We start from the raw sequence: 111,106 nt of genomic DNA, 5'->3' as shown, positions 1-111,106 counted from the left end.
CGTGCCGATCGCGCCGGGGCCCAGTTGGACCGAGGCCAAGGCGTTCTGCGAGGCGTTCGCCGATGCGATGGCCGGCCAGGCCCCAAACAAGTACGTTGCCACCGCGTCCAAGGCCAAGCGCGGCGGGGTGATCTTCATCGACTGGCTGCGCAACGGCCGCGGCGCCACCAGCGTCGCCAGCTGGTCGCTGCGCGCGCGCGCCGGCGCCGGGGTGGCGGTGCCGCTGCGCTGGGACGAGCTGGGGCGGACCAAGTCCGGCGCCGACTATCCGCTGGCGCGCGCATTGCGTCGCGCGGCGAGCCTGCGCCAGGACTCGTGGGACGGTTGGGACGAGGCGACCGGGCAGACGTTGCCGCAGTTGCGTCCCCACGACCCCTGACCGCTCTTGTAGGAGCGGCTTCAGCCGCGATCTTGAAATCGGTTCCCCGAGTCGCCCCGACTGCGAAACCCCAATTCGTGTAGGAGCGACGTGAGTCGCGACCTGTACATCGCCTCACGGGTTCGGCGGGTTGCGACTTACGTCGCGCTCCTACAAGAGCCCCGTCGCGACCCTGGGGATGCGTCGCGCAGCCGATTCCGGTTCGCGGCTAAAGCCGCTCCTACAGGGGCGCCGCCTCACTCGCGCTCGAAGCGTTCAAGCTCCGCCAGCTGCCCACGCGCGCGGCGCAGGTTGCACCCGGCCAGGTCATCGATCATCACGCGCAGCCGCGGGCTGGCCGGCGGATGCTTCGCCCATCGAACCGCCAGCCATACGCTGCCCGCCATGGCCGCCGCGCCAAACGCCAGGGTGGCGACGATCCACGCCGGCGCCGCCGCATACAAATCGATGCCGAACCAGAGCTTGGCGCCGACCATCGTCGCGACCAGCCACAGGCACCACCACGGCAATCCCAGAGCGACCGTGGTGACGGTGGTGAACCGTCGCAGCCGGGCCAGGCGGCGCTGGATGTCGAGCACCGGCGCGGTGTAATAGACCCGCGCCGCCAGCAGCGCCCGGGTCACGCTGGCCCAGATGGCGGCGATGCCGTAGACGTGCAGCACCAGCCCGGCCGCGAGCAGGTGCGGGGTGTTGCGGTGGTCGAACCAGAACGATGCGGCGATCACCACCATCGCGATCCAGATCGCCATCTCCAGCAGTTGCGCCAGGCCGAAGCGGCGCAGCGACGCACGGCTGCGGTCGATCCCGTGATCGCGCCGGGCCTGCAGGGCCAGTGCCTCGACGCCGTCGACGCGCAGGTCGAGTTGGGTCCACGCGGCGTTCAGTTCGCTGTCGAGGCGGTGCCAGGCGGATTTGAGGTCGTCGAGTTCCATCAGCGTGTCCTCGTTGCGGCGGGGGAGGGGGAGGCAGGCGAAGCAAGTTGTTCGCGGATGCGTTGCCGCAAGCGGTGCAGCTTGGTCGCGACATTGCTTTCGCTGATGCCGAGGATCTCGGCGATCTCGCGGTGGCTGCGCTCGTCCAGGTACAGCAGCATCAGCGCCCGGTTGAGCGGATCGAGCCGGTCGATCACCGCATGCAGGGCGCGGACGCCGGCGTCGGCCTCGTGCGGGTCGCGTGGCGTGGGGTCGGGCAGGGCCGCGATCGACTCGTCATCGAGCGGGGCGTAGTGGCGCTGGCGCAGGCTGCTGCTGCGCACCTGCGAGATCGCCACGTTCAGCGCGATCCGGTACAGCCAGGTCGAGAACCGGCTGCGCGACGGATCGAATGCGGGAAACGCGCGCCAGGCCTGGACGCTGATGTCCTGCACCAGGTCGCGCCGGTCCTCCGGGTCGCGGCAGTAACCATGCGCAACTTTCAGCACGATGCCGCGGTGCTGCTCGATCAATGCGGCGAAGCGCACCTGCGGCGAGGCGTCGGCGGTGGAAGTGTCGGCGCTGGAAGTAGAGATGGCGATGACGGGCGGGTCCGTTGCGGTGTCCATGCCGGGTGGTTCGCACGGACGCGCGGAATATCACACCGCTAGTCCAGCAGCGGCTCCAGTTCCGTCCAGACGTGGTCGCGCAGCTTCGGCTGCGCCGCGGCCACCGGGTGCAGGTTGTCGGCCTGGTAGGCGCCGCGGTCAAGCGCGATCGGTGCCAGCAGGAACGGCAGCAGTGCGACGTCGAAGCGCTCGGCGAGGGTCCGGTAGTTCTGTGCGAACGCCTCGGTGTAGGCGGCGCCGAGGTTCGGCGGCATCTGCATGCCGACCAGCAGCACCTCGGCCTCGGCGCCGTGGGCGGCGCCGATCATCCGCGCCAGGTTGGCCGCGCTCTGCGCGGTCGGCAACCCGCGCAGGCCATCGTTGGCACCGAGCGCGATCACCACCACCTCGGGCCGGTGCCGGACCAGCGCATCGACGATCCGCGCGGCGCCGCCGGCGGTGGTCTCGCCGCTGATGCTGGCGTTGACCAAATCCCAGTCCGGCTTGCGCTCGGCGATGCGGGCCGCGGTCAGCGCCACCCAGCCCTCGCGGGCGGCCATGCCGTAGGCGGCCGACAGCGAGTCGCCCATCACCAGCACGGTCGCGTCGGCGTCGGCGGGTTGGCCGGCGCCACCCGCTTGCATGGCGTGGGCCGGCATCGCCGCAACCGTCGCGATCGCCAACACCAGCAAGCCAATGGCACATTGAATGCGCCGCCGCCAGGCCGCATACCTGAATGTCACTGTGCCCACTCCACCCTCCTGTCGTTGACGCCGCGTGCGTGGCAGGACTGCACCACCAGGACCCATCATGGCCGATCGCCCCGCACCGTACCCTGAAGCCCCTCCGTCCGACGCCGCTGGCGCGCCCGCGCTCGAGGTGGTCGGGCTCGGCAAGCGGGTGGCATTGCCGTCGGGCGAGCTGACCATCCTCGATGGGGTCGGTTTCTCGGTGGTGCAGGGCGACACCGTCGCGATCGTCGGCGCCTCCGGTTCCGGCAAGAGCACGCTGCTGTCGCTGCTGGCCGGCCTCGACACCCCCAGCCACGGCCACGTCACCCTTGATGGCGAAGTGCTGTCGACGCTCGACGAGGACGGCCGTGCACGCGTGCGCGGCGCGAAGGTCGGCTTCGTGTTCCAGAACTTCCAGCTGCTGCCTTCCCTCACGGCACTGGAGAACGTGATGCTGCCGCTGGAGCTGCGCGGCGACGCCGAGGTCGACGCGCCGGCGCGCGCGATCCTGCAGAAGGTCGGGCTCGGCGAGCGGCTCGGCCATTACCCGCGGCAACTGTCGGGCGGCGAGCAGCAGCGCGTCGCCCTGGCGCGCGCGTTCGTCACCGAGCCGTCGCTGCTGTTCGCCGACGAGCCGACCGGCAACCTCGACAGCCACACCGGCCAGTCGATCATCGAGCTGATGTTCGCGCTCAACGCCGAAGCCGGCACCACCCTGGTGCTGGTGACCCACGACGACCACTTGGCCGAGCGTTGCCGCCACCGGTTGCGGCTCGACGGCGGCGAACTGGTCGCCGACGAGCGCATCGCCGCATGAGTACCGCTCGCAGCCGGGCCGGCATCGGGCCGGCCAACGTGCTGGCGATGGCGTGGCGGCAGATGCGCCGCGACCTCAAGGCCGGCGACGTGCGGATCCTGCTGGCGGCGCTGATGCTGGCGGTGCTGGCGGTGACCGCGGTCGGCTTCGTCACCGACCGCGCCGAACGCGCGCTGGCGCTGCAGGCCAACCAGTTGCTCGGGGGTGACGCGGTGGTGCGCGGCGACGCGCCGCCCGGTGAAGCGATCGAGCGCGCCGCGGCGGGGCTGCAAAGCACCCGCACCGTCGAGTTCAACAGCATGATCGGGGTCGGCGAGGGCGCCGATGCGCGGGTCCAGCTCGGCGACCTGCGCGCGCTGGGCGAAGGCTTCCCGTTGCGCGGTGCGTTCACCATCGTCGACGCGGCCGGGGTCGAACGCAGCGCCGCCGACGTGCCTGCGCGCGGCACGGCCTGGCTCAGCCGCGCCGGCGCCAGCACCCTGGGTGCGCGGATCGGCGACACCGTGACCGTTGGCGAATCGCGCCTGAAGCTGGCCGCCTTGGTGGTCGCCGAGCCCGACGCCGCGCTCGACTATTTCAACGTCGCGCCGAAGGTGTTCCTCAACCTCGCCGACCTGCCGGCGACCGGACTGGTGCAGGAAGGCAGCCGGGTGCGCTACCGGTTGGTGGTGGCGGGCGAGGCGAGCGCGGTCGAGCGTTTCGTCGCCACCGCCAAGCCGCTGCTCGCGCGCGGCCAGCGGCTGGAGACGGTGGCCGATGCGCGCCCGGAAGTCCGCTCCGCGCTCGATCGCGCGGGCCGCTTCCTCGGCTTGGCCGCGCTGGTGTCGGTGGTGCTGGCGGCGGTCGCGGTGGCGATGGCCGCGCGCCGGCACAGCGAACGACATCTGTCGGGCACCGCGGTGATGCGTTGCCTCGGCGCGAGCCAGGCGACCCTGGCCGGCATCCACATCGGCGAACTGGTGCTGCTCGGCCTGCTGGCGAGCACGGTCGGCGTCGCCATCGCGTTCGTGCTGCAGTGGGGCATCGGAATCTGGCTGGAGCCCGTGCTCGGCATGGCGATCCCGCCGGCCGGCTGGCTGCCGGCGTTGCAGGGCTACGGCGTCGGCCTGGTGGTGTTGCTGGCATTCGGTGCACCGCCGGTGCTGGCGTTGCGGCGGGTGCCGGCGCTGCGGGTGCTGCGCCGCGACCTCGACCCGACCGAGCCCAGCGCATGGCTGGTGGGATTGGCCGGGCTGCTTGGCCTTGGCGCGCTGCTGTGGTGGAAGGCCGGCTCGGCCACGCTCGGCACGGCGATGCTGGTCGGCATCGTCGCCACGTTCGCGGTGCTGGCGGTCCTGGCCTGGGGATTGATCGTGCTGCTGCGACGGCTGCGTTCGCGACTGCGCGGCAGCCTGCGCTACGGCCTGGCCAACGTCAGCCGGCGACCGGCAACCAGCATCGCCCAGGTCGCCTCGCTCGGCCTCGGCCTGATGGCGCTGCTGCTGCTGACCTTCGTGCGCACCGACCTGCTCGACCGCTGGCAACTGCAACTCGCCGCGGAGGCACCGAACCGTTTCATCATCAACGTGCAGGACAACCAGGTCGACGCGGTGCGCGCTTTCATCGCCGCCCAGGGCATCGACGCGCCGACGCTGTACCCGATGGTCCGCGGCCGGCTGGTCGAGCACAACGGCGAGCCGGTGTCGGGCGAGAATTACGTCGAGGCGGAGGCCGATGCACCGGCCGACCCGGAAGCGCGCCGGTCGCGTCGCCGCGCCGATCGCGAGTTCAACCTGTCGATGGCCGGCGAGTTGCGCGACGACAACCGGGTGGTCGCCGGCACGTTCTGGGGCGCTTCGGTGCCGGTCGAACCGGAGCTGTCGGTCGAGCAGGGTTACGCCGAATCGCTGGACTGGGAGATCGGTGACCGCGTGACGTTCGACATCGCCGGGCAGCCGTTCAGCGCGACCATCACCAGCCTGCGCGAGGTCGACTGGGAGAGCTTCCGGCCGAATTTCTTCGTGGTCGCCTCGCCGGGCGCGCTCGACGGTTTCCCGGCCAGCCACATCACCGCGGTCAGCGTGTCGCCCGAGCATCCGCGCTTCACCGCCGACCTGGTCGGGCGTTTTCCCAACCTCAGCGTGATCGACATCGACGCGGTGCTGAAGCAGGTGCGCGCGACCGCCGACCAGGTCTCGACCGTGGTCGAGGTGGTGTTCTGGTTCTCGCTGCTGGCCGGGCTGCTGGTGCTGATGGCCGCGGTCAGCGCCAGCCAGGACGAGCGCCTGCTCGAAGGCGGAGTGATGCGCACGCTCGGCGGCAGCCGCCGCCAGTTGCGCATGGCGCAGGCGTCGGAGTTCGCCGCGATCGGGTTGCTGTCGGGCGTGGTCGCTGCGATCGCCGCTTCGGTCCTGGCCGGCGTGGTCGCGACCCGGGTGTTCGACCTGCCGTGGCAGGCCAACTGGGGCATGGCCGCGGTGGGTGCCGCAATGGGGATGCTGGCCGCGCTGGGGGCCGGGTTGTTCGCCACGCGGCGGGTGCTGGACGCGCCGCCGTCGGTGACGCTGCGCGAACTGCAAGGCTGACAGCGCTTGGGTAGGAGCGACGTAAGTCGCGACCTGTACATCGCCCCGAGCGTTCGGCGGGTCGCGACTTACGTCGCTCCTACAGGGGAACTGCCGCCGGCAACCGGCGGCAACGGCCGATTACGTCAAGGCGCAGTCAACCCCGACCGCACCGCGGTGGCATTGAACCGGCGCGCATAGTCACGTTCGTCCGCGATCCGCTCGACTTCGTCATCGCCCATCTCCGGCGCGGCATAAACCACGTAGGCGATGTCGTCGTCGCGCTGGCCGACCTGATGCAGGCGATAGCGTGGACGCCCGGCGCCGGTGTTCTCCGGATAGTGGGTTGGCGGTTCGCCGTCCATGTCCAGTTCGCTGTTGTCGACGGTGCCACCAACGAATAAGGCGCGCATGGCGATCTCCGGTGAAGGTGTGGCGCAAGGATGACGGCCCGGACGTTGGGGAAGGATGAAACCGATGCCTCCCGCGTCGGCGCAGTTGGGCACCAGCCGGGTAGATGAACGTGCGTGTCAGTCGTAGCGCTTCTGGCAATGCCCGCAGAAAAACGCGCGACGCTGCTTGCGCCCGAGCTTGGCGACGTACTGCAACCGCCGTGCGCAGCGCGGACACTCGGTCCGCGTATGGACCTGGTAATGCTTCTTGAGCACGTAATCCTTCTTCCAGCGATAGAAGTCGAAGCTGTACTCGCGCGCCTGCGTGACCAGTTCGCCAAGCTTGCGCGCCGACAGCGCGCCGACCGGCGTGTGCGGATCGACCCGGATGCGGAACAGCACTTCGTTCTTGATGATGTTGCCGACGCCGGCGAACACGTCCTGGTCGAGCAGCGCATCGGCGACCAGGGTGTCGGGTTGCGCTCGCAACTTCAGGCGCGCCGCCTTCGGGTCCCAGGCATCCGACATCACGTCGGCGCTCCAGTCGTAGGCCGCGTCGATGTCGCCCTCGATGTATTTCAGCGAACTCGAATACAGGTTCAGCTCACCGTTGCCGAAACGCAGGCTCAGGCGTTCGGCGCTGCCCTCGCGGCGCTCGTCGATCCGGTAGCTGCCCCACAGCAGGAAGTGCACGCGCAGTGTGAAGTCGTCGGAATCCGGCGGCTCCAAGCACAGCAGGAAATGCTTGCCCCAGCTGCGCAGCGCCGCGACCCGTTCACCGGCCATGCGCTGGATGTCGAGCCGACTGTTGCCGCCGACCTCGTGGACCCGGCGACCGGTGAACTTGGCCGCCTGTTCGCGCAGGATCACGATGGAAGGTCCCTCCGGCATCCACGCAGCCTGCGTCGCGCGTCGTCACGGACGCGTGCAGGCGTGTCGGGCGCCGCGCGCCGGTAAACTGGGCGACCCGCTGCCCGAACCGCCCGCATGACCCTGGACGACCCCGCGCTGGACACCCTGATGCTGCCGTTCGAGCAGAACCTGCTGCCGTGGCCGCAGGACGGCGACACGCTGTTCCTGCGTGCGCGCGAGGGCGCGGCGCTGCACCGGCGCCCGCGCGCGGGACTGGTCTGCGAGCAGAGCTTCAAGCCCGACGCCGAGGCCCTGCAACGCGCGGGACTGGCGCTGGTCGAGCCGGGTGACGACCACCGTTATCCACTGGTGCTGTTGCTGCCGCCGCGCCAGCGCGAGGAAGCCCGGGCGCTCTATGCGCGCGCGGTCGCCAGCGCCGCGCCCGGTGGCCGGGTGGTGGCCTGCCTGGCCAACAACGAGGGCGCGCGCTCCGGTGAGGACGACCTGCGCAAGCTCGCCGGTCCGGTCGGCAGCCTGACCAAGCACAAGTGCCGGGTGTTCTGGACCGCGCCGCTGCACCGACCCGACAGCGCCGCAAATATCGACGCCGCGCTGCTGGCGCAATGGCAGGCGCTGGACGCGCCGCGGTCGATCGCCGACGGGCGCTTCAGCAGCCGTCCCGGCGTGTTCGCCTGGAACCGGATCGATCCGGCGTCGGCGCTGCTCGCCGCACAATTACCGGCCGACCTGGGCGGTCGCGCGGCCGACCTCGGCGCCGGTTTCGGTTATCTCTCGGTCGAGTTGCTGCAGCGCTGCCCCGGGATCGCCGCGCTCGACCTGTACGAGGCCGAAGGCCGCGCACTGGAGCTGGCGCGTCGCAACCTGGCGCCGTTCGAGTCGCAGGCGGTACTCGGCTTCCACTGGCACGACGTCACCGCCGGGCTGCCGGAGCGCTACGACGTGATCGTCAGCAATCCGCCGTTTCACACCCAAGGCCGCGCCGACCGCCCCGACATCGGCCGCCGATTCATCGCGGTCGCCGCCGAGGCGCTCAAGCCCGGTGGCCGCCTGTGGCTGGTCGCCAACCGCCACCTGCCGTACGAGGAGGTGCTCACCGCCAGTTTCGGCAGCGTGCGCACGGTCGCGCAGCAGGACGGCTTCAAGATCATCGAGGCGGTCAAGGCACGGCCGGCGCAACCCGTGCGCGCGCCGAAGCCGTTCAACAAGGCGGATCTGCGGCGACTCTCCCGCCGGGATCCGCAGCAATGAAGCTGGTCAAGCTCATCGCCAACCTCGGCTACGGCAGCCGCAAGCAGGTCGCGTTGATGTTCCGCGAGGGCCGCATCACCGACGCCGATGGCGAGGTGCTGTACGCCGACGACAAGGTCGAGCACGCGGCGATCCGGATCGACGGCGATCCGCTCGATCCGCCGGCCGGGCTGGTACTGATGCTGCACAAACCGGTCGGCTACACCTGCTCGACCAAGGACAAGGGCCGGATCATCTACGACCTGCTGCCGCCGCGCTTCCGGCTGCGCGCGCCATTGCTGTCGACCGTCGGCCGGCTCGACCGCGATACCAGCGGCCTGTTGCTGCTGACCGACGACGGCCAGCTGCTGCACCGGATCGTCTCGCCGAAATCGAAATTGTCCAAGGTCTACGAGGCGACCTTGGCGCAGGACCTGCGCGGCGACGAGGCGAAGATATTCGCCAGCGGCGAGTTGATGCTGGAATCGGAGAAGACTCCGCTCGCACCGGCCGGGCTGGAGGTGGTCGACCCGCGTCACGCGCGCCTGACCCTGACCGAGGGGCGCTACCACCAGGCGCGGCGGATGTTCGCCGCGGTCGGCAACCACGTCGAGGCGTTGCATCGCAGTCGGGTGGGTGGGCTGACCTTGGGCGAGCTGGCCGAAGGTGAGTGGCGGATTCTCGATGCCGGGGATATCGAACGGTTGTTCGCGTCGGCTGGTTGAGGTTGTTCGCTGCCCGTGGGGTTTCGGGGGCTTGGGGGTAGAAGAGCGGGGTGGTGTCTCGGCTTCGGGTGGGCGTCGACCTGACCGGGTGGTACTCCCTCGCTCGATCGGGCATCCATGCCCGACTCGCTGCCGTGGCCATCCATGGCCACTGTCCGTACCACCCGGGCAGGACGACGCGTCGGCGCATCAGTGGTGTCCACTTCGTTGTCCGACCCGACGTTCTTTGTAGGAGCGACGTAAGTCGCGACCTGTACATCACCTCCAACGTTCGGCGGGTCGCGACTTACGTCGCTCCTACATCGAGGTGCAACAGCTCACGCCACCCGATCGCCGAGGCGGCGTCCCGGGGTGGGTGTTGCGCACAGCGGACATGGATGTCCGCGGCCTGTGAGTCGGGCATGCCCGACCGAACCGGGAAGCAACACCCACCCCGGGGCGACGCTCCCACCCGAAGCCGAGACACCAAAGACTCTCAAGGCTCCAGCAACTTCCGATACCCCTCCACCCCCAACCCCTCCAACGTCTCGATATTGCGATCAACAATCGCATCCGGATCCGGAAACGCCGCCACCGCGCGCTCGACGCTGGCCTCGCGCAGCAAATGCAGCATCGGATACGGCGAACGGTTGGTGCAGTTGCCGACATCGTCGAAATCGCTGCCGGCGAACTGATAGTCGGGATGGAAACTGGCGACCTGGATCTCGCCCTCCAGCCCCAGCGCATCGATCGCCGCATCGGCCTGATCGAGGAAATCGTTGTAGTCGTAGAAGTCGGTCAATACCTGCGGATGGATCAGCAGCGTCGTATCGACCACCGCCGGATCGGTGTCGTTGAGCCACGCCAGCTCGGTCGCCAACTCCTCCAGCAACTGCTCAGTCGTGGTCGCCGCGCTGAGCACGAAACGGATCTGGTCCTTGGCCTGCACCGCCTTGGCAAACGGGCACAGGTTCAGCCCGATCACCGCGCGCTGCAGCCATCGACGGGTCGCGGCGATCGGGTCTTCGTCCATCGCGATCGCGCCGCTTCGGCCGAGCTCAGTCGCGGAAATTGTCGAACTGCAGCGGCTGCTCGAACTCCGCGCCCTTGAGCAACGCGATCGCCGCCTGCAGGTCGTCGCGCTTCTTGCCGTTGACCCGCAGCTTGTCGCCGTTGATCTGGCTGTCGACCTTGATCTTGGCCTCCTTCAGCGTCGACTGGATCTTCTTGGCCAGCTCGCGCTCGATGCCCTGCTTGACCGTGATCTTCTGGCGCGCGCCGGCGAGGTTGGTCTCGATGTCGCCGAACTCCAGGCAGCGCACGTCGATGCCGCGCGCGATCAGGCGGCCGCGCAGGATGTCGGTCATCTGCTGCAGCTGGAAATCGCTCGGCGCCGACTGGCTGATGACCTGCTCCTCCAGCACGAACTTCGCGTCCACGCCCTTGAAGTCGAAGCGGGTGGTCAGCTCGCGGCTGGCCTGGTCGACCGCGTTGGTCAGTTCGTGGGTGTCGACTTCGGAGACGACGTCGAAGGAAGGCATGGCAGGCTCCGCGGGGGGTCAAACCCGAAGGGTAGCAGCGCCGTGCTTTGTAGGAGCGGCTTCAGCCGCGATCTGGAAATCGGCGCGGGCGAAACAATTCCCGATCGCGGCTGAAGCCGCTCCTACAGTGGCGCGTCACATGGCCTGGGTGGGCCAGTCGCTAGACTCTGCGGCTGCTCCGCTGGAAACCCGACATGTCCATGCTCAAGACCCCCGCCTATGCCGCCGCCGACAGCCAGTCGCCGCTGGCCCCGCACACCATCGAGCGCCGCGAGCCCCGCGCCGGCGAGGTGCTGATCGACATCCGCTACTGCGGCGTCTGCCACTCCGACCTGCACCAGGCGCGCGGCGAGTGGGGCGGCAACGGCATCTTCCCGATGGTGCCGGGGCACGAGATCGTCGGCCACGTGGCCCGGGTCGGCGAGGGCGTCAGCCGGTTCAAGGTTGGCGACGCGGTCGGGGTCGGCTGCTTCGTCGACTCCTGCCGGACCTGCCCGCAATGCCGCGCCGGTGAGGAGCAATACTGCGACGAGGGCATGACCGGCACCTACAACTCGCGCGAGCGCGACACCGGGGCGCCGACCCATGGCGGCTACTCGACCCGGATCACCGTCAATCAGGACTACGTGTTGCGGATTCCCGAGGGGTTGCCGCTCGACCGCGCCGCGCCGCTGCTGTGCGCGGGCATCACCACCTACTCGCCGCTGCGGCAGCACGGGGTCAAGGCCGGCGACCAGGTCGCGGTGGTCGGCCTCGGCGGTCTGGGCCACATGGCGGTCAAGCTGGCCGCGGCGATGGGCGCGGAAGTGACCGTGTTGAGCACGTCGGAGTCCAAGCGCGAGGCCGCGCTGGCGCTGGGCGCGGCTCATTTCGGCGCGACCCGCGACCCGGCCACGTTCAAGCAGCTGGCCGGGCGCTTCGACCTCATCATCGACACCGTGTCGGGCCAGCACGACTACAACGCCTACCTGTCGCTGCTGAAGTTCGACGGCAGCATGGTGCTGCTCGGCATCCCGGTGGAGCCGGTGCCGGTCGCCGCCGGGGTGCTGATCATGCGCCGGCGCAAGCTGGGCGGCTCGCTGATCGGCGGCATCCGCGAGACCCAGGAGATGCTGGATTTCTGCGCCGAACACGGGGTCGCGTCCGACATCGAGCTGATCGACATCGCCGACATCAACCAGGCCTACGAGCGGATGTTGCGCGGCGACGTGCGCTACCGCTTCGTGATCGACTGCGCCAGCCTCGGCTGAGCGGGAACGCAATCAGGGCCGCGGCGTCGGCGTGCAGCGTCGCCCCGCTGCCGGCTTGGATCCGCAGTCCGGCTTCGCTGGCGACGTCGTAACCTCCGGCCCCGGACGCGCCGCCTCGGGACCCGCCGCAGCCGGGTCGGTGCCGACCACCGCGTCGTCGGGCCCGAAGGTCGCGACCGGCCGGTTGGGTGTCGGCGCAGCGGGTTCGAACACGCGCTCGCCTGGCCCGGTCTGGCGGCAGGCGCAGAGACCCCCCAGCGTCAGCAGCGCGGCGACCATCGCGGTAGCGCCGCGCCGGACCCGTCGGTTCCGGGCGTCGCGGGAGGAGGCGGGGCGGGGTCTAGGCATGGGCGGTCCCTGCCGCACGTTCGGGTCCGGCTGAATGGGTTAACGCAAACTCCGGGCGCAAGCTGCCACCGATGTGAAGCGACAACAATTGGCCACGGCGGAGGCCGCCGCACGAGGCTATCCTGCCGGCTCCCGTTCGAGTTCCGCCGATGGCCGCCGACCCGCCCGTCCACCCCGAAGGCTCCCACGCCGCCGCCGTCGCCCCGGTGCTCGCGCCGTCGTCGTCGCGCCGCGCCGCCTTCATCATGCTGGTCGCGGTGGCGACGTTCTCGCTGATGGACGCCGGCCTCAAGATCCTTGCCGGTCACTACCCGCCGCTGCAGGTCGCCGCGCTGCGCGGCGCCTCCTCGCTGCCGTTCGTGCTGGCCTGGGTCGCGGCGACCACCGGGCTGGCGCCGCTGCTGCGGGTGCGCTGGCCACTGCACCTGCTGCGCGGGGCGATCGGGATCGGGATGATGGCCGCGTTTGCCTACTCGCTGCAGACGTTGCCACTGACGACGGCCTATTCGATCTTCTTCGTCGCCCCGCTGCTGATCACCGCGTTGTCGGTGCCGCTGCTGGGCGAGAAGGTCGGGCCGCGGCGCTGGACCGCGATCGCGATCGGCCTGGCCGGGGTGCTGGTGTTGCTGCGACCGAGTGGCGATGGCCTGCTGAGTTGGGCAGCGCTGGCGGTGTTGCTGGCGGCGACCGGCTATGCAGTCAGTGCAATCACCGTGCGCGTGCTCGGCCGCACCGACTCGACCGCGGCGATGATGGTGTGGTTGCTGGTGTTGCTGGCGGTCGGCGCCGGCGCGCTGGCGTGGCCGCAATGGGTGCCGATCCGCGCGGCCGACACCTGGGTGATCCTCGGTGTCGGCATCGCCGGCGCGCTCGGCCAATACGCGATCACCGAGGCGTTCCGGATCGGCGAGGCGTCGCAGATCGCGCCGCTGGAGTACACCGCGCTGGTCTGGGGCGTGCTGCTGGATGTCAGCCTGTGGGGCGTGCTGCCGGACGCGGTGACCTGGCTGGGCGCGGGCATCATCATCGCCAGCGGCCTGTACCTGCTGCGCCGCGAACGCCTCCACATAGAGTCGGAACACCTGTAGGAGCGGTTGTAGGAGCGGCTTCAGCCGCGATCGGAAGTTGTTCGCTCGCGCCGGCTCTGGTTCGCGGCTGAAGCCGCTCCTACAGGAGAAGTCGTCGCGCGTTCAGCCGGCCAGGCTGCCCTGCAACGCCGCGGCGATCGCCGCATCGCCGTTGACCACGTCCTTCCAGCGCAATTCCTGGCCCTTGCGGTGGCCTTTCTCGACCAGCTTGAGGCCGTCGGGATCGATCGTCAGGGTGTACGCGCGGTCGTCGATGCTGATCTCGCGACGGATCGGTTTGTCGAGCTTGGTGGTCATGACGGGCTCCCGGCAGAAAGTGAGGTTCACCGTAGCCATCGAACGGCAAGAAGCGATGAACTCGGCCGTCAGGGCGGCGGCGTGGTGCCGGCGTCCGCGGCCGACGGGGCATCGGCACGGATGATGCGTACCTCGCGTTGCGGGAACGGGATCGTCAGGCCGTGGCGCTTGAACGCCCGCCAGATCGCCAGGTTGATCTCGGAGCGGACATTGTTGACGCCGTGCTCGGGGTTGGTGATCCAGACCCGCAGTTCCAGCTCGATGCCGTCGGTGCCGAAACCCATCAACCGCGCCGCCGGCTCGGGATCCTCCAGCACCCGCTGGTGGCCGGCCGCCGATTGCACCAGCAGCGCCATCGCCTGCACCGGGTCGTCCTCGTAACTGATCCGCACCGGCAGTTTCAGGCGGATGCTGTTGCCGCCGTAACTCCAGTTGATCACCGGGTTGATGATCAGGTTCTCGTTCGGCACCAGGGTATCGACGCCGTCGCGGTCGCGGATCACGATGTAGCGGGCGCGCAGTTCGTGGACCCAGCCGTAGCGGCTGCCGGACTGGTCCTCGACGGTGATCACGTCGCCGGGCTTGACCGAGCGTTCGGCCAGCAGGATGAAGCCGGACAGGAAGTTGCTGACGATTCGCTGCAGGCCCAGGCCGATGCCCAGTCCTACCGTGCCGCCGACCACCGCCAGCGCCGACAGGTCGACCCCGGAGATCTGCAACACGACGACCGCGGCCAGTACCAGCAGAACCAGCTTGGCCGCCTTGCTGATGCCGATGCGCAGGCTGGCCGACAGGTGTTCCGATGACATCACCGTGCGTTCGACCAGTCGTGCCAGCCATAGCGCCAGCAGCATCACCACCAGCCCGATCAGGACCGCGTTGAGCACCGCGAGCGCCGAGATGCGGGCGGTCCCGATCTCGATCGACGCCCGGTCGAGCGCGCGCAGCACCAGCGGCAGCCAGTCCAGCAGGTACAGCGCCAGGCCGATCCAGATGATCGCGACGATGACGTTCTCCGAGGCCCGCAACAGCGGTCCCGGCTTGATTGCGCGCTTCAACAGGTAGACCGCCAACCGCACCAGTCCGAACGCGGCCGCCAGGCTCAGCACAAGCCACAGCAGCGCGCGCGGCAACCGCAACGCGCCGAACACGCCCCAGCCGGCCAGCAGGGTCGCGCACAGGGTCAGCGGGAAGGCCAGGTGGCCGCTGCTGCCGGCCAGCGCCGCCCGCCAGCGCGAGCGCCCGTCCGGTGCCGGATTGCGCCGCATCCGCTCGCCAAAATGCCGGTGCGCGAGCCATGCCACCAACAGGCAGACCGCCACCACGCCGGCCTGCCATCCCAGTGCCGGCCGGACCAGGCTGTCGAGCCAGGCGGGCAGGGTGCTGTTCAACCAGTTGCCAGAGGTTGTGTCCATGGGTCCCGATACGCAGCGGTAGAGTTGGCGCCTTGACGCCCCAGCGGCCACAATAAGGCTTTCGCGCATGGCGGAGCCGAGCATGGCTGAGTTGAAGGAAGCACGCGTCCCCGATATCGGTGATTACGACGGCGTGCCGGTGATCGAGGTGCTGGTGGCGGTCGGCGACACCGTCAAGGCCGACCAGGGCCTGATCACGCTGGAATCCGACAAGGCGACGATGGAAGTGCCGGCGCCGTTCGATGGCGTCGTGCGCGAAATCAAGGTCAAGGTCGGCGACGAGATTGCCGAGGGCGCGGTGGTCGCGATGATCGAGCCGGCCGGCGAAACGGGCGGTGACGCGGCGGAAGCCAAGCCGGACGACTCGAAGCCGAAGGAGTCGAAGACCGCGGAGTCGAAGCCCGACGAATCAAAACAGGCGGACTCAAGCAAGCCCGATTCAAAGCAGGCAGAACCGGCCGAGCCGGCCGAACGGGTGAAGTCCTCGGAAACCGGCGCCAAGGTCGAACCGACCCAGGTCGGCGCCCCCAACGAGCTGGCCGAGCGCGAGATCGAAGCCGCCGGTGGCGGCGACAACGGCGACGGCGGACGCACCGACGCGGTGCCGCACTCGCCGCCGGTGGTGTTCGATGCCGACGAACTGCTGCCCGGCAAGGTGCCGTATGCCAGCCCCGCGGTGCGCCTGTTCGCCCGCGAGCTCGGGGTCGACCTGATGAAGGTCGAGGGCAGCCAGCGTGGCGGCCGGATCGGCAAGGAAGACGTGCAGAAGTTCGTCAAGACGGCGATGCAGGGCGGTGCGGCCGCGGCGACCGCCGGCGGCGGCCAGGCGCTCGGAGGGCTCGCGTTGCTGCCGTGGCCGAAGGTCGACTTCAGCAAGTTCGGCCCGACCGAGACCCGCGCGCTGTCGCGGATCCAGAAACTGTCCGGCGCCAACCTCGCCCGCAACTGGGCGATGATCCCGCACGTCACCCAGTTCGACGATGCCGACATCACCGAGCTGGAAGCGCTGCGGGTCGCGCTCAACAAGGAAAACGAAAAGGCCATCGCCAAGGGTGGCGCGACCAAGCTGACCATGCTGGCGTTCCTGATGAAGGCCAGCGTCAGCGCGCTGAAGAAATTCCCCGACTTCAACGCCTCGCTCATGGGCGATGGCGAAACGCTGGTGCTCAAGCAGTACTTCCATATCGGCTTCGCCGCCGACACCCCCAACGGCCTCGTGGTGCCGGTGGTGCGTGACTGCGACAAGAAGGGCGTGATGGAAATCGCCGCCGAGACCGGCGAGCTCGCCGCCAAGGCGCGCGAGGGCAAGCTCGGGCCGGCGCAGATGAGCGGCGGCTGCTTCACCATCAGCTCGCTCGGCGGCATCGGCGGCACTGCGTTCACCCCGATCGTCAACGCCCCGGAAGTGGCGATCCTCGGGGTCTCGCGCTCCGACACCAAGCCGGTCTGGGACGGCAAGCAGTTCGCCCCGCGACTGGTCCTGCCGCTGTCGCTGAGCTACGACCACCGGGTCATCGACGGCGCCGCCGCGGCGCGTTTCACCAGCTATCTCGGCCAGATCCTCGCCGATATGCGCCGGGTGCTGCTGTGACGGGCGCCGGGCGCGCGCTGCTGCTCGCCCTGGCGTTGTCGGCCGCGCCCCTGGTGCACGCCGACGAGTGTGTGCTGCAGTTGGGCCACGGCTGGCCACCGGCGACCGAAAACCACGGCAACGCGGTCGAGACCTTGCTGGTGGGCGCGAACCAGCCGGCACTGCAACTGACCTGGCTGCCACTGCGCGGCGCCGAAAGCGCGCTGATGCTGGTCGCGGCGGCTGACGGCGGCGCCTGGACGCTGCGCCATGCGCGACCGCCGGAACGCGTCGACCATCTCGAAACCAGCGCCAACGGCATCCGTCGCGTGCTACTGACCGACCAGCAACCGGAGGTCCTCGAAGTGGCGATCCCGGCCGCGTTGGCCGCGCGCCTGGTCGAATCATGGAAGCGCACGCTGCAGGCCGGCGTGGCCGCCGATCGCGGCGCGCAGTTCCACGACGACGAAGTGTTGAGTTTTGTCGTCGACGGCGCCCGGTTCAGCGGCCTGGCGCCCGATTGCGGCGCCGGCGAACTGATGCTCGAACAGGCCGAGGCGCTGGTCGATGCCGCCGACGAGGGCGATCCCGACGATTTCCAGGAACGCTGGGACGACCTGTGGAAATCGCTCGACGAACTCGACGAGGAATTGGCCGCCAATTGAGCGGCCCCGCGCCCGGGTCGGTGACCCGTCGAGCGCGCCACCGATTCATACAAGGGACAGACATGGCCAACACCATCGAGATCAAGGTTCCCGACATCGGCGATTTCGACGCCGTGCCGGTCATCGAATTGCTGGTCGCGGTCGGCGACACCGTCACGCTCGACCAGGGCCTGGTGACGCTGGAGTCGGACAAGGCGACGATGGAAGTGCCGTCGAGCGCGGCCGGCGTGATCAAGGAGCTGCGGGTCAATGTCGGCGACGAAGTGGCCCAGGGCGCGGTGATCGCGGTGCTGGAAGCCGAAGGCGCGAGCGACGACGCGTCCGCGTCGAAGGCCGCCGAAGCTCCGCCGACCAAGGCGGCGACAACGGCCGGGGCCTCCGCGCCGACTGCTACCGGCGATGCCAAGCCGTCGGCGCCGAAAGCGCCCGCCGACACTGGCAAGAACAACGACACGCCTGCGCCAAATGCGGCACCGACCCCTCGGGCCAACGCGCCCAAGCCCGCGCCGGCGTCGGGTCGCAAGGCCGATGTCGAATGCGCGATGCTGGTCCTCGGCGCCGGCCCCGGCGGCTACACCGCCGCGTTTCGGGCCGCCGACCTCGGCCTCGACACCGTGCTGGTCGAGCGCTACGAGCGTCTTGGCGGGGTCTGCCTCAATGTCGGCTGCATCCCGTCAAAGGCGCTGTTGCATGCCGCCGCGGTGGTCGAGGAAGCGGCGCACGCCAACGACTACGGCATCGATTTCGGCAGGCCGAAGATCGACCTCGACAAGCTCCGCGACTACAAGGACAAGGTCGTCGGCCAACTGACCAAGGGTTTGGCCGGCATGGCCAAGCAGCGCAAGGTGCGCGTGGTCACCGGCAGCGGCAAGTTCGTTTCCGCCAACGAGCTGGAAGTCGACAACGCCGGCAAGACCCAGCTGATCCGCTTCGAGCAATGCATCATCGCCGCCGGTTCGCAGGCGGTGAAGCTGCCGTTTTTCCCGTGGGACGACGAGCGCGTCATGGATTCGACCGACGCACTCGAGCTGGCCGAAGTGCCGAAGAAACTGCTCGTGGTCGGCGGCGGCATCATCGGCCTGGAGATGGCGACGGTGTTCCGTGCGCTCGGCAGCGAGGTCACCGTGGTCGAGTTCATGGACCAGTTGATGCCGGGCGCCGACAAGGACCTGGTCAAGCCGCTCGCCGATCGCCTGAAGAAGCAGGGCGTCGCCGTGCACCTGAAGACCAAGGTGGTCGAGGCCAAGGCACAGAAGGGCGGCATTGCCTGCAAGTTCGAAGGTGCCAGCGAGCCTGAGGCGAAAGTCTACGACCGGGTGCTGGTCGCGGTCGGCCGCGCGCCGAACGGCGGCAGGATCGATGCGGCCAAGGCCGGCGTCGAAGTCACCGAGCGCGGTTTCATCCCGGTCGACCGGCAGATGCGCACGACCGCCGCGCACATCTTCGCGATCGGCGACCTGGTCGGCAATCCGATGCTCGCCCACAAGGCCACCCACGAAGGCAAGCTCGCGGCCGAAGTCGCCGCCGGCGAAAAGAAGGAATGGGTCGCGCGGGTGATCCCGTCGGTCGCCTACACCGATCCGGAAATCGCCTGGGTCGGCGTCACCGAGAACGAGGCGAAAGAAAAGGGCCTCAAGGTCGGCGTCGGCAAGTTCCCGTGGGCCGCCTCCGGTCGCGCGATCGGTATCGGTCGTACCGAAGGGTTCACCAAGCTGCTGTTCGACGAAGCCACCCATCAAATCATTGGCGGCGGCATCGTCGGCGTGCACGCCGGCGACCTGATCTCGGAAGTCGCGCTGGCGATCGAGATGGGTTGCGAGGTTGCCGACATCGGTCACACCATCCATCCGCATCCGACCCTGAGCGAATCGGTGGCGATGGCGGCGGAAGTGTTCGACGGCACCATCACCGACCTCTACATCCCGAAGAAGAAGTAGCGACGAAACAGAAGAAGCCCCGGCGGATCAGGCCGGGGCTTCGTGCCCGCCGCTGCTTTTTTGCCTTGACGAGGAGAGAGAGACGGCGGGCGTGCCGAATCGATAGACCGGCACCCCGGGCAAAGGTTCCTCGCGGCGCTGTCGCGCGTTCAGCCGGAACGGACGCGAGCCGGCATGCGGTGGCGTTTGGCGGTTGCCGGCGGCGCGCATCGACTCTATAATTCCGCGGCTCCATCGGGCGCTTGTCGCCCAGCCCTCCGGACCGACGAACCCCGCGTGCACGATCCCATGTCCGCAGGCCGCCGGCTGGCGTTGCGCGCGACTGTCTTCCAGGCGGGTGCGACGGCGCTGGTCGCACTGGCCCTCCTTCCCCACGGCATGCCTTCGGCGCTTGGGGCTCTGGTGGGAGGCGGTGCGCTGGTCGCGGGGAGCGCCGTGGCAGCCTTGCTGGCGCTCGGCGGCGGAGTCCAGCTCGCGGGCGCGGCAATCGCGCGCCTGCTGGCCGGAGTGGTGTTGAAGTGGGTGGTGGTGCTTGCAGTGTTCGTGTCCGGCATGGCCGGGTTCGGGTTGCCGCCACTGCCGATGCTGGCCGGCTTGCTGGCTGCGACGCTGGCCTTCGTGCTGGCCCAGATTCTGAAACGATAAGGTGTCTTTCGTGAGTGAACAGACCGGTTCGGGCGGCCTGAACGAATACATCCAGCACCATCTGACGCATAACACCGTCGAGGTGTTCGGCATGCCGTTCAACCTTGATTCGTGGTTGGTCGGCCTGGCGTTGGGACTGGTGTTCATCCTGTGGTTCGGCCTGGCCGCGCGCCGGGCGACGCCGGGCGTGCCGAGCAAGGGCCAGGCCTTCGTCGAGATCATCGTCGAGTTCGTCGACGGCCAGGTCAAGGACACCTTCCACGGTGACCGCCGTTCGGTGACGCCGCTGGCGCTGACGATCTTCGTCTGGATCGTGTTCATGAACACGATGGACCTGGTGCCGCTCGACCTGGTCGGTTGGGGCGTGCACACCATCGCCGGCGAGGAAGCCGCGAGCCACACCTATGCGCGCATGGTTCCGACCGCCGACCTCAACACCACCTTCGGCATTTCCGCCTCGGTGTTCCTGATCCTGATCGGCCATGCCTGGTCGGCCAAGGGCGGCATGGGGTTCGGCAAGGAACTGTTGACCTCGCCGTTCCACGCGCACGGCTTCATGTCCGTCGTGCTGGCGCCGGTCAACCTGCTGATGAACGTCATCGAGTGGCTGGTCAAGCCGATTTCGCTGGCGATGCGACTGTTCGGCAACATGTACGGCGGCGAGCTGGTGTTCATGCTGATCGCCGGCCTGTTCGCCAGCTGGATCACCTTCGTGCCGGGCATCATCGCCAACACGGCCTGGGCGATCTTCCACATCCTGATCATCCTGCTGCAGGCCTTCATCTTCATGATCCTCACGGTCGTCTACATCGCCGGCGCCCGCGAGAGTCATTGATTCCTGCAGCAAACGTTTTCCAGTTCCAACCTTCGTTCCATCCACTTCAAGCAACAGCCTTTACACCAGGAGAAGCACCATGGAGTTCATCGCCAACGTTCAGGGTCTGACCGCCATCGCGATCGGCATCATCATCGGCCTCGGCGCGCTCGGCGCCTGCCTCGGCATCGCGATCATGGGTGCCAAGTTCCTCGAGTCGGCCGCCCGCCAGCCGGAACTGGTGCCGATGCTGCAGGGCCGCATGTTCCTGCTCGCCGGCCTGATCGACGCCGCGTTCATCATCGGCCTGGCTGTCGCCCTGTTCTTCGGCTTCGCCAACCCGCTGATCAGCGTCCTGCAGCAGGGCTGATGATCCGCACGGCGGCCGGTGCCCAGGCACTGGCCGCGACCCCGGGCCGGCATCCAGGCCGGTCCACTGCCAGTAACGTCGAGGACCCGTCATGAATCCCAACATGACTTTCTTCGGTCAGATGATCTCCTTCGCGATCCTTGTCTGGTTCACGATGAAGTTCATCTGGCCGCCGCTGAACGCGGCTATCGAAGAGCGCCAAAAGAAGATCGCCGAGGGCCTGGCGGCTGCCGAACGCAGCCAGAAGGACCTCGCCCAGGCGCAGCAGAGCGCCGACGCCGCGCTGCGCGAGGCGCGGGTCAAGGCCAACGAGATCATCGAGCAGGCGCACCAGCGCGCCAATCAGATCGTCGACCAGGCCAAGACCGACGCCGTGGTGGAAGCCACCCGCCAGAAGGCGATGGCCGATGCCGAGATCGTCGCCGCGCAGAACCGTGCCCGCGAGGACCTGCGCAAGCAGGTGTCGGTGCTGGCCGTCAGCGGCGCCGAGAAGCTGCTCAAGCGCGAGATCGACGCCAACGCCCACAAGGCGCTGCTCGACGAACTCGCCGCGCAGCTCTGACCGCGCACTGACCCTATGCCCCAAGCGATGAGCCCGAAGCAATGAGCCAGTCCCTGACCCTCGCCCGCCCGTATGCGCGCGCCGCGTTCGCGGCTTCGAGCAACGACGGCCGCGCCGCGTCGTGGTCGCAGGCGCTCGCGTTCGCCGCGCAGGTCGCGGCCGATCCGCGGGTGCAGGCGCTGCTGTCGCACCCGCAGCTGTCGAAAGACGACGCGGTCGCCCTGCTCGCCACCGACGGCGCCGACGAGGAGTTGCTGCGCTTCATCGGCCTGCTCGCCGAGAACCACCGGCTGGTGCTGTTGCCGGAGATCGCCGGGCTGTTCGAGCAACTGCGCGCCGAAGCCGATCGGATCGTGAAGGCGCGGGTGACCGCTGCCAGCGAACTGCCGGCGGCCGAGCTCGAGTCGATCCGCGAGGGCCTCAAGCGCCGCTTCGGCCGCGAGGTCGAGATCGAGACGGCGATCGATCCGTCGCTGATCGGCGGCGCGGTGATCGATGCCGGCGACGTGGTGATCGATGGCTCGCTCAAGGGCAAGCTCGAGCGGCTGCAGGGCGCACTGGCCCACTGACAAGGCAACACGTGGGCGGACCGATGTCCGCCGAACGCGAAGGCGGGTCCGACCCGCCCAACCAGGAAAAGAAGATGGCAACCACCCAGCTCAACCCGTCCGAAATCAGCGAACTGATCAAGACCCGCATCGAGAAGGTCAAGTTGTCCGCGGAGTCGCGCAACGAAGGCTCGGTCACCTCGGTGTCCGACGGCATCGTGCGCCTCCACGGCCTCGCCGACGTCATGCAGGGCGAGATGATCGAGCTGCCGAACAACACCTTCGCGCTGGCGCTCAACTTGGAGCGCGACTCGGTCGGCGCCGTGGTCCTGGGCGAGTACGAACACCTGGTCGAGGGCGACGTCGCCAAGACCACCGGCCGCATCCTCGAAGTGCCGGTCGGCCCGGAACTGCTCGGCCGCGTGGTCAACGCGCTGGGCGAGCCGATCGACGGCAAGGGCCCGATCGACGCCAAGCTGTCGGCGCCGGTCGAGCGCGTCGCCCCTGGCGTGATCTGGCGCAAGTCGGTCGACCAGCCGGTGCAGACCGGCTACAAGTCGGTCGACGCGATGATCCCGATCGGCCGCGGCCAGCGCGAGCTGGTCATCGGCGACCGCCAGACCGGCAAGACCGCGATGGCGATCGACGCGGTGATCAACCAGAAGGGCACCGGCATCAAGTGCGTGTACGTGGCGATCGGCCAGAAGGCCTCGACCGTCGCCAACATCGTGCGCAAGCTGGAGCAGAACGGCGCGATGGACCACACCATCGTGGTCGCCGCCACCGCCTCCGAGTCGGCCGCGATGCAGTACATCAGCGCGTACTCGGGCTGCACCATGGGCGAGTACTTCATGGACCGCGGCCAGGACGCACTGATCGTGTACGACGACCTGTCCAAGCAGGCCGTCGCCTACCGCCAGATCTCGCTGCTGCTGAAGCGCCCGCCGGGCCGTGAAGCCTACCCGGGCGACGTGTTCTACCTGCACAGCCGCCTGCTCGAGCGCGCCGCACGCGTGTCCGAGGAGTATGTCGAGGCGTTCACCAAGGGCGAGGTCAAGGGCCAGACCGGTTCGCTGACCGCGTTGCCGATCATCGAGACCCAGGCCGGCGACGTCTCCGCGTTCGTGCCGACCAACGTCATCTCGATCACCGACGGCCAGATCTTCCTCGAGACCGACCTGTTCAACGCCGGCATCCGCCCGGCCGTGAACGCCGGCATCTCGGTGTCGCGCGTCGGTGGCTCGGCCCAGACCAAGATCATCAAGAAGCTGTCGGGCGGCATCCGCATCGCGCTCGCCCAGTACCGTGAGCTGGCCGCGTTCGCGCAGTTCGCCTCGGACCTGGACGAAGCCACCCGCAAGCAGCTCGAGCGCGGCCAGCGCGTCACCGAGCTGATGAAGCAGAAGCAGTACGCGCCGATGTCGATCGCGATGCAGGCGCTGTCGATCTACGCCGTCAACGAGGGCTACCTCGACGACGTCGCGGTCAACAAGATCATGGCCTTCGAGGAAGGTCTGCACGCCCACTTCGCCAACACCCAGGGCGAACTGGTCGAGAAGATCAACAGCACCGGCAACTGGAACGACGAGATCGAGGCCCAGTTCAAGAAGGGCATCGAAGACTTCAAGCAGACCGGCACCTGGTAAGGCGGGCACGACGATGGCTGGCGGACGCGAAATCAAAACCAAGATCAAGAGCGTGCAGAACACCCGCAAGGTGACGCGCGCGCTCGAGATGGTCTCGGCCTCGAAGATCCGCAAGGCGCAGGATCGGATGAAGACCTCGCGTCCGTACGCGCGGGTGATGAAGCAGGTGATCGGCCATTTGGCGCAGGCCAATTCCGACTACCGGCATCCGTACATGATCGAGCGCAAGGATCCCAAGCGGGTCGGCTACCTGATCGTGTCGTCCGACCGCGGCCTGGCCGGCGGCCTCAACAACAACCTGTTCCGCAAGCTGCTCGGCGAGATCCGGCGGTGGAACGACCAGGGCGTCGAGGTCGACGTGGTCACCATCGGCCAGAAGGCCTCGGTGTTCTTCCGCCGGGTCAAGGTCAACATGCTGGCCTCGGTCAGCCATCTGGGCGACGCGCCGCACCTGGAGCAACTGGTCGGCGTGATCAAGGTCATGCTCGACGGCTACAGCGACGGCAGCATCGACCGGGTGTTCCTGGCCTACAACGGCTTCGTCAACACGATGACCCAGAAGGCCAGCTTCGACCAGCTACTGCCGCTGCCGGAGCCGGAAACGCAGATCGCCCGGCACGACTGGGACTACATCTACGAGCCCGACGCCGAGGGCGTGCTGGAGCACGTGATGACCCGTTACGTCGAGTCGCTGGTGTACCAGGCGGTGCTGGAGAACGTCGCGTCCGAGCATGCCGCGCGCATGGTCGCGATGAAGGCGGCTTCCGACAATGCCAACAAGCTGATCGACACCCTGCAGCTGGTCTACAACAAGGCCCGGCAGGCGGCGATCACCCAGGAAATCTCGGAAATCGTCGGCGGCGCCGCGGCGGTCTGACCGTTGCCGTAGTCAAACCCATTCACTGCGGACGCACCGTGCGACCCGCAAGCAGCAATTAAGAGCTACGAGGAAACATCATGAGCCAGGGCAAGATCGTTCAGATCATCGGTGCCGTCGTCGACGTCGAGTTCCCGCGCGAGTCGGTGCCGCGCGTGTATGACGCGCTGAAGGTCGACAACACCGAAATCACGCTGGAAGTGCAGCAGCAGCTGGGTGACGGCGTGGTGCGTGCGATCGCGCTGGGCTCCACCGACGGACTGAAGCGCAACCTGATCGCGACCAACACCGGCAAGGGCATCTCGGTGCCGGTCGGCCTGGGCACGCTGGGCCGGATCATGGACGTGCTGGGCCGCCCGATCGACGAGGCCGGTCCGGTCGAGGCCACCGCCGACTGGGAAATCCATCGCGACGCGCCGACCTATGAAGAGCAGGCCGCGACCAACGACCTGCTGGAAACCGGCATCAAGGTCATCGACCTGATGTGCCCGTTCGCCAAGGGCGGCAAGGTCGGCCTGTTCGGCGGCGCCGGCGTCGGCAAGACCGTCAACATGATGGAGCTGATCAACAACATCGCCAAGGCGCACGAAGGCCTGTCGGTGTTCGCCGGCGTCGGTGAGCGTACCCGCGAGGGCAACGACTTCTACCACGAGATGAAGGACTCCAACGTCCTCGACAAGGTGGCGATGGTCTACGGCCAGATGAACGAGCCGCCGGGCAACCGCCTGCGCGTCGCGCTGACCGGCCTGACCATGGCCGAGTACTTCCGCGACGAGAAGGACGAGTCCGGCAAGGGTCGCGACGTGCTGTTCTTCGTCGACAACATCTACCGCTACACCCTGGCCGGCACCGAGGTCTCGGCGCTGCTCGGCCGCATGCCGTCGGCGGTGGGCTACCAGCCGACCCTGGCCGAGGAAATGGGCGTGCTGCAGGAGCGCATCACCTCGACCAAGACCGGCTCGATCACCTCGATCCAGGCCGTGTACGTGCCCGCGGACGACCTGACCGATCCGTCGCCGGCGACCACCTTCGCCCACCTCGACGCCACCGTCGTGCTGTCGCGAAACATCGCCTCGCTGGGCATCTACCCGGCGGTCGATCCGCTGGATTCGACCTCGCGCCAGCTCGACCCGAACGTGATCGGCAACGAGCACTACGACGTCGCCCGCAAGGTCCAGTCGACCCTGCAGAAGTACAAGGAACTGAAGGACATCATCGCGATCCTCGGCATGGACGAGCTGTCGGAAGAGGACAAGCAGGCGGTGTCGCGCGCGCGCAAGATCGAGCGCTTCTTCAGCCAGCCGTTCCACGTCGCCGAGGTGTTCACCGGCTCGCCGGGCAAGTACGTGCCGCTGAAGGACACCATCCGCGGCTTCAAGGGGATTGTCGAGGGCGAGTACGACCACCTGCCGGAGCAGGCGTTCTACATGGTCGGCTCGATCGAGGAAGCGGTCGAGAAGGGCAAGAAGATCACCGGCGAAGCCGCCTGATCACCCGCCGGGCCGCGCACCGAGCGCGACCCGGCAGCGGTCTTCCCCTCCGAGCAAAGCGAGATACCAGATGGCATCCACCTTCCGTTGCGACATCGTCAGTGCCGAGGAAGAGATCTTCCACGGTGAGGCCGTACTGCTGGTCGCCACCGGCGAAATCGGTGAGCTCGGCATCGCGCCCAAGCACGCGCCGCTGATCACCCGGCTCAAGCCGGGCAAGGTCGTGGTCACCCTGCCCAACGGCGAGCAGATGGACTTCGCCGTGTCCGGCGGCATCCTCGAGGTGCAGCCGCAGGTCGTGACCGTGCTGGCCGACACCGCGATCCGCGCCCAGGACATCGACGAAGCCGCCGTGCGCGCCGCCAAGGAAGAGGCCGAGCGCGTGCTCGCGCGTCGCGGCGAGCCGATGGAGATCGCCGAGGCGCAGCAGAAGCTGGCCGAGGTCATGGCGCAGTTGCAGGCGCTGGAGCGGCTGCGCAAGAACATGAAGCACTGACGGGACCACCCGTTACAAAACGCCGGCCATGAGCCGGCGTTTTCGTTTTCGATCTTGCTTCAGCGGCGATACACCCAGTGCCGCGACAGCAGGAAGCCGAGTCCGCCAAGCACGATCTCGACGCCGGGCTTGGCCAGCCAGGTCCACTTGAGGCCGACCGCGTCGTCGATCGCGCCGATCGACCAGGTGCTGATCGCGGTGGTCAGCAACCACATCAACAGGAAGCGGAAGAACTGGCGGCGACCGACCTCGGTGTGCTCGCCGGCGAAGGTGATCCGGCCATTGAGCCAGAAACCCAGCAGCGCCCCGCAGATCCGGCCCGCGACGTTGGCTGCTTCGACCGGCATGCCCCAATGGCTCAGCGCGACCATCACCGCCCAGTCCAGCAGCCATTGCACGCCACCGATCAACAGGTAATGCCGACCTTGCCGGGTCAGGCTCATGCCGCGCCCCGCACCGGACGAGTCGTCGCTGCGAGGGGATAGGGGAAGTTCGGTCGCGGATTCGGCACCGCGGCATCCTAGCAGGCGCCCGCCGGCTAGAATTGCCGCCACACGAGTTTCCGTACCTGGAGTCCGCATGGCCGCCCCCCTGCACGTCGTCATCCTCGCCGCCGGCGAAGGCAAACGCATGAAGTCGGCCGTGCCGAAGGTGCTGCAGAAGATCGCCGGCGAACCGATGCTGAGCCACGTCGTCGCCACCGCGCGGTCGCTGCAGCCCGCCGGGATCCACGTGGTCTACGGCCATGGTGGCGAGCAGGTGCGCGACGCATTCGCCGAGCAGTCCGACCTGCACTGGTCGGAACAGGTCGAGCGACTCGGCACCGGCCACGCCGTGCAACAGGCGATGCCGGCGGTGCCGGCCGACGCGCGGGTGCTGGTGCTGTACGGCGACGTGCCGCTGATCACCGCCGAGACCCTGCGGCGCCTGCTCGATGCCCGTGGCCGGGTCGCGGTGCTGGTCGCCGACCTCGCCGACCCGAGCGGTTACGGCCGGGTCGTGCGCGACGCCGAGGGCAACGTCGCCCGCATCGTCGAACAGAAGGATGCCAGCGACGAGCAGCGCGAGATCCGGACGGTCAACACCGGCATCCTGGTCGCCGACGGCGAGCCGCTGCGGCGCTGGCTGGCGCACCTGGACAACGATAATGCCCAGCGCGAGTACTACCTGACCGACGTCTTCGCCGCCGCCGCCGCCGAATTCAGTGCCGCCGAGATGGTCCACGTGCACGATCCACTGGAAGTCGAGGGCGCCAACGATCCGTGGCAGCTGGCGCAGCTCGAGCGCGCGTTCCAGCGCCGCGCGGCGAAGGCGTTGTGCGTCGACGGCGCACGGCTGGTGGATCCGGCGCGGATCGACGTGCGCGGCACGGTGACGGTCGGCCGCGATGTCGAGATCGACGTCGACGTGATCCTGGAAGGCACGGTCGAACTGGCCGACGACGTCCGCATCGGCCCGTTCTGCCGCCTGCGCAATGTTCGTCTCGGGCCCGGCACCGAGGTGCGCGCGCATTGCGACCTCGACGGCGTGGTGGTCGAGGGCGCGGCGATGATCGGCCCGTTCGCGCGCTTGCGGCCCGGCACGGTACTGGCCGACGGTGCCCACATCGGCAACTTCGTCGAGACCAAGAACGCCCGCATGGGCGTATCGAGCAAGGCCAACCACCTGAGCTACCTCGGCGACGCGGTGGTCGGCAGCGGCGTCAACATCGGCGCCGGCACGATCACCTGCAACTACGACGGCGTCAACAAGTCGCGCACCACGATCGAGGACGGCGCCTTCATCGGTTCCAACAGCTCGCTGGTGGCGCCGGTGACGATCGGCGAGGGCGCGACGATCGCGGCCGGCTCGGTGGTCACCCGCGAGGCGCCGGCCGGCAAGCTCACGGTCGCGCGTTCGCGGCAGTCGGTGATCGAAGGCTGGCAGCGGCCGAAGAAGAAGTAACGTCAGTCCGGCAACACCAGCGACACGCACAGGCCGCCATCCTCGCGGTTGAGCAGGGCGATGCGGCCGCCGTGGGCCTCGGCGATCTCGCGCGCCAGCGCCAGCCCGAGGCCGGTGCCGTGGCGCTTGGTCGAGTAGAACGGCAGCAGCGCGTTGGCCAGCACCGCCTCGTTCATGCCGCTGCCGCGGTCGAGCACATCGATGCGCCATGCCTGCGGCACCCGCCGCAGCGCCAGCGCCACGTCGGTGGGCGCCGAACCGGACTCGTGCGCGTTCTTGAGCAGGTTGAGCAGGCCCTGCTCGAGCTGGGCGACATCGAAACGGCCGACGCCGTCATTCGCGCCGTCGAAGGTGAACTCGACCTGGCTGTGCAACTGCTCGATGAAGCGCGACCACGGGACGCGCTCCAGTCGCGGCGCCGGCAGCTTGGCGAAACGGGCGTAGTCGCGGATGAAACCTTCCAGGTGCCGCGCGCGATCCTCGATCGTCGCCAGCGCCGCCGGCAATCGCTCGTGCTGGCCGCGGCGCAGCAGCTCGGCACCGGAGTGGGCCAGCGACGCGATCGGCGCCAGCGAATTGTTGAGTTCGTGGCTGATCACCCGGATCACCTTCTTCCAGGTCTGCACCTCCTGCCGGCGCAGCTCGGCGGTCAACACCCGCAGCAGGATCAGCTCGTGGCGACGACCGTTGAGGCGGAACTGGCGTCGGGCGAGGTGGTAGATGTCCTCGCTGCTGTTGTCGATATCGGTGTCGTCGCCGATGGTGAACATGCCGTCGCCGCCGCGCTCGAGTGCTTCGCGCAATGCATCCGGCGCGAGTGCGACCAGGGCGTCGAACGATTGCCCCTCGAGCTTGCGACCCTCGCCGAGCAGCTTGCGCGCGGCGAGGTTGGCATGGACGACGCGGTGCGACGGGTCGACCAGGATCATCGCCACCGGCGTGTTCTGGACCATGGTGTCGAGCAGCAGCTCGCGCTGGACCAGCGCCAGCCGTTGTTCGCGCAGCGCGTCACCGAGGCGGTTGTGGGCGGCGACCAGTTCGCCCAGCTCGCCGCTGGCGGTCGCCGACAGGCTGAAGCCGTAGTCGCCATCGCGGTAGCTGGCGACGGTGCCGGCCAGCGCACGGAACAGCGAGTGCATCGGCGCGAACATCCTGCGCACGTGGTAGGCCAGCAGCGGCAGCAGCAGTGCGAGCGCGATCACGGCGGCCAGCCAGCGACTTTCGGTCCAGCGCGACAGCAGCATGGCCAGGCCCGCGGCGGCGGCCATGTAGACGAACGCGAGGACACTGAATACGACACTCAGCGGCACGCGTGGAAGCCGGCGTGGCGACCCGTTCGCCATCATTGCGCCCGCTCGATCCCCAACCGTTCCATGCGCCGGTACAGCGCCTGCCGCGACAGGCCGAGTTCGCTCGCGGCCTGGGCGACCACGCCGGCGTTGCGTTGCAACGCGGCCTCGATGCCGGCGCGGTCGGGTTCCTCGGTCGGCGCGGGCGCGGCGGCGGAAACCGGCAAGCCCAGGTCGGCGGCGCCGATCCGGTCGCCGCGCGCGAGCAGCGCGGCGCGTTGCAGGGTATTGCGCAACTCGCGCACGTTGCCCGGCCAGGCATGGGCGAGCAGGGCGCGCTCGGCGCCCGCGTCCAGCGACTTGCCGCGCGGCAGGAAATGCCGCGCCAGCGGCAGGATGTCGTCTGGGCGCTGCGACAACGGCGGCAGCTTCAGTTCGATCGCATTGAGCCGGTAATACAGGTCCTCGCGGAAGTGGGCGTCGGCCATCAACTTCGCCAGGTCGGCGTTGGTCGCGCTGACGATGCGCACCTTGACGCTGCGTTCGCGGTTGCCGCCGAGGCGCTCGAAGCGGCCGGTTTCCAGCACCCGCAGCAGCTTGACCTGGCCGGCTGCCGGCAAGGTGCCGATCTCGTCGAGGAACAGGGTGCCGCCGTCGGCCGCCTCGAACTTGCCCTCGCGCGCGCGGTTGGCGCCGGTGTAGGCGCCGGCTTCGGCGCCGAACAGTTCGGCCTCGATCAGCTCGCTCGGCAGCGCGCCGCAGTTGAGTGCGACGAACGGGCCGTCGCGCACCGCCGAGTTGGCGTGCACGATCTCGGCGAACTTTTCCTTGCCGGTGCCGTTTGGGCCGGTGATCAGCACCGGTAGGTCCGAGCGCGCGACTTGGCAGGCCAGGGTCAGCACGCTCTCGCTGGCCGGGTCGGCGTAGACCAGCCCGCGCAGGTCGTAGCCGCGTTCGAGCGCGTCGCGGCGGCGGCGCTCGCCCTGGCGGTGGCGCTGCAGTTCGCGCCGCGCCTCCGACAGTTCCAGCAGGTTGTTGACCGTGGCCATCAACTTGCGGTCGTCCCACGGCTTGGCGAGGTAATCGGCGGCACCGGCCTTGACCAGGTCGACCGCCGATTCCAGGTGGGTCCATGCGGTCAGCAGGATCACCGGCAGGTCGGGATGGCGCGCGCGGATCTCGCCGAACAGCGCCATGCCTTCCTCGCCGGAGGTGGTGTCGGCATGGAAGTTCATGTCCTGCACCACCAGGTCGATGCCGCCGTCGTCCAGAGCGGCCAGGCCGTCTGCCGGACTGGTGACCGCGCGGCTGTCGATGTCGTGCAGCGAGAACAGCACCTCCAGCGCGATGGCGACGGAGGGGTTGTCATCGATGATCAGGACGGTCGGCATCGGGCAAGCCTACTGGAGGTCGCGGTCACACGCTGCGGGTCGCCACCGCCGGCGGCACCGCGGCCGCGCGCCGGGCCGGGCCGAACACCGCGACCTGTCCCAGCAGCCACAGCGCGACCGCGCCGACCGGCAGGTAGATCGCCGGCAGCCGCGCCAGCTCGTAACGCTCCATCAATGCCAGGTTGATGCCGTAGGCCAGCGCCATGCCGATCACGATGCCGAGCGTCGCCAGCAGGAAGTTCTCGGTCTGGAAGTAGCGCAGCACCTGGCCGCGGGTCGCCCCGAGCGCGCGGCGCACGCCGATCTGCTTGGTCCGCTGGGCCACCCAGAAGCTGGCCAGGCCGACGATGCCGAGCGCGGTGACGACCAGCAAGCCGATGATCACCGCCACCAGCAGCCAGGCCATCGCCTTGTCCTGCCGGTAGTACTCGTCGCGTACCTCGATGAAGGTGTCGTCGTCGAGCAGGACGCGGCTCGGGTTGACCTGGTTGAGCGTCGACACGGCCGCCTTCAGCACTTCGACGCGCCGGTCCGGCTCGGTACGCAGCACGTAGTTTCCGAACGGCACCCGCACCGGCAGCATGATCGACAGTTGCACTTCGGAAGGACCGCCGTTCTCGTTCGGCCGGATCAGGTGCTCCACCACGCCGACCACCTTGATCGCGTTCTCGCCCCAGCTGTAGATCGACTTGCCGACCGCGCTCTCGCCCGGAAACAGGCGTTCGGCGGCGGTGCGGCTGATGATGGCCGAGGGGATCTCGACCTCGGAACCGGGTGCATCGAGCGCCTCCCAGTCGACGTACTCGTCGGTGTTGAAGTCGCGGCCGGCGACCAGTCGCAGGCCGAAGGTTTCCAGCAACTGCTCGCCACCGAGGTACACCGAGGCATTCATGGTCGGGTTCTGCTGCTCCGGCTCGAGGTTGACCGAGCTGTTCCAGGAGGAATTGCCGTACGGGATCTGGTTGGTCAATGTCGCCGCCTTGACCCCGGGAATCGCGCGCAAGGCGGCAAGGTCTTCGCGCGCGAGCGCCTCGGCGTTGTCGTTGCGGCCGATCCCGGCCATGTTGACGCGCACCAGTTCCGTTTCGGCCAGGCCGCTCGGCCGGTCGATGCGTTCGAGCCGGGTGGTGATCAGGAACACCGCGTTGCAGATGATCGCGCAGCTCAGGGCGATCTCCAGCACGATCAGTGCCGAGGCGGTCTTGTGCCGGCGCAGGGTCGAGAGGATGGGACGGATATCAGCCATGACGGGGCCTCACTGGCTCTTGAGCTGGATGGCGGGGGTCACCTGGCAGGCGCGCCAGGCCGGCAACAGACCCGCCAACAGGCTGGCGACGATCGCCAGGACGAAGGTGGCGAACAGCATCGGCAGGTCGAGGTGGGCCAGTTCGGCGTAGCTGGCGGGCTGCTGGCGCACGGCCCACAGCCCGAGCAGCGCCAGCCCCAGGCCGAGGATGCCGCCGGCGAGTCCGACGGTACCTGCCTCGACCAGGCACTGGGCGAAGATCGCCCCGCGCGACGCGCCGAGCGCGCGACGCACGCCGATCTCGGTCGAGCGACGCAGGAACTTCGCCAGCAGGAGGCCGACCGTGTTGACCAGGCACACCAGCAGGAAGCCCAGTGCCAGCCAGGCCTGCAGGCGCACGTCGCCGGGAATGACCTCGTTGTAGTCGAGCCAGCCCATCAGGTTGTGCAGGCGCACGTTGGTCGGGCGCTCGAAGCGGCCTGCGGCGCGCTGCTGGTCAGAGTAGTTGCGCAGGTACTGCTCGTACGATTCGGCCTGCTCCGGCGACTCCAGCTGCACCCAGTACTGGATCCATGTGCAGGGCGCATTGACGCCACGCTCGCCGCCCTCGACGTCGTTGCTGTCGTCCCAGCAATTCATGTTGCCGCTGGTGCCCATCTCGAGGTCGCGCGAGGTCGAGAACGGCAGGAACACCTGCTCGACTTCGCCGAAGCGGGTGTTGGTCAGGTCGTAGAAGCGCATCGTCGGCTCCCATTCCTTCAGCACGCCCAGCACCTGGAACGTGGTCTGGTCGAGCCGGATGGTCTTGCCGACGCTGTCGCCGCCGACGAAGAGCTTGTCGTTGAGCTCCTTGGAGATCACCGCGACGCGCGCACGCGCGGTGTCTTCCTCGGTGGTCCAGCCCTTGCCGTAGGCGAACGGCAGGTCGAACATCGGGAAGAAGTCGGCCGAGGTGTAGCGAGCGTCGGCGTAGAACGGATCCAGCCCGGCGCGCTGCGGCTCGACCGCGACCGCGCCGCCGGACATCATCGCCTGGTACTCGCCGCGCGCATCGCGCAGCAGCGCCTCGGCGTCGAAGCGGGTCATCTGGCCCTCCGGATCCTCGCCGGCGACATAGCCGTTCATGTTCCTCGGGTCCATCTGCGGATAGAAGATCACGTCGCTTTTGTTCGGCAACGGATCGCCCGACAGCACGTGGTACACGGTCAGCGTGGTCATCGCCGCACCGATGCCGAGCGCGATCGCCAGCACCATCAGCGCGGTCAGGACCTTGTTGCGCTTGAAGCTGCGCAGGGCGAGGTCGAAGTAGTAGGTGAACATGGGCATTCCTCAGGCGGACGTTCCGACCGGCGCGCGGCGCAGGCTCGGCTCGGCGGTCAGATCGGTCGCCATGCCGTCGACAATGTGGACGTTGCGCTGGGCGCGCGCGGCCAGTTCCGGGTCGTGGGTGACCATCACGATGGTGGTGCCCTCGGCGTTGATCTCCTCGAGCATCTCCAGCACGCCGCGGGCCATCTGCGAGTCGAGGTTGCCGGTCGGCTCGTCGGCCAGCAGCAGGCGCGGGCTGCCGGCCAGGGCGCGAGCGATCGCGGCGCGTTGCTGCTGGCCACCCGACAACTCGGCCGGGAAGTGCTTCATCCGCGAACCCAGTCCGACCCGAGCGAGCGCGTCCTCGATGCGCTGCTTGCGTTCGGCCGCCGACATCCCGCGGTAGCGCAGCGGCACGTCGACGTTGTCGAACAGGTTGAGGTCGGGGATCAGGTTGAAGCTCTGGAAGATGAAGCCGATCTTCTGGTTGCGCAGCTTCGAGCGGGCGTCGTCCGACAGCCCGCGCACGTCCTCGCCGTCGAGCTTGTACTCGCCACCGGTGAACGATTCCAGCAGTCCGGCGATGTTGAGGAAGGTGGTCTTGCCCGAGCCCGACGGACCGGTGACGGCGACGAACTCGCCCTCGCACACGTGCAGGTCGAGCGAACGCAGCGCGTGGGTTTCGACGACTTCGGTGCGATAGACCTTGGTGACGCCTTGCATGTACAGCATGGTGGGCTCCGGGGTGTGGATGGCGGGGATCAGGAGTGCACGCGGAACCGCGGGGTCGGTTCCGTCGGCAGGTAGCTGGTCGGCCACGGACGACGCGGCGGCTGGTTGGCGCATGGACCGACGGCCGCGCCGGCGGGGCTGGCGTCGAACGCGAAGAACTCGAACAGGCGCCGCGGCACGGCGTTGACCAGGTCCTGTGCGCTCCAGTGGAACTGGTCGGGGAGGTTCGAAAAGGTGTTCATGCTTACTCTCCAGTGATTCGGACTTCGGGGGCATCGCCGAACTGGTCGCTGCCGGAGACCACCACGCGGTCGCCGGGTTGCAGGCCTTCGAGGATCTCGACGGCATTGAGGCTGCTGACGCCGGTGCGGATCGGAGTCAGCACGGCGGTGCCGTCCTCGACCACGTAGGCACGGGTGCCGCTGCCTTGTTCGAGGAACGGGCCGCGTTCGACCATCAGCACGTCCTCGCGGGTATCGAGCAGGATCCGCGCGCGCATGCGCTGGTTCTGGCGCAGGCCGGGCGGTTGCTCGCCGGTGAAGCGCAGGCGGCCGGTGACCTCGCCGTCGACCACTTCCGGCGAGACCGCCGAGACCTCGGCGGGGTACTCGCCGCGGCCGCCCGACAGCTGCGCCGGCATGCCGATCGCAAGGTCGCGGGCGAAGCTCTCGGGCACCTTGATCTCGACTTCGAATTGGGTGAGATCAACGACACCCAGCACCGGCGCGTTGGCGGCGACGTTGGCGCGCTGGTCGACCAGCACCTGGCCGACCTGGCCGTCGAACGGCGCACGCAGGGTCAATGCGTCGACCTGGCGTTGCAATTCGTTGACGACCGCACGCTGGCGATCGGCGAGCAACTGCTTGTTGCGGCTGTCGAGCCCGGCGCCCTTGCCCTGCAAGGTGAACTCGCGACGGGCATGGTCGAGGCCGAGTTCGGCCTTCTTCAATGCGTCCTGCGCCCGGGCGACATCGATCTGCGCGACCGCGCCGCCTTCGAACGCACGCTTGTTGCGCTCCAGGTCGCGCTCGGCCGCCTGGCGGTCGATCTCGGCCTGGTCCAGCGACTGCCGCGCGGCCGAGCGGGCGATCTGAGCATCCAGATTGGCGCGACCGGCCTCGGCCTCGAGGCTGGCCAGCGTCGCCTGCTCCTGCGCCAGCTCGCTGCGCAATTCGGGACTGTCGATCACCGCCAACGCCTGGCCCTTCTTGACCACGTCGCCGGCGACCACGTCGAGGGTGACGGTGCCACCAGCGATCGCGTAAAGGGTCGGGCTGTTGGCGGCGATGACGCGGCCGTCGGCCGAGATGTCGCGAACCAGGTCGCCGCGGGTGACTTCGGCGATGCGCACGCGCGAGCCGTCGAACGAGCGGCTGCCGGCGCTCCAGCCGGTGATCAGCCAGCCGACCAGCAGCAACAGGCCAAGCCCGGCGGCGGCGCCGATCATCCACTGCCTGCGCTTACGGGCGAGCGGGGAGGCTTGGGTGAGTACCTGGTCCTGGCCGGAGGTGTCGCGGATGCTCATGCTGGGTTCCTGTGGGTCCTGAGTCTGTTTAAGCAGGTCCCGTGCCAACACCCAAGCCATTGATTTTCAAAAGTCTGGCCGTGGTCCACGGCGTCCGCCGGGCCGGACGCGGACAGCCGGTCCGTCCGCCGGACACGCGCGCGGCCGGCTAAACTGTGCGGATATTCGAAGGAGTGCGCGCCCCTATGTGCGGAATCGTCGGTGCAATCGCGGATCGTGACGTGGTCCCGGTCCTGATCGAGGGACTCAAGCGGCTTGAATACCGCGGCTACGATTCGGCCGGCATCGCCGTGCTCGACGGTACCGACGTGCGCCGGGTGCGCCGCACCGGCCGGGTGTCGGAGATGGAGGGCGCGGCGCAGGCCGAGGGTTTCCACGCGCAAGTCGGCATCGGCCACACGCGCTGGGCGACGCATGGCGGCGTCACCGAAGCCAACGCGCATCCGCACGTCAGCCATGGCGTGGCACTGGTGCACAACGGCATCATCGAGAACCACGACGCGCAGCGCGACAAGCTGCGTGCGATGGGCTACGAGTTCGAGTCGCAGACCGACACCGAGGTCATCGCCCACCTGATCCACTCCTTCCTCGCCCAAGGCCTGGACCTGCTGGCCGCGGTGCAACGCGCGGTCAGCGAACTGCACGGCGCCTACGCGCTGGCCGTGGTCAGCCGTCAGGAGCCCGGCCGGATGATCGCGGCGCGCATGGGCTGCCCGTTGCTGGTCGGCCTCGGCGAGGGCGAGAACTTCGTCGCCAGCGACGTCTCGGCGATCATCCAGGCGACCCGCAAGGTGATCTTCCTGGAAGAGGGCGACACCGCCGAGATCACCCGCGAGTCGGTGCGGGTGTTCGACGAGGCCGGCGCGCCGATCGAGCGCGAGGTGCACCTGTCGGACGTGTCACTGGCGTCGCTGGAACTCGGCCCGTACAGCCACTTCATGCAGAAGGAGATCCACGAGCAGCCACGCGCGATCGCCGACACCATCGAGGCGGTGATCGACAACGCCGGTTTCGCCCCGGAACTGTTCGGCGCCAACGCGGCCGACGCGCTGCGCGACATCGAGGGCGTGCAGATCCTCGCCTGCGGCACCAGTTACTACGCCGGCCTGACCGCGCGCTACTGGATCGAAGCGATCGCCGGGCTGCCGTGCTCGGTCGAGATCGCCAGCGAGTATCGCTATCGCACCGCCGTCGCCAATCCGAAACACTTGGTCGTCACCATCTCGCAGTCGGGCGAAACCCTCGACACGATGGAGGCGCTGAAGTACGCCAAGTCGCTCGGCCACGACAGGACCCTGTCGATCTGCAACGTGCCCGAGAGCGCGATCCCGCGCGCCAGCAAGCTGGTCTACTACACCCGCGCCGGCGCCGAGATCGGCGTCGCCTCGACCAAGGCCTTCACCACCCAGCTGGTCGCGCTGTTCACCCTGACTGCGACGCTGGCCAAGCTGCACGGCCGGCTCGACGACGCGCTGGAAACCGAATACCTCGACGCCCTGCGCCACCTGCCCGGCAGCGTGCAATACGCGCTCAACCTGGAGCCGCAGATCAGCGCCTGGGCGGAGAAGTTCGCGCCGAAGGACCACGCATTGTTCCTCGGTCGCGGCGTGCACTATCCGATTGCCTTGGAAGGTGCATTGAAGCTCAAGGAAATCTCCTACATCCACGCCGAGGCCTATCCGGCCGGCGAGCTCAAGCACGGTCCGCTGGCGCTGGTCGACGCCGCCATGCCGGTGGTGGTGATCGCGCCCAACGACCGCCTGCTGGAGAAGGTCAAGTCGAACATGCAGGAAGTCCGCGCGCGTGGCGGCGAACTGTTCGTGTTCACCGACGAGGACAGCGAGTTCGGCGCCTCCGAAGGCGTGCACGTGATCCGCGCCCCACGCCATGTCGGCGTACTGAGCCCGATCATGCACACCATCCCGGTGCAGTTGCTGGCCTATCACGTGGCATTGGCCCGCGGCACCGATGTCGACAAGCCGCGAAATCTGGCGAAGTCGGTGACGGTGGAGTAAAGCGACGAGCTCTTCAACCAGCCACTGGAGATACTGATATGAAGCACATCTTGGCCGTGCTGCTTGTCCTGCCTATCGCAGGCTGCGTAGTCGTCCCCGTTGGCAGGACTGGAAAGGCCGGCGGTGAAACTGCCCTGGTTTGTCACAAGGGGAAGAAAACCATGGAACTTCCGCGCGAAGCTGTTCACGCGCACCTGAATCACGGAGATCACCTGGGGCCGTGCTAGCCGGTGGTTTCGGCCGCGCCTGCCAGCAGCCATTCGCGCACTGTCGCGACATCAGGGTTCGTGTCGTGCTGCTCGGCCCACACCAGGTGGAAGTCGTGCCCGTCCAGCGTTGGACCAAACGGCTGACACAACATGCCCGTGCGCAATTCGTCGGCCACCAGTGCCAGGTTGATCAGCGCGACTCCTTGCCCGGCGATCGCGGCCTGGATGGCGTGGACCTCGTCGGAAAAATGCAGTTGGCGCGGTACCGGCGCGACCCCGGCACGCTCGAACCAGAGCGGCCAGTCCGGCGTGGTCGCATCGCGGCGCAACCACTCGAATCCGATCAGCGGAACGCGTGACAGGTCTTCGACCGTGTCCACCGCCAGCGCGGGGGCGCATACCGGCGCAAACCGCGATGGCAGCAACGGTGTCGAGCCCAGTCCCGGATAGCGCCCAGAGCCATAGCGGATCGCCAGGTGCGCAGCGCCGCCCGCCAGGTCGACTGGTTGATCGCTGGTATGCAGGTGCAGCGCGATATCCGGTTGCGACCCCGCGAACCGGGCCAGGCGGGGCAGCAGCCAGCGCGAAGCGAACGCCATCGTGGTGCTCAGCACCAGTCCGCGTGGGCCCTGTCGTGGTCGCACCGCCTGGACTCCGCGCGCCATCGCATCCAGTCCGTCACGCAGCGGCGGGAACAGTCCCTGGCCGGCTGGCGTGAGGTCCACGCGCCGGGTCCCGCGCACGAATAGCTGCACGCCCAGGCACTCCTCCAGCAGGCGGACCTGGTGGCTGATGGCGGTGGGGGTCAGCGACAGCTCGGCTGCGGCGTGCTTGAAGCTCAGGTGTCGTGCAGCGGCTTCGAATGCGCGCAGGGCGGTCAGGGGTGGCAGGTCTCGTGCATCCATATAGATGAATTTTCTGCATCCGTCTGGTGTGGAATGATCGTTTTACAGACCGTCTATTCCAGCTGAGCCTGTGGGCGAACCCTTCCCATACAGGTGAACCATGCTCAGGCTACTCCATATCGACTCCAGCGCCCGCCACGGCCTTTCCGGCTCGCAGGCGCACGGCTCGCATACCCGCCGGCTGTCGGCGCGCTTCATCAGTCGCTGGAACCTGCAACGTCCGCAGGACCCGGTGGCGTATCGGGACGTGGCGCTTGAGCCGCCCCTGCCCGTGGATGGCCGATGGGTCCATGCGGCATTCACCCCGCCAACGCGACGGGAGCAGTGGATGCGCGAAGTCCTCGCGCAGAGCGATGCGCTGGTCGACGAATTGCTCGCCGCCGACTTGGTCGTGATCGGCGTGCCGATGTACAACTTCGGCATGCCGTCCACGCTCAAGGCCTGGATCGACAACATCGTGCGGGTCGGACGCACGTTCGGATTCGACCGCAGCCGGGCCGGCGAGCCGTACTGGCCGATGCTGGCGGGCATGGACAAGCGGTTGGTGCTGCTCAGCTCGCGCGGCGACTACGGTTACGAGCCCGGCGAGCGGCTGGCGGCGATCAACCACGTCGAAGCCGGCGTGATGGCGCCGCTGAACTACATCGGTATCGACGCCGTCGAACGCATTGCGATCGAGTACGACGAATTCAGCGACGAACGCCTGCATGCCTCGATTGCGGCCGCCGAGGCTCGGGTGGATGCGCTGGCCGAGCGCCTCATGCGGGATATGTGCGGGGCCGGACGGGTTCCAGGCACCGCCTAGCGTTTATGCGCCCGGCGGCGGCGCCGTCAGGGAGCGCTCCGGAAAACCGGAGCGCTCCTGCGGTGGGTCAATGCTTCGCAAGGAAGTCACGGATCAGCCCAGCAATCTGCGGTCCGTGGGTTTCGAGCGCGAAGTGGCCGGTGTCGAGGAAATGCACTTCGGCCCCGGGATTGTCGCGGCGGAACGGTTCCGCGCCGGCGGCAAGGAATATCTGGTCGTTCTTGCCCCAGATCACCAAGGTGGGCGGCTGGTGCTCGCGGAAGTACGCCTGCCACTCGGGATACATGGGCAGGTTGGTCCGGTAATCGTGGATCATCGCGAGCTGGATCTCGTTGTTGCCGGGTCGGTCGAGATAGGCCTGGTCCAGCATGTAGGCATCCGGGCTGACCAGCGTCGGGTCCTTTACCCCGTGCAGGTACTGCCAGCGAGTGGCTTCCAGCGTCAGTGCCGCCTGGCGGATACGTTCCCGGTTGTCGGCCGAGTTGTCCTTCCAGTAGGCCTTGATCGGATCCCAGAATTCACCGATGCCTTCGAGGTAGGCATTGCCGTTCTGCACCACCAGCGCGGTGATTCGCTCCGGGTGGCTGGCGGCGAGGCGGAATCCCACGGGCGCGCCGTAGTCCATCACGTACAAGGCGTAGCGCTGCAGGCCGAGCTTGCGGGTCAACTTGTCCATCAGGACGGCGTAATGGTCGAAGCTGTAGTCGAACTGGTCCGGGGATGGTGCCGCGCTCTGGCCAAAACCGGGGTAGTCCGGCGCGATGATCCGGTAGCGGTCGGCGAGGCGAGGGATCAGGTCGCGGTACATCTGGCTGGAGCTCGGGAAGCCGTGCAGTAGCAACAGGACCGGGGCGTCGCGCGGCCCCGCTTCCCGGTAGAAGATCTCCACGCCTTCGATGGTGGTCCGGCGGTGGTGGACCTGCGGTTCATCGGCGTGGTTGCCGGTCGTTGCCACCTGTGGGGTGGCGAAAGCCTGGGGCACGGAAAGGGTGGTTAGGGTGGCAAGAAGTAGCAGGGCGGTGATGCGTATGGGGCGCGATGCATGGCGTACTGGTCGGAGAGGCATGGGAAGCTCCTGTAGGTCGGGTTTCGTCCGGTCACTACCGAACGTTCGGTACAATAAGGCAGCGAGGGATGCCGGTCACCCGGTGGACTCGGGACGGTGCGTTCCGTTCCTGCATTGACTCGACTCGCGTAGCGGGGTGATATTGGACTGAACGTTCCAACCGACTGACGCCATGCCTGCCCCCCTCCTGCCGCGCGAAGCGGTCATCGACCGCCTGCTGGGCGCGTTCCGGCGCCACGGCTACGACGCCGCCTCGCTGGGCCAGTTGTCCAGCGCCACCGGGCTGGGGCGTTCCAGCCTCTATCACTACTTCCCGGGCGGGAAGGAGGAAATGGCCCGGGCCGTCCTCGACCGCGCGGACGCGTGGGCGCGTGACGCGATCCTTGCGCCGATGCAGGGCAGCGGACCGGTCGAGCGCCGGTTGAACCAGGTCATCGCGGCGCTGGACGAGTTCTACGCCGGAGGTGCGGAGGCCTGTCTGTTCGGGAACCTGGTTGTCGGCGAAGCGCGAACGCTGTTCCAGGACCGTCTCGGCAATTCGTTCCGTGAACTGGTTGACGGGTTCGCCCGGTTGGCGAAGGAAAAAGGCGTGCCTGCGCGTGAAGCGAAACGGCGCGCCGAAGACGCGGTGGTGCGCATCCAGGGCGCGTTGATCCTCGCCCGCGGCACGGATGATGTCGCTCCGTTCCGGCGCGTGCTCAAGACATTGCCGCAGCAGTTGCTGGCTGCCGATTGACCAATCCGCGGCGTAACAAGCCGGCACCGGATGGGCGCGCCATGCCGGAACGATCATTCGAAGCCACTGGCGGGTCGACTGCGCCGGCGCGTGACGCAACGTCACGAGCCCGTGTATGCCTCATCGGAATGCCAGCGTGAGCACACGAAGCGCTTCACGCGATCGACGATCATTGAGCGCGGTGTAGAGCATCACGTCCTGCGGGGGGATCGGCGGCAAGGACAGACTTTCGCCGATGTCGACCGTGCCGGATGGCGCGGCGCGTTGAGCCAGCACGGCCACGGCCAATCCCCCGGCCGCAGCGGCGCCGAGGATCGCGGCGCCCTTGCCAACGAAAACCTCGTTCCATTCGATGCCGGCCTTGTCGAGCGCACGAATCGCCACCGTCCTGATACGGCACGACACGCCTTGCGTTGCCAACGGCAGGGGATGGTTGGCATGGGGCTGCCAGCCGACGGCGGCGAACCAGGAAAAAGCTTCGGAAAAAGCGGCAAGACCCTGTTTACGGCGGTCCTCCGGGCGCAGCGCCAGCACCGCATCGAGCTCACCCTGCTCATAGGCCTGCATCAACTCGCGCGTGCCGGCCACGCGCATCTCGACCAGCAAGCCCGGGTCGTGGTCCCGCATCCGCCGCAACAACGACGGCAGTTCGCCGCCGACCAGCAAATGACTGATGCCGATCGCCAGCCGGCGCCGCTCGACCTCGAACGCGGCGCGCGCGCGGTCATGGGTGGAAACCAGTTCGCGTGCCATCCCGAGAAATGCCAGCCCTTCGGCAGACAGGCGCACATGGCGAGGCGTGCGCTCGAGCAGGCGCCGCCCCAGCTGGTCTTCCAGCCGGCGCAGCTTGAGGCTGACCGCGGACTGGGTGGTTCCCAGCACATCGGCGGCGCGGGTGAAGCTTTGCAGGTCGGCGGCCAACACGAAGGCCTTGACCGCATCGACGTCCATCGCCTTCATTCGGATAGATTCGAATTTGAAATGATAGATATCTATATAGATGCATATTAATGATCATGCAAGCGATCTACGCTGGGCTCCCATTCCCGTGGAACCTTGCGATGAAACTGACCAATGTGATGTTCGCGATGCTGGCCGGGCTGGCCACGCGCGATATGCCCGAACCGGCCCATGACTTCCCGCTGCACGGTACCTGGACCCTGGTGGCCGCGGACAAGATCCTGCCCGGTGGCGAACGGGCACGGGACTACGGCGAGCAGCCCAAGGGCAGGCTGATCGTCGACACCCAGGGCCGATACTCGTTGCAGATACTGAAATCCGAGCGTCCGCGTTTCGCCACCGACAGCAAGGCTGACGGCAGCGCCGATGAGTTCAAGTCCGCGGTGATGGGCAGCAGCACCCATTACGGCACGATCGCGATCGATGAAGCGGCGGGACAACTTGTCTTTTCGATCGAGGGCTCATCGTTCCCCAATTGGGAACGCACCGTGCAACGACGCCAGTATCAGCTGCAAGGCAATGAACTGAGTTACCAGGTGCCGCCGCGGGCGGACGGCAGCATCCCGATCTCGGTCTGGCGACAACTCGATTGAGTCGTCGCCAGACGTGAAGCGCCCGGGTTTCAGTGCCGGTCGGACAGCGGCCTATTGCGCGGGCGCGTAGCGCAACGTCACGAACCACTCGCGACCGGGCTGGTTGTAGAACGAGGTGGTCTCGTAGTCGCGGTCGAACACGTTGGCCAGCCGGCCCTGCAGGGTCAGCGCGTCGGTCAGCGCGTACTCGGCACGCAGGTCTAGGGTGGCGTAGCCGGGAAGGCGGCGGGTGTTGGCGACGTCGTCGAAGCGCGCGCCTTCCGCGATACCGGTGACGCCGACGCGGAAGTCGCCGAACGCACGGTCGAGTTCGAGTCGGGCACCGTGACGGGCGCGGCGTGGCAGCTCGTTGCCGGCCTGGAAGCCGGTCAGGCTCTCGGTGTCGAGGAAGCTCACGCTCGCGGCGAGCTGCCATTGCGCGAGTTCGGTGTCGATGCCGAGTTCGGCGCCGCGCATGCGCGCGCGGTCGATGTTGTTGGGCAGGCCGATCGCGGCGTCGAACGCGATCAGGTCGTCGACGGTGGTCTGGAACGCGTCGAGCCGGATGTCGAGACGCTCGCCATTCCAGCCCAGGCCGAGCTCGGCGGTTTCCGATTCTTCCGGGCGCAGCGCGGCATTGCCGAAGAACGGGTAATACAACTCGTTGAAGGTCGGCGCCTTGAATGCGGTGCCGTAGCCGGCGCTGAGCCGCCAACCATCGGCGAAGTCGAGGCCCCAGGCCGCGCTGCCGGTGGTGTGGCCGCCGAACTGTTCGTTATCGTCGCGGCGCACGCTGGCCTGCAGCGACTGCGCGCCGAAGCGACCCTGGTACTGCGCGAACGCGGCGCGGTTGCTGCGCTCGCTTTCATCATAGGTGGTGCTGCCGGCGACGCTGTCGCGCAGCCAGTCGACGCCGGCGCTGAGCAGTTGTTGCCCGCCGAAGCCGAAGTCGCCCTGCAGGGTGGCGCTGTCGCGGTCGGTGTCGAAATGACCGAGGGCGACGCCGTCCTTGAACTGCTCCGACGCGTCGACGTTGCGGCCGGCGGTCAGCTTCAGCTGCAACGCGCCGGACGGGCGCCAGCGGACGCTGCCGCCGACCACCTGCTGCACGGTCTCGGAGCGGTTGGTGAAGTCGCCGTCGAAGTCGTTCTCGCCCTCGCTGCGCAAGGCCACGCCGCTCAGCTGCCAGGCCTCGTTGAGGTCGATTCCGGCGCGCAACGCCAGCGCGTTCTGGATGTAGCCGTCGAGGTCTGGCTCGGGGGCGCTGATGAAGCAGCCGCCAGCGAAAGGATCGGGGGTGGCGACGTCGCAGGCATTGAAGCCTTCGGTGCGGCGGAACTCGTAGTCGGCACCGAACCACGCGCGTTCGCCGCGGCCGCCGAAGCCGACGCCGACTTCGTGAGCGCCGTGGCTGCCACCACCGACGTGCGCGCGCGGCGCGTAGCCGGCGTCGCCATCGCGACGGGTGAAGATCTGGATCACGCCGCCGATTGCCTCGCTGCCGTAGAGGCTGGAACGCGGGCCGCGGACGATCTCGACCCGCTCGACCAGCGCCAGCGGCAGGTTCTGCAACGACACCAGGCCGGAGGTGGCCGAGCCGATGCGGATGCCGTCGACCAGCACCACCACGTGGTCGGACTCGCTGCCGCGCAGGAACAGCGTAGTCAGCTTGCCGTCGCCGCCCTGGTTGGACATCGACACGCCGGCGCGGCCGCGCAGCAGGTCCGGCAGCGAGCGCGCCTGGCTGCGCTCGATCTCGGCGCGGTCGATCACCTCGACCGGTGCCAGCGCGGTGTCGACGTCGATCGCGGTGCGGGTGGCGGTGACCACCACGCCGTCGAGGTCGGTGGCGGACTGGGCGGCCGCTGCGGCATGAGCGGCGCCGCTGGAGGCGAGGACGGGGAGGGCGAGAGCGGCCGCGACGGCCAGGCACAGCGAACGGGACTGCATCGATGGTTCTCCAACGCGCACGGAAATCGCCGTGCCGGGCTTTCGGGAAGCTGCGTGGAGAGGAACTGCTGCGAAAACGAACGGACGAGCACCGGCGTCGTCGCCGCAATGCCCGCCGCATCGCAACCGTCATGGGTCGGAACCCTGCATCGTGGCCGGTCTCCGGACTCGCGAGTGGCGTCGTTGTCGACACCGGCCGTGGCGCCTTCCCATGCGGCATCCCTGAGGAAGCCTGCAAGTCCCAAGGGACTTGCCACAGTGGCGATGAGCCGCGGCTTGGGCTCGCTTACCGTTGCGGGGGCAGTGCCGGAATGGCCTGGGGCGCAATGCGTCCCGCGGCGTCACCGGCTTCCCGTTTCAACCCGTCGGCAGGACGCCGCCGGGTCACCTCGAAGCGCGGGAAGTGTACGCGATTGCGCGCGGGTGGACGATCAGCCTTCGTCCGGCCGCTCCGGCACGGTGTCGGCGGCCAGCACCGTGGTGGTGACCGGGCCGGCGGCCGGCTTGTAGCGGGGCGGCGGCAGTTGCGCGATCGCCGCTTCGGCGGCGTCGACCAGTTCCTTGCGGCGGGTGTCGGGGACTTCCTGCCAGTGGCAGTCCAGCAGTGCGCCCTCGATCGCGTAGAGCAAGTTGAGGGTCGGCTTGAAGCCGGCGCGCTTGACCCGCATGAACGCCTCGACCGTCCCGGCGTCCGCCAGTTCCTCGCGGGTATGCAGGCCAACCTGGCGCAACCATGCCGAGGACTTCGGGCCAATGTTGCGCAGCTTCTGGGTCTCGCTCATGCCAGTGACTCCAGGTAGGCCTGCGCGAGCGCTTCCAGCCCGCGCTGGTCGTCGGCGTCGAAGCGGTCGGGCGTGGGGCTGTCGATATCGAACACGCCGATGAGGCGGTCGCCCGACAGCAGCGGCACCACCACTTCCGAGCGCGAGGCCGAGTCGCAGGCGATGTGGCCGGGGAAAGCGTCGACATCGGCGACGCGCTGGGTCAGCCGGGTGGTCGCGGCGGCGCCGCAGACGCCCTTGTCGAGCGGGATCCGTACGCATGCCGGCTGGCCCTGGAACGGCCCCACGACCAGTTCGCGGCCGTCGAAGAAATAGAAGCCGACCCAGTTCAGCGCCGGCAGCGCGTGGTAGACCAGCGCCGACAGGTTGGCGGCATTGGCGACGCGGTCGCGCTCGCCGTGCAGCAGGGCGCGGGCCTGCGCCAGCAGCTCGGCGTATTGCTCCGGCTTGCTGCCGGACAGGGCGGTGGCGGTGAACATGCGGCGAGTGTAGCAGCGGCGGTGACGCGACTTGCGGCCACGGAGTGCCTACGATGCACCGATGAAGCACGGCCAGTTCTATGTCACCGGCACCGATACCGGGGTCGGCAAGTCGATCGCCAGCGCGGCGCTGCTGCATGCGTTGCGGGCGCGTGGAATGCGCGCGGTCGGGATGAAACCGGTGGCCAGCGGCTGCGAGTGGATCGACGACGCCTGGCGCAACGAGGACGCGCTGCTGCTGCAGGCCGCCAGCGATCCGCGGCCGGCCTACGCCGACATCAATCCCTACGCGTTGCGCGCGCCGGTCGCGCCCGAGCTGGCGTTGCGCGACGACGACGTCGACCTGCACTTGGCGCCGATCCTCGCCGCCCACGCGCGGCTGGCGGCCTCGGCCGACGCGGTGGTGGTCGAAGGCGTCGGCGGCTGGACGGCGCCGCTGTCGGCCGGCCTCGACCAGCTCGACCTGGTCCGCGCGCTGCGGCTGCCGGTGGTGCTGGTGGTCGGCCTGCGGCTGGGTTGCATCAACCACGCGCGGCTCAGCGTGCGCGCGATCCAGGCCGACGGGGTGGAACTGATCGGCTGGATCGCCAACGAGGTCGACCCGACGATGGCGCGAGTCGACGAGAACTTCGAGATCCTGCGGCAACGCCTGCCGGTGCCGTGCTGGGGGCGGCTGCCGCATGCGTCCGATCCCGAGCCGGCGGCGCTTGCCAATCGCCTGACGTTGCCTCCCCTGTAGGAGCGGCTTCAGCCGCGATCGGGAACCATCCGCCGATGCCGATTCCAGATCGCGGCTGAAGCCGCTCCTACAGAATGCCCGCCGCCTTCGCGCGGGCGTAACCCGTCGGCGCTAGCGTGCCGGCTTGGGACAGTGAATCCCGATCGCGGCGCCTGACTTCCGGCATGGGGACAGCCGCTCCGGGGTTCGACTAAACTGGCCAGTACAAGAAATGGACGACGAGGCTTCCCCCATGCGCCGCACCCTGTTTCTATCCAGGTTTCTACCCAGGCTCCTGCCCGGATTGTTGTCCGCCGCCATCCTGGTCCTGGCCGGCTGCGGCGAGGATCCCGCCGCCGCGGGTGCCGCCGCCGGCGGTCCGCCCGGTGGCATGCAGTTGCCGGTCGAAGCCGTCACCGTCCAGCCGCAGCCACTCAGCGGTGGCTTGCAGACGGTCGGCAGCCTGCGCGCCGACGAGTCGGTGGTGGTGCGCCCCGAGGTCGGTGGCCGGATCGAGCGCATCCACTTCGAGGAAGGCGGCCGGATAGAGGCCGGGCAACCATTGTTCACCCTCGATGCCAGCGTCGCCCGCGCCGCGCTCAACGAGGCCGAGGCCAACCTCGAGAACAGCCGCCGCGCCAACGCCCGCGCCGCCGAGCTGGCCGACTCGCAACTGATCGCCAAGTCCGATTACGACGCCACCCGCGCCGCCTTCGCGGTCGACCAGGCGCGCGTTGCCTCGGCCCGCGCGGCATTGTCGAAGATGACCCTGCGGGCGCCGTTCTCGGGCCGGATCGGCCTGCGCGAGGTCAGCGTCGGCGACTTCGTCAGCGTCGGTCAGGACCTGGTGCCGCTGGTGCGGATGGACCCGATCGAAGTCGATTTCAGCGTGCCCGAGGGCGCGTTGTCGCAGATCGCCAGCGGCCAGTCGATCGACGTCACCGTCGACGCGTTCCCCGGCGAGACCTTCGGCGGCAAGGTGGTCGCGATCGCCCCGGTGATCGACCCCAACAGCCGCAGTGTGCAATTGCGCGCGGAGATTCCCAATCCCGACGGCCGGCTGCGCCCGGGCCAGTTCGCCAAGCTGGTACTCGACACCAGCGAGGGCGTCGCCAAGGGCCTGCTGGTGCCCGAGCAGGCGCTGATGCAGGAAGGCGAGACCCGTTTCGTCTACACCGTGGTCGACGGCAAGGCGCACAAGGCCGTGGTCACCACCGGCACCCGGGTGCCGGGCAAGGTGCAGGTGGTCGAGGGCCTGAACCCCGGCGACGTGGTGATCACCGCCGGCCAGGGCAAGCCGATGATGCACGAGGGCATGGCGGTGATGGTCCTGCCCGAAGGTGGCGCCCAACCCGCCGACCCGGCCGGTGCCCAGCTCGACGCCGCCGCGCCGGCTGGCGAGGCCGCCGAAGGTGCGACCGCGCCGCAGCCCGCCGCCACCGCCGGCACCGACACGCACGAGACGGCCGCCGAAGACGCGCAGTAAACCTCGCGCCGCGTCCGTCCCCCGCCCCCACGCAGAGAGACGTCCATGGTCCTGTCCGACATCTCCATCCGCCGTCCCGTGTTCGCCACCGTGATCAACCTGGTGGTGCTGCTGGTCGGCATCATCGCCTACGACCGCCTCGCGGTGCGGCAGATCCCCAACGTCGACACCCCGGTGGTGACGGTCAACACCAGCTATCCCGGCGCCAGCGCGCAGGTGATCGAGTCGCAGGTGACCCAGCCGATCGAGGAGGCGCTGTCGGGCATCGAGGGCATCGAGTTCATGCAGTCGGTGAGCCGCGAGCAGTCGAGTCAGGTCAGCCTGCACTTCGATCTCGGCCGCGATCCCGATGCGGCCGCGTCCGACGTGCGCGACCGGGTCGCGCAGGCGCGCAACTTCCTGCCCGAGGAGGTCGAGGAACCGATCATCCAGAAGCAGGAGGCCGACGCCCAGCCGATCATCTACCTGGCGATGACCTCGCCGAACCACTCGCAGGTCGAGATCGCCGACTATGCCGAGCGACTGGTCAAGGACCGGATCCAGCAGATCGGCGGCGTCGCGCAGGCCCAGGTCTACGCCAGCACCTACGCGATGCGGGTGTGGCTGCAGCCGCAGCGGCTGGCCGGCTTCGGCCTGACCCCGGCCGACGTCGAGGCCGCGTTGCGCGCGCAGAACGTCGAGATCCCGGCCGGCCGGGTCGAGGGCAACGCCCGCGAGTTCACCGTGCTGGCCGAGACCGACCTGCAGACCGCCGAGCAGTTCGGCAACATCATCCTGGCCGATGTCGATGGCTACCTGGTGCGGCTCAAGGATGTCGCCCGGGTCGAGCTGGGCGCGGAGGAAGAGCGCTTCCGCGCGCGTTCCAACGGCATCACCGCGGTGCCGCTGGCGATCACCAAGCAGGCGGTCGCCAACCCGCTGGATATCTCCGCCGACCTGCATGCGCTGTTGCCGGAGATCGAGAAGACCCTGCCGGACGGCATGAAGATCGCGATCGCGTTCGACAGCACGATCTTCATCGAAAAGTCGATCGACGAAGTGTTCAAGACCGTGTTCGAGGCGGTGCTGCTGGTCGTCATCGTGATCTTCCTGTTCCTGCGCAGCTGGCGCGCGACGTTGATCCCGCTGGTGACGATCCCGGTCTCGCTGATCGGCGCGTTCGGCCTGATGTACGCGTTCGGCTTCACCATCAACACCCTGACGCTACTGGCCATGGTGCTGGCGATCGGACTGGTGGTCGACGACGCGATCGTGATGCTGGAGAACATCTACCGGCACATCGAGGAAGGCATGCCGCCGTACCAGGCGGCGTTGCAGGGCAGCAAGGAGATTGGCTTCGCGATCGTCGCGATGACCCTGACCCTGGCCGCGGTGTACGTGCCGCTGGCGTTCTCGACCGGGCGCACCGGCAAGCTGTTCGTCGAGTTCGCGCTGACCTTGGCCGGCGCGGTGCTGGTGTCGGGTTTCACCGCGCTGACGCTGTCGCCGATGATGTCGTCCAAACTGCTGCGCCACGAGAAGAAGCACGGCCGCTTCTACGAGGCCGGCGAGCGCGTGCTCGGCTGGATCGACCGCACCTACCGCCGCATGCTGACCCGTTTGCTGGGGCTGCGCTGGATCGTGGTCGGGGTGGCGGCGGTCATCGCGGCGCTGGCGATCGGGCTGTTCACGCTGTTGCCGAAGGAACTGGCGCCGCAGGAAGACCAGGGCGTAATCGTCGCGTTCGGCCAGGCCCCGGAAGGCGCGACCATCGAGTACACCGACAAGTACGGGCGGATGATCGAGGGCATCCTCAAGGAAGTCCCGAGCGTCGAGCGCTACTTCGTGATCGCCGGCTTCCCGACAGTGACCAACGTCATTGGTTTTGTGATGCTCAAGGACTGGGACGAACGCGACGTGTCCACCGCCGACGTGCAGGGAATGCTGTTCCCGCAGTTCATGGGCATCCCCGGGGTCATGGCGTTTCCGACTTTGCCGCCGCCTTTGGGCCAGCAGGGCTTCGGCCAGCCGGTCAACTTCGTGATCCAGAGCACCGGCAGTTGGGAGGAACTCGACGGCATCGCCCAGCAGGTGCTCGGCAAGATGACCCAGAACCCCAACTTCACCAACCCCGACAGCGACCTCAAGCTCAACAAGCCGCAGCTCAGGATCTCGCTCAACCGCGAGAAGGTCGCCGCGGTCGGCAGCGAGGTTGCGACCGTCGGCCACACCCTGGAGACCATGCTTGGCGGGCGCAACGTGACCCGCTTCAAGCGCGGCAGCGAGCAGTACGACGTGATCGTGCAGGTCGAGGACGCCGACCGCCGCACCCCGGGCGACCTGTCCAACATCTACGTGCGCGGCAACGAAGGGCAGATGGTGCAGTTGTCGAACCTGGTCGACGTCAAGGAAACGGTTGCGGCCAAGTCGCTCAACCACTTCAACAAGCTGCGCGCGGTGACGATCAGCGCCGGCCTTGCGCCGGGCTACTCGATGGGCGAGGCGCTGGACTGGCTGGAGGCGACGCTGGAGGAAGTCGCGCCGAACGCGAGCTACGACCTGTCCGGGCAGTCGCGCGAGTTCCGCGAGTCGGCCAGCGAGTTCGGCCAGATCTTCCTGCTGGCGGTGATCTTCATCTTCCTGGTGCTGGCGGCGCAGTTCGAGAGCTGGGTCGACCCGCTGGTGATCCTGCTGGCGGTGCCACTGGCGGCGTTCGGTGCGTTCCTCGCGTTGAAGCTCAGCGGCGGTAGCTGGAACATCTACTCGCAGATCGGCATGGTCACCCTGGTCGGGTTGATCGCCAAACACGGCATCCTGATCGTGGAGTTCGCCAACCAGCTGCAGGAGCAGGGCCGTGCCAAGCTCGACGCGGTGATCGAATCGGCGGCGCTGCGCCTGCGCCCGATCCTGATGACCACCGGCGCGATGGTGCTGGGCTCGCTGCCGCTGGCGATCGCGAGCGGCGCCGGCGCCGAGGCGCGCAACCAGATCGGCTGGGTGATCGTCGGCGGCATGGCGATCGGCACCTTCTTCACCCTGTTCGTGGTGCCGGTGATGTACCTGCTGATCGGCCGCGACCACCAGAAGGTCGCGGCGAAACACGCGCGGATGGAAGCGAAGCCCGACCCGGCGCGCTGACCGGCCCTGCGACACGCGGACAACAAAAAACCCGGCAGCCCTGCGCTGCCGGGTTTCGTGTTCCAGTGGAGGCTGGAGAGAGACTGCTGGCGTACCCCGCTGGGGTAGTGCCGGTGTTACTTGGCCTTGGAAGCCTTGGTCGCGCCGCGGGCGAACGACTCGGCCTTCTCGGTCGCGGCCTTGGTGGCCTGCTCGACGTTGGCCTGGGTGGTCTTGGCGGCCGCTTCGAACTGCGACTTGGCGATCTCGCCGATCTGCTCGTTGGCCTTCACCGTGCGGCCGAGGACTTCCTGGCCGGTGGCGACGCCGCGCTCGACGGTCTCGCGGGCGACCTGCGCGCCCTTCGGCAGCAGGTTCTTGAGGCCATCGGCGTCACGCACTTCGGCGGCTTCGCCCCAGAAGGCGAAAGCGGCGTTGGCGCGGTCCTCGAGGGTCGCCAGCTGCAGGCCGAACACGGCCTGGGCGTTCTCGAGGGCGATACGGTTGACCTGGGCTGCCGTGTCCGCGAACTGGCGCGTGGCGGCGACGAACTGCTCGTTGAACTGCTGGTTCATGGCTGGGCTCCTGCTGCGCCGACAAGGATTGCCGGTTTGTGCGTTGCAGCATAAAACCATCTTTGTTGCGATGCAACATCGAGGGTGGGCCAATCTGAACGTGGTTCAGCCGGGGTTGAACGGACAAGCGCCCTGCCGGGCAAGCCTTTGTAGGAGCGGCTTTAGCCGCGATCCGGAGTCGGCGGGGGCGGCGATTTCCGATCGCGGCTAAAGCCGCTCCTACAAAAAGGCGCTTGGGAACCCTCAACCCCGATAGCGACACCCCGATGTGCAGGTCTCGTGCACCACCACCTCGCTCAGCAGCGGCAAGGTCGGCTTCAGCTGCTCCCATATCCACACCGCCAGACGCTCGCTGGTCGGGTTCTCCAGCCCCTCGATGTCATTGAGGTAATGGTGGTCGAGCCGGTCGTACAACGGCTGGAAAGCCTTCTTGACGTCGGCGAAGTCCATCACCCAGCCGGTGTCGGCGCCTAGTTCGCCCGACAGGTGCAGTTCGACCCTGAACGAGTGGCCGTGCAGACGCGAGCATTTGTGGCCTTCGGGCACGTTTGGCAGCCGGTGGGCGGCTTCCAGGGTAAAGCTTTTGAAGATTTCCATGGCGGCATTGTATCGCCGCGGGTCCACGCAGCCGGAGGTCCGTGTCGGACGATTCAGGCGTGGCGCAAGGTCAGGCGCCGACGCCGTGCGGCTCGATTACCCCGGTGAAGATCCCGGCCGCGACCAATCCGATCAGCGCGATCGACAGCACGATCCGCTTGGTCAGCGCGTTGACCGTACGTTTGCTCTTGCCGGTGTCGACCAGCATGTAATAGAGCCCGGCGCCAAGGTTGTAGAGGATCAGGCCGAGAAAGGCCACGATGAACAGTGTTTTCATGGGGCGGAACCCTCGGCGGAAACCTGCGGGGAAGGGGAGGTCGCTGCGTCGCGGCCGCGCAGCCAGCGCCAGCGCACCAGCATCGCGAGGGTCATGACCGCGAGGAACACGCCGTAGGACACCGACGTCGCCAGTATCTGCCGCCACATGTCGCCGTACTGCGGGTCGGCGGTGCCGATACTCCAGTACATGCTCCAGGCCGACAACGCGGTCGCCAGCACCAGGCTGGCGCTGTCGAACGCCTTGCGCGCGACGCCGCGCGGCTGGCGCGGGAACATCCAGAACAGCACGGCGAGGATCGCGTACCAGGGCACGAACAGGATCAGGGCGAGGTTGAGTTCGACGAGCGGGTTCATCGGCGGTGCGGCATATCCAACGGGACGGATGACAGGATATGTCGACCGGATCAGCTGGCGTAGACTCAGAAAACAGTGAAAAAACCATATCAGTTGGGTTCGTTCACGTCGCCGGACCGCCATCGCCATGAAGCGTTACGAAGCCCTCGCCGAGGAAGTCGCCGACTCGATCCGCCGCCGCGTACTCAAGCCCGGTGACCGACTGCCATCGGTGCGCCAGGCCAGCGCCGCGCGCCGGGTCAGCCCGTCGACCGTGTTCCAGGCCTATTACCTGCTGGAGGCGCGCGGGCTGGTCGAGTCGCGGCCGCGCTCGGGCTACTACGTGACCCGCGCCGCCGCTGCCCAGCCACCGGAACCCGAACAACCGTCCCGGCCCGACGGCGAGTCCCGCCGGGTCGATGTCAGCGAACTGGTTTTCGAGGTCATGCAGGCGTCGATGTCGCACGAGGTGGTGCCGTTCGGTTCGGCGTTCCCAAGCCCGCTGCTATTTCCGCTCGAGCGGCTCGGTCGCGCGCTGGCGACCACCGCGCCACATCTGGACCCGTGGAGCACGGTCGACGACCTCACCCCCGGCAACGCTGAACTGCGCCGGCAGATCGCGCTGCGCTACCTGCTCGGCGGCATGCAGGTCGACGCCGAGGCGATCGTCGTCACCAACGGAGCGCTGGAGGCGCTGAACCTGTGCATCGGCGCGGTGACTGCGCCCGGCGACGCGGTGCTGGTGGAGTCGCCGTGCTTCTACGCGACCCTGCAGATCCTCGAGCGCCGCAACCTGCGCGCGATCGAAGTGCCGACCCACCCGCGCGAGGGCATCGACCTGGACGCGGTCGAGGCGGCGATCGCACGCCACGCGCCGAAGGCGTGCTGGGTCATGAGCAACTTCCAGAACCCGCTCGGCGCGAGCATGCCGGCCGAGCGCAAGCGCGCGCTGGTCGAGTTGCTCGCCCGACACGCGATTCCATTGATCGAGGACGACGTCTACGCCGAGTTGTACTTCGGTGGCGAGCGCCCGGTGCCGGCCAAGGCGTTCGATCGAGACGGACTGGTGATGCACTGTTCGTCGTTCTCCAAGTGCGTGGCGCCCGGGCACCGGATCGGCTGGGTCGCGGGCGGCCGGTTCGCCGAGCGGATCGCCCGGCACAAGCTGACCACCACGCTCAACACCAACGTGCCGTCGCAGCTGGCGATCGCCCACTACCTGCAGCGCGGCGGCTTCGACCGGCATCTGCGGCGACTGCGCAAGACGCTTGCCGAGCAGCAGGCGCAGTGCCTGGCGGCGGTGGCGCGACACTTCCCGCGCGGCACCCGGGTGACGCGTCCGGGCGGGGGCTACTTCCTGTGGCTGGAACTGCCGGCCGGCAGTGATGCGCTGGCGATCCAGCGCCAGGCGGCGGCGAGGGGAATCAGCATCGCCCCGGGGCCGATGTTCTCGGCCAGCCGCGGCTTCGGTCATTGCCTGCGGCTCAACTGCGGGCACCCGCTCGATGCGCGGGCCGAGGTGGCGCTGGCGACGCTCGGCCGACTGGCCGTCGAACACGCCGGCTGAATGCGCATCGGCGTGGATGTTGGATCGTAACCACGCGACTTATACGGCCGGGTAACGCCGCAGCGCGGATCATGCGATGCGAGGCCCGGCCATGCAGTAAATCCCCCGGTCGCCAACCACGCCGTCATCTCCGGTGGTGGTGCCCGCGGTCGACGCGGTCGTCCAGCAAGCCCACCGTTCGGTGCGGCTCGACGCAAAGATCCGTTGCCAGGCCGCCCATCCCCCTCGAAGGAGAGGCTCCATGAGCACACCCCAGCAACCCCCTTGGCAATCCACCCGGCAACAGCAGTACGGCGCCGCCACGCCCGGGTCCGGAAGCGACGCCACCCGCGGTGACGGCGGCGACCTCAAGCATTCCGCGCACGACCTGGGCGAGCAGGCCAAGGCCGAAGGCAAGGACCGGGTCGCCGACGCGCGACGCACGGCCGCCGACAAGGTCGACACCCTGGCCGACAGCGCCCAGGCCGCGGCCGCTCAACTGCGCGACGACGACATCGGCCATCTGTCCGAGTACGTGTCGAGCCTCGCCGACAGCATGACCCGGCTGTCCAGCACCCTGCGCGAGAAAAGTGGCGACGAAGTGTTGCGCGACATCGGTCGGCTCGCGCGCGAGAACCCGGCGTTGTTCGTGACCGGCAGTGTCGCGGTGGGTTTCGGCCTCGCGCGGTTTGCCCGGGCATCGGAGAAGCGACGAATGCGGCAGGACACCGAGGACATCTATTCCGCCCGCGAGTATCCGGTTCCGATGGCGGATGACTCTGGCGTGTCGCGCGACACCGCTGCCGCCACCGGCACCGTCTACACCAGCGCACCCGGCGCGACCGGCGGCAGCGAAGCGCGATCCACCGACAGCGCCGGTCAGTCGCAACCCGAGGGCAGCAGCGGCTCGACCCGTCCCGAAGGCACAAGCGGAGGAATCCACTGATGAGCGCGCAACCGAACACCACCGGATCATCCGGAACCTACACCGCGACCACGCCGTCCCCGGCCACCCACATCGAGCCGTCCGTCGGCACGCTGCTCAAGCAGCTCATGCGGGAAGTGCCCGCGCTGCTCACCAACGAAATCGCGCTGGCCAAGAGCGAGATGCGCGAGAACATGCAACAGACCAAGGCGGGCCTCGCGTCCGTCGCGACCGGCGGCGCGGTGCTGTTGGGAGGCTTCATCATCCTGTTGCTGGCCGCGGTCTACGCGCTCGGCAACGTGGTCGCGCCGTGGCTGGCAGCCCTGATCGTCGGTGCGGTGGCGACCCTGGTCGGCTTCGCGATGGTGCAGGCCGGCAAGAAGAAGTTCCAGAGCGAATCGCTGCGGCCCGACCGCACCATGAACTCGCTGCACAAGGACAAGGAAACCATTCGCGGGAGGACGCCATGAACACCGCCGACACGGTCCGGGCGCAGTCCCGGAAGGACCCGATGCAGCTTGAGCATGAGATCGACCAGCAACGCGACCACATCGGCGAGATCATCCACGCGCTGGAAAACAAGCTCTCGCCCGGCGAGATCTTCGACAAGGTGTTGGGCAACGGCAAGGGCGGCCGCGAGTTCGCCGGCAACCTGGCCCGGACGGTGAGGGACAACCCGATGCCGACCTTGCTGACGGTCGCCGGCCTCGCCTGGTTGTACACGGGCAGCCACGCGAGCCACGCGACGACCACGACGACATCCGACAAGCCAGGCATCGGCGAACGCGTTGGCCACGCCCGTGAGCAAATGTCCGGCCGGATGGACTCGGCCAAACAGCACGTCGGCGATTCTGCCCACCACGCGATGGAGTCGGCGCGGATGAGGGCCCGCAGCGGCAAGCAGGGTTTCGAGCACATGCTCGACGACAACCCGATGGCGATCGGTGCGATGGCGATCGCGGCCGGCGCGTTGCTCGGCGCGATGCTGCCGCCGACGCGCAAGGAGGACGAGTTGATCGGGCCGATGCGCGACCGCTTCGCGGACGATGCCAGGCACGCCGCCCGCAGCGGCTACGACACCATGGCGGAGACCGGCCGGGAAGTGACCGCGGGCGAACACGACGGCAGCGGGGGCGCGCACTCGACCACGACATCGACCACGACGCCCTCGGGCACGTCCGCCCGCCCGGGCCTGTAGTCCTCCCGCGCCACCGTCACCAACAAGAAGGCCGCCCCTGTGGCGGCCTGGAAACACCGGCGGCGATCAGGCCAGTCGCGCCGCAGCCTTGTCCTGCGGGCGCAATTCATCGGCAAAGCCATGGTTGACGTCGCGGTGGCCGGCCTCGTCGGCGCGCACCGCCAGCACCACCTCGCGCAGGCGGGCGTCGGCGGGCAACTGCCAGTAGTCCCTGGCTATCTGCGGCGCCGGTACGTTCTCCACCCGGCCGCTGTCGATCTCCTGCAGATACTGGGTGTAGCTGATCACTGCTTGCTCCTCGAAATAGCCGACCAGCCGGTGCGCGGTCCTCGAGGACAGCAGGTACAGCAGCAGGAAAAAGCTGAAGAACGCTGCCTGCGCGACCAGCACCAGTGCCCGCTCCAGCCAGTTCGGGCGCGCGATCTCGATGAAGGTCATCAGGTGCATGCGCTCGTTCTCGGCCTCCTCCATCAGGGTGCGGATCCAGCCGGCGTCGTCGCGCATCCAGCGCAGACAGCGCAGGTGGACCAGCGCCGCGCCGACCAGGCCCGGCACCGCCGCCACCGTCTCCAGCACAATCGCGCGGTTGCCGTAGCGTTTGGCGAAGAAGGTATCGGCGAGGAATCGCAGCCCGCGGGTGATGCCGTAGGCGACGCGGTCGGACCAGTCGCCGGTGGCGTGGTGCACGTCCAGCTCGACGGCGGCAGGGGTGAGGACGACGGGGGTGATCAGGGTGTTCATGGGCGCTTCTCGCGTTGGGAATTGGAGCCAGGCGGGGCCTGCATGCAGACAGTACGCAAAGGTACGGATTGGGCCATTGACCTGGATCAAGCGGTGCGCGGATTGGCGCGAACCGGGTGGATTGACCGCCGTCAACGCATTCGTCGCGACAAACCTGCAAAATCGGGGTTTCCAAAAATGCGTGACGACATGAATCGACCTTCTTCGTTCGACTACGAGCAGCTGCTGGCCTGCGGCCGTGGCGAGATGTTCGGCCCCGGCAACGCGAAACTGCCGGCGCCGCCGATGCTCATGTTCGACCGCATCACCGAGATCACCACCGACGGCGGCAAGTACGGCAAGGGCTTCGTCCGCGCCGAACTCGACATCCGCCCGGACCTGTGGTTCTTCCAGTGCCACTTCGAGGGCGACCCGGTGATGCCCGGCTGCCTCGGGGTGGATGCGATGTGGCAGCTGTGCGGGTTCTACCTGCCGTGGCTGGGCGCGCCGGGCCGCGGCCGCGCGCTCGGGGTCGGCCAGGTGAAATTCACGGGGCAAGTACTGCCGGATGCGAAACTCGTCAGCTACGAGCTCGACATCCGCCGGGTCATGCGCGGCAAACTGGAGCTGGTGATCGCCGACGGCCGCACCCTGGTCGATGGTCGCGAGATCTATACCGCGTCGGATTTGCGGGTGGGATTGTTCACCTCGACGGAGGATTTCTGAGCATGGCTGCCATCAACACCGCGGGTACCGGTCCGCGCCGCGTCGTGGTGACCGGCATGGGCGTCGTCTCGTGCCTGGGCAATGCGGCGGCGACGGTCTCGGAGTCGCTTCGCAAGCTGCGTTCGGGCATCCGTTTCGTGCCCGAGTATGCCGAGATGGGCCTGCGCAGCCACGTCGCCGGCGTGCCGCAGATCGACCTGGTCGAGCAGATCGACCGCAAGCTCAAGCGTTTCATGGGCGACGCCGCCGCGTTCGCGTACGTGGCGATGCGCGATGCGATCGCGCAGGCGGGCCTGGGCGACGAGCAAGTCCGCGGCGAACGCAGCGGCCTGATAGCCGGCTCCGGCGGTGGTTCGCCGGAATGGCAGATCGCCACCGGCGACCTGATGCGCGAGAAGGGCGTGCGCAAGGTCGGCCCGTACATGGTGCCGCGCACGATGGGTTCCACAGTGTCGGCCGCGCTGTCGACCGCGTTCGGCATCCGCGGCCTGAGCTATTCGATTTCCGCGGCGTGCGCGACCTCGGCGCACTGCATCGGCGCGGCCGCCGACCTGATCCGCCACGGGGTCAAGGACGTGATGTTCGCCGGTGGCGGCGAGGAGTTGCATTGGGGCATGACCTCGCAGTTCGACGCGATGGGCGCGTTGTCGACCAAGCACAACGACACCCCGGAATCCGCCTCGCGGCCGTATGACGTCGATCGCGACGGCTTCGTCATTGCCGGCGGCGGCGGGATGCTGGTGCTGGAGGAGTACGAACACGCGAAGGCGCGCGGCGCCGAGATCATCGCCGAGCTGGTCGGCTATGGCGTGACCAGCGATGGCGTCGACATGGTTGCGCCATCGGGCGAGGGTGCGGTGCGCTGCATGAAGCAGGCGCTGGCCGGGCTCGATGGGCGCGGGGTCGGCACGATCGACTACCTCAACACCCACGGCACTTCGACCCCGGTCGGCGACGTGGTCGAGCTGGGCGCGGTGCGCGAAGTGTTCGGCGAGGAAGTGCCGCCGCTGTCCTCGACCAAGGCGCTGACCGGCCATTCGTTGGGCGCAGCCAGCGTGCACGAGGCGATCTACTGCCTGCTGATGATGCGCGACGGTTTTGTCGCGGGCTCGGCCAACATAGAGAATCTCGATCCGAAGGCGGAGGGGTTCCCGATCCTGCGCGAGAGCCGCGAGGCGAAGCTCGACACGGTGATGTCCAACAGCTTCGGCTTTGGTGGGACGAACGGCACGCTGGTGTTTGCGCGGGTTTGATGCTGGTCGCTGCAAAGCGGAGCTTCGGGACAGTCCGCGCTGCGTGATCCGGGCGACGGGGTAGGGCTGCACCCCTCGGTCAGGGCGTCCTGCCCTGACTCGGGGCCGTCGGCCATCCATGGCCGACTTTTCGCACTACCCCGTCACCTGGCTCCCGCTCCCCAGTTTCGTTGCGTCTCAAGCCTGCAAGGCTTCAGGCAAGCCATCCGTGCAGCCAGCCCAACGGGTGGTGGGCGCGGGCGATGGTGTAGACCATTCCGAAGGTCGCGAGTGCGGCGATGTAGCAGATTGCCTTCGCGGTTCTTGTGCGCGCACGCTTGATCGCGAATACGCCGAGCACGACGTAGACCACCAGCAGCACCAGTTTGGCCGTGAGCCAGCCGTTGGCGAACACCGCGCCGGGCAGGACGGTCAGCAGCATCAGTGCGGCGGTCAGCAACGAGGTATCGATCGCGTAGCTGGTCCAGCGGACGGGCAGCCAATGCGGCCAGCGCATGCCGGCCAGCACGCCGGCGCCGCGCACTGCGAACAGGCCGCCGCTGAGCAGGGCCAAGGCGATGTGGATCATCTTGATCTGCGGGTAGAACTCGATCATTCGGTCACTCCGTTCGCGATCTTGTCAGCCTGGCTTGCCATCCGCGCGCGGCGTCAGGTAGATCCGTCCGATCCGCGCGACCCACGGTGCGAATGCGACCAGCCAGCCGATCGCGGCGGCGACGTGCCAGGCCATCGAGTCGGGCAACACCTCGGCGGCCACCCGTATCGCGGCGACAATCTGGATCGCGATGAAGGCGAACCACGCTACCGCCGGCATCACCAGCGGCCGGCCGGAATGGCCCTGGGTGACGCGCGTGACCATCGCCACCAACACGCTGCCGAAGAAGCCGACGAACAATGCGTGCGCCGGCCCGCGACCGAGCCAGTACACCCCGGTCATCTCGTAGGCGATGCTCTGGCCGAGGTACAGCGCGAATGCGAGCGGCAGCCACGCCAGCCCGATGAACAGCACCGACAGCAGGCCGGGCTTGTCGCCGCGCGGCCACCAGCGCCACAGCATCAGGCCGGACAACGCCAGCAGCGGTGCGTCGACCAGCCACAGCCAGCCGTAGGCGTGCATCAGCTCCAGCCCCATGTGGCCCAGCGCCAGCGGCCAGCATGCCGCTAGCAGCCACAGCGGTCGCCACGGCTGGTAACCCGGCACGACGCGGCTGGCGAAGAACGGGAACATCCGGTGCGCGACGCTCAGGTACACCGGCAGCAGCAAGCCGAAGCTGCCGATCTTGATGCTCGCGAATGCCCACAACGGCGGGGCGCCGAGCACGAACGCGGTCCAGCACAGCAGGCCGGCCAGGCCCAACGCCAACGCGGCAAAGCACGAGCGCGCGTGCCAGTTCTCGCTGCGGTCGCGCCGCAGCAACCGGCCGAGAATCAGCAGGCCGGCGAGCCAGCCGGCCATCGTCATCAGCAGTCCGATCGCGATGCCCGCGTTCCAGCCCATCGCCCCCAGCAGGGTCGCCAGCTGACCACCGAACAGCCCTGCGCCGACCGGCAGGTAGCGCCGGCGGTCGACGTCGGGCAAGCCCATCCACTTGGGGAAGGTGGTCAGCAGGAAGCCGAAGAAGAAGCTCGGCAGCATCTGGTACTGCATGACGAACGCATGCAGCCAGCCGGCATACGGATCCGGCTGCGGCATCGAAAACACAGGCCATCGCGCGGCCAGAAGCCACGCCGCCCACCAGCCCATCGCCAGCAGCAGGTTGGTGGCGCCGATGAAGAACATCAGCCGATGCGGCGCGGTGGCCAGCAGGCGCGGTGACACGGGCGAGGGTTGACGGTCCATGGGCGCAGTGCCTCAGCCGGATTCCTGCCCGCGCTCTTGCGCCAGCTCGCGCTGCCGCCGCGACGACTCGCTGACCGGACGCGGCCCGAGCCACAGCGACATCACGAACAGCGCCAGCAGGAACGCGCCGATCGCGAGGATGGTGTCGCCCGGCACTCGCAGCCACACCAGCACGTCGATGATCGCGCGGTTCATGAAGTCCGCCGAGCGTGCGTACCAGTAGCCGTGGGTCAGGTTGGCTTCCAGTTGCAGCACGCCCATCGGCAACAGCGTCAGCACCGTCATCAGCGCCAGCCCGATGTTGAAGCTCCAGAACGCGCCGCTGAGCAGGCCCTCGAGCCAGCGCCGCTCTGGCCGCATGCCGCGCAGGCAATACAGCATCAAGCCGGCGCCGAGCATGCCGTACACGCCGAACAGTGCGGTATGGCCATGGGCCGCGGTGAGGTTGGTGCCCTGCATGTAGAACAGCGCGATCGGGGTGTTGATCAGGAAGCCGAGCAGGCCGGCGCCCACCAGGTTCCAGAAGCTGACCGCGATGAAGAACAGGATCGGCCACTTGTAGCGCTGCATCCACGGCGTCGCGCGGCCGTTCTTCCAGGTGTCGTAGGCTTCGATGCCGATCAGCGCCAGTGGCACCACCTCCAATGCCGAGATGCTCGCGCCCAAGGCGATGATCCCCGTGGTGACGCCGGCGAAGTACAGGTGGTGGAACATCCCCAGCACGCCGCCGGCCATGAACACGATGGTCGCGAACAGCACGTTGATGGTCGCCGACTTGCCGCGCACCAGCCCCAGCCGCACGAAGATGAAGCTGATCACCGCGACCGCGAAGACCTCGAAGAAGCCCTCCACCCACAGGTGCACGATCCAGAAGCGCCAGTAGGTGATCAGCGAGATGTGGGTGTCCTCGCGCCACATCAGGCCGGCCGAGTACAGCAGCGCGATCGCGACGGTCGACAGGAAGAACAACCCCGCGATCGAGTTCATCTCGTCCTTGCGACGCAGCGCCGGCCACAGCGCGCGGCCCATCAGCAGCAGCCACAGCAGCAGGCCGATGAACAGGAATATCTGCCAGAAGCGGCCGATGTCGGTGTACTCCCAGCCCTGGTGACCGAACCAGAAGTTGTGGGACAGCCCCATCTTCTGCATCACCGCGAACCACTGCCCGGCGAACGCGCCGACGACGATCACCACCAGGCACACGAACAGGAAGTTGACCCCGAACCGCTGGGCCTTCGGTTCGTGTCCGGACATCGCCGGCGCCAGGTACAGGCCGGTCGCCAGCCACGCGGTCGCGATCCACAGGATCGCCAGCTGGGTGTGCCAGGTGCGCGTGAGCGCGTAGGGGAGGAAGTTCGCAAGCTCCAGGCCGTAGGCTTCCTGGCCTTCGATCTGGTAATGGGCGGTGGTCGCGCCCAGCAGGATCTGGGTCAGGAACAGCGCCATCACCAGCCAGAAGTACTTGCCCACCGCGCGCATCGACGGGGTGACCACGATGTCCAGCGACGGATCCTTCAGTGGCGGCTCGACCTTGGGCTCCTTGGCGTGCCACACCGCGTAGTGCCAGCCGAGCAGGCCGATGCCGGCGATCATGAAGAGGATCGAGAACATCGACCACATGAAGCTGCTGGCGCTGGGCGTGTTGCCCACCAGCGGCTCATGCGGGAAGTTGTGGGTGTACGACAGCCCGGTTTCGTCATTGCGTTCGGTGACCGTCGCCCACGAGGCCCAGAAGAAGAACGCCGTCATCATCCGCCGGTGTTCCGCGTCCGGCACCGGGTTCTCGCGCAGCGCGTAGGCCTCGCGCAGCTCGGCGGTCGCCGGGTCGTTGGAGAACACGCTGATGTAGTGCGCCGCGACCTGCGAGATTGCCTGCGCGCGCTGGTCCGACACCGTGATGGTGCCGGTGGCGGGGTCGTAGGTGTTGGTCCGCAGCAGTGGTTCGACCTGCGCTTGCAGACGGGCCTGCTCGGCCATGTCGAGTTCGTCGAAGGGCATGCCGAACTGCGCGTCGGCGCGCATGTCCAGCATCGCCACTGCCTCGCGGTGCAGCCAGTCGGCCGACCAGTCGGGCGCAAGCAGGGCGCCGTGGCCCCAGATCGAACCGTTATGGTGGCCGCCGATGCTCTGCCAGACCTGCCGGCCGGTGTCGATGTCGGCGCGGGTGTACAGGACTTGCCCGCTTTCGCCGACGACCCGGTCGGGGATCGGTGGCGCGGTCTGGTGGATGTCGCGACCGATCCACAACATGATGCTGAAACTCACGATCAGCAGGGCGCCCAGCCCCACCCACAAGCGCTTCGTCGTATCCATGGCCCCGGTTCTCCTCGAAGGATGCACGCAGTCTGGGGCGCGCCATCCAGCCCTGAACTGACCTGGGTCAAGTCCGGAGTCGTTCGGCGTGTGGGTGGTCTGACTTCCCCCCCCCCCCCCCCCCGACTCGGCAGACAGCCTCGGTGCAGGTAAGTAATCGTCAAGTGAAAGCCGCGACTGCGCGTGGCGATTTCAGCTGCGCAGCACGGGCTCGGCGAGGGCTTCGAGACTACTGCGGTCGGTTAGTTCCAGTTCGCGCCGGTCGACGTGCAACAGGCCGTCCTGCTGGAACCGGCGCAACACACGGCTGACCGTTTCCGGCGCCAGACGCAGATAGTTGGCGATATCGGTACGCGCCATCGTCAGCTGGAACCGCGTCGCCGAAAACCCGCGCGCGGCCAGTCGCCGCGACAGCGCGATCAGGAACGCCGCCATGCGCTGGTCGGCGGTCCAGTCGCCGGCCAGCAGCGCGGCGCGGCCGATGTCGCGGCTGAGCAGGCGGAACAGGTGGCGCTGCAATCCGGGCAGTTGTGCCGCCAGCACCGAGATCCTCGGGAACGAGAACCGGCACAGCATCACCGTGTCGAGTGCGACCGCATTGCACGGGTAGTGCTCGCCGTCGATCGCGTTGAGGCCGATCACCTCGCCCGGCAGGTGGAAGCCGAGCACGTGTTCGCGACCGTCGCGATCGATCACGTAGGTCTTGACCGTGCCGGCGCGCACCGCGGCGATCGCCTCGAAGTCGTCGCCCTCTCGGAAGATGTGCTCGCCGGTATGGAACGGCCCCACGTGCTCGACCAGCATGTGCAGGTCGCGCAGCCCGCCCTTGTCCATGCCCTCGTCCAGGCAGGCCTGCGAAAACGCGCAGGTGGAGCAGAAATTCAGCCGGTCGCCGTCGTCGGCGAGCGTACGCTCGTCCTGCCGCGGGAACGCGGTCGGGTTCAGGCCGGTTTCCATGCATCCCCCGGATGGCGCATGGGGAGTGCGGCGTGGCGATGCCGGCGGGCCGGTCGAAGTAGGAGTCGGGACACGCAGGTCATGTTACGTAGCGGCAGGCGTTGGCGCGAGGACGAGGCGCTCCGGAGGGCGACGGCACCCCGGGATGACGATGCTCGCCATCAGGTCGTTGACAGCCCGCCCGGGGATAGGGAAAATTGCGGGTTCCCCGTGGCTATGTAGCTCAGCCGGTTAGAGCACAGCACTCATAATGCTGGGGTCGGTGGTTCGAGTCCACCCATAGCCACCAAACCTTTGCGGCTTCAAGGTTTGCCATGCGGTTTCGCACTTCTGAGCCTCAGTGCTACAGAGAGTGCGTGTTAAATGCTACAGAGACGTGGGCAAGTCTTCGCCTCCCGAATCGTCATTCCGTCTGTCCTGCAGCCGCTGCTGCGACGGGTGGAGATCACCCGAAGCCTCCGCACTACCGACGCGCGCGAAGCCCGGCGGCGCCTCGGTTTGTGGGAAACCCACATCGGCAGCCTTTTTGCAATTGTGCGCAAGCGTGGCCCAGTAATGACGTCTGAACAGCTTGACGCGCTCACCCGGCGGTACCTCAGGGCTACCTTCGACGAGATCGAAGATCGGCTTGCGCTGGAGTGGTCAGCGGGTGGGCTGGATGAATGGGGCTCCCAACTCAACGAGCGGTGCCATGAGCTGTCTGCGGCGCTTGCCCATGGTGATCTGAGTGGCACCCTGAGGGATGCCCAGCAGATGGCTCCCCAGGCCGACGATAGAGCGCAGCGGAAGCTCGCCCGACGCATGCTCGAAGCGCGCCTTCAAGCCGGTGTCGCCGAGTTGAATGCTCTCGGAGGCAATCCGCTCGTACGCCCCCAAGAGATCACGCAGCGGCAGGAACGGGCCGCGCCTGCCGAGTCTCCGCCGAGCCCTTTGCTCTCTCAAGTGGCTGCTATGTATGCAGAGGAGCGCATCGCTCGTAGCGCTTGGTCTGCGAAAACTGCCTTGCAAAACCAAAAGATCTTCGAGGTCATCATCTCCTTGCTCGGCGATCAGCCCATCGCGGGCGTAACCAAGGACGACATGCGACGCCTCGGACTGGATCTGCCCCGACTGCCAGCCAACCTGACAAAGAAGTTCCGTGGTGCGTCACCAAAAGAAGCATTGGAGCGCGCGCGGGACTCCGCTGATGTCGCCCGACTTGAGCCGCGGAGTGTCAACAAGTACCTCCAGCAAGCGCGGAGCCTCTTTGCGTGGGCCGAGGAGCACGATCATCTCGCAAAGAGTCCCGCGTCTGTGCTCAGGGATGTCCAGGAAGGGCGCGCTCAGGATGCACGTAAGGAATTCACGGATGACGACATCTCGGCTCTTTTCGCATACATCGACAAGTTATCTCCCGAGCCCTACGGCTGGTGGGTGCCATTGATCATGGCCTATACGGGCTGCCGCATGGGCGAGGCCGCGCAGCTTCGCAAGTCCGATGTTCGCCAAGAGCAGGACGTCTGGGTCTTTGACATCAACGAAGAGGCTGAAGAAAAGACCCTGAAAACGGATGCAGCGCAGCGCCTGGTACCTGTGCACCCTCGCTTGATCGAACTCGGGTTGCTGAAGTTCGTTGAGGGCTGCAGTGACGGCTTTCTGTTTCCCGAGCGCGTGCGTTTCACCCGCAATGAGGCACGGGGGAACGTCGACGCACTTTCTAAGCAGCTGAATCGGTGGCTCGACAACTCGGGCGTGACGGACAAGCGCAAGACTTTCCAGAGCTTCAGAGCCACCTTCATCACTCGGCTGAAGGGCGTTCAAGTTCCGGATTACCAGATCGCGGAGATCGTGGGTCACGAGAATTCGAATATCACGTCAGGGCGCTATGGGAAGCGCACACAACTGCAAACGCTGGCGGACCTCGTCCGGAGAGTTTCACTCCCTGTGTAGCCACAAAATGGCTTCAGAGCGCCCGTCGGCGTTTGGCTCGAGGGAGGCGCGTCGAAGCGGCTACGGTCGACTCAATGGTGTCTAGGCATGCCTCTAGCGGCTTTGTGGCGAGTGCGAGTTGCTCACCTAAGTGCAGGAGGACACGTCCGCGGCTGGCAGGATAGCGGTGCATTTCCGTAACTCTAGTCCGGCCGTTCGCATCGGTGTGCTCCCAGCGCTTGTGGGAACCGCCCGACATGCGAAAGACAACTTTTGCGGCCTGCACCCAACGGTACTCGATCTTGCGCTCCGGCTGGAGGTCCGCCCGGTGGCACAGAGAAACGCCCAGCCATGCGGCGAGAGGGTGTAGAGGGTCTATGTGCTGCGCCCGCAGGCGCGCCCAACAGATGAGCGCGCGTCGCTCAGGAGATTTTCCAGCGAGTCGGAATGCCTCCTCTGTGGCCCCTCCTCGCCAATAGAGTGTGCGCACTCTGTCGACGGCCTCTCGCACCGCGGGCTCGGCCGACTTCGACCTTAGCCACGCCAAGGCGCGAGCCCGGTGCGGGGTCAACTCGGCGGCCTTGTAACTACTCTTTGAGTAGCTGCCATGCCTGCTCAAGTGCTCGACGTGCGCGCGGCAGTAGCTCCGGTTCAACCCAGTACGCTCCTTCGCCGAAGTGGGCCGCTGGCAGTCGAGAACAGCGCACGTGGAGAATGCCTGTTGAGGTGCCGCTATGCGTCGCAGGATGTCTTCTCGGCGCTTCTGGGTGGCTTTGGGGGAAGTCATCTTTTACGGTCCCTACTAAGGAAAGCTGGGGGTTAAACCCTTAAAGGTTATAGGAGGTGATGGGGTATGAGACATCTACCACTCCATCTACTCCGAAGTGCTCGTGGTACTTAATCCTCATCGTTGACTCTCCGATGGAAAGATGTTCGTTGCTCACCAAGATGCCGTCGTGGAGGGGCAATGCCACCACACCCAGGTCTTTGAGCCGCAGGAGAACCTTGATCAAAAGGCAGCTCTCTTCGTACATCAGTCGGAAGCAGAGCTTCGTACCGAACAGATGCCGAATTGGGCTGTGGAACTCCGCTATCGGCTCGAGCACTCGGGCGAACTTCCATGAGGACGGGAAGAGGCCGTCCTTCCTTACGCCTTTGGGAAAGGCGGTAGGGATCTTGTCGGCTGCCAGCAGCGCGCTGAGGACAGTTTTGACGCCTTTCCTGTACGGCTGAAGGCCCGGAACGCTGTAGAGGTCCCCTTCCGGTGGGACGAGACCCGCTTGAACGTAGGCCGCGCGGACGCCCATTTGCCCGTAGTCGAGTGCGACTGCGCGGTGCTGCCCAAAGCAAACACCCTCAAGCTTGTCCTTGCAGTGCCAAAAGCCGCCGAAGAGTCGACCCCCGTCTTTGAACGAGCCATTGTTGAAGACGCGAAAGACGAACCGATCGCTCAGGTCGATCTTGTCGTCGACGACATCACCAAGCCAGTCCAAGTCAGCCTGAGCCAGGAACTCATTGATTGCCTGAACTTCGACTCGAAGCAGGCGCGTCTCCGCGGTATCGGGAATGGGCAGGACCTCAGCGCTCCCTCGCAATTTCGGCCCCATCAAAACGAGCGAGTTCTTCAGGATAGATCGGTCGCGGCCTATGTCTGTAAGCGCAATGTCCGCGACCGCGAACACCCTCAGAAGCCGAGCTCCGGCACGTACGGTAGTACGCTCACCGCCGCCACCCCGACGAGCGATGCCTCGACGCATCTCCAATATTTCGGGATCACTTGCGAGCAGGTTGAGCAGATCTACGAACCGTTGTGTAAGAAACGGAGCCTGTCGCCGAGCGGGCGAATAGTCGTCGTTCTGGAGTGACACCGTGACCCAGCCGTCGGGCTGACTGAGCGTTCGGTGCGCTAGATCCAATACCAGCGCCGAGGCCATAGCCTCATGTCGTCGCAGGTCTTCTGCACGACGCGCCCGCTGGCGCGACTCCATTTCGCCCGCGATGTGAAGGAACTCGCCAACCAAACAGGCAGCAGCCTCCCCCAATGGGATCTTCGAGCAGTCAAAGGGACGGTCGCGCTCGCGCTGCGCCGCGGGTGATCCATTCATACGCAAAAGTCGACACCCCGCACACTGGCGCGGGGGCAATGAAGAAAAAAAACGGAAACAGGTCTACGTTGGTGACCAGCCCGACCATTGTCCTTGATTCGACGCTGGGACGTCATAGGTACCGGTGAATTTTTTGGGGCAAAGGCGTCATGGCACTCTGTACGCCGGAATACGTTCGTTTTGGTGAGGTAGAGCCGTGGGGGCGGCAGGGAATGACTCCAGACGGTTGCCACGAACAAGTTGCCAAGTGGACCAAGGACTCCGCTCGACGGGTCGTCAAAGACTGGGTATGTATCGCCCGACACTTGGCTCCGAATGGATCAGCGGGACTTGCGCACGCATCGGGAATTGGCGGGCACCGCTTGGGGATGTACGCCACACCACTTCGTCCCAGTACGCCCACTCCAGCCGAGCTACTTTCGCTTAGCAAAGCATCTAACGTCGAGCTGCCACTAGTTGTCCAAGAAGCCTCGGAGTTCCTGCATCCGCACACCGCGCCCCTCGAAGCACCATCACTTGAATCACCTGGTGATGTTGTCTTGGGGACGGCATCAGAACTTAAAGCCTGGATCAGACAGGCCCGCCGTACGGCACCTCTAGGTGCGGTTTCAGCAGCGCGACTGGCTGCTGAGCTGGGGGTGCATCGGTCCACCTTTGCTCAGTGGGAGGGTCGATGGTCGGGCGGTCTTCCATCGCTTGAACATTTGGCGCAGATCGCAAGGCTGTGCGATGTACCCGTCCCAACGGTGAAAATTGCCGCCATACGTGAAAGAGCATCTAACAAGTCCCCAGTGGCCGCTCGTCGAGCATTGAACTTGGCCGAAGAGGTTCTCTGGACAGGTCGCGTTCTAGCTAGTCGCGCCCACTCAAAGGCTGTTGTGGAGCGTAACGCTGAGATATTTTTCGCCAGGTTTGGCGGGCATGGTGACGAGGCGAGCACACTGCAAGCCGTAGGCAATCGCTTTGAGATGACACGCGAACGCGTGCGCCAGATTGTCGAGAAGCAACTTGAGCACTTGTCCCATGCACCCATCAGAACCGACTGTTTCGATCAACTGGAGGAGGCCTGTAGGCGGCTTGACGCCCAACCAATCGAAGCCGCGGAGGGTGTGCTTCGACCACTCCTAGGGCGAACGCTAGGGCTTATAGGGGCGCTGGATTACGGTATCGAGATCCTGGGGCGGAGGCTGCCACTGCACATTGTGTCGAGGAAGGACTCGACACCCTTCGTTGTCCCCGGCGACTACCCCGATTGGATAGACACCGCAGTGACTCACTCGAAGCGGTTGATTCGCCATAGTGGGGCAGCACAGTTCACGCTGGCTTGGGCGCTTACATGCCGAGACATTGGGAGTTTTCTCGACCCAGACGAGTATCGCCGGGTGGTCCAGATGCTTCCCGGATTCGATTGGATTGATGAACGCGAGACTTGGTACTGGCTGGGACATGACGGCAGCGCCAATCGCATCCTCGCTCGCACTATAGAAATTTTGGCTGCCGCCGCAGCGCCACTTGATGTTGAGATCATCTACGGCGGACTCTCCCGCTTCAGCCGGAACAGGGAGTCAGATGTAGCTGCCGAAGCCGGCGTGTTCCCGCCTATCGAGATCGTTCACGGCATCCTGTCAAGGTCACCTTGCCTCAAATGCCAGCAGGGCGATGACTTCCGATTGCTACTTTCACCCGACGAACTAAAGAGCAAGGAAGGTGTGGCCGAGGCGGTAGTTGAAGCACTCCGAGCTAGATCAGGACTAGCCTCGCGATCCGAGCTCTACGATGCGGTCGTAACTTCTGGCGGCGTCAACGCAGTATCGTTCTCTGTAGCACTCGCCATATCTCCGCTGATCCGACAAGTAGACAGGGGGGTTTTCGCCATCCGTGGATGGCCGATAAGTGCTCCCAGGCTGCAGGAGGCACAGCGCTCCGTAGGCGGTGGAGAGAGGGGTCGAACCGTGGAGGTAGAGATCTCCGACGACGGCTGCGTGAGCTGGATCGCCAGCATCACGGAAGGAGCTCTAGCAAACCGCCAGACGACCCTGCCAGCTATGGCGGCACGGCATCTACCCCCCGGGCAATACCGGGTGGAAGGAATGCCGAGGATTGTGACTGTGCATCCCGACCGAATCCAAGGGGTCGTCGGCGCCTTGGTAAAAGGGGGCGCCGTTGCTGGCAGCGACTTCCGTGTGACTTTTCATGCAGGTCGTCGAGTTGTACGTCTGGAGTCACTTTCCGAAGATTGAGCCTGCGAGGCGTTGCCAAGGGAAGCACACCTCTGTACAAAAGCGCCTAACGACCGTTACGCGGATCTGGACAATGAAATACGTGGCGTACCTGCGGGTCTCAACCGCAAGGCAAGGCCAATCAGGACTTGGTCTCGAAGCACAACGCACAGCAATCGCAACGCTGCTCTCCAACAGAGGCGGGGAGTTGCTGGAAACGTTCGTCGAGGTTGAGAGCGGCAAGGTCAATGCCCGCCCCGAGCTTGGAAAGGCCTTGCACTTGGCGAAAGTCACCGGGGGAACCCTCGTGATCGCCAAGCTCGACCGCCTGTCCCGCAACGCCGCCTTTCTACTAGCCTTGCAAGACAGCGGCGCGCGCTTCATCGCCGCGGACATGCCGGACGCCAATGAACTTACCGTGGGCATCATGGCGCTTGTTGCCCAACAAGAACGACAAGCAATCTCGAAGCGCACTAAGGACGCCCTTCAGGCGGCCAAGGCGCGCGGGCAGAGACTGGGCAATCCAAATGGTGCCGACGCGTTGCGACGGGCCGCCAAGGGCAACTCAGCCGCACTTGCAGCCGTCAAAGGGGTTGCAGATGCCCACGCTGCTTCGGTACTGCCAGTTGTTCGCCAGCTTCAACAGAAGGGCTATGGCAGCCTCGCGGCTCTGGCCAACGAACTGAACCAGCGCGGCATCCTTACCCCAAGAGGGGGCAGGTGGCACCGCTCATCCGTCGCAAACCTCCTGGCGCGGGTTGGGCGGGATCTCTGACCACGGAGGCGGTCACCTTCGCACGCTTTGAAGTCCCTCCACTCCCCGCTGATCTTCGAGCCACCGGCGTCGAGGGATCTTCACGCAGCGAGACCGGCGATTTCACCTGTCGAGCGTGGCCAACCCGCTCAGGCGTGCAACCTACCCCCACAGGGGGGGATTGCGCGGAACGACAGTTGGAATCCCCGCTCAGAAATTTTTGCGATTTTTCGCACCGTTGGCCTCGCTGGTGCGTGGAACATGTATTTTTTTGCGTGGAACAATTTCGAAATTCCCCCTCTGACAACTCCCCGGGAGCACAGGAGGACGAGAAGCACATCAGCACATGAGCATCTGGAGCACACTGATATCTTTAAAAAACTATCAATATCATGATCTTACAAAGATTCTATGTGCGTAATCGCGCAACTTGACTCACTGGCGACTGCTAATCGTGCGCGAGCTAATAGCCTCAACGGGCATACGGAGCCTGCGAATCGACCCATTGAGGGGTGCGACTTCACTGGTTGCCCCAGTCCAGAAGGCACGGGAGGATAGCTGCAAGCCGACCGAGCACTTCCGATGACTAACTTCAAACAAGCAGCTGCGAAGAAAATGAAGATGGCTGAACGGGCTCACCACCTGAAGCAGCTGCACTTCCCCGAATGGGCTGACGACTACCTGTGGCACCGGAAGCGGAACGACGGCTACATCACCATTCCCCGTTCCATGCCCATCGTCATGGAGGCCATTGACGCCATGTCCAAGGGTCAACCCGCAGGACACACCCTGCTGACTCTTTGGTGCCGCTCTCCAGACCATGCACTTCTGACGATCGAGAGCCCAAAGGTTATTGCAGCCGAAACCGGGTTCTCCGGAGAGCGCCAGGTCGACACTTGGCGTCGTCGAATGAAAAAGCTGGAGGAGCTCGGCTTCATCGCAACCAAGCCCGGTGCGGCGGGTGACTTCCACTACGTACTTCTACTCAATCCCAACTGGGCCATTGAGCTTCGCCGATGGCGGTTCGACGACGTCCCCCAAAGCATCTACGCGAAGTTCACTGAGCGCTTGATGGATATTGGGGCGTACTCGGAGATCGAGACGCTGCAAGGACACATTGCGCAATGGACCGCCCAGCAGGCTGCGGCTACTACCGTGTCCGTTGGACCTCAGGCAGCACCCGAAAACGCAACTACGACTGACGCGGAGCAGCCCACAACGCCTCCGAGCCCAACCGCCCCCACCCCGCTAGCTTCATAAAAAGAGGAGAAGGAAAAATGACGTTGTTGAAGTACAGCGCCCCATGAACGTGCACCCGTGGGGCGCGCGAGAACAAGGCCCTTGGTCAGTCCTAACCTTGAAAGACGGTTGACCAAGGGCCGTGGTGCCGTTTCCACATGCACCTGGGCTGTCGTTCCAGCGGCAGCTCAGGCTGCATTCCAGCAGCTTGCGCCCATTGGCCACTCCCCGTCTACACCAGTGGTATTCCTCAGGAGTATCCGCTACTTCCCTTTGGCGAGCTCAACCAGCGCTTTGATAGCTTCCAGCTGCGGAGTAGTTGGTCCATCAGAGCTTTTCTCCTCAGGATCGGACGCAATTCGAATCAAGCCGAACGCAAGCGAAATCGGGACAGTGACCATCAAGATCAGCAAAGTGATCATCAACGGCATCATGTCTTTCCGAGTAGACGCGCGGTTTTCACTCTGGGCATTCTTGCTCGGAGCGATGGCTTCCACCACCATCCCCTTGCCCACTGCCGCCTTAGCTGCTGGCACCAAAGGGGTTGATGTAGCACTTGCGCCGGGCGATACGCCCAGCCGCGGGATCGGGTCGCGAGATGCCGAACCCTCACTTCGAAGACGGGGCGACGCACGCTCGTCCTCAACGTAGCTTGCCGGACTCAAGTGCAGCTTCTCGCTGAAGGCATATCGATAGAACACCGCCGCCGGTGGCACGAAGAATGCGGCGGTAAGCCCAAGGAACAGCAGAAACGTGACCACCCGCATGACGCGACGGTCTCTAGCGGAGCGGAGCTCGGCGTTGTCACTGAGCTCACCAAACCAGCCGACAATCTTCTGTGAGAAGCCTCGCTTACCACCTGTCAAAAGGTCAGGGTTCCCCGCGGTCGGACGGTTCTGCGATGCAGCACCAGGCCCCGCCAGATCATCGTCTTGATCAGCCACAAGCTCCCCTTATCGCGTTGCAAAGCTACCTTAGGTAGCCAAGATTCTTGAGTCGGTACCGCATCGCGACGGTAGAAACGCCAAACATATTCGCAAGTTGCTCAATCTTTGCGATGCCGCGATCCACTACTAGCGCCCGCACAGTGACCGCAGGCATAAGCAACTCCGCAGCAAAGCGGTTGGCCTCGGCTTCGACAGGATCAAAGGTGGATGCACTGAAGGTAACGCTTGAATCTCGAAACCTATTTCCATGGCCAAGAAAGTGGTGGCCAAGCTCATGAGCCACAGTAAAGCGTTGCCGGACAGATGGCTCTTCCGGGTTTACAAACACGGCTGTTTGATCCCCATCGCGACGGTACGAACCACTCAACGCCAAGTCTTCCGGCGGGAGAGCTTCCACACGCAAGCCTTCGGCCCGAGCGATTTGCTCAGGATCGATGGGAAGGGGGCGGCCGGCCCAATGCTTCCGCAGGAGCCGATCGGCGAGATCGCGTTCGCGCATGGCAGGAACTCCGGTCAGATACATCAGATCATAGCTTAACTTCACGAGCCTTAACAGAGAGCAGAGAAGACCGCAAGCCGGAGGCCTCTACGATGTCCGAAGGGGTGCTACACCCATGAACCGTCTTTCGCTACACTTCGGTCAACCGCACATCGCGGGAAGCGCGAAACCGCGCGGCCATGGCCGTGAACTGCCGAGAGTAGCTCCTCCACCCATAGCCACCATACGATTGCGCGATCCGACGACCCGCCATGCGCGGGTTTTTTCATGGGCGTTCGCTTGTCGTCCACGCCCCCGCGTGGCAGAGTCGATGGCAGTGACGCAAGTCAAATGAATCAGGAGTCCGCATCGTGATCGATCCGGACGGTTTCAGACCCAATGTCGGCATTGTGCTGATGCATCCCGACGGCCGCCTGTTCTGGGCCCGCCGCATCCGCCGTGATGGCTGGCAATTCCCGCAGGGCGGGATGAACACCGACGAGACGCCGCTCGAGGCGATGTTCCGCGAGTTGCGCGAGGAGACCGGGCTGTTGCCCGAGCACGTCGAAGTGCTCGGCGCGACCCCCGGCTGGCTGCGTTACCGGCTGCCTCAACGGGCGATCCGGCGCAACGACCGGCTGGTCTGCATCGGCCAGAAGCAGGTGTGGTTCCTGCTGCGGCTGACCGGGCAGGAGTCCGACCTGCGGCTGGACCTGACCGACAAGCCCGAATTCGACCACTGGCGCTGGGTCGACTTCTGGTATCCGCTGGAGCACGTGGTGGTGTTCAAGCGAGGGGTCTATGCCAGCGCCCTGCGGCACCTGGCGCCGGTCGCCCAACGGCTGGTCGGGGCGCAGGCCGTTCCGCTGCCCGGGCCGGAGGTCCGGGGCCATGGCTGGAACCGCCAGCGGCCGCGGTCGCGACCGGGCCAGTCGCCGGCACGGGGCGATGGCGGTGGGCGCCAACCTTCGAATTGACAATCATTCTCATTCGTAGTTGAATTGCGACTGCAGCCAGTCCGGTTGCCAGCCCGCCGCCCCACATGTACGTCTGCATCTGCAACGGAGTCACCGACCACGACATCCGCCACGCCGCGGAAGCCGGCTGCAAGAGCATGGCCGAACTGACCATGCGCACCGGCGCCGGCGCCAACTGCGGCAGCTGCGTCGACATGGCCAGCGAGTTGCTGATGCAGTCGCGCGCGGTGCAGGCGCTGCCCCTGCCGATCCTGCGGCACCGCCTGCAACACGCGGCCTGACCCCGCCCGCCGGCATTCGCCGCGGACACCAAAGCCATTGATAACCGACTGCGGATGCACTCGATTCGCGTTCCGTCACGCCTTTTGTGAACGCACTAGAGTGGCGCCATTCCCCGCAACCGGAGCATGGCCATGAAGGGCGACGCCAAGGTCATCGAGCTGCTCAACAAGGCGCTCTACAACGAACTCATCGCGATCAACCAGTATTTCCTGCACGCCAAGATGCTGAAGAACTGGGGCCTGAAGGAGCTCGCCGACCACGAGTACCACGAGTCGATCGACGAGATGAAGCACGCCGACAAACTGTCGGAGCGGATCCTCTTCCTCGAGGGGCTGCCGAACTTCCAGTCGCTGGGCAAGCTGCGCATCGGCGAGACCCCGCGCGAGCTGCTCAACTGCGACCTGGCGCTGGAGCTGGAAGCGTTGCCGGCCCTGCGCGAGGGCGTTGCCCATTGCGAGAAGGTCGGCGATTTCACCAGCCGCCAGTTGTTCGCCGACATCCTCGATTCCGAGGAAGAGCACATCGACTGGATCGAGACCCAGCTCGACCTGATCGAGCGGATCGGCGAGCAGAATTACCTGGCGCGCCAGATCGACGGTTGAGCTACAAGGGTTTCGGACGGCGCCGGAACACCTTGCGCCACAGCCACCAGATCGCCAAAGCGATCGTCAGGCTGATCGCGATCACCAGCGCCAGCGCCACCCAGGGGTAGTTGAACACCAGCGCCAGGCCGCCGACGGTGGCGACGTCCTCGCCGATCGAGGCGGTCCAGTTGCTGATCGGCTCCGGCGAGGTGTTGACCAACGCGCGCGAGCCGCTCTTGAGCAGGTGGCTGGTCAGCGCCACCCCGGCGCCGGCGGCCATCGTGCCCAAGCCCAGTTCACCATCGGCCGACAGCGTCGCCGCGGCGAGGAACGCCCCGGCCGGCACCCGCAGCAGGGTGTGGGCGAGGTCCCAGCCCGAATCGACCCCGGGGATCTTGTCGGCGAAGAACTCCGCCACCGCGAGCACCCCCGAGACCCCGATCACCCAGGGCGAGGCGGTCACTTCCAGCGCCTGCGGCAGGTCGAGCCAGCCGAAAAACCCGGCGATGCCGACCCCGAACACGGTCAGGTAGACCCGGACGCCGGCCAGCCAGGCGAGAACTACGCCAATTGCGAACAGGTGCGCATCCGACATCGGAACACCTCGCTAGACTTCGGGTCGAGTATAGGGGACGCGCGGCCGGGGCCGCCGCCAGCGCAATGAGCCAGAACGCCAGTCCAAGCTACGTGATCGTGCCGCGCCGGCCCGGTCGCCACCCGGCATTGCGGGTGGCGCTGGTGCTGGCGTGGGTGGCGTCGTTGGCCGTGGCCTGGATGGCGGCCAGCTGGTACGTGGCGCCGCGGTTGCCGGGCATGGGCCTGGCGCTGGAATCCGCTCGCGACGAACTGCAGGCCGCCCGCGCCGAACTGGACGCGTTGCGCCAGCGCCAGGCCACCCTGGAACGTTCCGACCAGATCAGCCGCGCCGCCAACCACGAGGTCCAGCAGGAACTGGCCGCGCGCGACGAGCAGATCGCCGGGCTCAAGGCCGACCTTGCGTTCTACGAGCGGCTGGCCGGCGCGACCCGCAAGCCGAAGGGCCTGAGCGTGCACTCGGCCGAGTTCATCGCCGGCGCCGGCGGGACCTGGCAGTACCAGTTGATGCTGACCCAGAGCCTCAACCGCGGCGCGGTCAGCGCCGGCAAGCTGCGTTTTGCGGTCGAGGGGGTGAAGGACGGCAAGCTCGTCACGATCGACTGGGATCGCCTGCACCAGCGCGAGGCGGCGCCGCCACAGGCGTATTCGTTTCGCTACTTCCAGCAACTCGAGGGCAGCGTGATCCTGCCCGACGGCTTCGTCCCGCAGCAGGTACGGGTGTCGTTGCGCGGCGAGAACACGTCGCTCGAACAAGCAGTGGCCTGGGTCCAGCCGACCCGGGTCCAATCTTCAGAAAACGGGGACAAGACCTGATGTTGAAAAACAAATCCAGCAACGTGCCCGCCGGCCAGATCGACACCCTGATCGGCCCGCAGGTGGTGATCCGTGGCGACCTGCAGTTCAGTGGCGGTCTCCACATCGAGGGCCGGGTGATCGGCAAGGTGTTCGCCGAGGACGGCCAGCAGGCAATGCTGACCCTGGCCCAGAACGGCAGCATCGAGGGCGAGATCCACGCACCGGTGGTCGTGATCAACGGCCGGGTCGACGGCGACATCCACTCCAGCGAACGGATGGAACTGGCCTCGAAGGCGCGGGTGCAGGGCAACGTCCACTACAAGGTGGTCGAGATGGCGGCCGGCTCGATCCTCAGTGGCCGCCTGCTGCATGTGGAGTCGATGGAGCCGGCCGGGCATGGCGAGGTCACGCAGTTCCGCGGCGGCCGCGCGGCCGAGCTGCCGGAAGCTGAAGCGATGGTGGACGTCGCCGCGATCGGCCGCTGACCGGGGCATCGCCGCACTGTAATCTGGCCATCGCTTCCCATGGGCGATACCGATGGCCACCACTGCCAGTGCCACCCGAAACCGGCGCGTCGCCTTTGCGGCGGTATTCGCGCTGGCGATCGCCTTCGGCGCGTGGGGCCTGTGGCGGGTGTTCTCGCCGGCGTCGGCCGATATCCGCGCGCGGCTGGCGGAAAGCGAGGACGCACGCGAACGGCTGCAGGCCGCACACGAAGCGTTGCAGCAGCGCGTGGCCACCCTGAGCCGCTCCGACCAGATCAGCCGCGACGCCAACCGCGACCTGCAGGGCACGCTGGCCGAAAGGGATGAGCAGATCGCCGGCCTGCGCGCCGACGTCGCCTTCTACGAGCGCCTGGTCGGAGCCACCGCGCAGCGCCGGGGCCTGAGCGTGCACGCCCTGACCATGCAGTCCCAGGGCGTGCAGCCGCAGGCCGACAGCGTCTGGCATTTCCAGTCGACCCTGACCCAGAACCTCAACCGCGGCGCGGTCAGCGCCGGCCGGCTGACGCTGGAGATCGAAGGCAGCAACGATGGCAAGTTGCGCACCCTGGATTGGGACGCGTTGCGCCAGCAGGAAGATGCCGACGGCGTCGAATATTCGTTCAAGTACTTCCAGCAAGTCGAGGGCGACGTGATCCTGCCCGAAGGATTCAGCCCGGTGCGGGTGGCCGTGCACCTGCAGCCCAAATCGGGTTCGGCGGTCGAGCATTCGTTCACCTGGGGCCAGGTGACCGATGCGGTGCCGCCGGCGACCGCGCCGGCGGTCGACTAAGCTTGAATGCCGCCCTCACGCCCCCCATCCTGAGCGCATGACCGACGTGATCACTCCGCTGCCCGGCCTGCCGTCCGAACCGGGCTACCAGTCGCTCGACCGCCCGCTGCAGTTCACCTCCGCCGCCGCGGCCAAGGTTCGCGAACTGGTCGCCGAGGAAGGCAACGACGCGCTCAAGCTGCGCGTCTACATCCAGGGCGGCGGCTGCTCGGGTTTCCAGTACGGCTTCGAGTTCGACGAAGAGCAGGGCGAGGACGACCTCGCGGTGCGCACCGACGGCGTGACGTTGTTGGTCGACCCGCTGAGCCTGCAGTACCTGATGGGCGCCGAGGTCGACTACACCGAGAGCCTGCATGGCGCGCAGTTCGTGATCCGCAATCCCAACGCCAAGACCACCTGCGGCTGCGGCTCCTCGTTCTCGGCGTGAGTACCGCGGCGTGAGCGATGCCCACGCGCCGTTCGCCTTCGTCGAAGCCGGCGCGTTTGCCGGTGCCGACCTGCGTTCACCGCTGCCCGACGACCCGGCCTGCCATGGCGCGCTCGACCGTGCCGACCACCTGCGCGGCGATCCGGCGGCGCTCGCGGCACGATGGTCGCGCGCGCGGGTGTTGTTGCTCGACGAAAGCGGCAACGCGTTGGCCGATGCCGATGGCGCGCTGTTCGTGCCGACCGGCGAGCAGGTCAGCGAAGGCCCGGGCGGCGTGGGGGCTTCGATCTTCCTCGGCCTCGCCGCCGACGACACCGCCTGGTTCGCGCTCGACGCCGCCCTGACCGCGCTGGATGCGCCCAACAGGCTCGACCTGCGCAGTGCGGCGGCGCAATGGCCGGCGTTCGATGCCGGCGTGTTCGCCCAGGCCCGCGCGCTGCAGCACTGGCGCAGTCGTCATCGCCATTGCGGGATCTGCGGCGCCGGCCTCGCGTTTTCGCGTGGCGGCTGGCTCGGCCGCTGCGAGGGCTGCGGGGTCGAACACTACCCGCGCACCGACCCGGCGGTGATCGTGGCCGTCACCGACGGCACGCGGCTGCTGCTCGGGCGCCAGGCCAGTTGGCCGGCACGGCGCTATTCGGTGCTGGCGGGTTTCGTCGAACCGGGCGAGACCCTGGAGCAGACCGTCGCCCGCGAAGTGCTGGAGGAAACCGGCGTTCGCGTGCGCGGCTGCCGCTACCTCGGCTCGCAGCCGTGGCCGTTTCCGGGGCAGCTGATGCTCGGCTTCATCGCCGTGGCCGAGCCCGACGAGCCACGCGTCGACGACGAACTGGAAGACGCGCGCTGGTTCGACGCCGACCAGGTTCGCGCCGCGGGCACCAGCGATGACGGCGACCTGCAGTTGTCGGCACCGCTGTCGATCTCGCGTTGGCTGGTCGATCAATGGTTGTCGATGATCGAACACGGCGTGCCCGATCGCGACAAACCCGGCGGCGGCGCGCGCTAGAATCGCAACGTGTCGCGCGTGGCGCGATGCCGGAACGCGGCGTGGAAAGCCGCGGCCGATGCCAGTCGCGCCGGAGGAATCCCGACCCATGTCTGTCACCCTCATCGCCGCCGTCGTCGCGCTCGTGCTTGGCCACCTGGCACCGTCGCTGGCGGCGTCGGTGCGCCAGTACGACTGGTACGGCGACTGGGTCGGCTGGCTCAACCGCCAGTTCGGCGACGGCAGCTTCTGGCGCGGGTCCTGGGGCATCGCGCTGGCACTGGCGCCGCCGTTGCTGGTGGTCGGCCTGTTTCAACTGGCGCTCGACGCGCAACTGATCGGGCTGGCCGAGATGCTGTTCGGCATCGCCGTGCTGTTTTACGCCTGGGGGCCGCGCGACCTCGATCGCGACGTCGCCGCGATCCTCGATGCACCCGACCCGGCCAGCCGGCGCGACGCCATCGCCAACCTGTCGGTCGATGGCAACCCGCTGCTCGACGACGGCAACCTCGTGGAGGCGGTGTTCCGCAGCGCGATGCGGCGCTGGTTCGGGGTGCTGTTCTGGTTCCTGCTGCTCGGTCCGTTCGGCGCCATCGGCTACCGGCTCACCGTGCTGAGTGCACGTGCGACCGGTGGAGACGCCGCGCGCGGCCTGCCGACCCGCACCGCACGTGGCGCGCGTACCCTGCTGGCGGCGCTGGATTGGCCGGTCGCGCAACTGCTGACACTGGCGTTGGCGCTGGTCGGCAACTTCGACAGCGTGCTGGGCGCGTGGCGTTCCAGTGGCGGCAGCTCGATGCGGCTCGACACCCGCTTCCTCGGTGCCGTCGCCCGCGCCAGCGTGCGCAGCGAATTGGCCGAGGAAGCCGCCGAGCGCGCCGCGGCGCAGGCCGACGACGGTGGCGACGAAAGCGGGCTGGCGGGAGTTGGGGTTGCCTATGACCTGCCCGAGCTGCCCGAACTGCGCGACGCGATGAGCCTGGTCTGGCGCTGCCTGCTGGTCTGGCTGGCGGCGCTGGCTCTGTTCGTGATCGCCGGTTTCGTCAGCTGACGGGATCGCCGTTGTCGGCCTCGCTTTCGATTGGGCCTCCTCCGTTGTAGGAGCGACGTGAGTCGCGACCTGTACATCGCCTCCCGCGTTCGGCGGGTCGCGACTCACGTCGCTCCTACGATGATCCGGCCCTAGCGTCGTCTGACCAAACAGACGGTTTACGCCGCATCCCCGCGCAACGCGCGCACCTGCGCTTCCAGTCCCTCGGCTGTAGCCTCGCCCCCCACCACCGGCGCCCCGGCCACCACCTCGACATGCGCGCGAAACCGCCGCGGCACCCGCATCCGCGCCAGCCGCCCATCGCGCCGGCTCCACATGCTCGCCCACATCCCGCGCAGCGCCATCGGCACCACCGGCACCGGCCGTCCCGCCTGCGCCGCGCGCGCCAGGATCTTCTCGACCCCCGACTTGAACGCGGCGATCTCGCCGTCGGACGTCAACTTGCCCTCGGGGAAGATCCCCGCGACCTGGCCATCGGCCAGCGCCGCATCGATCTCGTCAAACGCTCGCTGCATCAACGCCGGATCCTCCTTCGCGCCCGCGATCGGGATCGCCTTCGCGGTGCGGAAGATCCAGCGCATCACCGGCACGTTGAAGATCTTGTAGTACATGACGAAACGTACCGGCCGCGGGATGCTCGCGGCGAGGATCAGCGCGTCCATGTAGCTGACGTGGTTGCACACCACCAGCGCCGCGCCCTCGTCGGGGACGTGGTCGATCCCGTGCGCGCGCAGCCGGTACAGCGTGCGCACCAGCACCCAGCTGAGGAAGCGCATCAAAAATTCGGGCACGATCGTGAAGATCCAGATCGCGACCAGCGCATTGGCCACCGCCAGCGCGAGGAACACCTGCGGGATCGTCCAGCCGAGCCAGCGCTGCACTGCCAGCGCCGACAGCGCCGCCAGCACGATGAAGCCCGAGTTCTGGATGTTGAGCCCGGCGAACACCCGCGACATCTCCGACTTCGGCGTTCGCGACTGGATCAGCGCGAACAGCGGCACCACGAAGAAGCCGGTGAACAATCCGATCCCGAGCAGGTCGACCACCGTGCGCCACGCCCCCGGCTGCTGCAGGAAGCCGGCCACGTCCAGCCCCGCCACCGTCGCCGCGTCCGGCCGGGCCAGCGCCAGGTCGAGCAGGAACGCGGTCATCCCGAACGCGCCCAGCGGCACCAGCCCGATCTCGACGGTGCGCGCCGACAGCCGCTCGCACAGCATCGAGCCGGCGCCGGTGCCGACCGAGAACAGCGCCAGCGCGAGGATGTACAGCGTTGCCGAACCGCCGAGATACACCTCGGCGTAGGTCGGCAGCTGCCCGGTCAGCACGGTGCCGACGAACCAGAACCACGACACCCCGAGGATCGCGTTGCGCACCGCCAGCTGCTTGCGCGCCAGCTTCAGCACCGCGATCGATTCGGGGATCGGGTTCCAGTTGACCTTCAGTTCGGGCAGGCCGGCGCCGGCCTTCGGGATCGCCCGGCTGACCAGGTGCCCGGTGATCGCCAGCGCGATGATCGCGCCGCCCGCCACCCACGGACCGCTGGCGCCGGCCATCGCGAAGATCGAGCCGCCGAGGATCATTCCCAGCAGGATCGAGATCGACGTGCCCATTTCCACGAGGCCGTTGCCGCCGGTCAACTCGCGCGGCTGCAGCACCGCCGGCAGGATCGAATACTTGACCGGCCCGAACAGCGTCGACTGCACCCCGGTCAGGAACAGCGCGACCAGCAGCACCGTCAGGTTGGTGGTGACGAAGCCGACCGCCGCGAGCGACATGATGCCGATCTCCATCGCGGTGGTGATCCGGATCAGGGTCGACTTCTCGGTGCGCTCGGCGATCTGCCCGGCCAGCGCCGAGAACAGGAAGTACGGCAGGATGAACAGCGCCGGCGCCAGGTTCGTATACAGCGTCTTCTGCTCGGCGCTGACGCCCAGCCAGAACAGCAGGCCGATGATCGCCTGCCGGTAGACGTTGTCATTGAACGCCCCCAGCGACTGGGTCAGGAAGAACGGCAGGAAGCGGCGTTGCCGCAGCAATGCGTACTGGTTGGTCGACATGCGGCCCCCGGGGTCTGCGGCGAGCCTAGCAGACGCTTGCGATCATCCTCGCGCCGCGCGTTCCCGCTCGATCGCGCGCCAGCCGATGTCGTGGCGGTGGAACTCGCCATGCCAGGAAATGCCGGCGATGGCTTCGTAGGCATGGTGCTGCGCCTCGGCCACGGTGTCGCCGAGCGCGCATACGCACAGCACGCGGCCGCCGGCGGTGACGACCTGGCCGTCGACCAGTTTGGTGCCGGCATGGAAGACCTTGCTGTCGCCGACCTCGGGCACGTCCCAACTGCCGATCGGGTCGCCGCTGCGCGGGGTGCCGGGGTAGTTTTCGGCCGCCATCACCACCCCGAGCGCCGGGCGCGGATCCCATTGCGCCTCGACATCGACCAAGCGCGCGTCGATCGCCGCCTCGACGAGGTCGAGCAGGTCCGACTGCAGCCGCATCATCACCGGCTGGGTCTCGGGGTCGCCGAAGCGCACGTTGAACTCGATCACCTTCGGCGTGCCGGTGTTGTCGATCATCAACCCGGCATACAGGAACCCGGTGAACGGCACACCGTCGGCAGCCATCCCGCGCACGGTCGGCTCAACCACCTCGCGCATCACTCGCGCGTGGATTTCCGGGGTCACCACCGGCGCCGGCGAGTAGGCGCCCATGCCGCCGGTGTTGGGGCCGGTGTCGCCATCAAAGACGCGCTTGTGGTCCTGGCTGGTCGCCATCGGCAGCGCGGTGTGCCCATCAACAATGGAGATGAAGCTGGCCTCCTCGCCGTCGAGGAACTCCTCGATCACCACCCGCGCGCCGGCGGCGCCGAACGCATTGCCGGCGAGCATGTCGCGCACCGCGGCCTCGGCCTCGGCCAGCGTCGTCGCCACGATCACGCCCTTGCCGGCGGCCAGGCCGTCGGCCTTGATCACGATCGGTGCGCCTTTCTCGCGGACGTAGCCCAGCGCTGCATCGACCTCGGTATGGACCGCGTAGAACGCGGTCGGGATGCCATGGCGGGCGAGGAAGTCCTTGGCGAAGGCCTTGCTGCCTTCGAGCTGCGCGGCCGCGGCGGTCGGGCCGAACACGCGCTGGCCGGCGGCGCGGAAGCGGTCGACCACGCCGGCCACCAGCGGCGCCTCGGGGCCGACCACGGTGACCGCGACCGACTCGTCCTGCGCCAGCTTCAGCAGCCCGTCGAGGTCGTCGGCCTTGATCGCGACGTTGCGGCACTTGTCCTCGTGCGCGGTGCCGGCGTTGCCGGGCGCGACCAGCACCCCGGTGACGCGAGGGGACTGGGCGAGCTTCCACGCCAGCGCGTGTTCGCGGCCGCCGGAACCGATGACGAGGACTTTCATTGCGAGATTCCTGTTTATGGAGCGGAGCCGCTGCCCGGGGCTTTTGTAGGAGCGGCTTTAGCCGCGATCGGAAAGTCGGTCGATCGCGCCGACTCCAGATCGCGGCTAAAGCCGCTCCTACATAAGCGGGACAGGGCGATGGCTCGCTGATTTTACCGGAGCCGACGGCCCACCGGCTGCTACGATCGCCCGCTTCGGTGACAACCACGGGAATTGCGATGGAGTTCGTCCTCAACGGCATCGAGGCGCTGCTGACGCCGGTGATCGGCCTCATCAACACGGTGCTGTGGAACTACGTGCTGGTCTACGGGCTGATCGCGGTCGGGGTGTTTTTCACCGTACGGCTGAAGTTCGTGCAGGTGCGCCGCTTCGGCCACATGCTGCATGTGATCGGGCGCGGCACCAACGGCGATGCCGCCGGCATTTCGCCGTTCCAGGCGTTGTGCACCTCGCTCGCCTCGCGGGTCGGCACCGGCAACCTTGCCGGCGTGGCGATCGCATTGAGCCTCGGTGGTCCGGGCGCGCTGTTCTGGATGTGGGTGGTGGCCGCACTCGGCATGGCCACCGCGTACGCGGAGAGCGCGCTGGCGCAGCTGTACAAGGTTCGCGATGAGGACGGCCAGTATCGCGGCGGGCCGGGTTACTACATGTCGCGCGGACTCAAGTTGCCGTGGCTGGGCGTGGCGTTCTCGGTGTGCCTGGTGTTCTCCTACGGGCTGATCTTCAGCAGCGTGCATGCCAACGCGATGGCGCAGTCGTTGAATCTCGCGTTCGGTTTCAGCGAGGCGCAGATCGCCACCGGACTGGTGCTGCTGACCGCGCTGATCATCTTCGGCGGCGTGCGTTCGGTGGCGCGGGTGGCCGAGTGGGTGGTGCCCTTCATGGCGGTCGGCTACCTCGGCCTGGCGCTATGGGTGGTGGCGACCAACCTCGCCGAGGTACCGGCGGTGCTGGCACTGGTGGTGCGCAGCGCGTTCGGGCTGGAGCCGGCGGCCGGTGGGCTTATGGGTGGACTCGCGGCGGCGATGCTCAACGGGGTCAAGCGCGGGCTGTATTCGAACGAGGCCGGCATGGGCAGTGCGCCCAACATCGCCGCGGCGGCGACGCCGGTGCCGCACCATCCTTCCAGCCAGGGGCTGGTGCAATCGCTGGGGGTGTTCATCGACACCTTGCTGATCTGCACCGCGACCGGCCTGATGATCCTGTTGTCGGGGGTGCTCGGCGACGGCGGCGACGGGGTAGTGATCACCCAGAATGCGCTGGTGGTGTTCTTCGGCCAGTGGGGCAGCTGGTTCGCGGCGATCGCGCTGTTCTTCTTCGCGTTCACCACGATCCTGGGCAACTACTCGTATGCCGAGAGCGGGTTGCTGTACCTGGGCGGCGGCGATGTCGGGTTGTTCCTGCTGCGGGTAGCGGCGCTCGGGGTGATCGTCTGGGGTGTGTACGCGCAGGTGCCGCTGGTGTGGAGCGCGGCCGACGCGGCGATGGCGATGATGGCGACGCTCAACCTGGCGGCGTTGCTGGGGTTGTCGGGGGTGGTGGTGAAGCTGACCCGCGACTACGACCGGCAGTTGGATGCGGGGCGGTCGCCGGTGTTCCATATCGCCGATTACCCGGAGCTGGGTGATGGGGTGGATCATGAGATCTGGCGCGAGCGGGATTCGAGTGCGCGGTAGCGGGTCTGGAGGCGGAAGCGGGAACAGCATCGCGACAGCAACAGCAACAGCAACAGCAACAGCAACAGCAACAGCAACAGCAACAGCAACAGCAACGGCAACAGCAACGGCAACAGCAACGGCAACGGCAACGGCAACGGCAACGGCGCGCTTCGGGTGAGGGTCGCGCAGGAGGCGGCCGGCGGGGGAATTGCTCCAGCCCTTCATCAAGGCAATCCTGCCCTGAGGCGGGCCGCGGGCCATCCATGGCCCGCTTTTGCGCAATTCCCCCGCCGTCCACCTCCTGTCTGGATGTCTGCGGCTTCGTGGGTGCTTGCCCTGCGGCTTCGGGTGGGGGCTTCGGGTAGGGGCGACGTGAGTCGCGACCTGTACATCGCCTCACGGGTTCGGCGGGTCGCGACTTACGTCGCTCCTACAAAAGCGTGCGGCATCGCTAAACCCGGACACCGAAGCGGCGTCCTGGGTGGGTGTTGCGGAGAGTGCGCCATGGATGGCGCACGGCCCCGACTCGGCCATGGATGGCCCGACGGAGCGGGCGGAGACAACACCCGGGCAGGCGTCGCCCATCCCGAAGCCGACAAATCCCGAGCAGTTGCTGCTGCAGTTGCTGCTGCTAAACGCGACGTGGAGCGAGTAGGCCAAGTCACGTACAGGTCGCGACTTACGTCGCTCCTGGGAACCATTTTCCGCGAATGCACGGGTGATCGGAGCTTCAACCGTCAGTGACGGAAGTGTCGCACCCCGGTGAACACCATCGCGAGGCCGTGCTCGTCGGCGGCGGCGATCACTTCGTTGTCGCGCATCGAGCCGCCCGGCTGGATCACCGCCTTGATGCCGGCGGCCGCGGCGGCGTCGATGCCGTCGCGGAACGGGAAGAACGCGTCGGATGCCATGACCGAACCCGGCACCACCAGCCCGGCTTCCTCGGCCTTCAATCCGGCGATCTTCGCCGACACCACCCGGCTCATCTGACCCGCACCGATGCCGATGCTGCGGCCGTCCTTCGCATACACGATCGCGTTGGACTTCACGAACTTGGCGATGCGCCACGCGAACAGCAGGTCGTCGAGCTGCGCGTCGGTTGGCGCGATCTTGCTGACCACCTTCAGCTCTTCGCGCGTGACCTCGCGGTTGTCGCTGGTCTGCATCAGCAGTCCCGAGCCGACGCGCTTGACATCGACGTTGTTGCGGCCGTCGCCGTGCGGGATCTTCAGCACGCGGACGTTGGCCTTCTTCTTCGCGTAGGCGAGCGCATCGGCATCGTAGTCGGGCGCGATCAGCACCTCGACGAACTGGCGGTCGAGGATGGTCTTCGCAGTCGCCGCATCGAGCGTCTTGTTGAACGCGATGATCCCGCCGAACGCCGAGGTCGGGTCGGTCGCATACGCCGCCTCGTAGGCCTCGCCGTTGCGGGCGCCGACCGCGACGCCGCAGGGGTTGGCGTGCTTGACGATCACGCACGCCGGCGCGTCGAACTGGCGCACGCATTCCCACGCCGCGTCGGCGTCGGCGAGGTTGTTGAAGCTCAGCTCCTTGCCCTGCAGCTGGCTGAACGTCGCCAGCGTGCCGGGCACCGGCCACAGGTCGCGGTAGAACACGCCGGCCTGGTGCGGGTTTTCGCCGTAGCGCAGGTCCATCACCTTGACGAAGTTGCCGTTGTTCTGCGCCGGGAACAGGGCGCGGCTGTCGTCGTCGTTGATCGACGACAGGTAGTTGCTGATGCAGGCGTCGTAGAAGGCGACGCGGTTGAACGCGGCGACCGACAGCGCGAAACGGGTCTTGGCCGACAGCGCGCCATCGTTCGCCGCCAGCTCGGCCAGCAGCGCGTCGTACTGCGCCGGCTCGGTCGCGACCGCGACCCGGGCGTAGTTCTTCGCCGCGGACCGCAACATCGCCGGGCCGCCGATGTCGATGTTCTCGATGATCTCGTCCATCGTGCTGTCGGGATTGGCCGAGACCGTCTCGAACGGGTACAGGTTGAGCACCAGCAGGTCGATCGCGTCGATGCCGTGCTGCGCCATCACCGCCTCGTCGACGCCGGCGCGGCCGAGCAGGCCGCCGTGCACGACCGGGTGCAAAGTCTTGACCCGGCCGTCCATCATCTCCGGGAAGCCGGTGGCCTCGGACACGTCCTTCACTGCCAGCCCGGCGTCGCGGATCGCCTTGGCGGTGCCGCCGGTCGACAGCAGTTCGACGCCATGGCCGGCGAGGGCGCGGGCCAGTTCGACCAGTCCGGTCTTGTCGGATACCGACAGCAGGGCGCGGCGGATCTTTACGGGCGAGGATGCGGAGGTCATGGGCGGGCGTTCAACAGGAAAGCCCGCAATTATACCGGCGCCGATGGCGTCGCCGTGGCCGCGCTTCAGGCCAGCCCGTACTCGCGCAGCTTCTTGCGCAGGGTCGCGCGATGGATGCCGAGCATCGCCGCGGCGCGGCTCTGGTTGCCTTCGCAATGCTCCAGCACCTCGGCGAACAAGGGGATTTCCAGTTCGCGCAGGGCGATCTCGTAGAGGTCGCCGTTGTCGCTGCCGTTGAGGTCGCCGAGGTAGCGGCGGATCGAGGTGGCGACGTGGTCGCGCAGCGGTACGCGCGGCCCGGGCCGGTTGGAGTCGGTGCGATCTGCGGCGGCGTTCAAGCGCGTCTCCCCAAGACGTAAGGCGTCCGTCGCGCGACCGGTGGTTCGCAGGCTGCGGGTCGACAACGGGGGATCGAGTCTAGCGCGACCGCGCAGTCGTCGACACCTTGGCGGGTCGGTTTCATCGAAATTCGAAGGTGAACGCGACGATCGGCGAGGCCGGCTCGACCACGTCGAACTGCACGCTGGCGCTTTGCCCGGGGGCGATGCGGGTCGCCGTCGCTTCGTCGCCGCGGTATTCGGCCGGAGCGAACGTGCGCTGCGCGACCGCCTGTCCACGCACGTCCGACAGGCTCAGCGACAACGCCGGCCACGGCTGCGGCCAGCGCGCGTCGTTGCGGAAGCTGGCGCTGACCTGGAGCACGCCGGGCCGATCGGTGGGCTGCACGTTGCGGGCGAGCATGGTGTAGGCCGTCGGCTCGTGCCATGGCGGCAACTCGCAGCCCAGCACCGTGCAGGCGCCGTCGAGCAACGGGCGCCAGTCCTCGCTGGCGGCGAGTTCGTGCCGTTGGGCGAGCAGCAGTTGTGCGCCCAGCAACACCCCCAGGGCGGCGATGGCCAGCCCTCCTGGCCAGCGCGGGCCGGTTGGGGGGCGCGCCGGTGCGGTGGCGCGGACGAAGCTCGGCGCGCGGTGCCGGCGCCGCGGCGCGCGCGCCGCGGCTGCGGTGGAGGACGACGCCTCGCGCTCGGGCGCGGCAGCCGGTTGGATCGGCGGCTCGACCGCAGTCGATTTGGACGCGGGTTCCGGTCGCGGTTCGCTGGCGTCGATCGGCGTCGCCACGGTTCCGGTTTCATCGAGGTCGTCTTCCAGCCGCTGCTTGCAGCGCGGGCAATGCTGGACCGCGCCGCCCTTGGAGACGATCAGGGCGACCAGGAAACCGCAATGCGGGCAGGGCACGAACATGCGCCGCAGTTTAGCCGAGCCACGGCATCGGCCGATCCGGCCGGCACCGGGGTGTGACCGTGCTCAAGGATCGGGCGCTTTGCCCGCGCGCGCTCAGCGACGGCGGACGCCGCTGATCCGGATCCAGTCGTCCAGTTGCTCGACCTGCAACTGCTCGAACATGTCCGCGTAGCGCGCGAGCACCTCGTCCTCCTGTCCGGCGAGGATGCCCGACAGCGCGATCCGCCCGCCCGGCGCGACCCGCGCGGCGAGGGTGTCGGCCAGCGCCACCAGCGCCGAGGCGAGGATGTTGGCGACCACCACCGGATATGTCGCCGCCGGTTCGTCCTGCGGCAGGTACACCGCGAGCCGGTCGCCGACCTCGTTGCGTTCGGCGTTGTCGACGGTGGCGGTCAGCGCCTGCGGGTCGTTGTCGACCCCGATCGCGCGGTTGGCGCCGAGCTTGAGCGCGGCCAGCGCGAGGATGCCCGAGCCGCAGCCGAAATCGAGCACGGATGCGTCATCGAGTGCGCCTTGGGTGGCCAGCGTGTCGAACCATTGCAGGCACAGCGCAGTGGTCGGATGGGTGCCGGAGCCGAACGCCAGTCCCGGATCGAGCCGCACCACGGCCGCCTCCGGCGCGTCGGCGTCGTCGGGCAGATCGTGGTTCCACGGCACGATCCAGGTGCGTTCGCCGAATTTCAGCGGCTCGTACTGGTCCATCCACGCGCGCTCCCAGTCTTGGTCGGCGACCTCGCGGAACTGCGCTTGCGACCAGTCGATGCCTTCGTCGGCGGCCGCCAGCGCGTGCAGCAGCAGCGCCTCCGGCGTGCCGCCCTCGAACAATGCGGTCAGCACCAACTCGCCCCACATCGGGGTCTGGCCTACGCCGGGCTCGAAGATCGCCTGCTCGTCGGGCGCGTCGGCATGGGCATCGGCCAGGGTCACCGCGAGCGCGCCGACGCTCTCCAGCGCGCGCTCGTAGCGCGGCTGGCCGGCTTCGGTGCAGGACACGGTGAGTTCGAGGAAGGGCATGTCGGACAATCGCGTGGGGGAGGTGCATGTTGGGACGTGCGCCCTGCGCAGGCAACCGGCCGTTGATCTAAGATGACGCGCCGCCGCATGCGTCGGGGTCCGAACCCGGGAGCCGTCCCTCTTGCCCGCAGTGCACCGCCAGTTGGTCCTGCTTTCGTTGACGTCAGTGTTGTTGCTGGGGGCAATCCTGGCGCATTGGGACGAACGCGGGGCGCCGGTCGCCGCCGACCCGGCCGCGGCCGCGGCCGGAATGGCCGTCGACGTTCCCGTTGAAGCCGGGCAGCCCGGCGCCGACCATCTTTTTGCCGGCGGTACGCGGCCTCGGCAATCCGGTCGCGATGTCCCCGCCACGTCGGATCTCCGCGCCGGGTTCGAGCGCGCACGCGATCTGTACGCCTATGCCAACAGCCTGGCGCCAGCAGTGCGGGCGGGCGATCCGCAGGCGACCTGGATATTGAGCCGGGTCTACGAATACTGCTCGGCGTACGCGATGGCGCCGGCGGACTACGCCGCCGACACCCAGGCGATCCGGGACATGCAGCTGACGACCTCCGGCGCGATGGTCGCCGCACGGGTCCGCACGAGTGGACGTTGCGCCCGGTTCGTGCCGGCAGACGGCCTGTCCTACACGGTGATCCTCGGCATGACCCGCGAAGCCGCGCGGGCCGGCAGCCTCGCCGCCGAGGCCGCGTTGCTGGCGTTGGGCGAGCCGCTCGATCCCGGCGACGAGTACAAGCACGGGCTGGTGGCCCGGGTGCAGCAGTCCCGCGACCCCGAATCCTTCGCGGCGCTGGCGCCGGCCATGGGGATCCAGGCAAGCGGCGACCGCGCATTCGCGGACCAGGTGGCCGGCACCCGGCTCGCGGAAGTCGCGTGGCAGGTCGCCGCCTGCGACCTGGGCATGGAGTGCGGCGCCGAAAGCTCGGTGATGGTGTCGCAGTGCGCCAATGGCGGGATCTGTTCGCGCGATCCCTCCCAGGATTTCAATGGTTTTGTCTTCGATGCCGCCGTTCCGCGACAGGGGGCGGACGTGGTGAATGAAATGGTCGACTTGCTGCTGGGCGAGGAGAAGGTGCCGAAATGAAGAAGGAGGTTGTCGTGCGCAGGATCAAACTCCTGTTCTGGACGTTTTTGCTCACCGCGTATTCCGTGGTGGCCGCGGGGGTCGTGATCGATGTGTTCGGTGAGGACTACCGCGGGATGTCGGCGGTGACGGCGACGTCGGTGCATTCACCGCTGGAGAAGCGGACCGCCGGTGCCACCCAGGTGGCCGCGGCCTATCGCGCCGACAGCGGCGCGCCGTTCTCCGCGCTCCCGACCGGGAGTTCCTTCAAGGTCATCTGGCCGGATGGCTCGAGCGAGTACGTGACCGTGGTCAGCGTTTCCTCGAGCGACGGCGTGCGGCCGATTCCGGGAACCCAGCGGCCGGCACAGGCGGCCGACGGGGGGCGCCGCTAGCCGCCGCTGCCACCGGCCGCGGGCGGGCCGGATTTTCCACGATCGTTACACGATCGACAGCGACTTTTCCTTCTGCTCCTTCAATCGCTTCTCCAGGTAGTGGATGTTCTGCCCACCCTGCTGGAAACCGACGTCGGCGAGGATTCGCTGCTGCAAAGGAATGTTGGTCTTGATGCCGTCGACCACCATCTCGCTCAGCGCCACCCGCATGCGTGCGATCGCGGTTTCGCGGTCGGGGCCGTGCACGATCAGCTTGCCGATCATCGAGTCGTAGTTCGGCGGCACCCGATAGCCCTCGTAGATGTGGCTGTCGACGCGCACGCCGGGGCCACCGGGAGCGTGGAAATGCTGGATCAGGCCCGGGCTCGGCATGAAGGTGTCCGGGTCCTCGGCGTTGATCCGGCACTCGATCGCGTGGCCTTCCAGGACGATGTCGTCCTGCTTGAATGACAGCTTGTGGCCGGCGGCGATGTTGAGCTGCTCGCGCACCAGGTCGATGCCGGTGACCATCTCGGTGACCGGGTGCTCGACCTGGATGCGGGTGTTCATCTCGATGAAGTAGAAGCGGCCGTTCTCGTACAGGAACTCGAACGTGCCGGCGCCGCGATAGCCGATGCGCACGCAGGCTTCGGTGCAGACCTTGCCGATCTCCGCGCGCTGCTCGGGCGTTATGCCGGGCGCCGGCGCTTCCTCGACCACCTTCTGGTGGCGGCGCTGCATCGAGCAGTCGCGCTCGCCCAGGTGGATCGCGTTGCCCTGGCCGTCGGCCAGCACCTGGATCTCCACGTGGCGCGGGTTCTCCAGGAACTTCTCCATGTAGACCATGTCGTTGCCGAACGCGGCCTTGGCCTCGGCCTTGGTGGTCTGGATCGCGGTGACCAGCGCGGCCTCGGTGTGGACCACGCGCATGCCGCGGCCGCCGCCGCCGCCGGCGGCCTTGACGATCACCGGGTAACCGATCTCGCGGGCGATCGCGATGTTGGTCGCAGGGTCGTCGCCGAGCGGACCGCCGCTGCCGGGCACGCAGGGCACGCCGGCGTCCTTCATCGCCCGGATCGCCTCGACCTTGTCGCCCATCAGGCGGATGGTCTCGGCCTTCGGGCCGATGAAGATGAAGCCGGACTCCTCGACGCGCTCGGCAAAGTCGGCGTTCTCCGACAGGAAGCCGTAGCCCGGGTGGATCGCCTGGGCGTCGGTGACCTCGGCCGCGGCGATCAGCTGCGCCATGTTGAGGTAGCTGTCGGTCGACGGCGCCGGGCCGATGCAGACCGACTCGTCGGCCATCGCGACGTGCTTGAGGTTGCGGTCGACGGTGGAATGCACCGCGACCGTGCGGATGCCGAGCGCGTGACAGGCGCGCAGGATGCGCAGCGCGATCTCGCCCCGGTTGGCAATGACGACCTTATCGAGCATGGGTCACCCGATCACGAACAGCGGCTGGTCGAACTCGATCGGCTGGCCGCTCTCGGCCATCACCTTGAGCACGGTGCCGGAGACGTCGGCCTCGATCGGGTTGAACATCTTCATCGCCTCGATGATCGCCAGGGTGTCGCCAGCCTGGACCGACTGGCCGACGGTCACGAACGGCGGCTTGTCCGGTGCCGGCGAGGTGTAGAAGGTGCCGACCATCGGCGCGCGCAGCACATGGCCGTCGGGCAGGTCGTCGGCGGCCTTGGCGCTGCCACCGGTGGCCGACTCGGTCGGCGACTGCATCGGCATCGGCGCCTGCGCGTGAACCTGCACCGGCGCGGCCTGCATCATCGGTGCGGCGATGCCGCCACGCGGGGTGCGGGCCAGGCGGACCGATTCCTCGCCTTCCTTGATCTCGATCTCGGCCAGATTGGATTCTTCCAGCAGGTCGATCAGCTTCTTGATTTTGCGCAGGTCCATGGGCGGGCCTCTTGGTGGTGTTCGGGGAGCCGCGGGTGGCGGCTGCGGGAGGTGGATCTAGTGGCGGGTCGACGCCAGCCGCGACAGAGCGGCATCGAGCGCGTAGCGGTAACTGTCGACCCCGAAGCCTGCGACCACGCCCACGGCCAGGTCGCTGAAATAGCTCTGGCGGCGGAACGGCTCGCGGGCGTGCGGGTTGGACAGGTGGATCTCGTAGAACGGCAGGGCGACCGCCGCCAGGGCATCGCGCAGGGCGACGCTGGTGTGGGTGAAGGCGGCGGGGTTCAGCAGGATCAGGGCGGTGCCGTCGGCGCGGGCGGCCTGCACCCGGTCGACCAGCACGTGCTCGGCATTGGACTGCAGGCATTCCATCTCGTGGCCGAGGGCCTCGCTGCGCGCACACAGGTCGCGGTCGATCTCGGCGAGGGTGGTGTGGCCGTAGATCGCCGGCTCGCGTTCGCCGAGCAGGTTGAGGTTGGGGCCGTGCAGGACCAGCAGCTTCGCCATGTCGGGCCGGGAATCGGAAAGGCCGGCAGTGTGGCCGAGTAGCGCCGGCGTGTCCAGACGTTCGCTGCCGTTTCGCCGAAGTTGTCGCGATTTAAGCGGTTGTTTGAATTTCGACGGGTGACGACGGATGGCGATGCAGTTCGGCCTAGAGTTCCACCCAGCCGTCAATCTCGCCGGGCTGGAACGGCCCGACCTTCTGCTTGCGCAAGCGGCCGTCGGGGTCGATCAGCACGGTGTACGGCAGCACGCCGTTGGGGTTGCCGAGCTGGACCGCGGAGTCGCGCGGGCCGGGCGCGTCCAGCAGGATCGGGTAGGCCACCGGGATGCGTTGCAGGAAGGCCCGCACGTCGTCGGCGTTGTCGAGCGCAATGCCGACCACTTGCACGCCGTTGGCGTCCTGGCTGGCGGCGAAACGGTCGAGTTCCGGCATTTCCTCGATGCACGGGCCGCACCAGCTGGCCCAGAAGTTGATCAGCAGCGGCCGTCCGGGCCAGGCGCCGGGGACGTCGACCGATTGGCCGTCGAGGTCCGGCAGGCGCAAGGCCGGGATGACGTCGCCGCGCCTGGCCACTGCGAGGTCCGCCGGTGGCGGCGGGGCACTGGCCGACAGCGCGCCCTGCAGCGCGCGCTGGCCGAGTTCGCTGTTGAGCAGCGGGCCCGGGCCGTGGCTCCACAGGCCGGCAACCGCGCCGAGCGTGCCGGCGCCGAGGGCGACCAGCAACACCTTGGTGGTCGACTTCATCGGCCAGCCTCGCTGGCCCGGGTGGCGCGTTCGGCGAACGCCGCGGCGGGCTCGAAGCCGAACAGGCGCAATTCGCGGCGCTCGGTCCCATCGACGTAGTACAGCGTCGCCGGCGGGCCGATGATGCCGAGTCGTTTCATCAGCGCCTGGTCGGTGGCGTCGTTGGCGGTGACGTCGGCCTTGAGCAGGACGAAATCGGCCAGCGCCGCGTGCACCGCGGGCTCGGGGAAGGTGTACTTCTCCATCTCCTTGCAGGCCACGCACCAGTCGGCATAGAAATCGAGCAGCAGCGGCCGGCCGGCGGCCTGGGCGGCAGCGACTTCGCGGTCGAGGTCGGCCAGCGACTTGATCGGGCGGAACGGCAATTCGCGGACCTCGGTGCCACCGCCGCGCAGCCCTGCCAGCGGCTGCAGCGGATCGTGGCTACCGGCCAGGGCGCCGAGCACCTGCGCCGCGCCGGCCACGCCCAGCAGCGCGGCCGCGGTCCAGCCGAGCGCGCGCAGGCCGTCGCCGGTCGTCGACTTGCCAACGGCCAGCGCCAGCATCACTGCCGCGCCGATCAGCAGCGCGCCCCACAAGCCGAGCACCAGCGGCGCCGGCAGGATCCGCGACAGCATCCACACCGCCAGGCCGAGGAACACGAAGCCGAACACTCGCTGCACCGCGACCATCCACGGCCCGCTGGTCGGCAAGCCCTTGCCGGCAGCGACGCCGAACGCCAGCAGCGGCACGCCCATGCCCATCGCCAGCAGGAACAGTGCGGCGCCGCCAAATACCGGGTCCTGGGTCTGGCCGATGTACAGCACGGCGGCCGCCAGCGGAGGCGCCACGCACGGCCCGACGATCAGCGCCGACAGCGCCCCCATCACCGCGACCCCGGCCAGCGAACCACCGCGCTGCTGGTCGCTGAGGCGGCCGAGGCGGTTGCGCAGCACGGCCGGCAACTGGATCTCGAACAGCCCGAAGCTCGACAACGCCAGCGCGACGAACAGCGCCGCGAACGCCACCAGCACCCACGGGTTCTGGAACGCGATCTGCAGGTTGGCGCCGACCAGTCCGGCCACGACGCCGGCAACGGTGAACACCAGCGCACTGGCGAACACATAGACGAACGACAGCCCGAACGCGCGCCCGGCGCCGAGCCCGCGCGCGTGGCCGGCCGAGGCGCCGGCGGCGGCACTGGCACCAGCAATGAGACCCGACAGGATCGGGATCATCGGCAGCACGCACGGGGTGAACGCCAGCAGCAGGCCGAACCCGAAGAAGCTCAGCAGCGCCAGCCAGCGGTCCGGCCCCGACAACGCGGCGGCTAGGCGGCTGTCCTCGGCCTGACCGGCGGCGGATGCTCCCGAGCGGTCCGGCGTCGCCCCTCCTGTAGGAGCGACGTCAGTCGCGACCCGTGCATCGTCTCCAGCGTTCGGCGGGTCGCGACTCACGTCGCTCCTACCCGAAGCAGCTGCGACGGGACCGGGGGCGGGGGATGTGCCGGTATTCGCAGCCGAAGCTGCCGCGGCGTTGTCGGAATCCGGCGTAGCAGTGCCGCGGCCAGTGGCACTCGTCACCTCGCCCGCCGGCAGCGCCACCTCCACTATCCGCGTCATCGGCGGATAACAGATGCCATCGGTCTGGCAACCCTGGAAGGTCGCGATCAGGCGGATCGTGGCCGGTTCGGGCTGCGTGCGACGCAACGGCAGTGGTACGTCGATCTGGCGGAAATAGACCACCACCTCGCCGAAGTACTCGTCGTGGTGCGCGGTCCCGTCGGGCCACTGCGGCGCGCCGAGGGTGATGCCGCGCGCGTCGTCCAGCTTCAGGGTGGTGTTGTCGCGGTAGAGGTAGTAGCCCGGTGCCGGGGTGAAGCGCAGCAACAAGGTATTTCCGTCGCCGGCGATCGCCTCGAAGCCGAAGGCCTGTTCCGGCGGCAACGGCAGCGGATCGGTGCCGATCGTGGTGCGTCCGAGCAGCGGGTTGCTGCCGGCGACGGAGTTGCTCGCTAGCGCGCCGCCGCGGTTGCCGAACGCCACCAGCGGGGTGCGTCGCGCCTCGCTTGCGGGGGCGCCGCCCGGTAACGCCACCTGCACCGTCCGGGTCTGCGGCGGATAGCAGATGCCGGCGTCGGCGCAGCCCTGGTACTTGATCGTCAGGGTGGTGCGCGGCGCACGCGCCTGGCCCGGCAGGACCGCGCGCAGCTGCTCGCGATAGGTCTCGACCTTGCCGAAGAACTCGTCCTCGTAGGCCTTGCCCTTGGGCAACTGCAGCGGCCCGGCGGCGAAGCCGGCGTCGGACTTCACACTGGTGCGATGGCGGTACAGGTAATAGCCGTCGGCGATTTTCCAGTGGATGCCGATCGCGTCGGGCGACTCCGCCGCGGCGCTGAGGGCGAACGCCTGGTCGACCGGCAGCAGGTCATCGGGGTCGATCGCGGCGCTCGCCGGGGCAGCCAGCAGCGCCAGCAGCGCAAGGCCTGGCAACACCAGGCTCGGCCATCGCCAGCGGGCCGCTGCCAATCGGCGGCGGGCGGGCGTCATTGGTTCAGTCATCGTCACGGGTCTGTTCGGCCACCCAGGCCAGGTACGGGGCGAGGCCGCCGGCGGCTTCGACCGCGACCAGCTCGGGCAGTTCATACGGATGCAGTGTTTGCAGCCGCGCGGTCAAAGCGTCGAGCCGCTCGGTCGTGGTCTTGATCAGCAGCAGCACCTCGTCGGCGTGTTCGACCCGACCCTCCCAGCGGTAGGTCGACTCCAGTCCGGGCAGCCGGTTGACGCAGGCGGCCAGGCGCTCGCCGACCAGCGCATCGGCGATGGTGCGGGCACTGGCGGCGTCGGGACAGGTGCACAGGCAGAGCAGGACGGGCATCGGGGGCATCGAGGGCGTGGCTGGCCGCATAGCCTAGCCCAGCTCGCCGGGCTGGACCGGGCGTGATCGGGTCATCCGCGACCGGCGCCGCGCGGCCGGCCGACGCGATGGACCGCCAGTTGCTCGGCAACCTCGACCAGCGGCACCCGCGAGCGCGGCGGACTGTCGCGGAACGCCGCGAGCAGGCGCAACTCCAACGGATCGTCGACCAGCAGGGCGTCTGCGGCGGCGACCGAATCCATTTCCACCTCCGGCGACAGGGTCATCTTGCCGCGGCCGGTGGCCAACCATTCGAACTGGACCCCGGTGACGAGTGCCAACTGGCGCAGATGCCCGCTGCTGGGGGACTTGCCAGGCGATGCTTCCCAGTGGCTGACCGCGCTGCGCTGGACGCCGACCGCGGCGGCGAGGGCGGCTTGGGAAAGCCCGGCATGCCGGCGGGCGAGTCGGATGCGCAATTCGGGCGTCATGGGAGGTTCCTGGACGGCGGCGAGCGAAAAATGGGTCGAAGTTACCGATACTCACGCAGCTACCAAAAATAACTTCAACTAGTTGTCTATTGGTAGCTAAATGTCACGTGAATGCCGATATTACATATAATTTCGATGCCCATCACAGATGTGTGCCACCAATAGGGATACATGGCGCCCGGACCTGCCTCTAGCCAGCATGACCAAATTTGACCAAGATCGCCGCTGGTCGACAGGGAGTCGGCTCGACATGGGGGTCCAGGTCAGGGGAGAGGTGCAGGATCGCGCCGCGCTCGGAAGCCAATCCCGAAACCGGAAAGAGCGCGTCCCTCGGGGCGCGCTCTTTTTTTGTGCCCGATCCGCAGGAATTCGTGGCGCCGCCTCTTGAAAGCCCAGCCGCGCGCCCCATCTCCGTCGCAGCCCCGATCCGTCGGGCGTTGTCGTCCCCGGCCTTGGCACTCGGTCGGGGCGACTGCTAAATTCCGCGTTCTTTCCCCACCCTTTCAACCACTTAGAGGTTGCCATGAATATCAAGCCGCTGTTCGACCGCGTGGTCATCAAGCGCATGGAAGAAGAAAAGATGTCCGCCGGCGGCATCGTGATCCCGGACTCGGCCACCGAGAAGCCGATCAAGGGCGAGGTCGTCGCGGTCGGTGAAGGCAAGACCCTCGACAACGGCAGCCTGCGCGCGCCGAAGGTCAAGGTCGGCGACAAGGTGCTGTTCGGCAAGTACAGCGGCACCGAAGTGAAGCTCGACGGCACCGACCTGCTGGTGGTCAAGGAAGACGACATCTTCGCGATCCTCGGTTGATCGCCGGACTCGTCCGACCTTCCGTTCTCCCCCTATTTCGCAATTCTTTTTGAGGTAATCCGCAATGGCTGCCAAGGAAATCCGTTTCGGCGAAGACGCGCGCGCAAAGATGGTGCGCGGCGTCAACGTTCTCGCCAATGCCGTCAAGGCAACCCTGGGCCCGAAGGGCCGCAACGTCGTGCTCGACAAGAGCTATGGCGCCCCGACGATCACCAAGGACGGCGTGTCCGTCGCCAAGGAGATCGAGCTGGCCGACAAGTTCGAGAACATGGGCGCGCAGATGGTCAAGGAAGTTGCTTCCAAGACCTCCGACATCGCCGGTGACGGCACCACCACCGCCACCGTGCTGGCGCAGGCGCTGATCCGCGAGGGCATGAAGGCGGTCGCCGCCGGCATGAACCCGATGGACCTCAAGCGCGGCATCGACAAGGCCGTGATTGGCGCGGTCGAGGAGCTCAAGAAGATCTCCAAGCCGTCGTCGACCAGCAAGGAAATCGCCCAGGTCGGCGCGATCTCCGCCAACTCCGATGCCGACATCGGCGACCTGATCGCCAAGGCGATGGACAAGGTCGGCAAGGAAGGCGTGATCACCGTCGAGGACGGCTCGGGCCTGGACAACGAGCTGGACGTGGTCGAGGGCATGCAGTTCGACCGCGGCTACTTGTCGCCGTACTTCATCAACAACCAGCAGTCGATGCAGGCAGAATTGGACGACCCGTTCATCCTGCTCTACGACAAGAAGATCTCCAACGTTCGCGACCTGCTGCCCGTGCTGGAAGGCGTGGCCAAGGCCGGCAAGCCGCTGCTGATCGTCGCCGAGGACGTGGAAGGCGAAGCGCTGGCGACGCTGGTGGTCAACACCATCCGCGGCATCGTCAAGGTCTGCGCGGTGAAGGCGCCGGGCTTCGGTGACCGTCGCAAGTCGATGCTCGAAGACATGGCCGTGCTGACCGGCGGCACCGTGATCTCCGAGGAAGTCGGCCTGCAGCTCGAGAAGGCGACCATCAACGACCTCGGTCGTGCGAAGAAGGTGCAGATCTCCAAGGAGAACACCACCATCATCGACGGCGCCGGCGACACCGCGGGCATCGAGAGCCGCATCAAGCAGATCAAGGCGCAGATCGAGGAGACCTCCTCCGACTACGACCGCGAGAAGCTGCAGGAGCGCGTGGCCAAGCTGGCCGGCGGCGTGGCGGTGATCAAGGTCGGTGCGAGCACCGAGATCGAGATGAAGGAGAAGAAGGCCCGCGTTGAAGACGCCCTGCACGCCACGCGCGCTGCGGTGGAAGAAGGCGTGGTCCCGGGCGGCGGTGTCGCCCTGATCCGTGCGCTGGCCGCGATCACCGGCCTGAAGGGCATCAACGAAGACCAGAACCACGGCATCCAGATCGCCCTGCGCGCGATGGAAGCGCCGCTGCGCGAAATCGTCATCAACGCCGGCGAGGAAGCCTCGGTCGTCCTCAACAAGGTCAAGGAAGGCAAGGGCAGCTACGGCTACAACGCCGCCAACGGCGAGTACGGCGACATGCTCGAGTTCGGCATCCTGGACCCGACCAAGGTCACCCGCACCGCGCTGCAGAACGCCGCGTCGATCGCCGGTCTGATGATCACGACCGAAGCGATGGTCGCCGAACTGCCGAAGAAGGAAGAGCCGGCGATGCCGGGCGGCGGCGACATGGGCGGCATGGGCGGCATGGGTTTCTAAGCCACCACTCCGCATCAGCAGCAACCTCGAAAGGCCCGCCCCGTGCGGGCCTTTCGTTTTGCCGGGCGAGTGTTATTGAACCCGAGGGTTCTTTTTTGCACTGCAGCGTGCAATGCGGATAACAATTCCTTCACGATCGAGCCGCATCCCGACGTGGGGGAGGGAGCAGGCCCGCTACCGGTTCGACCGGGGCGGGCTTTTTAGTTTCCGAGTGCCACGGCGTTCCCGGTGGATCCGGCCAATACGTGGCCGGCCGCATCCTGAAGCCGTTCACTCGCATGCTGCGTCGCGGCAAGCATTCAGCTTCCAGCCATCCTAGGCTCGGACGTGGCTGGCGACCCCCGTTGCCGCCACCTCGCCTTACTGTCCTCCAATACAGGGGTAATTCCATGAGCTTGCTCGCCCGGGCGGTCTCCGTCGCCCTCGCTTCCATGTGCTGTGCCGCCTCCGCACACGCCGCCACCTACGTCGTCAGCGCCCACCAGACCAAGTTCGACCACAAGCTTGCCGCCAAGGTCGAGGCCGCCGGCGGCACGATCACCGCGCGCCTGCCGCAGATCGGCGTGGTCATCGTCGAATCGGGCCATCCCGATTTCGCCACCCGTGCCGGCAAGCTCCAGGGCGTGCGTTCGGCGGTGGCCGACGTGACCGTGCAGTTCGAGCAACCCGACCCGCAACAGCGACTCAGCGCAGACTTCGCCAATCCGCCGAACTCGAGCGATGACGACCGCTTCTTCGACCTGCAGTGGGGCCACGCCGCGATCGACGCGGCCGGCGCGTGGAACGCCGGTTACCGCGGCGAGGGCGCGACCGTCGCGGTGCTCGATTCCGGCCTGTACTGCGACCACCTGGAGTTCGCCGACAACCTGCTGGCGGCCGATTCGGCGTCGTTCGTGCCGGGCGAGGACTATTGCAACACCGGCGGCAGCAGCCACGGCACCCACACCGCCGGCACGATCCTCGCCGGCGACAACGGCGCCGGGACCATCGGCGTCGCTCCCGAAGCCAAGCTGATCGCGGTCAAGGTGCTCAGCGAGATCAATGGCAGCGGCAGCTTCGGCGGCATCATCCAGGGCATCGTCCATGCGGCCGACCACGGCGCCGACGTCATCAACATGAGCCTGGGCGTGCGCGGCGGCCTGCCGGTGGGTGGCAGCGAAGTGGCCGAGCTGATCAATGCGACCAAGCGCGCGGTGCAGTATGCCGGCAGCCAGAACGCGTTGGTGGTGGCATCGGCCGGCAACGACGGCCGCGACCTCGACCACGACAGCGGCATCGAGATCTGCGACGACGACGGCAGTTGCTACCGCGCCAACCTGCGCGCGTTTCCGGCGCAGTTGCCAGGGGTAGTCACGGTCTCGGCGCTGGGGCCGACCGGCTGGGCCTACGACTTCGACACCAACCTCGACACCCTGGCCAGCTACAGCAACTACGGCCAGTCGGCGATCGACTTCGGTGCACCGGGTGGCGACTTCGTCTATCCGGGCACCGAGGCGTGCACGGTCAAGGGCGTGACGGTGCCGTGCTGGGCGTTCGACATGGTCATGAGTTCGACCACCAGCAGTGGTGGCGACAGCTTCTACGGCTGGAGCGCGGGCACCAGCATGGCCGCGCCGCACGTTTCCGGCGTGGCGGCGTTGATCGTCGGCAAGCACGGCGGCGAGATGTCGCCGAAAGCGGTCGAGCGCATCCTGCGCCAGTCCGCCGATGACCTCGGCAAGAACGGCAACGACGATGCCTATGGCACTGGCCGGGTCAATGCCGCCCGCGCCGTGGCCGACTGACTCGATAGTCCGGGACTCGACCTGCGTTGATCCGACGGCCGCCCGCGAGGGCGGCCGTTTTCGTTGGCCGGCGCGATGGTCGAGCCGTGCGCATGGCAACGCGTGCCATCATCGGCGCCGATGAAATACGTTTCCGATTCCGGCTTCGATGCCGACGCCATCGCTGCCCGCGCATTCGATCGCCTCGGCGCGGTCGCCGAGCTCGACGAGGCCGAACGCGGGCGCCTGCGGCCGGTCGCGATCGCCAGCGACTTCGCCATCGACACCCTGGTGGCGCAACCGGCGCTGCTGCGGCGGCTGCTGGCCGACGACGGTGCCGCGCCGGCGGCCGTTCCCGATCTGGAGGCCGGCAACCGCGACGAGTGGCCGGGCCTGCTGCGCCGCCACCGCAAGGCCGAGTCGACCCGGCTGGTGTGGCGCGACGTGCACGGACTCGATGATGTCGACGCGACCCTTGCCGGCAGCACCGCACTCGCGGAACAGTGCCTGCAGGTCGCGCTGGAGGCGCTGCAGCGCGATTTCGCCGGCCGTCACGGAATGGTCCGCGATGCCGATGGCGCGGTCCAGCGGCTGGTGGTGTTCGGCTTGGGCAAGCTCGGCGGCGGCGAGCTGAACTTCAGTTCCGACGTCGACCTGGTCTATGGCTATGCCGAGGGCGGCAGCTCCGATGGCGCCCGTCCGCTGGATGCCGAGCCGTACTTTTCGCGGATCGGCCAGCAACTGGCCAAGCTGCTCGACGAGGTCACCGTCGACGGCTTTTGCCATCGCGTCGATTTGCGCCTGCGACCGTACGGCAACGCCGGCCGGGTGGCGTGGTCGTTCGCGGCGATGGAGCAGTATTTCCAGCACGAGGGCCGCGACTGGGAACGTTACGCCTGGCAGAAGGCGCGGCCGGTGGCCGGCGACATCGCCGCCGGCGAGGAATTCCTCGAGACCCTGCGGCCGTTCGTCTACCGCCGCTACCTGGACTACGGCGCGCTCGACGGCCTGCGCGCGATGAAGGCGGCGATCGCCGCCGAGGTCGCGCGCAAGGAGCTGGCTGACGACATCAAGCGCGGCCCCGGCGGCATCCGCGAGATCGAATTCCTGGTGCAGGCGCTGCAACTGATCCGCGGCGGCCGTGAGCCCGAGTTGCGCGGCCGCCAATTGCAGCCGGCGCTGGCCGCGCTAATCGAGGCCCATCAGGTCGAGCCCGAGGCCGGTGCCGCGCTGGCCGACGCCTACCGGTTCCTGCGCCGGCTGGAGAACCGCCTGCAGATGCTGCGCGATGCGCAGACCCATGCCTTGCCGGACGACCACCTCGACTGTGCCCGGGTCGCCGTTGCGCTGGGTTGTCGTGACTGGGCCGCGCTGCGCGCCATGCTCGACCAGCATCGCGCCGCCGTCAGCGAGGAGTTCGCCGCGCTGCTGGCGCCACGTCGACGCCAGCGCGAACCCGAGGCGCTGGCCGCGTACTGGCGCGCGCTGCGCGACACCGGCGCGGAACACGCCGGCGACGCGACCGTTCTGGCCCGCGCGGGTTTCGATGAAGCCGGACAGACCGACGCCGGGCCGGCCGACGCGCTGTTGCGCGACTTCGCCCGCAGCCCCGGCGTGCGCGGCCTGTCGGACAGCACCGGTGCGCGCCTGGACCGGGTGTTGCCGGCGTTGCTGCACGGCGCCGCGCAATCGAGCCAGCCGCTGCTGGCGTTGCGTCGGCTGCTCGCGCTGCTGCACAACATCCTGCGTCGCAGCGCCTACCTGGCGCTGCTCGACGAACAGCCGCCGGCGCTGGCGCGGCTGGTCGAGGTGGTCAGCCACAGCGCGCTGCTGGCCGAGCGCCTGGCGGCCTACCCGTTGCTGCTGGACGAGCTGCTGGATGTGCGCATCGGCGGACCGCTGCCCGATCGCGACGAACTGATCAGTGCCTGCCTCGCCGTCGCCAGCGAGGCCGACGACGGCATCGCCGGCGACGACGTCGAAGCGGTGTTGAATGCGCTCAACGAAGTTCGCCAGGCGCTGGGCTTCCGCATCGCCATGGCCAGCCGCGACGGCCGCCAGAGCGCGGTCGAGAGCACCCGGCAACTGGCGTGGCTGGCCGACGGCGTGGTCATGCGCGTGCTGGCGCTGGCCCGGCGCGAGATCGTCGCCGCCCACGGCGAAGTGCCCGGCGCTCGGTTCGCCGTGCTCGGCTACGGCAGCCTCGGCGGCGCGGAGCTGGGCTTCGGATCCGACCTCGACCTGGTGTTCCTGTACGACGTGAATGCCGATGGGGATGCCGACGTGGATGCCAATATCGACGGCGGCAACGCGCTCTCCGACGGCGCCCGCCCGCTGGAAGCGTCGCGCTGGTTCGCACGCCTGGCACAGAAGGTCGTCGCCTTGCTTGGCACCGTCACCGCCGCCGGCCGGCTGTTCGATGTCGATGTGCGGCTGCGCCCGGACGGCGCCAAGGGGTTGCTGGTCTCGACCCTTGCCAGCTTCGCCGACTACCAGCGCAGCCGCGCCTGGAACTGGGAGCATCAGGCGCTGGTGCGCGCGCGCTGCGTCAGCGGCGACGCCAGCCTATGTGCCGATTTCGACCGAATCCGCGGGGCGACCCTCGGTCGCGAACGCGACCCGGCCCAGGTGCGCGCGGACGTCGGCAAGATGCGTGCGCGCATGCGCGCTGAGCTCGATCGCAGCGATGCGGCGGCGTTCGACCTCAAGCAGGGCGAGGGCGGGCTGGTCGACCTGGAATTCCTGCTGCAGGCGCTGGTACTGGACCATGCCGACGCCGTCCCTGAACTGCTGGGCCCGCGCGATACCCCCGGCCTGGTCGAGGCGCTGCATCGTGCCGGCGTGTTCGACGGCGACACCCGCGCCGCCCTCCACGCCGCCCACGCCACGCTGCTGGCGCGGGGCTTGGAGTGCACGCTGGACCGACGCCCGCGACGGGTGCCGATGGACGCGGAGATTGTCGAGGCGCGTGCGGCGATCCGCGACGCGGCGAAGGCGCAGCAACTGGATTTCATCGCCGCTCCGAATTTGTAGGAGCGGCTTTAGCCGCGATCTGGAGTCGGCACAGGCGAACGATTTCCGATCGCGGCTAAAGCCGCTCCTATAAATGCGTCTACGACCCGGCATCCAACTGCAGCCGCCGCCGCACCTCCGCGGCCACCCGCGCCGTCTCGCGCAACGGCGTCGTCGCGAACGCGGCGAGGGTATCGTCCAGTGCGCGCACCCGGCCCAATCCGAGCAGGCTGTCGACGAACCGGCGCGGCCGGCCCTTGACCTCGTCAAGGCCGGCGACGAACACCGGCAGATCAGTCGCGCAGGCTTCCGACAGCATGTTGACCGAGTCGGCGGTGCAGACGATGCGGTCCGCGCAGGCGAGCAGGCCGGGGTACGGGTTGGCACCGTCGCCGGGCCCGCTCCAGATCATCCCCGCGCGGCCGGCGAAACGCTGGCGCAGGCGCGCGGTGACCTCCGCCGGGGTGCGTCGCGAGGTGGTCACCAGCAGGCAGCCGTCCTCGGCATCGACCACGCGTTGCAGCCGCCCGGCCACGGCATCGGCCATTGCCGGGTCGAACCGGGCGTGGGCACTGTTGCCGCCGAGCAGCAGCGCCGTGCGCGGTTGCGGCAGCGTTGCCAACGCGGTGAAGGTCCGCCGGGCCTCGTCGAGCCAGACGTCGTCGACCGGATGCAGGCTGCCGAGCAGGCGGATCACGTTGCCGCCTTCGAGGCCGTCGTGTTCGGGCGCGATCACGATGTCCCAGTGTCCCGGCGCGATCCGCGGGTCGAGGATCTGCACCGCGCGGGCGCCGCGACGACGCAGCAGCCGGGTCGCCAGGGCGGCCTGGCGCCCGCAGCCGATCGCCAGTTCCGGCGCGGCGGCCAGGGCCCGGGCGAAACCGTCACCGAATGCGTGGGCCGCGCCCGGCAGCGCCCGCGGAGCCAGCCAGCGCCACGGCGCGCGGGTCTGCAGGGCCCAATCGCGCGCCGGTCGCCCCAGCGCGGAGGCCAATGCGTGCGCCTGCCGCAGGTTGCCGGCATTGCCGTCCGTCAGGGTCCAGGTGCGCGAGCGGGGGCTCGATTGTTCCATTTTTGTCCGTAATCCGTTGCGAGCGCATCGGCTGTTGCTCCACCGCCAGACTTTACACTTGCCTGCATCGGCCGCGGCGTCGCTTGCGGTTCCGAATCCCGTTCCACAATCCCGATCATGGAGATCCAGATGGCAGATGCCTCGACCCCGCAGCAGGCACAGGCGCTGAGCCCGGCCGCGCTCGACCAGTTGTTCCGTACCGCCCGCACCCACAACGAGCTGGGCGGTGAGGTCGGCGACGAGACCCTGCGCGAGCTTTACGACCTGATGAAGTGGGGCCCGACCAGCGCCAACATGAGCCCGGCGCGACTGGTGTTCGTGAAATCGGCCGAGGCCAAGACCAAGCTCGGCCCGGCGCTGGACGAGGGCAATTACGCCAAAACCATGGCCGCGCCGGTGACGGTGATCGTCGGCTTCGACGAGGATTTCCACGAGAAGCTGCCGTACCTGTTCCCGCATACCGACGCCAAAAGCTGGTTCAACGGCCCGCGCGAGAACCGCAGCCCGGCCGCGTTTCGCAACGGCAGCCTGCAGGGCGCCTACCTGATCCTCGCCGCACGCGCGCTCGGGCTGGATTGCGGGCCGATGTCGGGCTTCGACAATGCCAAGGTCGACGAGGCGTTCTTCGCCGGCACCACGATCAAGTCGAATTTCCTGGTCAACCTCGGCCACGGCGATCCGGCCAAACTGTTCGCACGCTCGCCGCGGTTGCCGTTCGACGAGGCCGCGCGGATCCTCTGACCGCCGCAGTATTCCTTTTCGGAGAAAACCCCCATGTTCAAGCAACTGATCCTCACCGCCGCCCTCGCCGCCGCCAGCACGGCCGCGTTCGCGGAACCGGTCACCTACAAGATCGACCCGTCGCACACCAACGTGATCGCGCAGTGGAACCATTTCGGCTTCTCCAATCCCAGCGCGCATTTCGGCCAGGCCGAAGGCACCCTCGTGTACGACGCCGACAACGTCGCCGCGTCCAGCGTGCAGGTGACCCTGCCGCTGACCGGGCTGGACAGCTTCAGCGCCAAGTTCGACGAGCACCTGCGCAGCGCCGACTTCTTCGAGGTGGCCGAATTCCCGGTCGCCACCTTCGAGAGCACCCAGGTCGAAGCGGTCGGCGAAGGCAAGCTGAAGGTCACCGGCAACCTGACCATCAAGGACATCACCAAGCCGGTGGTGCTCGACGTGACCTTGAACAAGGTCGGCGTCCACATGAACAAGCAACCCGCGATCGGCTTCGACGCCACCACCACCGTCAAGCGCTCCGACTTCGACCTCGGCATGGCCGCGCCGATGGTGAGCGACGAGGTGGAGATCCGCATCACCACCGAAGCTTCGGTGCCGAAGGACACCTGAACCATGATCATCGAGCGCCCCGCGGGTGACCGCGGCCATGGACCGGCCCAGGTCGCCTGGCTCGACAGCCGCCACACGTTCTCGTTTGGCGACTACTACGACCCGGCGTGGATGGGCTTCGGGGTGCTGCGGGTGATCAACGAGGACCGCGTCGCCCCCGGCGCGGGTTTCCCGACCCACGGCCACGCCAACATGGAGATCCTCAGCTACGTGCTGTCGGGCGCGCTCGCGCACGAGGACAGCACCGGTGGCGGTGGGGTGATCCGGCCCGGCGAGTTGCAATGGATGAGCGCCGGCCACGGCGTCCGCCACAGCGAGTTCAACGCGTCGAACGACGAGCCGGTGCATTTCCTGCAGGTATGGCTGCAGCCGGACCGGGTCAACGCGCCGCCGGCGTATGCGCAACGGCCCGCCGCCGGTGGCGAAGGCTGGCAACTGCTGGCCTCTCCCGATGGCCGCGACGACAGCCTGGCGATCCGGCAGGACGCAAATGTGTTCAATGCACGGCTGGCCGTGAATGCAGCGGCCGAGTACCCGCTGCGGGATTCACGGCGCTACTGGCTGCATGTCGCCCAAGGTGCGGTCGAGGCCAATGGCCGGGTCCTGCAAGCCGGCGACGCGTTGGGTTTTGTCGAGGAGGCGGGCGGGCTGCGGGTCACCGGCCGCGGCGATTCGTCCGCCGACGCCCTGCTGTTCGAGTTGCCGGCCTGACCACCCATTCCGGAAATCCCGTCGTAGGAGCGACGTAAGTCGCGACCCACCGACACTGCAAGCTCGCCTCGGACAACGCGCGGCGTCGTTCGAGCGCTTGGGAGCGTGCGGTTGATGGCAGCGGGTCGTTTGCCGATTGTCAGTGGGTCGCGACTCACGTCGCTCCTACGACCGAAGCAAGTCGAGTCGGACAGGAATCGGTCGCCGGGCGCCTGCTAAACTGCTTGTCTCGCACCGCCCCTCGCCATCGACATGACCGCAGCCGCCCACGACCATCCCACCCAGGCCAACGCCGAGCGTCGCTACAGCGTCTCGCGCGCCGACCTGCCGCTGAGTTGCCCGTTGCCGTCGATGGCGCTGTGGAACTCGCATCCGCGGGTGTACCTGCCGATCGAGGCCGAGCGCGAGTGCGACTGCCCATACTGCGGCGCGCATTTCGTCCTCGAAGACTGATCGTCGACCCGCGACGATGCGTCGGCTGACCGTCGTCCAGCTGTTGCCGGCGATGCAATCGGGCGGGGTCGAGCGTTCCACTCTCGAAATCGCCCAGGCGCTGGTCGATGCCGGTCATCGCGCCATCGTGGTATCCGCCGGCGGCCGGCTGGTGCCGCGGTTGCACGCGCTCGGCGCCGAACACATCGATCTCGCCGTCGGCCGCAAGTCGCTGGCCACCCTGCGCCATGTCCGCCCATTGCGCGCGCTGCTGCGGCGCGAGCGTGCCGACATCGTCCACGTGCGCTCGCGACTGCCGGCCTGGATCGGCGTGTTGGCGCTGCGTGGCATGGACGCGGCCGTGCGTCCTCGGCTGGTCAGCACCGTGCACGGGCTCAACTCGCCGTCGCGCTACAGCGCGGTGATGACCCGCGGCGAGCGCGTGGTCTGCGTGTCCGACACCGTGCGCGAGTACGTATTGCGCCATTACCCCGCGACCGATCCCGGCAAGCTGCGGGTGGTCCCGCGCGGGATCGACCCGGCCGCATTCCCGCCCGCACCCTGGCCCGACCGCGATGCCCGGGCCTGGGCGGCCGCCCAGCACCCGGCGCTGGGTGGCGACGGCCCGTTGCTGCTGCTGCCCGGGCGCGGTACCCGGCTCAAGGGTCACGCCGATGCGCTGGCGCTGCTGGCGCGGTTGCGCGCCGAGGGCATCGATGCGCGATTGTGGTTGCCGGGCGCGCGTGAAGCCGGTCGCGAGGCCTATATCGCCGAACTGGAGGCCGACGCCGCGACGCGCGGTATCGCCGACGCGATCGCGTTCACCGCGCCAACCGACGCGATCGCCCGTGCCTATG

The 111,106-nt window shown here is 67.6% G+C and carries 109 protein-coding genes, 1 tRNA gene and 1 riboswitch (2 of these 111 running past the window's edge); of the genes, 59 read left to right on the top strand and 51 right to left on the bottom strand.

Going from position 1 to position 111,106, the window contains the following annotated elements; all coding sequences use genetic code 11:
• Positions 1–379, top strand: partial view of a DNA ligase D gene (gene ligD / locus SNE34_RS10765; RefSeq protein ID WP_332617064.1) — the 3' end only. 2,132 nt of this gene lie to the left of the window's left edge; the window shows 379 of its 2,511 coding nt (coding positions 2,133–2,511); its start codon lies off the left edge, out of view; the stop codon is at positions 377–379.
• 236 nt (positions 380–615) lie between these two features.
• Here the strand turns inward: ligD and SNE34_RS10760 are convergent, their stop codons facing one another.
• From SNE34_RS10760 to SNE34_RS10750, 3 genes are read right to left on the bottom strand one after another with little or no spacing between them, the layout of a single operon-like run.
• On the bottom strand, positions 616–1,311 hold the full coding sequence (locus SNE34_RS10760; RefSeq protein WP_332617062.1) for a hypothetical protein: 696 nt from the start codon (positions 1,309–1,311) through the stop codon (positions 616–618).
• Positions 1,311–1,919 (bottom strand): RNA polymerase sigma factor, encoded by a 609-nt coding sequence (locus tag SNE34_RS10755; protein WP_332617061.1) that lies wholly within the window; start codon positions 1,917–1,919, stop codon positions 1,311–1,313. Before SNE34_RS10755 ends, SNE34_RS10760 begins: the two co-directional genes overlap by 1 nt.
• 38 nt (positions 1,920–1,957) lie before the next feature.
• Positions 1,958–2,542 carry an arylesterase gene (locus tag SNE34_RS10750; RefSeq protein ID WP_332617059.1) on the bottom strand — a complete coding sequence of 195 codons (585 nt, stop codon included), beginning with the start codon at positions 2,540–2,542 and terminating at the stop codon, positions 1,958–1,960.
• A 166-nt stretch (positions 2,543–2,708) separates the two neighbouring features.
• Here SNE34_RS10750 and SNE34_RS10745 point away from each other — a divergent pair, with 166 nt between their 5' ends.
• Together SNE34_RS10745 and SNE34_RS10740 are read left to right on the top strand one after the other, a co-directional pair.
• Positions 2,709–3,446: an ABC transporter ATP-binding protein gene (locus SNE34_RS10745; RefSeq protein WP_332617056.1), complete on the top strand. Its 738-nt coding sequence runs from the start codon at positions 2,709–2,711 to the stop codon at positions 3,444–3,446.
• Positions 3,443–6,010 (top strand): ABC transporter permease, encoded by a 2,568-nt coding sequence (locus SNE34_RS10740; protein WP_332617053.1) that lies wholly within the window; start codon positions 3,443–3,445, stop codon positions 6,008–6,010. Before SNE34_RS10745 ends, SNE34_RS10740 begins: the two co-directional genes overlap by 4 nt.
• A gap of 125 nt (positions 6,011–6,135) precedes the next feature.
• On the opposite strand, the gene SNE34_RS10735 is transcribed toward SNE34_RS10740, so the two are convergent.
• On the bottom strand, positions 6,136–6,402 hold the full coding sequence (locus tag SNE34_RS10735) for a hypothetical protein (protein WP_332617051.1): 267 nt from the start codon (positions 6,400–6,402) through the stop codon (positions 6,136–6,138).
• A 117-nt stretch (positions 6,403–6,519) separates the two neighbouring features.
• Positions 6,520–7,272 (bottom strand): DNA-formamidopyrimidine glycosylase family protein, encoded by a 753-nt coding sequence (locus SNE34_RS10730; protein ID WP_332617049.1) that lies wholly within the window; start codon positions 7,270–7,272, stop codon positions 6,520–6,522.
• 96 nt (positions 7,273–7,368) lie between these two features.
• On the opposite strand from SNE34_RS10730, the gene SNE34_RS10725 reads away from it, so the two are divergent.
• Both SNE34_RS10725 and SNE34_RS10720 read left to right on the top strand, forming a co-directional pair.
• Positions 7,369–8,502, top strand: a complete 1,134-nt coding sequence (locus SNE34_RS10725) for a class I SAM-dependent methyltransferase (protein WP_332617047.1) — start codon at positions 7,369–7,371, stop codon at positions 8,500–8,502.
• The gene (locus tag SNE34_RS10720; protein WP_332617045.1) at positions 8,499–9,206 is read left to right on the top strand and encodes a pseudouridine synthase; all 708 of its coding nucleotides are present in this window, start codon (positions 8,499–8,501) and stop codon (positions 9,204–9,206) included. The genes SNE34_RS10725 and SNE34_RS10720 overlap by 4 nt, the downstream gene beginning before the upstream one ends.
• A gap of 475 nt (positions 9,207–9,681) precedes the next feature.
• On the opposite strand, the gene SNE34_RS10715 is transcribed toward SNE34_RS10720, so the two are convergent.
• The gene (locus tag SNE34_RS10715) at positions 9,682–10,218 is read right to left on the bottom strand and encodes a DUF1415 domain-containing protein (protein ID WP_332617043.1); all 537 of its coding nucleotides are present in this window, start codon (positions 10,216–10,218) and stop codon (positions 9,682–9,684) included.
• Positions 10,219–10,243: 25 nt separating this feature from the next.
• Positions 10,244–10,726 carry a YajQ family cyclic di-GMP-binding protein gene (locus SNE34_RS10710; RefSeq protein ID WP_332617041.1) on the bottom strand — a complete coding sequence of 161 codons (483 nt, stop codon included), beginning with the start codon at positions 10,724–10,726 and terminating at the stop codon, positions 10,244–10,246.
• Between the two features lie 200 nt (positions 10,727–10,926).
• Between SNE34_RS10710 and SNE34_RS10705 the strand changes: the two genes are divergently transcribed.
• Entirely contained in the window at positions 10,927–11,976 is a 1,050-nt protein-coding gene (locus SNE34_RS10705; RefSeq protein ID WP_332617316.1) for an NAD(P)-dependent alcohol dehydrogenase, read from the top strand.
• A 593-nt stretch (positions 11,977–12,569) separates the two neighbouring features.
• Positions 12,570–13,412 (top strand): DMT family transporter, encoded by an 843-nt coding sequence (locus SNE34_RS10700; RefSeq protein WP_332617314.1) that lies wholly within the window; start codon positions 12,570–12,572, stop codon positions 13,410–13,412.
• 102 nt (positions 13,413–13,514) lie between these two features.
• Here the strand turns inward: SNE34_RS10700 and SNE34_RS10695 are convergent, their stop codons facing one another.
• Together SNE34_RS10695 and SNE34_RS10690 are read right to left on the bottom strand one after the other, a co-directional pair.
• On the bottom strand, positions 13,515–13,709 hold the full coding sequence (locus SNE34_RS10695) for a hypothetical protein (RefSeq protein ID WP_332617039.1): 195 nt from the start codon (positions 13,707–13,709) through the stop codon (positions 13,515–13,517).
• A 68-nt stretch (positions 13,710–13,777) separates the two neighbouring features.
• Positions 13,778–15,124: a mechanosensitive ion channel family protein gene (locus tag SNE34_RS10690; protein ID WP_332617037.1), complete on the bottom strand. Its 1,347-nt coding sequence runs from the start codon at positions 15,122–15,124 to the stop codon at positions 13,778–13,780.
• A gap of 82 nt (positions 15,125–15,206) precedes the next feature.
• Here SNE34_RS10690 and SNE34_RS10685 point away from each other — a divergent pair, with 82 nt between their 5' ends.
• The 12 genes from SNE34_RS10685 (at position 15,207) to SNE34_RS10630 (ending at position 26,744) form a co-directional block, all read left to right on the top strand.
• Positions 15,207–16,715, top strand: a complete 1,509-nt coding sequence (locus SNE34_RS10685) for a dihydrolipoyllysine-residue acetyltransferase (RefSeq protein WP_332617035.1) — start codon at positions 15,207–15,209, stop codon at positions 16,713–16,715.
• Positions 16,712–17,359 carry a hypothetical protein gene (locus SNE34_RS10680; protein ID WP_332617033.1) on the top strand — a complete coding sequence of 216 codons (648 nt, stop codon included), beginning with the start codon at positions 16,712–16,714 and terminating at the stop codon, positions 17,357–17,359. The genes SNE34_RS10685 and SNE34_RS10680 overlap by 4 nt, the downstream gene beginning before the upstream one ends.
• A 62-nt stretch (positions 17,360–17,421) precedes the next feature.
• Positions 17,422–19,296, top strand: coding sequence for a dihydrolipoyl dehydrogenase (gene lpdA, locus SNE34_RS10675; protein ID WP_332617031.1), 1,875 nt, complete (start codon positions 17,422–17,424; stop codon positions 19,294–19,296).
• A 276-nt stretch (positions 19,297–19,572) separates the two neighbouring features.
• On the top strand, positions 19,573–19,941 hold the full coding sequence (locus tag SNE34_RS10670) for a hypothetical protein (protein ID WP_425604511.1): 369 nt from the start codon (positions 19,573–19,575) through the stop codon (positions 19,939–19,941).
• Positions 19,942–19,951: 10 nt separating this feature from the next.
• Positions 19,952–20,776 (top strand): F0F1 ATP synthase subunit A, encoded by an 825-nt coding sequence (atpB, locus tag SNE34_RS10665; RefSeq protein ID WP_332617029.1) that lies wholly within the window; start codon positions 19,952–19,954, stop codon positions 20,774–20,776.
• Between the two features lie 79 nt (positions 20,777–20,855).
• The gene (atpE, locus tag SNE34_RS10660; protein WP_332617027.1) at positions 20,856–21,125 is read left to right on the top strand and encodes a F0F1 ATP synthase subunit C; all 270 of its coding nucleotides are present in this window, start codon (positions 20,856–20,858) and stop codon (positions 21,123–21,125) included.
• A 91-nt stretch (positions 21,126–21,216) separates the two neighbouring features.
• A complete protein-coding gene (locus tag SNE34_RS10655; protein ID WP_332617026.1) occupies positions 21,217–21,687 on the top strand; it encodes a F0F1 ATP synthase subunit B in 471 nt (156 codons plus the stop codon).
• Positions 21,688–21,728: 41 nt separating this feature from the next.
• Positions 21,729–22,256, top strand: coding sequence for a F0F1 ATP synthase subunit delta (locus tag SNE34_RS10650; RefSeq protein WP_332617025.1), 528 nt, complete (start codon positions 21,729–21,731; stop codon positions 22,254–22,256).
• 74 nt (positions 22,257–22,330) lie between these two features.
• Entirely contained in the window at positions 22,331–23,881 is a 1,551-nt protein-coding gene (atpA, locus tag SNE34_RS10645; protein ID WP_332617023.1) for a F0F1 ATP synthase subunit alpha, read from the top strand.
• A 13-nt stretch (positions 23,882–23,894) separates the two neighbouring features.
• Positions 23,895–24,758 carry a F0F1 ATP synthase subunit gamma gene (gene atpG / locus SNE34_RS10640; protein ID WP_332617021.1) on the top strand — a complete coding sequence of 288 codons (864 nt, stop codon included), beginning with the start codon at positions 23,895–23,897 and terminating at the stop codon, positions 24,756–24,758.
• Positions 24,759–24,838: 80 nt separating this feature from the next.
• Complete coding sequence (gene atpD / locus SNE34_RS10635; RefSeq protein WP_332617019.1) at positions 24,839–26,248, top strand: F0F1 ATP synthase subunit beta; 1,410 nt, start codon at positions 24,839–24,841, stop codon at positions 26,246–26,248.
• 70 nt (positions 26,249–26,318) lie between these two features.
• Entirely contained in the window at positions 26,319–26,744 is a 426-nt protein-coding gene (locus tag SNE34_RS10630; protein ID WP_332617017.1) for a F0F1 ATP synthase subunit epsilon, read from the top strand.
• A 59-nt stretch (positions 26,745–26,803) separates the two neighbouring features.
• On the opposite strand, the gene SNE34_RS10625 is transcribed toward SNE34_RS10630, so the two are convergent.
• The gene (locus SNE34_RS10625) at positions 26,804–27,187 is read right to left on the bottom strand and encodes a GtrA family protein (RefSeq protein ID WP_332617015.1); all 384 of its coding nucleotides are present in this window, start codon (positions 27,185–27,187) and stop codon (positions 26,804–26,806) included.
• A 136-nt stretch (positions 27,188–27,323) separates the two neighbouring features.
• Between SNE34_RS10625 and glmU the strand changes: the two genes are divergently transcribed.
• Complete coding sequence (gene glmU, locus SNE34_RS10620) at positions 27,324–28,688, top strand: bifunctional UDP-N-acetylglucosamine diphosphorylase/glucosamine-1-phosphate N-acetyltransferase GlmU (protein WP_332617014.1); 1,365 nt, start codon at positions 27,324–27,326, stop codon at positions 28,686–28,688.
• A 2-nt stretch (positions 28,689–28,690) separates the two neighbouring features.
• On the opposite strand, the gene SNE34_RS10615 is transcribed toward glmU, so the two are convergent.
• The 7 genes from SNE34_RS10615 to SNE34_RS10585 all read right to left on the bottom strand — a co-directional run bounded on the left by SNE34_RS10615 (position 28,691) and on the right by SNE34_RS10585 (position 36,179).
• Entirely contained in the window at positions 28,691–29,956 is a 1,266-nt protein-coding gene (locus tag SNE34_RS10615) for a sensor histidine kinase (protein ID WP_425604518.1), read from the bottom strand.
• A 74-nt stretch (positions 29,957–30,030) separates the two neighbouring features.
• Positions 30,031–31,368, bottom strand: a complete 1,338-nt coding sequence (locus tag SNE34_RS10610; RefSeq protein WP_332617011.1) for a sigma-54-dependent transcriptional regulator — start codon at positions 31,366–31,368, stop codon at positions 30,031–30,033.
• Between the two features lie 25 nt (positions 31,369–31,393).
• A complete protein-coding gene (locus SNE34_RS10605; RefSeq protein WP_332617008.1) occupies positions 31,394–32,614 on the bottom strand; it encodes an ABC transporter permease in 1,221 nt (406 codons plus the stop codon).
• Between the two features lie 9 nt (positions 32,615–32,623).
• Positions 32,624–33,934 (bottom strand): ABC transporter permease, encoded by a 1,311-nt coding sequence (locus tag SNE34_RS10600; RefSeq protein ID WP_332617005.1) that lies wholly within the window; start codon positions 33,932–33,934, stop codon positions 32,624–32,626.
• Positions 33,935–33,943: 9 nt separating this feature from the next.
• The gene (locus SNE34_RS10595) at positions 33,944–34,654 is read right to left on the bottom strand and encodes an ABC transporter ATP-binding protein (RefSeq protein WP_332617002.1); all 711 of its coding nucleotides are present in this window, start codon (positions 34,652–34,654) and stop codon (positions 33,944–33,946) included.
• A gap of 29 nt (positions 34,655–34,683) precedes the next feature.
• Entirely contained in the window at positions 34,684–34,896 is a 213-nt protein-coding gene (locus SNE34_RS10590) for a hypothetical protein (protein WP_332617000.1), read from the bottom strand.
• Between the two features lie 2 nt (positions 34,897–34,898).
• Positions 34,899–36,179: an efflux RND transporter periplasmic adaptor subunit gene (locus SNE34_RS10585; RefSeq protein WP_332616998.1), complete on the bottom strand. Its 1,281-nt coding sequence runs from the start codon at positions 36,177–36,179 to the stop codon at positions 34,899–34,901.
• 185 nt (positions 36,180–36,364) lie between these two features.
• On the opposite strand from SNE34_RS10585, the gene glmS reads away from it, so the two are divergent.
• Positions 36,365–38,194, top strand: a complete 1,830-nt coding sequence (gene glmS, locus SNE34_RS10580) for a glutamine--fructose-6-phosphate transaminase (isomerizing) (protein WP_332616996.1) — start codon at positions 36,365–36,367, stop codon at positions 38,192–38,194.
• A 223-nt stretch (positions 38,195–38,417) separates the two neighbouring features.
• On the opposite strand, the gene SNE34_RS10575 is transcribed toward glmS, so the two are convergent.
• Positions 38,418–39,308 carry a LysR substrate-binding domain-containing protein gene (locus tag SNE34_RS10575; RefSeq protein WP_332616994.1) on the bottom strand — a complete coding sequence of 297 codons (891 nt, stop codon included), beginning with the start codon at positions 39,306–39,308 and terminating at the stop codon, positions 38,418–38,420.
• Between the two features lie 100 nt (positions 39,309–39,408).
• Between SNE34_RS10575 and SNE34_RS10570 the strand changes: the two genes are divergently transcribed.
• On the top strand, positions 39,409–40,113 hold the full coding sequence (locus SNE34_RS10570) for an FMN-dependent NADH-azoreductase (protein WP_332616992.1): 705 nt from the start codon (positions 39,409–39,411) through the stop codon (positions 40,111–40,113).
• Positions 40,114–40,180: 67 nt separating this feature from the next.
• Here SNE34_RS10570 and SNE34_RS10565 read toward each other — a convergent pair whose 3' ends face one another.
• Positions 40,181–41,095: an alpha/beta fold hydrolase gene (locus SNE34_RS10565; RefSeq protein ID WP_425604509.1), complete on the bottom strand. Its 915-nt coding sequence runs from the start codon at positions 41,093–41,095 to the stop codon at positions 40,181–40,183.
• 256 nt (positions 41,096–41,351) lie between these two features.
• Here SNE34_RS10565 and SNE34_RS10560 point away from each other — a divergent pair, with 256 nt between their 5' ends.
• Positions 41,352–41,915: a TetR/AcrR family transcriptional regulator gene (locus SNE34_RS10560; protein WP_332616991.1), complete on the top strand. Its 564-nt coding sequence runs from the start codon at positions 41,352–41,354 to the stop codon at positions 41,913–41,915.
• Positions 41,916–42,035: 120 nt separating this feature from the next.
• Here the strand turns inward: SNE34_RS10560 and SNE34_RS10555 are convergent, their stop codons facing one another.
• On the bottom strand, positions 42,036–42,875 hold the full coding sequence (locus SNE34_RS10555; RefSeq protein ID WP_332616990.1) for a LysR family transcriptional regulator: 840 nt from the start codon (positions 42,873–42,875) through the stop codon (positions 42,036–42,038).
• A 56-nt stretch (positions 42,876–42,931) separates the two neighbouring features.
• On the opposite strand from SNE34_RS10555, the gene SNE34_RS10550 reads away from it, so the two are divergent.
• The gene (locus SNE34_RS10550; protein WP_332616989.1) at positions 42,932–43,468 is read left to right on the top strand and encodes a lipocalin-like domain-containing protein; all 537 of its coding nucleotides are present in this window, start codon (positions 42,932–42,934) and stop codon (positions 43,466–43,468) included.
• A gap of 51 nt (positions 43,469–43,519) precedes the next feature.
• On the opposite strand, the gene btuB is transcribed toward SNE34_RS10550, so the two are convergent.
• From btuB to SNE34_RS10535, 3 genes are all read right to left on the bottom strand, one after another.
• On the bottom strand, positions 43,520–45,397 hold the full coding sequence (gene btuB, locus SNE34_RS10545) for a TonB-dependent vitamin B12 receptor (protein ID WP_332616987.1): 1,878 nt from the start codon (positions 45,395–45,397) through the stop codon (positions 43,520–43,522).
• Positions 45,398–45,533: 136 nt separating this feature from the next.
• A riboswitch (cobalamin riboswitch) is annotated at positions 45,534–45,804 on the bottom strand.
• A 24-nt stretch (positions 45,805–45,828) separates the two neighbouring features.
• A complete protein-coding gene (locus tag SNE34_RS10540; RefSeq protein ID WP_332616985.1) occupies positions 45,829–46,179 on the bottom strand; it encodes a TfoX/Sxy family protein in 351 nt (116 codons plus the stop codon).
• Positions 46,176–46,658 (bottom strand): GAF domain-containing protein, encoded by a 483-nt coding sequence (locus SNE34_RS10535; protein WP_332616983.1) that lies wholly within the window; start codon positions 46,656–46,658, stop codon positions 46,176–46,178. Before SNE34_RS10535 ends, SNE34_RS10540 begins: the two co-directional genes overlap by 4 nt.
• 61 nt (positions 46,659–46,719) lie before the next feature.
• Here SNE34_RS10535 and bioD point away from each other — a divergent pair, with 61 nt between their 5' ends.
• The 3 genes from bioD to SNE34_RS10520 all read left to right on the top strand — a co-directional run bounded on the left by bioD (position 46,720) and on the right by SNE34_RS10520 (position 51,979).
• The gene (gene bioD / locus SNE34_RS10530; protein WP_332616982.1) at positions 46,720–47,397 is read left to right on the top strand and encodes a dethiobiotin synthase; all 678 of its coding nucleotides are present in this window, start codon (positions 46,720–46,722) and stop codon (positions 47,395–47,397) included.
• A 286-nt stretch (positions 47,398–47,683) separates the two neighbouring features.
• Positions 47,684–48,862: an efflux RND transporter periplasmic adaptor subunit gene (locus SNE34_RS10525; RefSeq protein ID WP_332616980.1), complete on the top strand. Its 1,179-nt coding sequence runs from the start codon at positions 47,684–47,686 to the stop codon at positions 48,860–48,862.
• A 45-nt stretch (positions 48,863–48,907) separates the two neighbouring features.
• Positions 48,908–51,979, top strand: a complete 3,072-nt coding sequence (locus SNE34_RS10520; RefSeq protein WP_332616979.1) for an efflux RND transporter permease subunit — start codon at positions 48,908–48,910, stop codon at positions 51,977–51,979.
• Positions 51,980–52,095: 116 nt separating this feature from the next.
• Here the strand turns inward: SNE34_RS10520 and SNE34_RS10515 are convergent, their stop codons facing one another.
• From SNE34_RS10515 to SNE34_RS10500, 4 genes are all read right to left on the bottom strand, one after another.
• Complete coding sequence (locus SNE34_RS10515) at positions 52,096–52,533, bottom strand: phasin family protein (protein ID WP_332616978.1); 438 nt, start codon at positions 52,531–52,533, stop codon at positions 52,096–52,098.
• Between the two features lie 243 nt (positions 52,534–52,776).
• Positions 52,777–53,130: a 6-carboxytetrahydropterin synthase QueD gene (queD, locus tag SNE34_RS10510; RefSeq protein WP_332616977.1), complete on the bottom strand. Its 354-nt coding sequence runs from the start codon at positions 53,128–53,130 to the stop codon at positions 52,777–52,779.
• Between the two features lie 70 nt (positions 53,131–53,200).
• Positions 53,201–53,407: a twin transmembrane helix small protein gene (locus SNE34_RS10505; protein WP_332616976.1), complete on the bottom strand. Its 207-nt coding sequence runs from the start codon at positions 53,405–53,407 to the stop codon at positions 53,201–53,203.
• Positions 53,404–53,763: a hypothetical protein gene (locus tag SNE34_RS10500; RefSeq protein WP_332616974.1), complete on the bottom strand. Its 360-nt coding sequence runs from the start codon at positions 53,761–53,763 to the stop codon at positions 53,404–53,406. The genes SNE34_RS10505 and SNE34_RS10500 overlap by 4 nt, the downstream gene beginning before the upstream one ends.
• A 127-nt stretch (positions 53,764–53,890) precedes the next feature.
• Between SNE34_RS10500 and SNE34_RS10495 the strand changes: the two genes are divergently transcribed.
• From SNE34_RS10495 to SNE34_RS10480, 4 genes are all read left to right on the top strand, one after another.
• Positions 53,891–55,309, top strand: coding sequence for an aminotransferase-like domain-containing protein (locus tag SNE34_RS10495; protein ID WP_332616972.1), 1,419 nt, complete (start codon positions 53,891–53,893; stop codon positions 55,307–55,309).
• Positions 55,310–55,550: 241 nt separating this feature from the next.
• Positions 55,551–56,234, top strand: a complete 684-nt coding sequence (locus SNE34_RS10490) for a hypothetical protein (RefSeq protein WP_332616970.1) — start codon at positions 55,551–55,553, stop codon at positions 56,232–56,234.
• Positions 56,234–56,683 carry a phage holin family protein gene (locus SNE34_RS10485; protein ID WP_332616968.1) on the top strand — a complete coding sequence of 150 codons (450 nt, stop codon included), beginning with the start codon at positions 56,234–56,236 and terminating at the stop codon, positions 56,681–56,683. The genes SNE34_RS10490 and SNE34_RS10485 overlap by 1 nt, the downstream gene beginning before the upstream one ends.
• Positions 56,680–57,411, top strand: coding sequence for a DUF3618 domain-containing protein (locus tag SNE34_RS10480; protein ID WP_332616966.1), 732 nt, complete (start codon positions 56,680–56,682; stop codon positions 57,409–57,411). Before SNE34_RS10485 ends, SNE34_RS10480 begins: the two co-directional genes overlap by 4 nt.
• A 66-nt stretch (positions 57,412–57,477) precedes the next feature.
• Here the strand turns inward: SNE34_RS10480 and SNE34_RS10475 are convergent, their stop codons facing one another.
• Positions 57,478–58,152, bottom strand: coding sequence for an alternative oxidase (locus SNE34_RS10475; RefSeq protein ID WP_332616965.1), 675 nt, complete (start codon positions 58,150–58,152; stop codon positions 57,478–57,480).
• Between the two features lie 189 nt (positions 58,153–58,341).
• On the opposite strand from SNE34_RS10475, the gene fabA reads away from it, so the two are divergent.
• Both fabA and fabB read left to right on the top strand, forming a co-directional pair.
• A complete protein-coding gene (fabA, locus tag SNE34_RS10470) occupies positions 58,342–58,857 on the top strand; it encodes a 3-hydroxyacyl-[acyl-carrier-protein] dehydratase FabA (RefSeq protein WP_332616963.1) in 516 nt (171 codons plus the stop codon).
• 2 nt (positions 58,858–58,859) lie between these two features.
• Positions 58,860–60,110 (top strand): beta-ketoacyl-ACP synthase I, encoded by a 1,251-nt coding sequence (fabB, locus tag SNE34_RS10465; RefSeq protein ID WP_332616961.1) that lies wholly within the window; start codon positions 58,860–58,862, stop codon positions 60,108–60,110.
• Between the two features lie 193 nt (positions 60,111–60,303).
• On the opposite strand, the gene SNE34_RS10460 is transcribed toward fabB, so the two are convergent.
• The 4 genes from SNE34_RS10460 to SNE34_RS10445 all read right to left on the bottom strand — a co-directional run bounded on the left by SNE34_RS10460 (position 60,304) and on the right by SNE34_RS10445 (position 65,220).
• Positions 60,304–60,705, bottom strand: a complete 402-nt coding sequence (locus tag SNE34_RS10460; protein WP_332616959.1) for a SirB2 family protein — start codon at positions 60,703–60,705, stop codon at positions 60,304–60,306.
• A gap of 24 nt (positions 60,706–60,729) precedes the next feature.
• The gene (locus SNE34_RS10455; RefSeq protein ID WP_332616958.1) at positions 60,730–61,950 is read right to left on the bottom strand and encodes an NnrS family protein; all 1,221 of its coding nucleotides are present in this window, start codon (positions 61,948–61,950) and stop codon (positions 60,730–60,732) included.
• Positions 61,951–61,962: 12 nt separating this feature from the next.
• On the bottom strand, positions 61,963–64,263 hold the full coding sequence (locus tag SNE34_RS10450; RefSeq protein ID WP_332616956.1) for a nitric-oxide reductase large subunit: 2,301 nt from the start codon (positions 64,261–64,263) through the stop codon (positions 61,963–61,965).
• 192 nt (positions 64,264–64,455) lie between these two features.
• Complete coding sequence (locus tag SNE34_RS10445) at positions 64,456–65,220, bottom strand: helix-turn-helix domain-containing protein (protein ID WP_332616954.1); 765 nt, start codon at positions 65,218–65,220, stop codon at positions 64,456–64,458.
• A gap of 212 nt (positions 65,221–65,432) precedes the next feature.
• On the opposite strand from SNE34_RS10445, the gene SNE34_RS10440 reads away from it, so the two are divergent.
• A tRNA-Met gene (locus SNE34_RS10440) sits at positions 65,433–65,509 on the top strand.
• Positions 65,510–65,583: 74 nt separating this feature from the next.
• Positions 65,584–67,149 (top strand): tyrosine-type recombinase/integrase, encoded by a 1,566-nt coding sequence (locus tag SNE34_RS10435; RefSeq protein ID WP_332616952.1) that lies wholly within the window; start codon positions 65,584–65,586, stop codon positions 67,147–67,149.
• Between the two features lie 806 nt (positions 67,150–67,955).
• On the opposite strand, the gene SNE34_RS10430 is transcribed toward SNE34_RS10435, so the two are convergent.
• Entirely contained in the window at positions 67,956–69,233 is a 1,278-nt protein-coding gene (locus SNE34_RS10430) for a hypothetical protein (protein WP_332616951.1), read from the bottom strand.
• Positions 69,234–70,042: 809 nt separating this feature from the next.
• Here SNE34_RS10430 and SNE34_RS10425 point away from each other — a divergent pair.
• From SNE34_RS10425 to SNE34_RS10415, 3 genes are all read left to right on the top strand, one after another.
• On the top strand, positions 70,043–71,473 hold the full coding sequence (locus SNE34_RS10425; RefSeq protein WP_332616950.1) for a sigma factor-like helix-turn-helix DNA-binding protein: 1,431 nt from the start codon (positions 70,043–70,045) through the stop codon (positions 71,471–71,473).
• A 73-nt stretch (positions 71,474–71,546) separates the two neighbouring features.
• Positions 71,547–72,227: a recombinase family protein gene (locus tag SNE34_RS10420; RefSeq protein WP_332616948.1), complete on the top strand. Its 681-nt coding sequence runs from the start codon at positions 71,547–71,549 to the stop codon at positions 72,225–72,227.
• Positions 72,228–72,788: 561 nt separating this feature from the next.
• Positions 72,789–73,466, top strand: a complete 678-nt coding sequence (locus tag SNE34_RS10415; protein WP_332616946.1) for a hypothetical protein — start codon at positions 72,789–72,791, stop codon at positions 73,464–73,466.
• Positions 73,467–73,708: 242 nt separating this feature from the next.
• Here SNE34_RS10415 and SNE34_RS10410 read toward each other — a convergent pair whose 3' ends face one another.
• Both SNE34_RS10410 and SNE34_RS10405 read right to left on the bottom strand, forming a co-directional pair.
• Entirely contained in the window at positions 73,709–74,389 is a 681-nt protein-coding gene (locus SNE34_RS10410; RefSeq protein ID WP_332616944.1) for a hypothetical protein, read from the bottom strand.
• Positions 74,390–74,414: 25 nt separating this feature from the next.
• The gene (locus SNE34_RS10405) at positions 74,415–74,891 is read right to left on the bottom strand and encodes an ImmA/IrrE family metallo-endopeptidase (protein ID WP_332616942.1); all 477 of its coding nucleotides are present in this window, start codon (positions 74,889–74,891) and stop codon (positions 74,415–74,417) included.
• Positions 74,892–75,241: 350 nt separating this feature from the next.
• Here SNE34_RS10405 and SNE34_RS10400 point away from each other — a divergent pair, with 350 nt between their 5' ends.
• The 3 genes from SNE34_RS10400 to bfr all read left to right on the top strand — a co-directional run bounded on the left by SNE34_RS10400 (position 75,242) and on the right by bfr (position 76,731).
• Entirely contained in the window at positions 75,242–75,847 is a 606-nt protein-coding gene (locus tag SNE34_RS10400; protein WP_425604508.1) for an RNA pyrophosphohydrolase, read from the top strand.
• Positions 75,848–75,912: 65 nt separating this feature from the next.
• A complete protein-coding gene (locus SNE34_RS10395) occupies positions 75,913–76,128 on the top strand; it encodes a (2Fe-2S)-binding protein (RefSeq protein ID WP_332616941.1) in 216 nt (71 codons plus the stop codon).
• Positions 76,129–76,260: 132 nt separating this feature from the next.
• Complete coding sequence (bfr, locus tag SNE34_RS10390) at positions 76,261–76,731, top strand: bacterioferritin (RefSeq protein ID WP_332616939.1); 471 nt, start codon at positions 76,261–76,263, stop codon at positions 76,729–76,731.
• 1 nt (position 76,732) lies between these two features.
• On the opposite strand, the gene SNE34_RS10385 is transcribed toward bfr, so the two are convergent.
• Entirely contained in the window at positions 76,733–77,308 is a 576-nt protein-coding gene (locus SNE34_RS10385) for a DUF4126 domain-containing protein (RefSeq protein ID WP_332616937.1), read from the bottom strand.
• A gap of 65 nt (positions 77,309–77,373) precedes the next feature.
• Here SNE34_RS10385 and SNE34_RS10380 point away from each other — a divergent pair, with 65 nt between their 5' ends.
• From SNE34_RS10380 to ampE, 6 genes are all read left to right on the top strand, one after another.
• Positions 77,374–78,123, top strand: coding sequence for a DUF6776 family protein (locus tag SNE34_RS10380; RefSeq protein ID WP_332616935.1), 750 nt, complete (start codon positions 77,374–77,376; stop codon positions 78,121–78,123).
• Positions 78,123–78,590: a bactofilin family protein gene (locus tag SNE34_RS10375; RefSeq protein ID WP_425604507.1), complete on the top strand. Its 468-nt coding sequence runs from the start codon at positions 78,123–78,125 to the stop codon at positions 78,588–78,590. The genes SNE34_RS10380 and SNE34_RS10375 overlap by 1 nt, the downstream gene beginning before the upstream one ends.
• Positions 78,591–78,642: 52 nt before the next feature.
• Complete coding sequence (locus SNE34_RS10370) at positions 78,643–79,380, top strand: DUF6776 family protein (RefSeq protein ID WP_332616933.1); 738 nt, start codon at positions 78,643–78,645, stop codon at positions 79,378–79,380.
• 37 nt (positions 79,381–79,417) lie between these two features.
• A complete protein-coding gene (erpA, locus tag SNE34_RS10365) occupies positions 79,418–79,807 on the top strand; it encodes an iron-sulfur cluster insertion protein ErpA (RefSeq protein ID WP_332616931.1) in 390 nt (129 codons plus the stop codon).
• Between the two features lie 70 nt (positions 79,808–79,877).
• Positions 79,878–80,813 carry an NAD(+) diphosphatase gene (gene nudC, locus SNE34_RS10360; protein ID WP_332617307.1) on the top strand — a complete coding sequence of 312 codons (936 nt, stop codon included), beginning with the start codon at positions 79,878–79,880 and terminating at the stop codon, positions 80,811–80,813.
• A gap of 88 nt (positions 80,814–80,901) precedes the next feature.
• Positions 80,902–81,843, top strand: a complete 942-nt coding sequence (ampE, locus tag SNE34_RS10355; protein WP_332616930.1) for a regulatory signaling modulator protein AmpE — start codon at positions 80,902–80,904, stop codon at positions 81,841–81,843.
• A 158-nt stretch (positions 81,844–82,001) separates the two neighbouring features.
• On the opposite strand, the gene SNE34_RS10350 is transcribed toward ampE, so the two are convergent.
• Positions 82,002–83,900, bottom strand: a complete 1,899-nt coding sequence (locus tag SNE34_RS10350; protein WP_332616929.1) for an MFS transporter — start codon at positions 83,898–83,900, stop codon at positions 82,002–82,004.
• 42 nt (positions 83,901–83,942) lie between these two features.
• A complete protein-coding gene (gene purD, locus SNE34_RS10345; RefSeq protein ID WP_332616928.1) occupies positions 83,943–85,238 on the bottom strand; it encodes a phosphoribosylamine--glycine ligase in 1,296 nt (431 codons plus the stop codon).
• Between the two features lie 218 nt (positions 85,239–85,456).
• On the opposite strand from purD, the gene SNE34_RS10340 reads away from it, so the two are divergent.
• Entirely contained in the window at positions 85,457–86,914 is a 1,458-nt protein-coding gene (locus SNE34_RS10340; RefSeq protein ID WP_332616927.1) for an alanine/glycine:cation symporter family protein, read from the top strand.
• Here SNE34_RS10340 and SNE34_RS10335 read toward each other — a convergent pair.
• From SNE34_RS10335 to prmA, 5 genes are all read right to left on the bottom strand, one after another.
• Positions 86,875–87,057, bottom strand: coding sequence for a hypothetical protein (locus SNE34_RS10335; protein WP_332616926.1), 183 nt, complete (start codon positions 87,055–87,057; stop codon positions 86,875–86,877). The genes SNE34_RS10340 and SNE34_RS10335 overlap by 40 nt on opposite strands.
• Before the next feature lie 576 nt (positions 87,058–87,633).
• Positions 87,634–89,211 carry a bifunctional phosphoribosylaminoimidazolecarboxamide formyltransferase/IMP cyclohydrolase gene (gene purH, locus SNE34_RS10330; protein ID WP_332616925.1) on the bottom strand — a complete coding sequence of 526 codons (1,578 nt, stop codon included), beginning with the start codon at positions 89,209–89,211 and terminating at the stop codon, positions 87,634–87,636.
• A 65-nt stretch (positions 89,212–89,276) separates the two neighbouring features.
• Positions 89,277–89,549, bottom strand: a complete 273-nt coding sequence (gene fis, locus SNE34_RS10325; protein WP_332616924.1) for a DNA-binding transcriptional regulator Fis — start codon at positions 89,547–89,549, stop codon at positions 89,277–89,279.
• A gap of 121 nt (positions 89,550–89,670) precedes the next feature.
• A complete protein-coding gene (locus SNE34_RS10320; RefSeq protein WP_332616923.1) occupies positions 89,671–90,453 on the bottom strand; it encodes a DUF3426 domain-containing protein in 783 nt (260 codons plus the stop codon).
• Positions 90,454–90,546: 93 nt separating this feature from the next.
• A complete protein-coding gene (prmA, locus tag SNE34_RS10315; RefSeq protein ID WP_332616922.1) occupies positions 90,547–91,467 on the bottom strand; it encodes a 50S ribosomal protein L11 methyltransferase in 921 nt (306 codons plus the stop codon).
• 121 nt (positions 91,468–91,588) lie between these two features.
• Between prmA and SNE34_RS10310 the strand changes: the two genes are divergently transcribed.
• Both SNE34_RS10310 and SNE34_RS10305 read left to right on the top strand, forming a co-directional pair.
• Positions 91,589–92,551, top strand: a complete 963-nt coding sequence (locus SNE34_RS10310) for a hypothetical protein (protein ID WP_425604506.1) — start codon at positions 91,589–91,591, stop codon at positions 92,549–92,551.
• Positions 92,548–92,925, top strand: coding sequence for a hypothetical protein (locus tag SNE34_RS10305; RefSeq protein ID WP_332616921.1), 378 nt, complete (start codon positions 92,548–92,550; stop codon positions 92,923–92,925). The genes SNE34_RS10310 and SNE34_RS10305 overlap by 4 nt, the downstream gene beginning before the upstream one ends.
• Before the next feature lie 45 nt (positions 92,926–92,970).
• On the opposite strand, the gene accC is transcribed toward SNE34_RS10305, so the two are convergent.
• From accC to SNE34_RS10270, 7 genes are all read right to left on the bottom strand, one after another.
• Positions 92,971–94,338: an acetyl-CoA carboxylase biotin carboxylase subunit gene (gene accC, locus SNE34_RS10300; protein ID WP_332616920.1), complete on the bottom strand. Its 1,368-nt coding sequence runs from the start codon at positions 94,336–94,338 to the stop codon at positions 92,971–92,973.
• Positions 94,339–94,341: 3 nt separating this feature from the next.
• Positions 94,342–94,815 carry an acetyl-CoA carboxylase biotin carboxyl carrier protein gene (gene accB, locus SNE34_RS10295; RefSeq protein ID WP_332616919.1) on the bottom strand — a complete coding sequence of 158 codons (474 nt, stop codon included), beginning with the start codon at positions 94,813–94,815 and terminating at the stop codon, positions 94,342–94,344.
• A 57-nt stretch (positions 94,816–94,872) separates the two neighbouring features.
• Positions 94,873–95,322: a type II 3-dehydroquinate dehydratase gene (gene aroQ / locus SNE34_RS10290; RefSeq protein WP_332616918.1), complete on the bottom strand. Its 450-nt coding sequence runs from the start codon at positions 95,320–95,322 to the stop codon at positions 94,873–94,875.
• A gap of 145 nt (positions 95,323–95,467) precedes the next feature.
• On the bottom strand, positions 95,468–96,064 hold the full coding sequence (locus tag SNE34_RS10285; RefSeq protein WP_332616917.1) for a TlpA family protein disulfide reductase: 597 nt from the start codon (positions 96,062–96,064) through the stop codon (positions 95,468–95,470).
• Positions 96,061–98,604: a protein-disulfide reductase DsbD gene (locus SNE34_RS10280; protein WP_332616916.1), complete on the bottom strand. Its 2,544-nt coding sequence runs from the start codon at positions 98,602–98,604 to the stop codon at positions 96,061–96,063. The genes SNE34_RS10285 and SNE34_RS10280 overlap by 4 nt, the downstream gene beginning before the upstream one ends.
• Positions 98,597–98,929: a divalent-cation tolerance protein CutA gene (gene cutA / locus SNE34_RS10275; RefSeq protein ID WP_425604505.1), complete on the bottom strand. Its 333-nt coding sequence runs from the start codon at positions 98,927–98,929 to the stop codon at positions 98,597–98,599. The genes SNE34_RS10280 and cutA overlap by 8 nt, the downstream gene beginning before the upstream one ends.
• Before the next feature lie 62 nt (positions 98,930–98,991).
• On the bottom strand, positions 98,992–99,390 hold the full coding sequence (locus SNE34_RS10270) for a helix-turn-helix transcriptional regulator (protein WP_332616914.1): 399 nt from the start codon (positions 99,388–99,390) through the stop codon (positions 98,992–98,994).
• A gap of 523 nt (positions 99,391–99,913) precedes the next feature.
• Here SNE34_RS10270 and groES point away from each other — a divergent pair.
• The 4 genes from groES to glnE all read left to right on the top strand — a co-directional run bounded on the left by groES (position 99,914) and on the right by glnE (position 106,702).
• Complete coding sequence (groES, locus tag SNE34_RS10265; protein WP_332616913.1) at positions 99,914–100,201, top strand: co-chaperone GroES; 288 nt, start codon at positions 99,914–99,916, stop codon at positions 100,199–100,201.
• A 64-nt stretch (positions 100,202–100,265) separates the two neighbouring features.
• Positions 100,266–101,906, top strand: coding sequence for a chaperonin GroEL (groL, locus tag SNE34_RS10260; protein ID WP_332616912.1), 1,641 nt, complete (start codon positions 100,266–100,268; stop codon positions 101,904–101,906).
• Between the two features lie 389 nt (positions 101,907–102,295).
• Positions 102,296–103,690 (top strand): S8 family peptidase, encoded by a 1,395-nt coding sequence (locus tag SNE34_RS10255; protein WP_332616911.1) that lies wholly within the window; start codon positions 102,296–102,298, stop codon positions 103,688–103,690.
• A 120-nt stretch (positions 103,691–103,810) separates the two neighbouring features.
• Entirely contained in the window at positions 103,811–106,702 is a 2,892-nt protein-coding gene (gene glnE / locus SNE34_RS10250; RefSeq protein WP_425604504.1) for a bifunctional [glutamate--ammonia ligase]-adenylyl-L-tyrosine phosphorylase/[glutamate--ammonia-ligase] adenylyltransferase, read from the top strand.
• Positions 106,703–106,781: 79 nt separating this feature from the next.
• Here glnE and SNE34_RS10245 read toward each other — a convergent pair whose 3' ends face one another.
• Entirely contained in the window at positions 106,782–107,753 is a 972-nt protein-coding gene (locus SNE34_RS10245; RefSeq protein ID WP_332616910.1) for a mitochondrial fission ELM1 family protein, read from the bottom strand.
• 129 nt (positions 107,754–107,882) lie between these two features.
• On the opposite strand from SNE34_RS10245, the gene SNE34_RS10240 reads away from it, so the two are divergent.
• From SNE34_RS10240 to SNE34_RS10220, 5 genes are all read left to right on the top strand, one after another.
• Positions 107,883–108,494: a malonic semialdehyde reductase gene (locus tag SNE34_RS10240; protein WP_332617303.1), complete on the top strand. Its 612-nt coding sequence runs from the start codon at positions 107,883–107,885 to the stop codon at positions 108,492–108,494.
• Between the two features lie 33 nt (positions 108,495–108,527).
• The gene (locus SNE34_RS10235; protein WP_332616909.1) at positions 108,528–109,106 is read left to right on the top strand and encodes a YceI family protein; all 579 of its coding nucleotides are present in this window, start codon (positions 108,528–108,530) and stop codon (positions 109,104–109,106) included.
• A gap of 3 nt (positions 109,107–109,109) precedes the next feature.
• A complete protein-coding gene (locus SNE34_RS10230) occupies positions 109,110–109,817 on the top strand; it encodes a pirin family protein (RefSeq protein WP_332616908.1) in 708 nt (235 codons plus the stop codon).
• A gap of 252 nt (positions 109,818–110,069) precedes the next feature.
• Positions 110,070–110,270: a zinc-finger domain-containing protein gene (locus tag SNE34_RS10225; protein WP_332616907.1), complete on the top strand. Its 201-nt coding sequence runs from the start codon at positions 110,070–110,072 to the stop codon at positions 110,268–110,270.
• 16 nt (positions 110,271–110,286) lie between these two features.
• Positions 110,287–111,106: the 5' portion of a glycosyltransferase gene (locus SNE34_RS10220; protein WP_332616906.1), read on the top strand. It continues 320 nt past the right edge of the window; the window shows 820 of its 1,140 coding nt (coding positions 1–820); the start codon lies at positions 110,287–110,289; the stop codon falls past the right edge of the window.

Origin of the sequence: Novilysobacter erysipheiresistens, from assembly GCF_036663935.1 — a bacterium.
GTDB lineage: Bacteria > Pseudomonadota > Gammaproteobacteria > Xanthomonadales > Xanthomonadaceae > Novilysobacter > Novilysobacter erysipheiresistens.
Note: the sequence above shows the minus strand (reverse complement) of the source record. Positions and strands in the feature narration are given on the sequence as shown.

What these genes read in the sequence shown, in the direction of transcription:
- SNE34_RS10575 (WP_332616994.1), bottom strand. Translation starts at nt 39,308, where the DNA reads ATGGATGCACGAGACCTGCCACCCCTGACCGCCCTGCGCGCATTCGAA.
- SNE34_RS10540 (WP_332616985.1), bottom strand. Translation starts at nt 46,179, where the DNA reads ATGAGCGAGACCCAGAAGCTGCGCAACATTGGCCCGAAGTCCTCGGCA.
- SNE34_RS10490 (WP_332616970.1), top strand. Translation starts at nt 55,551, where the DNA reads ATGAGCACACCCCAGCAACCCCCTTGGCAATCCACCCGGCAACAGCAG.
- SNE34_RS10475 (WP_332616965.1), bottom strand. Translation starts at nt 58,152, where the DNA reads ATGAACACCCTGATCACCCCCGTCGTCCTCACCCCTGCCGCCGTCGAG.
- SNE34_RS10495 (WP_332616972.1), top strand. Translation starts at nt 53,891, where the DNA reads ATGAAGCGTTACGAAGCCCTCGCCGAGGAAGTCGCCGACTCGATCCGC.
- SNE34_RS10705 (WP_332617316.1), top strand. Translation starts at nt 10,927, where the DNA reads ATGCTCAAGACCCCCGCCTATGCCGCCGCCGACAGCCAGTCGCCGCTG.
- SNE34_RS10340 (WP_332616927.1), top strand. Translation starts at nt 85,457, where the DNA reads ATGGAGTTCGTCCTCAACGGCATCGAGGCGCTGCTGACGCCGGTGATC.
- SNE34_RS10725 (WP_332617047.1), top strand. Translation starts at nt 7,369, where the DNA reads ATGACCCTGGACGACCCCGCGCTGGACACCCTGATGCTGCCGTTCGAG.
- SNE34_RS10520 (WP_332616979.1), top strand. Translation starts at nt 48,908, where the DNA reads ATGGTCCTGTCCGACATCTCCATCCGCCGTCCCGTGTTCGCCACCGTG.
- SNE34_RS10755 (WP_332617061.1), bottom strand. Translation starts at nt 1,919, where the DNA reads ATGGACACCGCAACGGACCCGCCCGTCATCGCCATCTCTACTTCCAGC.
- SNE34_RS10615 (WP_425604518.1), bottom strand. Translation starts at nt 29,956, where the DNA reads ATGGCCGCCGCCGCGGGCCTGGCCATGCTGCTGTCGCGCTGGACCGAA.
- SNE34_RS10435 (WP_332616952.1), top strand. Translation starts at nt 65,584, where the DNA reads ATGCTACAGAGACGTGGGCAAGTCTTCGCCTCCCGAATCGTCATTCCG.
- SNE34_RS10460 (WP_332616959.1), bottom strand. Translation starts at nt 60,705, where the DNA reads ATGATCGAGTTCTACCCGCAGATCAAGATGATCCACATCGCCTTGGCC.
- glmU (WP_332617014.1), top strand. Translation starts at nt 27,324, where the DNA reads ATGGCCGCCCCCCTGCACGTCGTCATCCTCGCCGCCGGCGAAGGCAAA.
- aroQ (WP_332616918.1), bottom strand. Translation starts at nt 95,322, where the DNA reads ATGGCGAAGCTGCTGGTCCTGCACGGCCCCAACCTCAACCTGCTCGGC.
- SNE34_RS10230 (WP_332616908.1), top strand. Translation starts at nt 109,110, where the DNA reads ATGATCATCGAGCGCCCCGCGGGTGACCGCGGCCATGGACCGGCCCAG.
- SNE34_RS10650 (WP_332617025.1), top strand. Translation starts at nt 21,729, where the DNA reads ATGAGCCAGTCCCTGACCCTCGCCCGCCCGTATGCGCGCGCCGCGTTC.
- SNE34_RS10595 (WP_332617002.1), bottom strand. Translation starts at nt 34,654, where the DNA reads ATGCTGTACATGCAAGGCGTCACCAAGGTCTATCGCACCGAAGTCGTC.
- btuB (WP_332616987.1), bottom strand. Translation starts at nt 45,397, where the DNA reads ATGCAGTCCCGTTCGCTGTGCCTGGCCGTCGCGGCCGCTCTCGCCCTC.
- SNE34_RS10695 (WP_332617039.1), bottom strand. Translation starts at nt 13,709, where the DNA reads ATGACCACCAAGCTCGACAAACCGATCCGTCGCGAGATCAGCATCGAC.
- atpD (WP_332617019.1), top strand. Translation starts at nt 24,839, where the DNA reads ATGAGCCAGGGCAAGATCGTTCAGATCATCGGTGCCGTCGTCGACGTC.
- glnE (WP_425604504.1), top strand. Translation starts at nt 103,811, where the DNA reads ATGAAATACGTTTCCGATTCCGGCTTCGATGCCGACGCCATCGCTGCC.
- SNE34_RS10585 (WP_332616998.1), bottom strand. Translation starts at nt 36,179, where the DNA reads ATGAGCATCCGCGACACCTCCGGCCAGGACCAGGTACTCACCCAAGCC.
- SNE34_RS10450 (WP_332616956.1), bottom strand. Translation starts at nt 64,263, where the DNA reads ATGGATACGACGAAGCGCTTGTGGGTGGGGCTGGGCGCCCTGCTGATC.
- SNE34_RS10550 (WP_332616989.1), top strand. Translation starts at nt 42,932, where the DNA reads ATGCAAGCGATCTACGCTGGGCTCCCATTCCCGTGGAACCTTGCGATG.
- purD (WP_332616928.1), bottom strand. Translation starts at nt 85,238, where the DNA reads ATGAAAGTCCTCGTCATCGGTTCCGGCGGCCGCGAACACGCGCTGGCG.
- SNE34_RS10735 (WP_332617051.1), bottom strand. Translation starts at nt 6,402, where the DNA reads ATGCGCGCCTTATTCGTTGGTGGCACCGTCGACAACAGCGAACTGGAC.
- cutA (WP_425604505.1), bottom strand. Translation starts at nt 98,929, where the DNA reads ATGCCCCCGATGCCCGTCCTGCTCTGCCTGTGCACCTGTCCCGACGCC.
- fabA (WP_332616963.1), top strand. Translation starts at nt 58,342, where the DNA reads ATGAATCGACCTTCTTCGTTCGACTACGAGCAGCTGCTGGCCTGCGGC.
- fabB (WP_332616961.1), top strand. Translation starts at nt 58,860, where the DNA reads ATGGCTGCCATCAACACCGCGGGTACCGGTCCGCGCCGCGTCGTGGTG.
- SNE34_RS10625 (WP_332617015.1), bottom strand. Translation starts at nt 27,187, where the DNA reads ATGAGCCTGACCCGGCAAGGTCGGCATTACCTGTTGATCGGTGGCGTG.
- groES (WP_332616913.1), top strand. Translation starts at nt 99,914, where the DNA reads ATGAATATCAAGCCGCTGTTCGACCGCGTGGTCATCAAGCGCATGGAA.
- lpdA (WP_332617031.1), top strand. Translation starts at nt 17,422, where the DNA reads ATGGCCAACACCATCGAGATCAAGGTTCCCGACATCGGCGATTTCGAC.
- SNE34_RS10655 (WP_332617026.1), top strand. Translation starts at nt 21,217, where the DNA reads ATGAATCCCAACATGACTTTCTTCGGTCAGATGATCTCCTTCGCGATC.
- SNE34_RS10420 (WP_332616948.1), top strand. Translation starts at nt 71,547, where the DNA reads ATGAAATACGTGGCGTACCTGCGGGTCTCAACCGCAAGGCAAGGCCAA.
- SNE34_RS10535 (WP_332616983.1), bottom strand. Translation starts at nt 46,658, where the DNA reads ATGTTCACCGCCACCGCCCTGTCCGGCAGCAAGCCGGAGCAATACGCC.
- SNE34_RS10560 (WP_332616991.1), top strand. Translation starts at nt 41,352, where the DNA reads ATGCCTGCCCCCCTCCTGCCGCGCGAAGCGGTCATCGACCGCCTGCTG.
- SNE34_RS10280 (WP_332616916.1), bottom strand. Translation starts at nt 98,604, where the DNA reads ATGACTGAACCAATGACGCCCGCCCGCCGCCGATTGGCAGCGGCCCGC.
- SNE34_RS10455 (WP_332616958.1), bottom strand. Translation starts at nt 61,950, where the DNA reads ATGGACCGTCAACCCTCGCCCGTGTCACCGCGCCTGCTGGCCACCGCG.
- SNE34_RS10445 (WP_332616954.1), bottom strand. Translation starts at nt 65,220, where the DNA reads ATGGAAACCGGCCTGAACCCGACCGCGTTCCCGCGGCAGGACGAGCGT.
- SNE34_RS10605 (WP_332617008.1), bottom strand. Translation starts at nt 32,614, where the DNA reads ATGGCTGATATCCGTCCCATCCTCTCGACCCTGCGCCGGCACAAGACC.
- SNE34_RS10515 (WP_332616978.1), bottom strand. Translation starts at nt 52,533, where the DNA reads ATGAACCAGCAGTTCAACGAGCAGTTCGTCGCCGCCACGCGCCAGTTC.
- SNE34_RS10600 (WP_332617005.1), bottom strand. Translation starts at nt 33,934, where the DNA reads ATGTTCACCTACTACTTCGACCTCGCCCTGCGCAGCTTCAAGCGCAAC.
- SNE34_RS10350 (WP_332616929.1), bottom strand. Translation starts at nt 83,900, where the DNA reads ATGTCGACCAACCAGTACGCATTGCTGCGGCAACGCCGCTTCCTGCCG.
- accC (WP_332616920.1), bottom strand. Translation starts at nt 94,338, where the DNA reads ATGCTCGATAAGGTCGTCATTGCCAACCGGGGCGAGATCGCGCTGCGC.
- SNE34_RS10750 (WP_332617059.1), bottom strand. Translation starts at nt 2,542, where the DNA reads ATGCAAGCGGGTGGCGCCGGCCAACCCGCCGACGCCGACGCGACCGTG.
- queD (WP_332616977.1), bottom strand. Translation starts at nt 53,130, where the DNA reads ATGGAAATCTTCAAAAGCTTTACCCTGGAAGCCGCCCACCGGCTGCCA.
- SNE34_RS10740 (WP_332617053.1), top strand. Translation starts at nt 3,443, where the DNA reads ATGAGTACCGCTCGCAGCCGGGCCGGCATCGGGCCGGCCAACGTGCTG.
- SNE34_RS10570 (WP_332616992.1), top strand. Translation starts at nt 39,409, where the DNA reads ATGCTCAGGCTACTCCATATCGACTCCAGCGCCCGCCACGGCCTTTCC.
- SNE34_RS10505 (WP_332616976.1), bottom strand. Translation starts at nt 53,407, where the DNA reads ATGAAAACACTGTTCATCGTGGCCTTTCTCGGCCTGATCCTCTACAAC.
- SNE34_RS10305 (WP_332616921.1), top strand. Translation starts at nt 92,548, where the DNA reads ATGAAGAAGGAGGTTGTCGTGCGCAGGATCAAACTCCTGTTCTGGACG.
- SNE34_RS10240 (WP_332617303.1), top strand. Translation starts at nt 107,883, where the DNA reads ATGGCAGATGCCTCGACCCCGCAGCAGGCACAGGCGCTGAGCCCGGCC.
- SNE34_RS10405 (WP_332616942.1), bottom strand. Translation starts at nt 74,891, where the DNA reads ATGCGCGAACGCGATCTCGCCGATCGGCTCCTGCGGAAGCATTGGGCC.
- SNE34_RS10480 (WP_332616966.1), top strand. Translation starts at nt 56,680, where the DNA reads ATGAACACCGCCGACACGGTCCGGGCGCAGTCCCGGAAGGACCCGATG.
- SNE34_RS10375 (WP_425604507.1), top strand. Translation starts at nt 78,123, where the DNA reads ATGTTGAAAAACAAATCCAGCAACGTGCCCGCCGGCCAGATCGACACC.
- SNE34_RS10685 (WP_332617035.1), top strand. Translation starts at nt 15,207, where the DNA reads ATGGCTGAGTTGAAGGAAGCACGCGTCCCCGATATCGGTGATTACGAC.
- bioD (WP_332616982.1), top strand. Translation starts at nt 46,720, where the DNA reads ATGAAGCACGGCCAGTTCTATGTCACCGGCACCGATACCGGGGTCGGC.
- SNE34_RS10270 (WP_332616914.1), bottom strand. Translation starts at nt 99,390, where the DNA reads ATGACGCCCGAATTGCGCATCCGACTCGCCCGCCGGCATGCCGGGCTT.
- SNE34_RS10430 (WP_332616951.1), bottom strand. Translation starts at nt 69,233, where the DNA reads ATGAATGGATCACCCGCGGCGCAGCGCGAGCGCGACCGTCCCTTTGAC.
- SNE34_RS10415 (WP_332616946.1), top strand. Translation starts at nt 72,789, where the DNA reads ATGACTAACTTCAAACAAGCAGCTGCGAAGAAAATGAAGATGGCTGAA.
- atpE (WP_332617027.1), top strand. Translation starts at nt 20,856, where the DNA reads ATGGAGTTCATCGCCAACGTTCAGGGTCTGACCGCCATCGCGATCGGC.
- prmA (WP_332616922.1), bottom strand. Translation starts at nt 91,467, where the DNA reads ATGCCCTTCCTCGAACTCACCGTGTCCTGCACCGAAGCCGGCCAGCCG.
- SNE34_RS10760 (WP_332617062.1), bottom strand. Translation starts at nt 1,311, where the DNA reads ATGGAACTCGACGACCTCAAATCCGCCTGGCACCGCCTCGACAGCGAA.
- erpA (WP_332616931.1), top strand. Translation starts at nt 79,418, where the DNA reads ATGACCGACGTGATCACTCCGCTGCCCGGCCTGCCGTCCGAACCGGGC.
- SNE34_RS10610 (WP_332617011.1), bottom strand. Translation starts at nt 31,368, where the DNA reads ATGCCGACCGTCCTGATCATCGATGACAACCCCTCCGTCGCCATCGCG.
- SNE34_RS10385 (WP_332616937.1), bottom strand. Translation starts at nt 77,308, where the DNA reads ATGTCGGATGCGCACCTGTTCGCAATTGGCGTAGTTCTCGCCTGGCTG.
- SNE34_RS10555 (WP_332616990.1), bottom strand. Translation starts at nt 42,875, where the DNA reads ATGAAGGCGATGGACGTCGATGCGGTCAAGGCCTTCGTGTTGGCCGCC.
- SNE34_RS10700 (WP_332617314.1), top strand. Translation starts at nt 12,570, where the DNA reads ATGCTGGTCGCGGTGGCGACGTTCTCGCTGATGGACGCCGGCCTCAAG.
- SNE34_RS10710 (WP_332617041.1), bottom strand. Translation starts at nt 10,726, where the DNA reads ATGCCTTCCTTCGACGTCGTCTCCGAAGTCGACACCCACGAACTGACC.
- SNE34_RS10500 (WP_332616974.1), bottom strand. Translation starts at nt 53,763, where the DNA reads ATGAACCCGCTCGTCGAACTCAACCTCGCCCTGATCCTGTTCGTGCCC.
- SNE34_RS10730 (WP_332617049.1), bottom strand. Translation starts at nt 7,272, where the DNA reads ATGCCGGAGGGACCTTCCATCGTGATCCTGCGCGAACAGGCGGCCAAG.
- SNE34_RS10720 (WP_332617045.1), top strand. Translation starts at nt 8,499, where the DNA reads ATGAAGCTGGTCAAGCTCATCGCCAACCTCGGCTACGGCAGCCGCAAG.
- SNE34_RS10690 (WP_332617037.1), bottom strand. Translation starts at nt 15,124, where the DNA reads ATGGACACAACCTCTGGCAACTGGTTGAACAGCACCCTGCCCGCCTGG.
- SNE34_RS10255 (WP_332616911.1), top strand. Translation starts at nt 102,296, where the DNA reads ATGAGCTTGCTCGCCCGGGCGGTCTCCGTCGCCCTCGCTTCCATGTGC.
- SNE34_RS10485 (WP_332616968.1), top strand. Translation starts at nt 56,234, where the DNA reads ATGAGCGCGCAACCGAACACCACCGGATCATCCGGAACCTACACCGCG.
- SNE34_RS10380 (WP_332616935.1), top strand. Translation starts at nt 77,374, where the DNA reads ATGAGCCAGAACGCCAGTCCAAGCTACGTGATCGTGCCGCGCCGGCCC.
- bfr (WP_332616939.1), top strand. Translation starts at nt 76,261, where the DNA reads ATGAAGGGCGACGCCAAGGTCATCGAGCTGCTCAACAAGGCGCTCTAC.
- SNE34_RS10715 (WP_332617043.1), bottom strand. Translation starts at nt 10,218, where the DNA reads ATGGACGAAGACCCGATCGCCGCGACCCGTCGATGGCTGCAGCGCGCG.
- SNE34_RS10285 (WP_332616917.1), bottom strand. Translation starts at nt 96,064, where the DNA reads ATGAAGTCGACCACCAAGGTGTTGCTGGTCGCCCTCGGCGCCGGCACG.
- SNE34_RS10245 (WP_332616910.1), bottom strand. Translation starts at nt 107,753, where the DNA reads ATGGAACAATCGAGCCCCCGCTCGCGCACCTGGACCCTGACGGACGGC.
- purH (WP_332616925.1), bottom strand. Translation starts at nt 89,211, where the DNA reads ATGACCTCCGCATCCTCGCCCGTAAAGATCCGCCGCGCCCTGCTGTCG.
- groL (WP_332616912.1), top strand. Translation starts at nt 100,266, where the DNA reads ATGGCTGCCAAGGAAATCCGTTTCGGCGAAGACGCGCGCGCAAAGATG.
- glmS (WP_332616996.1), top strand. Translation starts at nt 36,365, where the DNA reads ATGTGCGGAATCGTCGGTGCAATCGCGGATCGTGACGTGGTCCCGGTC.
- SNE34_RS10395 (WP_332616941.1), top strand. Translation starts at nt 75,913, where the DNA reads ATGTACGTCTGCATCTGCAACGGAGTCACCGACCACGACATCCGCCAC.
- SNE34_RS10590 (WP_332617000.1), bottom strand. Translation starts at nt 34,896, where the DNA reads ATGAACACCTTTTCGAACCTCCCCGACCAGTTCCACTGGAGCGCACAG.
- SNE34_RS10630 (WP_332617017.1), top strand. Translation starts at nt 26,319, where the DNA reads ATGGCATCCACCTTCCGTTGCGACATCGTCAGTGCCGAGGAAGAGATC.
- SNE34_RS10745 (WP_332617056.1), top strand. Translation starts at nt 2,709, where the DNA reads ATGGCCGATCGCCCCGCACCGTACCCTGAAGCCCCTCCGTCCGACGCC.
- SNE34_RS10370 (WP_332616933.1), top strand. Translation starts at nt 78,643, where the DNA reads ATGGCCACCACTGCCAGTGCCACCCGAAACCGGCGCGTCGCCTTTGCG.
- atpG (WP_332617021.1), top strand. Translation starts at nt 23,895, where the DNA reads ATGGCTGGCGGACGCGAAATCAAAACCAAGATCAAGAGCGTGCAGAAC.
- ampE (WP_332616930.1), top strand. Translation starts at nt 80,902, where the DNA reads ATGTCTGTCACCCTCATCGCCGCCGTCGTCGCGCTCGTGCTTGGCCAC.
- accB (WP_332616919.1), bottom strand. Translation starts at nt 94,815, where the DNA reads ATGGACCTGCGCAAAATCAAGAAGCTGATCGACCTGCTGGAAGAATCC.
- SNE34_RS10225 (WP_332616907.1), top strand. Translation starts at nt 110,070, where the DNA reads ATGACCGCAGCCGCCCACGACCATCCCACCCAGGCCAACGCCGAGCGT.
- SNE34_RS10235 (WP_332616909.1), top strand. Translation starts at nt 108,528, where the DNA reads ATGTTCAAGCAACTGATCCTCACCGCCGCCCTCGCCGCCGCCAGCACG.
- atpA (WP_332617023.1), top strand. Translation starts at nt 22,331, where the DNA reads ATGGCAACCACCCAGCTCAACCCGTCCGAAATCAGCGAACTGATCAAG.
- SNE34_RS10320 (WP_332616923.1), bottom strand. Translation starts at nt 90,453, where the DNA reads ATGTTCGTGCCCTGCCCGCATTGCGGTTTCCTGGTCGCCCTGATCGTC.